Here is a 114,019-nt window from a genome sequence, read left to right as displayed (position 1 = left end):
AGCTTGCGCGACATCTCGGCCTGGTCGGCATCATCCACCGCGCGAAACGCGACGTGATGCACCGAGCCCGCGCCCTGACGTCCCGGCAGGAAGCCGCCGGCCTCGTAGATGTCGACGATGCCGCCATTCACCGCATCCGCCTTGAGCCGGATGATCGAGCCCTCGCGGCCGGTTTCCTCGAAGCCGAACACGTCGGTGAGGATCGCGCTGGTCTTCTCGGCCTTGTCGATCAGCAGCGTCACGCCGTGAAAGCCGCGGATCGCGTGTTCCGGCGGCACGTCGCCATTGCTCCAGCCGGCCTCGTCTTCCGCGCCGGGAACGCCGACCAGCGCCAGGCTCATGCCGTCCGGATCGGTGAACGGCAGCACGGATTCGCCAAAACGCTTCTCCAGCGCCTCATGCGCGATGCCCTTCTCGATGAAGCGGTGGGTCCAGTAGCCGAGCGAACGGGCCGGGACGCGAAACGCGGTCTGCTGGGTCTGGCCGACGCCGCCGCGGCCGGGCGCGGCATTCTCCCACGGGAAGAAGGTGAGGATGGTACCGGGGCTTCCGGCCTCGTCGCCGTAATAGAAGTGATAGGTGCCGGGATCGTCGAAATTGACGGTCTTCTTGACGAAGCGCAGGCCCAGGGCGCGGGTGTAAAAGTCGAAGTTCCGCAACGCGTTACCGGCGATCGCGGTGACATGATGGATACCTGACATGGTCGTTCTCCTGTTCGGCAGAGGCAGCTCGCCTTCCGTTGCAGGGATAATTGTGCAGGCGCCGAAATAAGACAATCCGGCCTTTCATGGCATCATTGTCTATGATTGGATGACAATCATGGACAAACTCAGCAGCCTCCGTGCCTTCGTCAAAGTGGTCGAGCTCGGCAGCTTCTCCGAGGCCGGGCGGCAATTGCGGCTGTCGCGCTCGGCGATCTCCAAATATGTCGGCGAACTCGAGCAGAGCCTCGGCGTGCAGCTGCTCAACCGCACCACGCGGCACGCCGCCCCGACCGAGAACGGCCAGGCCTATTTCGAACGCGCGCTGTCGGTGCTGGCCGATCTCGACGCCGCCGACCAGGCAGTGGCGCAGGCCCAGTCAACGCCGCGCGGGCTGCTGCGCGTGAACGCGCCGATGTCCTTTGGGACGCTGCAGCTCGGACCCGCGATTGCGGACTTCATGGCGCAATATCCCGAACTGCAGATCCATCTGGTGCTGTCGGACGACCAGGTCGACCCGACCCAGGGCGGCCATGACGTCACGCTGCGCATTGCCGACCTGGAATCGTCGAGTTTAATCGCGCGACGGATCGTCGGCATCGACCGCGTGATCTGCGCCGCGCCGGACTATCTCGCCCGGCATGGCACGCCCGCGACGCCCGCCGAACTGCGAAAACATTCGCTGCTGACTTATGGCTTCCTGCTCACCGGCAACCAGTGGAAGCTGACCGGCGCCGATGGCGATCACTGGATCCAGCCGAGCTGGAATCTGTGCGCCAACAATGCCGAAGTGCTGTGCGATGCCGCTGTCAAAGGTCGGGGCATCGCGTTGCTGCCGACCTTTATCGCCGGCCGCGCGATGCGTGACGGCTGGCTGCAAGCGTTTCTCGCCGACTACAAGGCGCCATCGCTGGCGCTCTATGCGATCTATCCGCCGACCCGCCATTTGGCGGTCAAGGTACGGCTGTTCATTGATTTCCTGGTGGCGCGCTTTGCTGCACAACAGGACTGGTGAAGCGGACGAGGTGATGCGGAGGCGGGCTAGCGCCGGCGTCGCGCCTGTCGCGAGGTCGGGTTGAGCGGATCCTCGGTCTGCTTCACCTTGACGTGTTCGCATTTCGGGCAGGCGAAGGTTTGTTTCTCCGTGCCGTTCGGCTGCGGCTCGCGCTTCTTCAGCACCATGCGGCCACGGCACATGGCGCAGCGTGGCGGCTTGATCTCGGTGGCATCGGCGGGGTCGGACATGGATCACCATCGGCGTGAACGTCGGCATAGCGCCGCTGAACGCTGCAACTCAAGTCAAACTTTCAGCCGCGCCCACAGCGCCTCCGCGGCGCGGCCCTGATGGGCGTGCGGACGGTACAGCCGGATCTCCACCGCGATGCGCGAGGCCCGGCCGCCGGCGGCGACCAGCCGGCCGTGATCGATGTCGTCCTGCGCGAGCGATTGCGGCAGCCACGCAATGCCGCGTCGCGCCAGCGCGAGCGAATGCAGCGTCGCCGCCAGCTGCGAGGTAAACACGTTGTCGAGCGCGCGCCGCTTCCTCGCCTTGTGGGCGGCGACGATGCGGCCAAGGCCGGATTCGGCGCTATAGGCGAGATATGGGATCGGCGCTTTCGTGGCCTCGTCGAGTGACCACAGCGCGCCGCCGTCCGGAGCCGGTGCGGCCAGCGGGATCAGCACGTCATGGCCGACCACCGCGCTGTCAAAGCCGTCGGCGTCGAGCCGGTTCGGGCTGTTGCGATGCGCGTGGCAGAGCAGGAACTGGGCGCGGCCGCGTTGCATGATCTGCTCGCAGGCCGCCATTGAGTCGGAGATCAGATTCAGCGTGCCGAGCGGCGCGGCGCGTTCCTGCTCGCGAATCCATTTCGGAAAGAAGGTGAAGGACAGCGCGTGGGTCGCGGTAAACGACAGCGCCGCGGTCTCGCGGCCGGCGACGTCGAGCGCTTCCGAGCGCAATTGCCGGATGTCGCGCGCCATCGCATCGGCCCGCGAGCGCAGATGCAAACCTGCCGCCGTCAGCGTCACGCCATGCGTGGAGCGGGCGAACAACGGCGTGCCGATCCATGATTCCAGCGCCTGGATGCGGCGGCTGAACGCCGGCTGGGTGACGTGGCGCGCCTCTGCCGCGCGGGAAAAATTCAGCCGCTCGGATAGCTCGATGAAGTCGTCCAGCCACGCCAGTTCCATGCTTATGCCGATCGTGCATGACAAGCCTCGATCATGGCATTGGCGCTTGGCTGCGTCCAGCCGTAGGAGTAGGGCAACTTCAGGAGAACATCATGCAGATCGTCGACGTCCGCGAAATCACCCAGCCGATCGCCTCGCCGATTCGCAATGCCTATATCGACTTCTCGAAGATGACGACCAGCCTGGTCGCCGTCGTCACCGACGTGATCAGGGACGGCCGCCGCGTGGTCGGCTACGGCTTCAATTCCAACGGCCGCTACGGTCAGGGCGGGTTGATCCGCGAGCGCTTCCAGAACCGCATCCTCGAGGCCGATCCGAAGAGCCTCATCAACGCCGCCGGCGACAATCTCGATCCGCACCGGATCTGGGCCGCGATGATGTCGAATGAGAAGCCGGGCGGCCATGGCGAGCGATCGGTGGCGGTCGGCACGCTGGACATGGCGATCTGGGACGCGACCGCAAAAATCGCCGGCAAGCCGCTGTTTCGCATGCTGGCCGAGAGCAAGGGCCGCGAGGCCGATCCGCGCGTGTTCGTCTATGCCGCCGGCGGCTATTACTATCCGGGCAAGGACGACTCGGCGCTGCAGGCGGAGATGCGCAGCTATCTCAACCGCGGTTACAATGTCGTCAAAATGAAGATCGGCGGGGCGCCGATCGACGAAGACCGCCGCCGCATCGAGGCGGTGCTGAAGGAAATCGGTTCTGAGGCGCGGCTCGCGGTCGACGCGAACGGCCGGCTCGATCTGGAGACCGCGATCGCTTATGCCAAGATGCTGCGCGACTATCCGCTGTTCTGGTACGAGGAAGTCGGCGACCCCCTTGATTATGCGCTACAGGCATCGCTGAGCGAATTCTATCCCGGCCCGATGGCGACCGGCGAGAATCTGTTCTCGCACCAGGACGCCCGCAACCTGCTGCGCTACGGCGGCATGCGCCCGGACCGCGACTGGCTGCAGTTCGACTGCGCGCTGTCCTATGGCCTGGTGGAATATCTGCGCACGCTCGACGTGCTCGAACAGTTCGGCTGGTCGCCGACGCGCTGCATTCCGCATGGCGGCCACCAGATGTCGCTCAACATTGCGGCCGGCCTGGGCCTTGGCGGCAACGAGAGCTATCCCGACCTGTTCCAGCCCTATGGCGGCTTTCCGGACAGCGTCAAGGTGATCGACGGCCACATCACCATGCCCGAACTGCCGGGCATCGGCTTCGAGGGCAAGTCGGACCTGATCAAGGTGATGCGGGAACTGGCGGAGTAATGTAGGAGGGTGGCGAGATGCAAAGCGGCTCTCGTCACCCCGGACAATCGGCGCTAAACCTCCTTTGAAACCCACGAATCGTGGCTACGAAGAGGTTGCCAACCCCATGACCATCCGCCTGCACCGCGGCGATCTGCCGGATTTGAGCCGCTATACCGATTCGGTGGCGATCGACACCGAGACCATGGGGCTCAATCCGCACCGCGACCGGCTTTGCGTGGTGCAGCTGTCGCCCGGCGACGGCAGCGCCGACGTGGTGCAGATCCCGGTCGGGCACACCGACGCGCCGAACCTGAAGAAGCTGCTCGGCGATCCCACGGTGACCAAGATCTTCCATTTCGCCCGCTTCGATCTCGCCGCACTCTATAACGGCCTCGGCGTGATGCCGTCTCCGGTCTATTGCACCAAGATCGCCTCGCGGCTGTGCCGCACCTATACCGACCGCCACGGCCTCAAGGATCTGGTCCGAGAAGTGCTGAATGTCGATCTGTCGAAGCAGCAGCAGTCCAGCGACTGGGGCCAGTCCAAGCTCAGCGATGCGCAATTGTCCTATGCCGCTTCCGACGTGCTGCATCTGCATGCCCTGCGCGAGCGGCTTAACGTCATGCTGGCGCGCGAGGGGCGTACCGAACTGGCGCAGGCCTGCTTCGACTTCCTGCCGACGCGGTCGAAACTCGACCTGTCGGGCTGGTCCGAACAGGATATCTTCGCGCATTCCTGATCGAAACCGGCGGCAGTGACCTCTCGACGCAGCAAGCGACGGGCTTCGCCCCGTTTCGGTCATAGTACTCGTTCTGGTGAGGGCTGCATTTCGGCGCATTTGGGCGTAGAATGCGCCTGCCAGGCCGGCGCGTTGGAGCAGCGGTGAATTCGGTTCAGATCCCGACCTATCAAGCCGGAATGGACGTCCGGTTCAGGGCCGCTGCACGCCATTCCAGGCTTGTGCGGCTGCTGCGCGTCGCCGTGCCGGCAGCCGTCGTGCTGTCGATGGCCATGATCGTCGGTATTTCGATCTTCAACCCGTTCCGGATGATCCTGTCGCGGCTGCCGGTCGACATGAGCAACCTGGTCGTGTCCGGCACCAAGATCACGATGGAAACGCCGCATCTGGCCGGCTTCTCGCCGGACGGTCGGCCCTATGAATTATGGGCCAAGACCGCCACGCAGGACCTCACCGACCCCGACAATGTCGAGCTCAATGTGCTGCGCGCCAAGGTGCTGATGGAAGACAAGTCGACCATGACGATGGACGCCCGCACCGGCTTCTTCAATTCCAAGACCCAGTTGCTCAAGCTGTACAAAGACATTTTCATGCAGACCTCGACCGGCTACGAAGCCCGTCTCAGCCAGGCCGTGATCGACATCGCGGCGGGGACGGTGACGTCCGACGAGCCGGTCGATGTGAAATTGCTGAACGGGACGCTGGTCGGCAAGCGGTTGCGGATTACCGAGAATGGCGAGTTGGTGCGCTTCGAGGGCGGTGTGGTGATGAATCTGGTGATGGACCAGCCGCCCGCTGTACCGGAGGCTGCGCCTGAGCCGGACGCCGTGCCCGCGCCGGCCCCTGCCAAGGCCAAGGCCTCCAAAGACAAGCGCGCCAACGCGAAATGAAATCGATGATGATGTCCCGCTTCAGTCTTCCTGACCGTGTTGCTGCGGCCTGCGCCGTGGTCGTGGTGCTGGCCGGTGCCGGCGCCGCGCTGGCGCAGAGCGCGGTGCAGGGCGTGCCCAATGCCATGCAGGGTTTTTCGCAGAACCGCGACCAGCCGATCCAGATCGAGGCCGCCTCGCTGGAAATGCGCGACAAGAAGAAGGAAGCCACCTTCACCGGCGATGTGAAGGTGGTGCAGGGCGACACCACGATGAAGTCGAAGAGCCTGGTGGTGTTCTATGACGGCGGCGGCGCGGCGACGCCGGCGCCCGGCGCCCCCGCTGCAAAGGGAGCGAAAGCGCCGATCAAGGCGGCGCAGCCCGGCCCGGGCGGCAGTTCGTCGATCCGGCGGCTCGAGGCGCGCGGCAGCGTCGTCGTCACCCAGAAGGACCAGGTCGTCACCGGCGAGACCGCGGTATTCGACACCAAGACCAACCTCGTCACCATGCTGGGCGGCGTTGTGCTGACACAGGGCAAGAACGTGCTGCGCGGCGACCGCCTTGTCGTGGACATGACAACGGGCACGTCACGGGTGGAATCCGACACCGGACGCGTGCAGGGCCTGTTTCAATCGTCGCCATCCACCCCGCCGGCCCCGGGCGGCGCCAAGCCGAAGTGACGATTCCGCCGCCGGCCCCGCCTTGGTTGAACTGCATCGCACAACCCGTTATCGCCATTGTTGTACCGTAGCGACGGGTATCCCGGCATTGGGCCGGGCAGGGATTATTGACATCTTCATGCTATTGATCCGGCACATCCAGCAGGCCGCGGGTTTGGCGCGGGCGGCAATCCAGGCTGAGCGAAACGCACATGGTTGATGTCCTCGGCATGTTCCGCCGGCGCGCCCCCAAGCGCGGCCCGAAAGGCTTCGCGCGCGCGGAGCCGGACATCACGGCGCTGTCCGGTGAGATGGGAGAGCTGTTGGCGCCGGTCCGTGAGGCGCCCGAGCTGCCGCGATCGGCCGCCCCGGTTGCCGTTACGCCCCGGCAGGAAGCGCCTGCACAGCCCCCCCGGCGCGCCGAAAAACAGGCCCGCCGCAAGGCGACCGCGCCGCAGATGGCCACCCATGCCGGTTATCTTGCCGTGCACAGCGTGGAAAAGAGCTTCGGCTCCCGCCAGGTGGTGCGCGGCGTCAGCATCTATGTGCGGCGCGGCGAGGCGGTCGGCCTGCTCGGCCCCAACGGCGCCGGCAAGACCACGGTGTTCTACATGATCACCGGTCTGATCAAGCCCGACCGTGGCGCCATCGAGCTCGACGGCCACGACGTCACCCGGCTGCCGATGTACCAGCGCGCCCGGCTCGGCATCGGCTATCTGCCGCAGGAAGCCTCGATTTTCCGGGGGCTTACGGTCGAGCAGAACATCCGCGCGGTGCTCGAGGTGATCGAGCCCAGCAAGAAGAAGCGCGAATACGAACTCGACGCCCTGCTCGACGAATTCAACGTGCAGAAACTGCGAAAATCGCCGTCGATCGCATTGTCCGGCGGCGAGCGTCGCCGCGTCGAGATCGCGCGCGCGCTGGCGACCCGGCCGAATTACATGCTGCTCGACGAACCGTTCGCCGGCATCGACCCGATCGCCGTGGGCGACATCCAGGATCTGGTGCGCCATCTCACCAACCGGGGTATCGGTGTACTCATCACCGACCACAACGTCCGCGAGACATTGGGGCTGACAGATCGCGCCTACATCGTCTATGCTGGTGAGATCCTGACCGAGGGATCTCCCGAGGAGATCGTGGCCAATCCGGATGTCCGCCGCCTGTATCTCGGCGAGGAATTCCGCCTCTAGTCCTAAATTACAATTCGTCAAGCCGTGTACATCGTCCCGCAAAAGGGATAAGCAAGAAACGGACCAACTTTTGGATCGGTTTTTGCCGCCATGGCGCTGACGCAGAGACTAGAGTTTCGTCAATCCCAGTCGCTGGTGATGACGCCGCAGCTGATGCAGGCGATCAAGCTGCTGCAGCTCTCTAACCTCGACCTCTCGACCTTTGTCGAGGATGAACTGGAGCGCAATCCGCTGCTGGAGCGCGCGAGCGATGGCAGCGAGCCCGCGATCGCCGGCGAGGCCGGGCCCGAGCGCGCCGAATTTACCGACCACGCTCGCGACGACAGCTTTTCCGGCCAGGAAGGCTCAGGCGATTCCTCAGATTTTTCCGACCGCGGCATCAGCGACGGCTTCGATGCTCCCGCGCCCGACGAGTGGATGAACAGGGAACTCGGCAGCCGCGCCGAGATCGAGCAGACCCTCGACACCGGCCTCGAGAACGTGTTTTCGGAGGAGCCGTCGGAAGCCGCGGCCCGCAATGCGCAGGATTCCGCACCGACTTCCTATACCGAATGGGGCGGCGGCGCCTCTTCCGACGACAGCTACAACCTGGAAGCCTTTGTCGCGGCCGAAGTGACGCTGGGCAGCCATCTCGCCGAGCAACTGGCGGTCGCCTTCACGTCGCCGCAGCTGCGCATGATCGGGCAATATCTGATCGATCTGGTTGATGAGGCCGGTTACCTGCCGCCGGACCTCGGTGACGTCGGCGAGCGGCTCGGCGCGTCGGCAGCTGATGTCGAGACCGTGATCGGCGTGCTGCAGAAATTCGATCCGCCCGGCGTTTGCGCGCGGAGCCTGAGCGAGTGCCTCGCCATCCAGTTGCGCGAACAGGACCGCTATGATCCCGCGATGCAGGCGCTGGTCGAGCATCTGGATCTGCTGGCCAAGCGGGACATCGCCAGCCTGCGCAAGATCTGCGGCGTCGACGACGCGGATCTGGCCGACATGATCGGCGAGATCCGGAGGCTCGATCCGAAGCCCGGCCTCAAATACGGCTCGGCGCGGACCCAGACCGTGGTGCCCGATGTCTATGTGCGGCCCGGCCCCGACGGCGGCTGGCATGTCGAGCTTAACAGCGACACGCTGCCGCGCGTGCTGGTCAACCAGGTGTATTATTCCGAACTGTCGAAGACGATCCGCAAGGACGGCGACAAGTCATACTTCACCGATTGCCTGCAGAACGCCACATGGCTGGTGCGCGCGCTCGACCAGCGCGCCCGCACCATTCTGAAAGTCGCGACCGAAATCGTCCGCCAGCAGGATGGTTTCTTCACGCAGGGCGTGGCGCATCTGCGGCCGCTGAATCTGAAAGCGGTGGCCGACGCGATCCAGATGCACGAATCGACGGTGTCGCGCGTTACCGCCAATAAATATATGGCGACCAATCGTGGCAGTTTTGAATTGAAATATTTCTTCACCGCCTCGATCGCCTCCGCCGACGGCGGCGAAGCGCATTCGGCGGAAGCCGTGCGGCATCACATCAAGCAATTGATCGATAATGAAAGCCCATCGGTCATCCTGTCGGATGATACCATCGTGGAGCGGCTGCGTGAGGTGGGCATCGATATTGCGCGCCGCACTGTGGCGAAATACCGCGAGGCGATGCGGATCCCTTCATCGGTGCAACGCCGGCGCGACAAGCAAAGCATGCTGGGAAATGCCCTGACGGCGCCTGCCTCCTCCTCTTCCGACCGTTCCCGCGACACCGCACCAGCTTGATTGCACTCGCGCGAAATCGGCATACTGTCTCAGTCGTACTCACGTCGAATCGAGGCATCAACATGACCCTCCGCATCTCGGGAAAAAGCATCAGTGTCGGCGACGCCTTGCGTGGCCGGGTTCATGAGCGAACCGACGAAGTGCTGCGAAAGTATTTCGATGGCAATTATTCCGGCCACATCACACTGAGCAAGGACGGCTTCGGCTTTCGTACCGATTGCGCGTTGCATCTGGATTCCGGAATTACGCTCGAGGCCGATTCGAATGCCGCAGATGCCTATGCCAGCGCCGACCAGGCGTTGCTGCAGATCGAGAAGCGCCTGCGCCGCTACAAGAGCCGGCTGAAGGATCGCTCGGCCCGCAAGACGCATGCCGAAGCTGTCGCCATCGCCGAACTGACGACGCCGACCTTGCACGCGCCGAGCTACGTCATCGAGGCGCCCGCCGGGGAAGACGAGCACGACGAGACCGGTTACGATCCGGTGATCATCGCCGAAGCCACAACCTCGCTGAAGCGGTTTTCGGTCAGCGAGGCGGTGATGGAACTGGACTTCACCGGCGCCGCCGTCGTGGTGTTCCTGCATGGCTCGAGCGGGCGCGTGAACATCGTGTATCGTCGCGCCGACGGCAATGTGGGTTGGGTTGACCCGCCGGTGGTTCAGACCTCCTGACGGCATTGACGGCCCGTTCGACCGAACCTATGGTCCGCCGCCTTCGATAGGCCGGGATTAGAAACCCGCCTATCGAAGCATTTCGCATGGGGCATTCCGGTGCTAGGATACTTCTGGGCGCACGCGCTTGGCGGTCTCTGACACAGGACGTCCCTTCCATTTTCTGACGCTGCCGGTCTACCCCTGTTTCACCTGCTGACGGTCAACATCCTCGGAACGATCCATGACGATTACCGATCTGGTGGCGCCCGAGGCGATTCTCTCGGCGTTGAAGGTCAACAGCAAGAAGCAGGCGCTGCAGGAATTATCCGCGCGCGCCGCGGTGCTGACCGGCCAAACCGAGCGTGCCATCTTCGAGGTGCTGCTGCAGCGTGAAAAGCTCGGCACCACTGCCGTCGGCTACGGCGTCGCCATTCCGCACGGCAAGCTGCCGACGCTGAACAAATTGTTCGGCATGTTTGCGCGGCTGGAGCGCCCGATCGATTTCGAGGCGATGGATGGTCAGCCGGTCGATCTCGTGTTCCTGCTGCTCGCCCCGGAAGGCGCCGGCGCCGATCATCTGAAGGCGCTGGCGCGAATAGCCCGGCTGCTGCGTGATCAGGACGTCGCCAAGAAGCTGCGCGCCTCGCGCGATGCCCAGGCGATCTACTCGGTACTGGCGCTGCCGCCGGCGACGGCCGCCTGACTCTCGGGACTGCGGCAGGCCGGCCATTCGGACAGCAAAATACGCGGGATGCTGCCCGCGTACTTCAACACCTCAGGCGGTCGTCGCGTTAGTGAACGCTGACGGCCTGCAATTCCTGGCTCCACGCATTGGCAATCGCGGCTTCCCTGCTGTCGGTCAGCATGATCGGCGTGCCATCGGCGGCGTGCAGGGCGAACAGCTTCAATCCGGGCGCAATATGCGGCGCCTGCGGAAACAGGCCCGGCACGTCCTCGGAGCGGATCTGCTTCACATAGGCGATCAGCCCATCGCCCAGATGAGCCAGCGTTTCGGCGGAGACATCCGCGACGTCAACAATATTCACTTCACTCATGGTCTCGACTCCTTACGGTTGACCAAGCGGTCGAGTCCGCTACTAGTTCCATTATTCGTGCTCATTGATAGCAATTGTCTTAACGACCCTTTCAGGCTCCGGCCTGGTGAGGTCGATCGACAACAACCCGTTCTTCAGATCCGCTCCCAATACCTGCATCCCCTCCGCCAGCACGAAGGTGCGCTGGAAGTGGCGTGCCGCAATACCGCGGTGGATGTACTGCCGGGACTTGTCGTCCTGCTGGCGACCCCGAATGACGAGCTGGTTTTCCTCGGTGGTGACATCGAGTTGATCGCGGGTGAACCCCGCCACCGCCAGCGTGATGCGCAGGCGTTCGGGCTGACCGCTGTTACGGTCGCACCGCTCGATATTGTACGGAGGATAGCCGTCGGCGCCTTTGACAACGCGGTCGAGCGCACGCTCGATCTCGTCGAAGCCCAACAGGAACGGACTGGATAACGAAGGAACACGAGACATAGATACAAAGCCCTCTCGAAGCGACTTTGGGTATCAGGGCCCTGACGGCGCCCTCTTCACCGACAGGCTGAGTGCCTGCCGATGCGTCCAATATGGGCATAGTACCGCCGGGTTCAAGAACCCCGGAATCGCCCGGTCTGCTTGGCCGCGCGTTGATTTCGGTCAGGTATCGATCCGGCTGCGGCCGTCGGCGCTGAACAGATGCAATTTGTCGCGGGGCGCGATGGCCCGGATTCGCTCGCCCACGGCGGGCGCAATCTGGCCGGGCACGCGGACGATGACTTCGCCCGCCGGCAATTCGCCCGGCGTGGTGCTGATGCCGTGCGCGCCGTCGCGGGCACCGTAGACGAAGGTTTCCGGGCCGACCCGCTCGATGGCTTCCACGGTCAGGTCCAGCGCGATGCCGCCGGTGGCGACCGCGTCGGGGGAGATCGTCAGGTCCTCGGGCCGGACGCCGAGAATGCCGGTTTCGGCCTGGCTACGGCTGTCGCCGGCGAATTGAAGGCCGATCTCGCCTGATCGCATCGGGATCAGGTTCATCGGCGGCGCGCCGATGAAGGAGGCGACGAAGGTGGTGGCGGGCTTGCGGTAGATTTCCAGCGGATTGCCGATCTGCTCGACCTCGCCGCCATTCATCACCACCAGGATATCGGCCAGCGTCATCGCCTCGAGCTGGTCGTGGGTGACGTAGATCGAGGTGGTCTTCAACCGGCGCTGCAATTTGCGGATCTCGACCCGCATCGCCACGCGCAGCTTGGCGTCGAGATTGGACAGCGGCTCGTCGAACAGAAACACTTTTGGCTGCCGCACGATGGCGCGGCCCATCGCGACGCGCTGGCGCTGGCCGCCGGAGAGTTGCCGCGGCTTGCGATCGAGCATGGCGCCGATTTCGAGAATCTTCGCGGCCTCGCGGACGCGGGCGTCGATCTCGGGCTCCTTCATGCCGCGATTGCGCAGGCCGTAGGCCATGTTGTTGTAGACGCTCATATGCGGATACAGTGCGTAGTTCTGGAACACCATCGCGATGTCGCGATCCGCCGGCTCGACCTCGTTGACGACGCGGCCGCCGATGTCGATCTCGCCTGAGGTAATGGTTTCCAGCCCCGCCACCATGCGCAGCAAGGTCGACTTGCCGCAGCCGGAGGGGCCGACCAGCACACAGAACTGCCCGTCAGCGATTTCGAAATTGACGCCCTTGATGGCCTCGAAGCCGCCGGGATAGGTCTTGCGCACATGGCGCAGCGAGACGTTCGACATGAAATTCCTACTTCTCGGTCTCGACCAGGCCGCGCACGAACAGGCGCTGCATGAACACAACCACCGCGACCGGCGGCAGCATCGCCAGCACCGCCGTGGCCATCGCGAGCTGCCATTCGGCAAGTTCGTCGGTGGTCGTCAGCATCTTCTTGATGCCGGTGACGATGGTCTGCATGGATTCCTGCGTGGTGATCAGCAGCGGCCACAAATATTGATTCCAGCCATAGATGAACTGGATCACGAACAGGGCCGCCATCGTGGTCACCGACAGCGGCAGCAGCGTATCCTTGAAGAACCGGAACGGCCCCGCGCCATCGATCCGCGACGCCTCCAGCAATTCGTCGGGAATCGTCATGAAGAACTGCCGGAACAGCAACGTGCCGGTGGCGGACGCGATGAGCGGCAGGATCAGCCCCGCATAGGTGTCCAGCATATGCAGATCGGCGATCACCTTGTAGGTCGGATAGATGCGCACCTCGACCGGCAGCATCAGGGTGACGAAGATGATCCAGAACGCCGTCTGGCGGAACGGAAAGCGGAAATAAACCACCGCATAGGCCGACAATACCGAAATGAAGATCTTGCCGATCGCGATGCCCGCCGCCGAGATGAAGGAATTCAGCAGCATCTGTCCGACCGGCTCGCGGCTCGCGCGCGCGCCGCCGACAAAAATCGCGCGGTAGTAATTCTCCAGGCCGTGTCCGCCCGGCAGCATCGGCATGTTGCCGTTGACCACCGTGGCCGCATCATGGGTCGAGGCGATGATTGCGACATAGACCGGAAACACGACGATGAACACGCCGAAGATCAGGATCGCGTAGGCCAGAATGTCGTTCCAGCGGCGGTGCTCGACCATCAGTACTGCACCTTGCGCTCGACATAGCGGAACTGGATCGCCGTCAGCGCGATCACGATGACCATCAGCACGACGGATTGCGCCGCCGAACTGCCGAGATCGCCGCCGAGCCGGCCGTCGGCATAGACCTTGTAGACCATCGTCGTCGTCGAGCCGGCCGGGCCGCCGCCCGTCACGGCGTCGATGATGCCGAATGTGTCGAAGAACACGTAGACGACGTTCACCACCAGCAGGAAGAACGTGGTCGGCGACAGCAGCGGGAAGGTGATGGTCCAGAACCGCCGCAGCGGCCCGGCGCCATCGATGGCGCCGGCCTCCAGCACGCTGCGCGGGATCGATTGCAACCCTGCAAGGAAGAACAGGAAGTTATAGGCGATCTGCTTCCACACGGCGGCCATCACGACCAGCGTCATCGCATGGTTGCCGTTGAGTAGCGGATTCCAGTTGAAGCCCATCAGGCGCAGCGGCCGCGCCATGGTGCCGAGCGTGGGATGGAAGATGAACAGCCACAGCACGCCGGCCACCGCCGGCGCCACCGCGTAGGGCCACAGCATCAGCATCTTGAATGCGGGCGCTGCCTTCAGATTCTTGTCGGCCTGGGTCGCGAACAGCAAAGCGATCGCCAGCGACAGCCCGGCCACCAGCGACGAGAACACCAGCGTCGTCAACATCGCCTTGTAGTATTCAGGCTGCGTGAACAGCGCCTGATAGTTCTCTAACCCGATGAATTCCGAGTTCAGGCCGAAGGCGTCCTCGCGCAGGAAGGATTGCCAGACGGCCTGCAGCGCGGGCCAGTAGAAAAAAACAGCCGTGATGACCAGCTGCGGCACCAGCAGCAGATAGGGCAGCAACCTGCCTTTGAAGACGGCGGACTTTTCCATCGCTTGTTATCGCGCCTCACGGCAGGGGCGTTCTGCCCCCTCCCCCGCAAGGGGGAGGGAACATGTCTGCCGTGCCTCGCCATGATGCGCTACGACGATCATGTTACTTCACCGTCTTCTCGAACGTTCGCAACATCGCGTTGCCGCGCGAGACCGCGGTGTCGAGCGCCTGCTGCGCAGTCTTCTGCCCGCCCAAAGCGGATTCCATCTCCTCCGCCCAGATGTCGCGTAGCTGCACCATGTTGCCGAAGCGCAGGCCGCGCGAGTTTTCGGTCGGCTCCTTGTTGGTGAGCTCCTTCAACGGCGTCTGCAGGATCGGATTCTTTTCATAAAAACCGTCGGCCTTGGTCTTTTCGTACGCTGCCTTGGTGATCGGCAGGTAGCCGGATTCCTGGTGCAGTTTGGCTTGGCGGTCGGTGTCGGACAGGAACGTGAAAAACTTGGCGATGCCCTTGTATTCGTCCGGCTTCTTGCCGCCCATCACCCACAGCGAGGCGCCGCCAATGATCGAGTTCTGCGGCGCGCCGGCCACGTCCGGGTAATACGGCATCGGCGCCGAGGTGAAGGCGAACTTCGCGGTGCCCTTGGCGGTCGCATAATAGCCCGACGATGTCAGGAATAGCGGGCACTCGCCGGAGCCGAACCGGCTCTCGCTGGCATTGGCGCGGCCGGAATAATCGTAGGTCTTGTCCTTCTGCAGTTCGATCAGCGTCTGCAGATGCTTGACCTGGAGCGGCGCGTTGAACTTGAGCTCGGTATCGAAGCCGTCCAGCCCGTTGGCCTTGGTGCCGATCGGCACGTTGTGCCACGCGGAGAACTGTTCGATGTGCGCCCACGTCGCCCAAGCATTGGAAAAGCCGCAGGTCGCATAGCCGGCGGCCTTGAGCTTCTTGGCGTCCTCGAAAACTTCCGGCCAGGTCTTCGGGATTTCCGCGATGTTCGCCTTCTTCAGCGCGTCGAGATTGACCCACATCACCATCGAGGACGAGTTGAACGGGAACGACAGCATCTCGCCCTTGGAGGTCGAGTAATAGCCGGTGATGGCGGGTAGATAATTGTTGGCGTCGAACGGCTCGCCCGCGTCCTTCATCAACTGGTACACCGGCTTGACGGCGCCCTTGGCGCTCATCATGGTTGCGGTGCCGACCTCGAAGACCTGCAGGATGTGCGGTGCGGTGCCGGCACGGAACGCAGCGATGCCGGCGTTCATCGTGTCGGGATAGGCGCCCTTGAAGGTCGTGACCACCTTGTAGTCGGACTGGCTGGCGTTGAAGTCGGCCGCGAGCTTGTTGACGATGTCGTTGTTGCCGCCGGTCATCGCGTGCCACCACTGGATCTCGGTCACCGCATAGGCCGGCGACGCGAGCACGAGGGTCGAGGCGAGCAGGGTGGCAAGGCGCAGTGGTCGGTTCATTCCAAGGTCTCCCGGTGGCCGTCATCATCGTTGCTGCGCCGGTAACAGCGCGGGATGACATTGGGATGACGGTATAGTCGAGCCGACGCCCGCGCGAAAGCGCGGATCATGGCAGCTGGAAGTTTAGTGAGGTCCGGGATGGGACCGCATCCCTGACCTTGCTGCTAGCGCTAGCGCTTGCGCTCCGGGCCGCTGACCGTGCCCCGGGCGACGAGATCGCCGATCTCTTCCGCCGAATAGCCGAACTCCTCGAGCACCTCGGTGGCATGCTCGCTGAACTTCGGCGGGACGTGGCGCAGGCTTGCCGGGGTGCGGTCGAAGCGCACCGGTGAAGCGACGCCCTTGTACCAGTCCTTCTCGATGATATCGCCGCGCGCAATCGTGTGTGGGTTGGCGAGCGCCTTGTCGATCGACTGCACCGGGCCTGCGGGCAGGCCGGCGGCGAGCAGGCGGCGGCATAGCGGTTCGCCGTCTTCCTGCGTGAGGATCGCTTCCAGCTCGGCGCGCAATTCGTCGCGGTTGACGACGCGGTCGCGGTTGCGGGCAAAGCGCGTGTCGGTGCCAAGCTCGGGCTTGCCGAGCTCCTTGCACAGCTTGCGATAGGTCGCGTCATTGCCGACGCCGACGAAGATGTCGCCATCGCGCGCCGCGAACACGGCATAGGGATACAGGTTGGGATGCTCGTTCCCGGTGCGCGCCGGCGGCTTGCCGCCATTCATGAAGTAGTTGGCGGTGTGCGGGTGCATGATCGCGAGACCCGTTTCGTACAAAGTCGCTTCCACGAACTGGCCAAGGCCGGATCTGGCGCGCTCCGCCAGCGCCATCAGAATGCCGACGCAGGCATACAGCCCGGTCGACATATCGACGAGGGCGACGCCAATCCGGGTCGGGCCGCTGTCCGCCGTGCCGGTGGCGGCCATCAGGCCGACCATCGACTGGATCACGGCGTCATAGCCGGGATGGCCGCCATGCGGGCCGTCGCCGCCGAAGCCGGAAATCCGGCAATGGATCAGTTTCGGAAATTTTGCGCGCAGCACATCATTGCCGATGCCCCATTTGTCGAGCGTGCCCGGCTTGAAGTTCTCGATCATCACGTCGGCGTCTTCGAGCATCCGCATCAACACGACGCGGCCGGCTTCCGAGGCGAGGTCGAGGCCGATCGAGCGCTTGTTGCGATTCGCGCCGATGAAATAGGCGGCGTCGTCCTCATGGAAGGGAGGTCCCCAGTCGCGGGTTTCGTCGCCGGCGGGCGGCTCGACCTTGACGACGTCGGCGCCGTGGTCGGCGAGGATCTGCGTGCAGTAGGGGCCACCGAGCACGCGCGACAGGTCGATCACGCGCAGTCCGGCGATGGCGCCGGGAGCAATATTGGGGATCATGAGGCGTTTCTGATGATTTTGTTGTTGGTCGTGCGACCCATAAACCATCCAAACCGCGTCTTCGCAAACGCTGGCCGCCATGCGATTTCGGGTGTTGTCCCGAGGCAGCCAGCGTGGCTGGCCGATGCCCGCCCGCCACAGGCTGGCAGGCGGGCATCGGCGTTCGATCAGACGATCGCCGAGCGGACGTCGATATTGCCGCGGGTCGCATTGGAATACGGACAGATCTGGTGCGCCTTCTCCACCAGCGTTTCGGCCTCGTCCCGGGCCAGGCCCGGCAGCGACACCGCGAGTTCGACGTCGAGTCCGAAACCGCCTTCCGAGCGCGGGCCGATTCCCACCGTTGCCGTCACCGCAACATCGGACGGCACCTTCGGGCCGCCCTGCGACGCCACGAATTTCATCGCACCGATGAAGCAGGCCGCGTAACCCGCCGCGAACAGCTGCTCCGGATTGTTGCCCTCGCCACCCGCACCGCCGAGCTCCTTCGGGGTGGTGAGCTTGACGTCGAGCGTGCCGTCGAGGGTCGCGGCATGGCCGTCGCGGCCGCCGGTAGCCTTGGCACTGGTCTTGTAGAGGACGTTGACGGACATGACTGCTCTCCTGCGTGAAGCGATGTCGTCTATATGGCGTCCAATTAGATTGTGCACAATAAAAAATGAGGGTCGGACAATTCGATTGCGCTCAATTGATTGTGAGGCCGGAAGGCCCCACATGGCATCCTGACCGACCGGTCAGGTCCGAAAGGTGTGCGATGCCACGGAAGCATGCGGCGTATTCGCCGCTCAAGCTCGAGAACCAGATCTGCTTCGCGGTGTACTCCACCGCGCATGCCTTCAATCGGATCTACAAGCCGTTGCTGGACAGGCTTGGCCTGACCTATCCGCAATATCTGGTGATGCTGGTGCTGTGGGAGCGCGACGACGTTCCGGTGAAAGCGATCGGCGAGCGACTGTTTCTCGATTCGGGCACGCTGACGCCGCTGTTGAAGCGCCTCGAAGTGGCCGGGTTGATTCGCCGCACCCGCAGTGCTGCGGACGAGCGCCAGATGCTGATCGCGCTGACGCCGCGGGGGCATGATCTGCGCGAAAAGGCGAGAGCGGTGCCGCACGGCGTGCTGGCGGCCTCGGCGTGTTCGGTGGATGAGCTGGTATCGATGAAGAATGAGCTGGTCGCGCTGCGGGACAGGCTGAATGCGGCGCTGGGGGAGTAGGGCGCGGCTCAGGCGTTAGAGGCGTTTTTTCGCGAAGGCCCGGCCGGAGCCAGACTTCAAATATCTTTCGAAAGCGAAGGCCTGCTTTTCATCGCTGAAGGCAATGTAGGTTTTGATTCGCCACGGTCGATATTTCGACGTGTGTGTCACTTCGCCTGCGTTATGTTTCACAAGCCGCGCGCGGAGATCATCGGCGATGCCGATGTAGAAATGTTCGGTATCAAGGCTTTCAAGGATGTAGACATATTTCATGGCCTTGCGGATCCATGATGAGCGACCGTTACAAGCTGAGTAAAATTTAGTTGAGCATCGGCGGTCCGCCTACGCCCTTCGGGCTACGGCGTGACATCCTTCGCTCGCTTCGCCCCGATAGTCTGGCGTGGCTTGCCGAGCCGAAGCTCGCGAAGCGAGCGAAGGATGGTGGAGCCAGGCGGGATCGAACCGCCGACCTCTTGCATGCCATGCAAGCGCTCTCCCAGCTGAGCTATGGCCCCTTAACCTGGTAGTCCGACCTATCCGAAAAACTCAAATCGATTTCCGGGGCCGTACGAACCGCGCGCTGACTGGTCGTTAGCGCGCGGTGCATCTCAAAACACAGTTCGTGGCGAAGCTCAAGTCTCTTCGTCGCCGGAAACGTCACCAATGATGTCGGTGACGTCGTCATCACCATCTTCTTCATCGGCGATGAAGGTCGAATCATCGTCCTCATCGTCGTCGATGGTGTCATCGGCGTCGATATCGTCCTCGGATTCCAGCACGGCGGCCTTCTTGCCGGTGCCTTCCTCGGCGTCGGCTTCCTCGAGCGGAACCAATTCGTCCTCGGCATCCGCCACTTCCGGCTGTTCGGCCGCGGAAGCGGCAGCCGAAGCGGCTGCGGCGCGCGAGGCGGCGTCGGCGCGGGTGCGCGGCGGCGGGATCGGCGCAATCGGCACCACTTCGCCCGTATAGGGCGAAATCACCGGGGTCTTGCCGAGGTCGTAGAATTTTTTACCCGTCGTGGGGCAAATGCGCTTGGTTCCGAGATCGGATTTGGCCACGTGTGAATCCTAGGGATTTTTTTGAAAAACGGTGCTTCACTTGGCTAGTTGCCACGCTGCTGTCAATAGCTCTCTGCGCGTGGCGTGACGCGGTGCCGGCCATATGGTACGAGCCTGCCGCGCAAAGGAACACAATCTTGACTCATTCAGACGCCGCTTCCGACACCCCCGCGACCGTGCCCACGCCGCTCTCGGCGCACAAGAGCGCTGCGCTCGAGGGTCGCGAGCGCGTGCCCGGCGACAAGTCGATTTCGCACCGCGCCCTGATTCTTGGCGCGCTCGCGGTGGGTCAGACCCGCATCACCGGCCTCCTGGAGGGCGAGGACGTCCTCAATACCGCAAAAGCGATGCAGGCGCTGGGCGCGCAGGTCGAACGCACCGGCGAATTCGCCTGGACCGTGCGCGGCGTCGGCGTCGGCGGCTTCAAGGCGCCGCAGCAGCCGCTGGATTTCGGCAATTCCGGCACCGGCTGCCGGCTGGTGATGGGCGCGGTCGCCGGCTGCCCGATCGAGGCGACGTTCGATGGCGATGCGTCGTTGCGCAGCCGCCCGATGCGCCGCATCGTCGATCCGCTGGAATTGATGGGCGCCCGCGTCACCGCCAGCCAGGATGGTGGCCGGCTGCCGCTGACGCTGCAGGGCGCGCGCGACCCGCTGCCGATCGTCTACCGCACCCCAGTCGCCTCCGCCCAGATCAAGTCAGCGGTGCTGCTGGCGGGGCTGTCCGCCCCCGGCACGACCACCGTGATCGAGGCCGAAGCCAGCCGCGACCATACCGAACTGATGCTGAAGCATTTTGGCGCGCAGATCGTCTCCGAGAAGGAAGGCGTTCACGGCCGCAAGATCACGCTGACCGGCCAGCCGGAGCTGCGCGGCGCCGATGTCGTGGTGCCGGCCGATCCGTCCTCGGCCGCGTTCCCGATCGTTGCCGCGTTGATCGTGCCGGGATCCGACATCGTGCTGACCGACGTGATGACCAATCCGCTGCGCACCGGGCTGTTCACGACCTTGCGCGAGATGGGTGCCTCCATTGAGGAAAGCGACATCCGTGGCGACGCCGGCGAGCCGATGGCCGCGTTCCGTATCCGGGCGTCGAAGCTTGTTGGCGTCGAAGTACCGCCCGAGCGCGCGCCCTCGATGATCGACGAATATCTGGTGCTGGCAGTGGCGGCGTCGTTCGCGCAGGGCACCACCGTCATGCGCGGGCTGCAGGAATTGCGCGTCAAGGAATCCGACCGGCTGGAGGCGACGGCTTCGATGCTGCGCGTCAACGGCGTGAATGTTGAAATCGTGGGCGACGACCTGATCGTCCACGGCACCGGAAGCGTGTCCGGCGGCGGCCTCGTCGCCACCCATATGGACCACCGCATCGCGATGTCGGCGTTGGTGATGGGCCTGGCGTCGGAACAGCCGGTGACCATCGACGACACCACCTTCATCGCCACCAGTTTCCCGGATTTCATCCCGATGATGCAGCGGCTCGGCGCGGAGTTCGCATAGGCCGATCCGGCGTGGATATTTGGCATTCCGGGTGCTAAGCCGCGCCGAACCGAACGTAGACGAGTAGCTCCAAGCGCATGATTATCGCCATCGACGGACCGGCCGCATCCGGAAAAGGCACGCTGGGCAAGCGTCTGGCCCGGCATTACGGCTACCGTCATCTCGATACCGGCGTGATCTACCGCGCCGTTGCCTTTGCGTTGCTGGATTCCGGCATCGACCTGACGAACGAGGAAATGGCGGTCGCCACCGCGCTGGAGCTCGATCCCGAGAAATTCGGCAATCCGGCGCTCAAAACCCAGCAGATCGGCGACGCCGCCTCGGTGGTGTCGGCCTTTCCGCGGGTCCGCGAGGCGCTCTTGAGCTTCCAGCGTCGCTTCACCGAGGATCCGCCGGGCGCCGTGCTGGACGGTCGCGACATCGGCACGGTGATCTGCCCGGATGCCGACGTCAAAATCTTCGTCGTTGCCGATCCCGTCGTGCGGGCCCGGCGCCGGACGCTGGAGGCCAAGGCGCGCGGCGAGGTGGCCGACGAGGCCGCCGTGCTGGCCGACATCCTGCGCCGCGACGAACGCGACCAGAACCGCGTCACCGCGCCCTTGAAGCCAGCCGCAGATGCATACTTGCTGGATAACTCCAATTTGGACATCGAAGGCGGTGTCCAGGCCGCCATCGACATTGTCGAAGCCGTCCGGGCGGGCCGGATCAAGGCTTGAACTTCGGAGTTGAGGGCGTAATCTTTATCCCATGGCAGAACACGCGCAGATTGAACGCCTCACCCGGGAGATCGTCGATGCCAATACGGCACCGGGGAGCGTCGTGTCGGTTTCTGCCCGGGATTCGCTGGACTGGACCGGAGATCCCATCGTCAAGGTCAGCATCGTCATAAGCGACGAAAGTGCTCGAAAACTCCGTAATAAGGTGCCGCTTGATATATTGTCACAGTTGATGAATGGCTTGCAGGCCGCCGGGGAGACCCGGTTTCCGATCCTCGACTATGCGACGCCAGCAGAACTTTCTGCGGAAGTTTCGGCGACCTCAGATCATGGCGATTATTAATCCGTGGCAACTTTTCGATCAGGCAGACCGACTAATTGCCGAAGCCGGCGGACAACAAGTCGACCTCCGGCGCGCGGTCTCGGCTGCCTATTACGGCCTTTTTCATAGTGCGACCATCGCGGCTAGCGATTTTATCGTAAGTAAGAGCCGTAGGAATCATCGCGAATGGTCGCTTGTCAGTCGCAGTATTGACCACAAGGACCTCCGCGAACTGTGTAAAGCGCTTGATCAGCCGCCTGGAAAATACCGGCCGTTTATCCCTGCCATGGGATTCAGTGCCGAATTGAAGGATTATGCCAGAGCAGTTGTGGAGCTTCAGCAAAAGCGTCATGACGCTGATTACGACCCAATAGCGACTTTCCGGGTCTCCGATTGCAAGAGCCTCGTGGCTTCAGCTCGAAATGCGGCTACCCAGTTCAAGAGCATCAGCGTGGACGCTGACGAGTGGAGAATATTCATCTGCCTCCTCTTGTTCCCGCCGCGCTGACCGTGACGCAGATGCATACTTGCTGGATAACTCCAATTTGGATATAGAAGGCGGCGTCCGGGCCGCCATCGACATTGTCGAGGCCGTCCGAGCGGGCCGGCAACGGGTTTGAATTATCAGACTAAACCGTTGCCGTCATTGGAGGAAAGCCCGCTCCTGGTCTTGAACGTCGGCCTCGAGCCGACTGCCTTGGCACCGGATCATCAACGTCTCATGCGTGCAGTCATGCTGCCGGCCCGTTCCTGTGATTTCCCGCAGGGCGGTCGTTAGGGGTTGCGGACCCCCGACACTACGCGTTTGAGGCGCCCCTTCACCCGACTGCCGGCATACCCGCACCTGGAGAACAAATGGCTTCGACCGATACTTACAATCCTTCACGCGACGATTTCGCCGCGATGCTCGACGAGTCCTTCGCAGGTGGCAACCTGCAGGAAAGCTCCGTCATCAAGGGCATTGTCGTCGCGATTGAAAAGGACATGGCCGTCATCGACGTCGGCCTGAAGACGGAAGGCCGCGTGGCGCTGCGTGAATTCGCCGTGCCCGGCCGCGAAAACGAACTCAAGGTTGGCGACGAGGTCGAAGTATTCCTCGACCGGATCGAAAACGCACTGGGCGAAGCCGTGCTGTCGCGCGACAAGGCGCGCCGCGAAGAGAGCTGGGGCAAGCTCGAGAAGGCCTTCAACAACAACGAGAAGGTTCACGGCGTCATCTTCAACCAGGTCAAGGGTGGCTTCACCGTCGATCTGGATGGCGCAGTCGCCTTCCTGCCGCGTTCGCAGGTCGACATCCGCCCGATCCGCGACGTTGCTCCGCTGATGAACAACTCGCAGCCGTTCCAGATCCTCAAGATGGATCGCCGCCGCGGCAACATCGTCGTGTCGCGCCGCACGGTTCTCGAAGAGACCCGCGCCGAACAGCGCCAGGAACTGGTCCAGAACCTCGAAGAGGGTCAGGTCATTGACGGCGTCGTCAAGAACATCACCGACTACGGTGCGTTCGTGGATCTCGGCGGCATCGACGGCCTGCTGCATGTCACCGACATCGCATGGCGCCGCGTCAACCACCCGACCGAAGTGCTGACCATCGGTCAGACCGTCAAGGTCAAGATCATCAAGATCAACCACGAGACCCACCGTATCTCGCTCGGCATGAAGCAGCTGCTCGACGATCCGTGGCAGGGCATCGAGGCCAAGTACCCGCTGAACGCGCGCTTCTCGGGTCGCGTCACCAACATCACGGACTACGGCGCCTTCGTCGAACTGGAGCCGGGCATCGAAGGCCTGATCCACGTCTCGGAGATGTCCTGGACCAAGAAGAACATGCACCCCGGCAAGATCGTTTCGACCTCGCAGGAAGTCGACGTGCAGGTTCTCGAAGTCGATTCCGTCAAGCGCCGCATTTCGCTCGGTCTCAAGCAGACCATGCGCAATCCGTGGGAAGTGTTCGTCGAGAAGTATCCGGTCGGTGCCACCGTCGAAGGCGAAGTCAAGAACAAGACCGAGTTCGGCCTGTTCCTGGGTCTCGACGGCGAAGTGGACGGCATGGTCCATCTCTCCGACCTCGACTGGAAGCAGCCGGGTGAGCAGGTCATCGACAACTTCAAGAAGGGCGACATGGTCAAGGCCATCGTCCTCGATGTGGATGTCGAGAAGGAGCGCATCTCGCTCGGCGTCAAGCAGCTCGAAGGCGACCCCTTCGCCGAGCCGGGCGACGTCAAGAAGGGCGCTGTCGTTACCTGCGTCGTTCTCGAAGTGAAGGAATCCGGCATCGACGTGCAGATCGTCGACACCGATTTCACCAGCTTCATTAAGCGTTCGGAACTCGCGCGTGAGCGCGCCGACCAGCGCGCCGAACGTTTCGCCGTCGGCGAAAAGGTCGACGCCCGGGTGATCCAGTTCGACAAGAAGGCCCGCAAGGTCCAGGTGTCGATCAAGGCGCTCGAAGTCGCGGAAGAGAAGGAAGCCATCGAGCAGTACGGGTCTTCGAACTCGGGTGCGACGCTCGGCGACATTCTCGGCACCGCGCTCAAGCAGCGCACCGACAAGTAAGCTCAAGGCTTATTCGTCATATCAATTGGGGCCCCGGGAAACCGGGGCCCTTTTTGTTGGGAGAACCGTAGCCCGGATGCAGCGAAGCGAAATCCGGGGGAGCCGCTTCGGCGCATTGGCCGGCCCCGGATTGCGCTGCGCTGCATCCGGGCTACGCATTTGCGGCTGCGACCTTGTTTTCTTCATATTGCGTGGCAATTGATGTAATTCAGTGACGCGATGGCAAGCTTGCGTCCGCAAATACCATCCGCTGACTTATCGACGACCAGAGCCGTCCCGGGAGATTTTCGATGTCGCTTGATACCGATGTGATCGTCGATCGCCGCAGGATGCGGCGCAAGCTGACGTTCTGGCGCGCCCTCGCCGTGCTGGTGGCGATGGCCGCAGTGGTCAGCGTCGGCATCGTCGCCAACCGCTCGGGGACCAGCGCGCTGGCCTTCACCGGGTCGATCGCCCGAATCCATATCGATGGCCTGATCCGCAGCGACAATGATCGTGTCGAGGCCCTGGAGCGGCTGGAGAAATCCAATGCCGCCGCCGTGGTCGTCCATATCAATTCGCCGGGCGGCACCACCGCCGGCTCCGAGCAGCTCTACGACGCCTTGATGCGCTTGAAGGCGAAGAAGCCCATGGTCGTGGTCGTCGAGGGCCTCGCGGCCTCCGGTGGCTACATCGCGGCGATCGCGTCGGATCATATTGTGGCGCAGCAAAGTTCGCTGGTCGGGTCGATCGGCGTACTGTTCCAGTTTCCCAATTTCAGCGGGTTGATGAAGACCGTCGGCGTGCAGGTCGAGGAAGTGAAATCCTCGCCCTTGAAAGCCTCGCCGAACGGCTTCGAGCCGACCAGCCCGGAAGCCCGCGCCGCGCTGGAATCGCTGGTGAAGGATTCCTACGCCTGGTTTCGCGGCATGGTGCAGACCCGCCGCGGCATGGATGGCGCGCTGCTGGAGAAGGTCGCCGACGGCCGCGTCTTCACCGGCCGTCAGGCGGTCGATCTCAAGCTGGTCGACCAGCTCGGCGACGAGAAGACCGCGGTGGCCTGGCTGGTGGCCGAAAAGAAGGTCAAGAGCGACCTGCCGGTGCACGATTTCAAGCTGACGCCGAAATTCGGCGACCTCACTTTCTTGCGCGCGGCGGCGTCCGTCACGCTGCAGGCCGCGGGCCTGCATGGCATCGCGCAGCAGCTTGGCATGGGGGTGGCGCTGGAGCAGTTCAACCTCGACGGTATGCTGGCGCTGTGGCGGCCGGCCGGTTCGAATTGAGTTCAAGTCGGGAACGATGTGCGGTTGTCATCCGGCGAGCAGGCATGAAATATTTTTCCGGGCATTTGTTACGTAGTTTAGCGGGCCCGCGATTTGATTTAGCGTCTTGACAGATCACGCCTTTTTCACGGAAATGGTCCCCCCCGCACAGAGTCCAGCATCTCGATGATCAAATCCGAACTCGTCCAGCGCATCGCCGAGCACAATCCGCATTTGTACCAGCGGGATGTGGAGAACATCGTCAATGCGATCCTCGATGAGATCGTGGCGGCGCTGGCGCGCGGCGACCGGGTCGAATTGCGGGGCTTCGGGGCGTTTTCGGTGAAGCACCGTCCGGCCCGCGCCGGCCGTAACCCGCGTACCGGCGCGCATGTGCCGGTCGACCAGAAGAGCGTGCCGTTTTTCAAGACCGGCAAGGAAATGCGCGAGCGGCTGAACAAGGACTCCGGGACTTCCGAAGCCAGCGCGTGAAGCCGGTGCTGTCGCGCTGAAGCGAGAGACGATGATGCGCAAATTTTTCGCAGGCCTGATCCTGATCCCGCTCGCGGTGGTCTTTGTCGTCTTTGCGGTCGCGAACCGCCATGTGGTGACGGTGTCGTTCGACCCGTTCAACTCCGCCAATCCTTCGGTCGGCGCCAGCCTGCCGCTGTTCGTGATCATCATCGCGGTGGCGATGATGGGCGTCGTCGCAGGCAGTCTGGCGACCTGGATCCGGCAGGGCCATTGGCGACGCGCCGCCCGCCTGCACGAGGCCGAGGCGCGCCGCACCCGCGTCGAACTGTCCGACCTGCGCATTCACACGGCGAACGTCGCCCGAAACGCGCCGCCGCGTATGGTAGCACCGGTTCCCGCCCGTCTCGGCTTTGACACCTCGGAGCGAGACAAGACCGGCGCGACGTTGTAGAACCCGGCCAATTGCGCTCCTTATCCTGTGTCCGCCATCGGTCATTTGCACCATGTCCCTGATCGTCAAAATCTGTGGCCTTTCCACTCCGGCGACGCTCGACGCCGCGCTGGCGGCTGGCTCGGACATGGTCGGCTTCGTGTTCTTTCCAGCCTCGCCGCGCCATGTCGACCTCGATACCGCGCGCATCCTGGGCCGGCAGGCCAAGGGCCGTGCCGTCAAGGTGGCGTTGTCGGTCGATGCCGACGACGCGCTGCTCGCCAACAGCATCGACGCGCTGCAACCGCAGATCCTGCAGTTGCACGGCCAGGAGAGCGTGGCGCGTATCCGCGATATCAAGCAGAAGTTCGGCCTGCCGGTGATGAAGGCGCTTGCGGTGGCAACCAAAGCCGACCTGGCGACGTTGCCCGGCTACGCGGCGGTATGTGACCGCATCCTGTTCGATGCCAAGCCGCCGAAGGATGCGTCCCGTCCGGGCGGGCTCGGCGAGCCGTTCGACTGGCACTTGCTGGAAGGTCTGAATCTTGCTTTGCCCTTCCTGGTGTCCGGCGGTCTCGATGCCTCCAACGTCGCCGAAGCGTTGCGCATCACGCGCGCCGGTGGCGTCGATATCTCTTCCGGCGTGGAAAGTACGCCCGGTATCAAGGATCCCGACATGATCCGCGACTTCATCCGCGCTGCGCGCGTCACCGAAGAATTGATGACCTGATGAACCAGAACGCTCTGCCCAACTCCTATCGCACCGGTCCCGATGAAGGCGGCCATTTCGGCATTTTCGGCGGCCGCTTCGTGGCCGAAACGCTGATGCCGCTGATCCTCGATCTGCAGCAGGCCTATGACGACGCCAAGGCCGATCCGGCCTTCCAGGCCGAGATGAACGGCTATCTCAAGGATTATGTCGGCCGTCCGTCGCCGCTGTATTTTGCTGAACGCCTGACCGACCATCTCGGCGGCGCCAAGATCTATTTCAAGCGCGAGGAGCTGAACCACACCGGCTCGCACAAGGTCAATAACGTGCTTGGCCAGATCATGGTTGCGCGCCGCATGGGCAAGAAGCGCATCATCGCCGAGACCGGCGCCGGCCAGCATGGCGTTGCCACCGCGACGCTGTGCGCCCGGTTCGGGCTGGAATGCATCGTGTTCATGGGCGCGGTCGACGTCGCGCGCCAGCAGCCCAACGTGATCCGGATGGAGATGCTCGGCGCGACGGTGGTGCCGGTGCAGGCCGGCGCGCGCACGCTGAAGGACGCGATGAACGAGGCGATGCGCGACTGGGTGACCAATGTCAGCGACACCTTCTATTGCATCGGCACCGTGGCGGGCCCGCATCCCTATCCAATGATGGTGCGCGATTTCCAGTCGATCATCGGTACCGAGACCAAGGCGCAGATGCTGGAGGTGGAAGGCCGGCTGCCGGATTCGCTGATCGCCTGCATCGGCGGCGGCTCCAACGCGATGGGGTTGTTTCATCCCTTCCTCGATGATCCCACGGTCAAGATTTTCGGCGTCGAAGCCGCCGGCCACGGCCTTACCCAGCTGCACGCCGCCTCGATCGCCGGTGGCCGCCCCGGCGTGCTGCACGGCAACCGTACCTATCTGCTGATGGATAAGGACGGCCAGATCCAGGAAGGCCATTCGATCTCCGCGGGCCTCGATTACCCCGGCATCGGGCCGGAGCATTCCTGGCTGCACGAGAGCGGTCGCGTCACCTATCTCTCGGCCACCGACGACGAGGCCTTGGCCGCGTTCCAGCTTTTGTCGAAGCTCGAGGGCATCATCCCGGCGCTGGAGCCGGCGCATGCCATCGCCAAGGTGATGGATCTCGCGCCGACGCTGCCGAAGGATCATCTGATGGTCGTCAACATGTCCGGCCGCGGCGACAAGGACATCCCGCAGGTCGCGGAAATTCTGCGCGGAGTGAAGCTATGACCACCCGCATCGATACCCGTTTTGTTGCGCTGAAGGCCGAGGGACGCGCCGCGTTCGTCACCTTCCTGATGGCCGGCGACCCCGATCTCGACACCTCGCTCAAGCTGATCAAGGCGCTGCCCGCGGCCGGCGCCGATATCATCGAGATAGGCATGCCGTTCACCGATCCGATGGCCGACGGCCCGGTGATCCAGGCCGCCGGCCTGCGTGCGCTGAAAGCCGGCACCACGCTGCGCAAGACGCTGGCGATGATCCGCGAATTCCGCAACGGCGACGACGTCACGCCGATCGTGCTGATGGGCTACTACAATCCGATCTACATCTATGGCGTCGACAAGTTCCTGGTCGATGCCAAGGTCGCCGGAGTCGATGGCCTGATCATCGTCGACCTGCCGCCGGAGGAAGATGCCGAACTCTGTCTGCCGGCGATGAAGGCCGGGCTGAATTTCATTCGCCTGGCCACGCCGACCACCGACGACAAGCGGCTGCCGGCGGTGCTCGCGAATACGTCGGGCTTCGTCTATTATGTCTCCGTCACCGGCATCACCGGCGCAGCGAGCGCGGATGCTTCGGTGGTTGGTGCCGCCGTCGCGCGAATCAAGCGCTACACGGATCTGCCGGTCTGCGTCGGCTTCGGCATCCGCACCCCGCAGGCGGCACACGACATCGCGCAGCACGCCAATGGCGCGGTGGTCGGCTCGGCGCTGGTCGATGTGTTGAACGACACGCTGGACGCCGAGGGTCGGGCCACCGCCACCACGGTCAGCGCGGTCACCGATCTCGTCGCCGCGCTCGCCGAGGGCGTCCACGGCGCCAGACAGGCCGCAGAATAAGCCCAATTCGGCGACATAGACCCGCACGGCGGTTGCCGGTCCCGGCCCGCGCCGCCATATCAAGACCCTAGCGACGCCCCCTGAGCGACGCGGAGAACAAGATGAACTGGCTTACCAACGTCGTCCGGCCGAAGATTCGCAGCATTTTGCGCCGCGAAACGCCGGAAAATTTGTGGATCAAGTGCCCCGACACCGGGCAATTGGTGTTCTACAAGGACGTCGAACAGAACCAGTTCGTGATTCCCGGCTCGAACTATCACATGCGGATGGGCGCCGTGGCGCGGCTGAAGTCGATATTCGACAACGAGACCTGGTTCGACATCGCGGTGCCCGAAGTGACCGCCGATCCGCTGAAATTCCGCGACGAGCGGAAATATGCCGATCGCATCAAGGATGCGCGCGCCAAGACCAGCATGAAGGATTCGGTGAAGGTCGGTTACGGCAAGATCGAGGGCGCCGGCGCCGTCGTCGCCGTGCAAGATTTCGACTTCATGGGCGGCTCGCTCGGCATGGCGGCTGGCGAAGCGCTGGTGCGGGCGTTCGAGCTCGCCGTCGAAAAGAAAGCGCCGTGCATCGTGTTTGCGGCCTCCGGCGGCGCGCGGATGCAGGAAGGCATCCTGTCGCTGATGCAATTGCCGCGCTCGACCGTCGGCGTGCAGATGCTGCGCGATGCCGGGCTGCCCTACATCGTGGTGCTGACCAACCCGACCACCGGCGGTGTCACCGCCTCTTACGCGATGCTGGGCGACGTGCAGATCGCCGAGCCCGGCGCGCTGATCGGCTTTGCCGGCGCCCGCGTGATCGAGCAGACCATCCGCGAAAAGCTGCCGGAGGGCTTCCAGCGTGCGGAGTATCTCAAGGAGCACGGCATGATCGACATGGTCGTGCACCGCCACGACCTGAAGCCGACGCTGGCCCGGCTGTGCCGCATCCTGACGAAGTCGCCAGCGATCGACCTCGTGCCGCGCGTCGCGCCGGTCGATGAGCCTGCCGAGATCGAAATCAGCGCGGAAACGCCGGCCGCTCACGCGTGACCATGAACGCCGCGTCGCCGTCGCCGCTCGGTGACATCCTGACGCGGCTGTCGGCGCTGCACCCCCGCGCCATCGACCTGTCGCTCGACCGCATGACGCGGCTGCTGGCGCAACTCGATTACCCCGAACGACATCTGCCGCCGGTCATCCATGTCGCCGGCACCAATGGCAAGGGCTCGACCATCGCGTATCTGCGCGCGATCGCCGAGGCCGCCGGTCTGCGCGTCCATGTCTACGCCTCGCCGCCTCTGGTCCGCCTCAACGAGATGATTCGCCTGGCCGGCACGCTGGTCGGCGACGACGAATTGCTGGCGACGCTGCAGCAGGTCGAGCGCATCAATGCCGGCGCGCCGATCACGTTGTTCGAAGTCGAAACCGCCGCGGCGTTCCTGCTGTTTGCGAAACATCCTGCCGACGTCGTGCTGCTGGAGACCGGTCTCGGCGGAAGGCTGGACGCGACCAACGTCATCGACAGGCCTGCCGCCTGCGTGTTGACGCCGATTGGCATCGACCACACCGATTTTCTCGGGGACACGCTCGTGAAGATAGCGGCCGAGAAGGCCGGCATCCTCAAGCGCCGGGTGCCGGTGATCTCCGCCGAGCAGTTACCGGAAGCCGCCGCCGTGATCGAGCAGACCGCGCGACAACTGCACGCGCCGACGCATTTTGCCGGGCAGGAGTGGCATGTCAGCATCGAGCGCGGGCGTCTCGTCTATCAGGACGATCGCGGGTTGATGGATCTCGCCGCGCCAAAACTGTTCGGCCGCCACCAGTTCGGCAATGCCGGGCTGGCGATCGCGACCTTGCGCGCGATCGATCTGTTCAGGATCGACCATGCCGCGTTCGAGGCGGGTGTGGCGCGCGCCGAATGGCCGGCGCGGATGCAGCGGCTGTCAATGGGCCGGCTGGTGGAGATGGCGCCGCCGGACTCCGAAATCTGGCTGGACGGCGGCCACAATGTCGATGGCGGCCGCGTCGTCGCAGCAGCGCTCGGCGATCTCGAAGAGCGGGTGCCGCGCCCGCTGGTGGTGATCACCGGCATGATGGCCAACAAGGATGCGGCGGGCTTTCTCGGCAATTTCGCCGGGCTCACCCGGCATATCATCGCGGTGCCGATTCCCGAGCGCAGCGGCGCCATGACTCCGCAGGCGCTGGCCGATGCCGCGCGCAGCCTCGGCATGCGGGTCGAGATCGCAGCCGATGTGGCGTCGGCGCTGCACGCGCTGACCAGGCTTGCCTATGAGGTACCGCCGCGTATCCTGATTGCCGGCTCGCTGTATCTGGCCGGCCACGTGCTCGCCGACAACGGCACGCCGCCCACGTAAACTCAGGAGTACCGATGCGCTTTGCTGCGATCGCCGACGTGCACGGCAACTATCTCGCATTGGAAGCCGTGCTGGCGGATATCAAGGCGCAGGGCATCACCGACATCGTCAATCTCGGCGACATGGCGAGCGGCCCGCTCGACGCAAAACGCACCATCGACATCATGATGGCGATGGACGCGCCCTGCGTGCGCGGCAACCATGATCGCTATCTAACCGACTATGCGCTCGACGACATGTATCCGTCGGATCGCTTCTCACATGGCCAGCTCGAAGAAAAGCATCTCGACTGGCTGCGCGCGCTGCCGTTCAGCGTCGTGTATCGCGACGCCGTCTATCTGTGTCACGCCACGCCGGCCGACGACAACACCTACTGGCTGGAAGCGGTGACGCCGGACGGCGTGGTACACATGGCGGCGATCGAGGCGATCGAGGCAAAGGCCCACGGCATCGCGCAGTCGCTGATCCTGTGCGCGCATTCGCATATCCCGCGCACGGTGAAACTTCGCGACGGAAGGATGATCGTCAATCCCGGCAGCGTCGGCGGCCCCGGCTATCGCGACATAGCACCGTATCCGCATGCGGTGGAGACCGGCACGCCGGACGCGGCTTACGCGATCCTCGAGCAGCGCGGCGACGCCTGGCAGGTGACGTATCGTCAGGTGCCGTATGTCAACCAGGCGATGGCCGATCTCGCTTGCGCCAACGGCCGCGACGACTGGGCCAGCGCGCTGGCGACGGGTTGGATCAGATAGGGGCGGCGGCGCGCTGTTCACCTCTCCCGTAGGGAGAGGTCGGATGTGCGAGCGCAGCGAGTACATCCGGGTGAGGGGTTCCGGACTATCTGTGGAGCATAGCCCCGTCACCCGCCCGGCTTCGCCGGTCGACCTCTCCCCCGCGCGAAGCGAAGCTTCGCTAGAGGGGAGAGGTGAACAAACAAAACGGCCGGTGACATGGTCACCGGCCGTTAAAATCACGATCCAACCGAACGCATCAGGTTGCGGCGGTGATCCACTGTTGCAGCTTCTGCTTCGGCGCGGCGCCGACCTGGCGCGAGGCCATCTCGCCGTCCTTGAAGATCATCAGCGTCGGGATCGACATCACGCCATACTTCGAGGCGGTCTTCGGGTTCTCGTCGACATTCAGCTTCAGGATGGTGACCTTGTCGCCCAAAGCGGTGGAAATCTCGTCCAGCGCCGGCGCGATCATGCGGCAGGGGCCGCACCATTCGGCCCAGAAATCGACGACCACCGGGCCGGTCGCCTTGAGCACTTCCGCTTCGAAATCGGCGTCTGAAACCTTGCCAACGGCCATGATGGTCCTCGTGATGTCTGGAGAAAGCGCCGAAAGAATCGCGCTGGGACGATGCCATCCAACCTATGAACGCACCCCGGCCGGGTCAAGGCGCGCTCACTGCGAGATGATGCCGGCCAGCGCTGCGTCCAGCGCAGGTGCGGAAAGTTCCATGATTTCAGGGGTTTCGGTCCAGAGCAGCGCGGCGCGGACGGGCTTTGCCTTGTATAATTTCGCCAGCACCGCGCGATATAGCCCGAGCTGCCGGACATAGGCGTCCGGCGCCTCGTCCGCCCGCCGCGGCGGGGCGTGGTTGGTCTTGTAGTCGACGATCCAGACCTCTTTGGGCGTCACCACCAGCCGGTCGATCTGGCCGGACACGGTGACCGGCTCGCCGTGGCGCGTCAGCCGGCCGACGATCGAGACCTCGGCGCGGCTGCCGGGCGCAAAGAGGTCGGCAAAGCGGGGATCGCCGATCAGCCCCAGCACCCGCGCGGCCAGCGCGTCGCGGTCGGCATCGCTCCAGGTGCCGGCGTTGCGGGCCAGATAGCGCGCCGCCGCCTCCAGCCGGCGTTCGGCTACGAGATCGGGCAGCGATTGCAGCAGCCGGTGCACCAGCGTGCCGCGCTGCCGCGCACGGGCGCGGTCGGCGTCCGATTCGCCGGGGCGCATGCCATGGTCGTCGTCGGCGGGATCGGATGGCCGCAGAAAGTTTTGCCGGCGCGGTGACGCGGGCACCGACAGCCGTAGCCAAGGCGGCAACGCGACCGGCGCGACCGCTTCGGGCGTTGAGGCCACAGCCGCTTCCGGCACGCCGTCCTCAAGCCTCGTATAGCGCTTCACCACGCCGTCCGGCGGCGGCACGTTCTGCATCTGCAGGCCGGAATTCTCCAGCCCCTTGAGGATCAGGTCGTACCAACTGAGCGGCCGGACCTCGTTGCGATTGCCGGGCATGCAGCCGCCGACGATCAGCCGGTCGGCGGCGCGGGTCATCGCGACATAGAGCAGGCGGCGATATTCATCCTCGGTCTCGCCGACCATTTTGGCGCGCGCCTCGGCGACAACGGGCGGATCGTCGCCCTTGCGACCGGCCCATACCACCACGCCCGGCCCCTGCGGCGCCGCGTTGCCCTGTGGCAAATGGATCAGATTGAGCCGCTGGGTGTCGGAGGGCGACGATGTCGTATCGACCAGGAACACGACCGGCGCTTCCAGTCCCTTGGCGCCGTGCACGGTCATCACGCGGACTTCGTCGCGCGTGATCTCCATGTCGCGCTTCACCTCGGTATCGGCGGCGCGCAGCCAGGCGATGAAGCCCTGCAAGGACGCCGGCGCCTTCTGCTCAAAGCCCAGCGCCAGTTCGAGGAATTCGTCGAGCGCGTCATTGGCCTCATGGCCGAGCCGGCGCAGCATGTGCGCGCGGCCGCCATCGCCGCCAAGCAGCCAGGCGTAGAAGGCGAACGGCGTCTCGGCAAAGACGCGGCGCTCGCATTCCTGCAGCCGCGTCAGCGCGCCGGTGAGTTTCGCATCGCCCTCGGCCTGTTTATCCAGCGCGGCGCGAAGCGTGCTCTGGCGCTGGTAAGCCAGCTTGAACAGATCGTCATCGTCGAGCCCGAACAGCGGGCTCTTCAGCGCTACCGCGAGCGCCAGATCGTCCTGCGGCAGCAGCAGCGCGTCGGCGAGATGCATCAGGTCGATGATCGCGATGTGCTCGGTGAGCTTCAGCCGGTCCGCGCCGGCGACCGGAATGCCGGCGTGTTTCAGCGCCTGGATGATGGCGTTGAACGCCTTGCCGCGGCGCCGCACCAGCACCAGCACGTCGCCATAGCGCAACGCGCGACGCCGGCCCTTCGGGCCGGTCGGCGTACCGTCGGCGATCAGTGTTTTGATCTCGGCCTGTACGCGTCGCGCGAGCTGAACTTCGGGGCTGGTCTCGGCGACGTTGTCGAACGGCGCCTGCCAGCCCTCGATCGCGTCGCGCTTTTCCGGCTCCTGCAATTCCCACAGGTCGATCAGGCTCGGGCCGGCATCGTCCAAGGATTGGTGCACTGGATAGGCGCCGACATTGTGGATGCTGCGATAGATCGTTTCGTCGCGAAAGACGTGGTCGACCGATTGCAGGATCGCCGCCCCGGAGCGGAACGAATAGGTGAAGGCGACGGGATCGAAAGTGTGGCCGGCGCCCTTGAAGCGGCTCTCCAGCGCGCGGCGGCGCTCGTCGAATTCGCGGGGGGCGGCGCCCTGGAACGAGAAGATCGACTGCTTCTCGTCGCCGACCGCGAAGATGGTGCGCTTGGTGCCGTCGCGCGCGCCTTCGCCGGAGGTGAATTCCGAGATCAGATGGGTGACGATGTCCCACTGCCGCGGGCTGGTGTCCTGCGCCTCGTCGATCAGCACATGGTCGACGCCGCGGTCGAGCTTGTAATGCACCCAGGCGGACGAGACGTTGTCGAGCATGGACAGCGTCTTGTCGATCAGGTCGTCGTAATCGAGCAGGCCGCGCTCCTGTTTTTCGCGCGCGTAGCTGGCGGCGACGCCACCGGCGATCACCAGCAGCGCTCGCGTACGGTCGCGCATCAGCACGGCGCGGCGGCGCGCCAGCAGCGCGCTCAAGCGCTCGCATTCGCTCTTCAAGGAATATGTGAGGCCGGGATGGGCTTCGACGATCTTCTTGGTCGCCAGCGCCTTGCGCGGCTCCATCGTGCCGGTGAAGAACACCTGCAGGTACTTGTCGACCTGCGTGCTGCCGTTGAGGTCCAGCGCCTCGCGCAGCCGGTCGGCCTGGTCATTGTCGGTCTTGGTACCGGTGGCGAAAACCTCCGCCGCTTCCTTCCAGCGCCGCTGCGGCAGATGCGGGCCGTCGACCATTTCGAGCTCGATCGCCGCGGACGTGTCATTCGGCGTGACGCCGAGCGCGGCGGAGAGCTGCGCCATCGCGGCCTCCGTGCTGCCGGCGCGTCCCGTCCAGGCCAAAAACTGGTCGCGGTTCAAGGACGCCTCGCGCACCACGTCGCGGAAGGTGACGTCGGCGGCGGACGTCATGGCCAGCGCGAGAGCGCGGCCCTCCGCACTGTCGGGATCGGCGGCGGCCTTCAGCAGTACCGCCAGCGAGCCCCTTTCCATCATTTCGTTCTGGTCGCGGTCGTCGAGCACGCTGAACCGTGCCGGCACATTGGCCTCAAACGGAAACTGCTGCAGCAGCCGCGTGCACAGCGCATGGATGGTCTGCACCTTCAGTCCGCCCGGCGTCTCCAGCGCGCAGGCAAACAATTCGCGCGCCCGCATCCGCAATTTTTCATTCGGGTTCGGGATGCCGGCGTTGCGGATCGCGGTGTCGAGTTCGTCGTCTTTCAGCGTCACCCAGTGGCCGAGCGTGGTGAACACGCGCTCGGCCATGTTGGCGGCTGCGGCCTTGGTGAAGGTGACGCAGAGTATCTTTTCCGGCGGCACGTTGGCGAGCAGCAGCCGGATCACGCGGTTGACCAGCACATAGGTCTTGCCGGAGCCGGCATTCGCCGAAACGAACACCGAAGCGGTGGGATCGGACGCGCGGGTCTGCTTCAGTCGCGCTTCGTCGGGAATGAGGCGTGGGCCGCTCATGATTCCGCTCCCGCATCGCCGGCGGCCGACCATTCCTTGATCCGCGCCAGATCGTCATAGCTGCCGTAGCGGTTCGACCACATCGAGAGACTTAGCGAATTGTATGGCGTGGTCTCGTCCTCGAATTTCAGGATCAGCGTTTCCAGCTTCTGCCGCGCCTCGATTGCGGCGTCGTCGGGAAATTGCGCCTCGTCCTTGCGCTCGATCTTCAACTCAAGAATCTTCTCTTCGCCGGGCGGATTGTTGCCGCTGAGCCGCACGTAAGTGAGTTCGCTCACCGAGGATCCGGCCGGAATGGTATCGAAGCCGCCCTCGCGCAGGATCGCGGCTTCCAGCGTCAGCTGCGGCGACAGGCCCATGCGGACCTGCTTGCCGGTCGGCGGCTGGCCGGTCTTGTAGTCGAGGATCGCAAAGGTGCGGTCGGCGCGACGCTCGATGCGGTCGGCGCGCGCCGAGAGTTCGAAGATCCGGCCGCTGTCGAGCGGGATCTGGATCTTGCCTTGCTGCTCGGCGATGATGCCGGAGACGTCGCCGCGCCGCTCGATTTCCCAGTTGGCGAACCAGTCGGCAATGCGCAGGAAACGCGGCCACCAGAGCGCCTGCGCCTCCGGCCGCGTCATCAGCGGCAAAAAGTGCTTGCGGCCGATCTCGCGCAATTCGCGCGCGGGATGCTCGGGCAAAGCGGCACTGAATCTTTCCGTGAAATCGCCGAGCGCATTGTGGATCGCCGATCCCCTGTCGGCGGCCGACAGGGGCATGTCGACGGGGTCGAGCGGCGCCAGCCGCAAGATGTATTTCGCGTAGATCGTATAGGGATCGCGCAGCCAGTCCTCGATCGCTGTGACCGACAGCTTCAGCGGCCGTGCCGCGCGCGGCGGCCTTGGCGAAGGCTGCGCAATCGGCGTGACGGTCGCCGGGCGGTCGAGCTCATTGGCGTGGTCGATATATTTCTCACCGGCTTTCACCGCGGCGTCCCAGCGGTGCTGGCCGGCGACGGCTTCCAGCCGGTGCAGGAAGCGCGACGCCACCGCCGGCGCGCCGCCGACCTTGGCGGCATGGCTGAGGATCACGTCGTTTGCGCCGAGCAATTGCGCGAAGTCATGCGCGGACAGGCCGATGCGGCGCTCCGGCAGATCGAGCTTGAGTTCGTGACGCATCGGCCGGCTCAGCCACGGGTCGATCCGCGGCGCCGGCGGCCAGATGCCTTCGACGAGCCCGCCGATAATGATGCGGTCGTTCTGCGTCAGCCGCGCTTCGAGCGGGCCGTAGATCCGCAGTCTTGCGTGGGCGACTTCCGGCCGCCGCACGGTCTTGTCGCCGAACGCGGTGTGGAACACTTCGGCGTAGTCGTTGAGCGGCACCATCAGGCCGCTCTGCGTGATCTTGTCGTCGGCGCGATCGCCGAGCAGTTCGTCGAAGGCGCGGGTCAGGGCGATGCCCTGATGGCCGTCGAACGCGACGGCGAGTTCGGCGTCGTTGCGCGACAGCGTCGCGATCACGGCCTGATGCCGAGCGGCAAGCTCGGCAAAGTCGTGCGGCTTGAAGCGGTCGAGGTTTTCCAGCGGCGCCAGCGCGGCCCGCAACTGCGCGATCAACTGCTGCGCGTCGTCGAGTCGCTGGTCATTGAGTCTGGCGCGCGGCTCGGACGGGTGCAGCGCGGAGGGACGACCGCCTTTCAACTCGGCGAGTTCATGACGATAGCGCGCAAAATCCTGCGCCAGGCCTGCGCTCTGCGCTTCCGGGCGGGTGCCGCGCAGCAGCGCCATTTCCAGCGTCTGGATCTCGTGGCGCCAGCCATCGGCGGCCCGGCCGAGCCGCAGCAGCGGATGCTTCAGCAGCGCCAGCAGGGTCGCGGGCTGCAGCCCTTCGGCGGCGGCTTCCGCGGCGAGGCGCGCGAAAATGCCATGCGGCGTATCCATCAGGGCGTCGCCGCCGGAATCGTCGAACTCCAGATTCCAGCGCCCGAGTGCGGCCATCACGCGGCGCGCCAGCGCGCGATCGGGCGTCACCAGCGCGGCGGAAAGGTCGAGTTCGCGCGCCTCGCGCATCGCCACCGCGATCGCCAGTGCTTCCATTTCGGGGTTGGCGGCGGCGATCACCGCGAGCCTCGTCATGCCGCTGTCGATCGCCTGCGCGACGGCCGGTTCGGCGAGCCGCTTGTGCCATTGTGCGGTCGCATTGGATGGCCGCATCAGTTCGGAGGCCAGCAACTCTCGGCCGGATGCAGCGCCGAGAATTTCGACGTCGCTCCGCTTGATACCGAAGCGGGCGAGCAGGCCGTGCATCGCGAATTGCGGATGATTCGACGAGGGCGGCGCGTCGTCGGAGCCGCCGATCAACTGCCACGCGGCATCATCTAGATCGGTGTCCAGCCCCGGTAGCACCACGGCGCCGTTCGGCAGGTCGGCGATGGCGCGCAGAAACTTGGCGGTCGCCGGCATCGAGCCGGTCGAGCCGGCGGCGATCACCGGCCCCTGATGATGCGCCGTCAACCGCGCGGCTTCCGCTTCGATCAGGATGTCGCGCCGCGCTGCGGGCTCGATCTTGCCGTCGGCCTTCAGGATGTCCGGCCAGACTTCGCGGGCGATGTTGAGGAACTGCAGCGTCAGCTGCCAGTAGCGGTCGAGCGCGTCGGGCACGAGGCCGTCGAGCGCCGCCCAGTCGACCTTGCGCGTCACCATGTCGTCCATCAGCCGCGCGAGATCATCGGCGAGCTTCAGCGTCGAGGCCGGGCCGCCGACCACCAGCGGCGCCTGTGCGGGATTGTCGGGCGTGATGCGCTTCGCCCAGGCCGCGATTAGCTGCGCCAGCAGCAGGCGGCGCGGCAGGCCGTCGAGCGCGGGCAGCGCGTCGAGTTCGGCGAACCGGGTCTGCGGCGCTTCCTGCGCGAATTCGATCTCGTCTTCGTCGATGTCGTTGAAGGTGACGATGCGCGGCAGCACCACGGCGTCGGTGTCGAGCACGTCGAGAAAGATCTCGCGCGCCATGCGCCCGGCGCGGCGCGTGGGTAGATACAGCGTGGCACCAGCCAGCAGTTCCGGCTGCGCGCGCGGGGCAAAGCCATCGACCAGCCGGCCATCGACCAGCGCGGTGATCAGCGTGCGCAGGAACGGGCTTGAGGCGGGAATGGTGAATACGCGCATGAAACCCCTGATTCGCGGTCAGGCTGTATCATGACACGGGTAGCAGGGTGACGGGAGTTCTTACCTCTCCCCGGTGGGGAGAGGTGTCAGCGCGTCGTCGATCGAGTCGAGTTCGGGTTAGCTCTTCACGCCACGCTGGCCAAAAACGCTTCTTCAGCGGCCTGTACCGCATCCGGCGTGCCGACGTGCATCCACAAACCGTCCATGCGCAGGCCGAACAGGCGTTCCTGCTCGTTGGCGCGGTCGAACAGTTTGGTCAGCGAGAATTCCCCGGCGGGCGCGTCCACGAACAGTGCCGGCGACAGGATCGCGACGCCGGCATAGACGAACGGCACCACCTGGGCTTCCTTGCGGCGGCGCAGCGCGCCGTTCGGCAGCATCGCGTAGTCGCCGGTGCCGCCATAGCCGATGCTGTCGGCGGTCGGCGCCATCAGCAGCAATGCGTCCATGGTTTCGGGATCGAACGCCTCGGCGAGGCGCGAAAGGTTCGGCCGCACGCCGTCGATCCACATCGTATCGGCGTTGAGGTGATAGAACGGCGCCTGGCCCAGCAGAGGCAGCGCCTTGACGACAGCCCCGCCGGTGCCGAGCACCTGGTCGCGCTCGTCGGAAATCGTCACCTTCGGCTGTGAGCGTGCCGCGACATGGTCGATGATCTGCTCGCCGAGATAGTGCACGTTGACGACCGCATTCGTCACGCCGGCGTCGGCCAGCTTGTCGAGCACATGGTCGAGCAGGGCTGATCCCGCGACCTTCACCAGCGGCTTGGGCATGTGATCGGTGAGCGGTCGCATCCGCAGGCCGAGGCCGGCGGCAAGGACCATCGCTTGGGTGGGGGTCACGGGCATAATGAAACGGTCTCGGCGGGATAATCGGGTTCAAACATCAGCGAATCTAGCACAGGGCGGGCACGATGGCCTAAACGATCCAGCCATAGGGTTCTGGCATGACAAAGGCGCGACGCGCTTGTTCCCTCCCGCCGCTTTCAGACGGCGTCCTGGTTCTCCGGCCGTCGCGCGGCCATCTTCTTTTTCTCGGAAGGTTTCAGGAAATTGACGCCGATCTGGTCGCCATTGACCCAGGCCAGTTCGCAACGCCGATAGGCCAAGCCAGTCGAGGACAGCAGCAGGAAAAATTCTTTCAGATGCAGGCCTTCGACCGAGCTTGCCACCGTCAGTTTGGCGCCGGTTTCGGAGATGTCTTCCATGATGCAGGCGCGGCGCCAGGTGCCGTCGATGCCCATTATATGCGCGGGAAAGCCGCGCTCGAACACCACCCGTTCGCCTTTGCGCCGTTCCACCGCCATTGCCGCTGACCATCCCGATACAAAGCCGCCCGCTTGGCAGGCTGGTACCGTCAAACTACGGCCGCCTTGGCTAACGAATGGTAAAAGGAAGGGCTCAGCCCTGCGGCGGCGGCACATGGGCCGCGTACCAGCCGCGAAACGGCGCCAGCGTCGGATGCGCCAGCGAGCGGTTGAGGTAGGTCCACAGCCGCGGCTGGTGCTTCAGATAATGCGGCTTTCCGTCGCGGCGGTTGAGCCGCGCGAAGGTGCCGAGCAGCCGCGTGTTGCGCTGCGCCGACATGATGGCATAGAGCTCGGCAAAGCCGGCGGGGTCGAAGCCGGGCTCGGCTGCCAGCCGCGCCTTGATGTAGCGCGTCAGCATAGCGAGCTCGAGCGGCTCCGGCACGTCGATGCGGGCATCCTGCAGCAGCGACACGAGATCATAGGCGGCGGGACCGAGCACGGTGTCCTGGAAGTCGATCACCCCGACCCGGCGAGTGCCGTCGCGGTCCTCCAGCCAGATCAGGTTCGGCGAATGGAAGTCGCGCAGCACCCAGGTCCGCGGCGCCGCGGCGGGCTTCGCCAGCAGTTCGCGCCACATCGCGAAGAATTCGTCGCGCAATGCCGGCGTCGGCACCGCGTCGCGATCCGGCAGATACCATTCCGGCATCAGCCCGACCTCGATCAGCAGCGCCTCGGTATCGAATACCGGGATCGCGTAGTCCTGATGCGGCAGCAGCGGCAGCGTCTCCGGCAGTGGCTGCATGTGCAGTGCCACCAGCATGTCGGTAGCGGCCTGGTAGCGCTCCGGGATGGGCGCCGGCGGCGTGCCCTCGATGAAGGCCGCGGTGCCGAAATCCTCGGTAATCAGGAAGCCCGTATCGAGATCTGCATGGTGGATCGCAGGCGCGGAAATGCCGTGCGCGCGCAGGCCGTTGGCGATCGCGACGAAGGGGCGGACGTCCTCCGCCAGATGCACCGCCGCGCTGTAGGATTTTCCGGCATAGATCGCGGCGCCATCCGGCCGCTTCGGCGCGTTCATCAGGATGAAGACGCCGTCGTCGCGGATCAGCCGCGCATAAGAGCGCGTCGAGGCGTCGCCGGCCATCCGCACGCGGCGATCGTCGAGATGGCGGGCGCCATCGAGAAATTCGCGTAAGCCCTGCAACCGCGCCACCACGGCAGCACCGGTGCCATAGCCGGTGATCTCGGCGGCGCGGGCGGAGGATCCCAGCGCCGGACGGTGGCTGAGCGCGATGTCGATGCGGTCTTCCGGCATCAGGGCGCTCGCGCGCTCCGGCCATTCGATCAGCACGACGACACCATCGGGCAGCGGCGACAGGCCGATCTCCTCGAGCTCACTGGGATCGTTGATGCGATAGAGGTCGGCATGCACCAGCGGGAACGACGGCAGCTCGTAGCTCTGCGCCAGCGTGAAGGTCGGGCTCGGCACTTCCAGCTCGTCGTCGCCGGCGAGGTAGCGGATCATCGCGCGCGCTGCCGCGGTCTTGCCGGCGCCGAGATCGCCCGACAGCGTGATGACGTCGCCGGCGCCGATCAGCAGCGCGAGATCGGCCATCAGATGCGCGGTGGCGGTCTCGTCGGCCAGCGCGACCAAAAGGGAGACGGGGGCGTTCATTCGGCAGCGTTGCGATGCGCGGTCTGGTCGAGCGGGAAGTCGCAGGTCACCGTGGTCCCTTTGCCGACGACCGAGTCGACGCGAACCTTGCCGCCGTGCAGTTCGACGAAGGAGCGCACCAGCGACAGGCCGAGACCGGCGCCGCGATGCCGCGAGCCGTTGGCGTGGCTCTCGAACCAGTCGAACACCTTGTCCTTGACCTCGGGCGGGATGCCGGGGCCGCGGTCGGTCACCATGAAGCGAACATTATGTTCGGTGCGCTCCGCCGTCAGCGTGATCACCGAATCCTGCGGCGAGAAGCCGACCGCATTGGCCAGCAGATTGTATAGCACCTGTACGACGCGGCGTTCGTCGCCGGTGAAGTTGCCGATGGTCGAATCGGCATTGACCTGCAGCGCGATGCGGTCGCGCGCCAGCCGGTCCTGAATGCCTTCGGCGGCGTCCTCGATGGTCTTGCGGATGTCGATCGGGCCCAGATTCAGCGTCATCGCGCCGGCGTCGATGGTGGCGAGATCGAGAATGTTATTGATGATCGCCAGCAGCGCGCCGGTCGAGGTGGTGATGTATTCGAGGTATTCCGCCTGCTTCGGCATCAAGGGGCCGGTGATCGGATCGCTCAAGAGATGAGCGAAGCCGATGATCGTAGTGAGCGGCGAGCGCAGTTCGTAGGAGACGTGGTGGACGAAATCCACCTTCATCTGGTCTGCGGCTTCCAGCGCCTCGTTGCGTTCGCGCAGCGCGCGCTCGACATTCTCGGCGTCCGAGATGTCCTGGAACGTCAGCATGGTGGCGCCGTCGGGCAGTGGCATGGTCATGCAGTCGAGCACGCTGCCGTCCTTGCGCTCCAGCTTGAGCGGCACCGCGACGCGGTTCTCGATCCCGGTGATGGCGCCGCGCAGCGCCTGCCAAGTCGGACCGTCGTCGAACAGCGGCCGGCACCAGGATTCAACCAGTTCGATATGCGGATGCTGCTGCATCGCCTCGTCGGACAATTTCCACATCCGTGCAAAGGCCGGATTGAACAATTGCGCGCGGCCGTTGCTGCCGAACACCGCGACGGCTTCGGCGAGGTTGTCGAGCGTCTCGCGCTGCACGCGGATCAGGCCGTCGAAGCGGCGCGCCAGTTCCAGGCTCTCGGTGACGTCGTCGAACAGATAGGTGACGCCGCCTTCGGGATTCGGCGTGGTGACGATGCTGAGGGCGCGGCCGTCCGGCAGGTACCAGATGTCCTTGGCCGGTTCGACGGCGCGATAGGCTTCGTGCAGCCGCGCCTTCCACTCGCGAAAATTCGGCTGTTCGGGAAGTTTTCGCGCGGCGCGCAGGCGATCCAGCACGCTGGAATCGTCCGGGTTGTTGTCGAGGAAGACACGGTCGAGGTCCCACAGCCGACGATAGGAGTCGTTGTAGAACGACAGCCGCCGCTGCGCGTCGAACACGGCTACGCCGGACGATAGCTGGTCGAGCGTGCGGCGATGCGCTTCCGCCATCCGCACCAGTGCAGCCGACAGCGCGGCGGCCTCGGAAGCGTCGATCGCCATGCCGGCGCTGGCGCCGGAGATGTTCAGTGCATGGACGTCATAGATCCGGCGCTCGCCGAAAATCACGATCGGCACGCGCGCCGAAAACGGCTGGTTGTCGTTCAGCGCGCGCGCGAGGTTGTTGCGGTCGTCGCTGTCGAGCAGTTCGAGATTGCGTTCGATGGCATCGCGCGGGCTGCTGGCCTCGGTGGCGCGGGCATAGGCGGCGTTGGCGAAGGTCAGCGTGCCTGCGCGCCTCGTCCAGATCGGCCAGGGGGCGGCGTTGGCGAAGCCGCGCAGCGTGTCGGTCTCCTCGGCCAGTTCCTTGTGGCGCAACGTCATCTCGGCGAGTTCGCGGCGCAGCCCGCTCAATTCGCGGATTCGCACGATGGCCTGGCCGCCGATTGCGCGGCCGACCGCCTCGATGGCCCGGCCGGTGGAGGTGGTGAGGTTGAGCAGGAAGCCCTCGCCGGCATCGAGCAGCGCATTGACGGCGTTGTCGAGCTGCAGCGCCGGTTCCGGCGGCAGCCAGGTTCCGAAAGCCAGGATGCGCTGCGGCTGATGGTTCTGCGGATCCTGCGACATCACCAGCGAGGAATCGCCGGATATTTCCGGCCGGCTGTCGCCGGCGGCCCAGGATATCAACACCTGCGGCTCGGCAAATAATAGCGCGCGAAAACGGTCGGCCTCCACCTGCAGCGTATGCAATTCGGTGCGTAATGTCGCTTCGGTGCGCGCCGCGCGAATCCGCGTCCGCATCAAGAGGATGGTGGCAAGAACGGAAAAGGCGAGAATGGCCGGCGCCAGCGTCAGCGCGGCGATTTCCTGGCGGTCGAGGTCGAGCAGCGCCGCCAGCGCGCCTTGCTGTTCCGCGGCGGCGGCCGTCGTGACCAGCAAGGCGGACGCGGACAGGCCCACGAGCCCGTCGCGTACCAGCGAGGTACATGACAGCAAAGTCCGACGCATCGCCGCGATCACGCCTGACATCAATAGCCCCAAACTACGTCTTCCCGATCGGCGCCCACCCACCGCGAATCGCCTGACCATAGCTGGTTCGGGAGTCGAGGGGTAAGAGTCCAGACCGTGAACGCAAAACGGCCGGGCTAAAAAACTGGAAGGTGTTTCAGATAGCGCTCGAACACCTCTCCCATAGGGAGAGGTCGGATGTGTGAGCGAAGCGAGGACATCCGGGTGAGGGGTCAGGAACATCTCGACGGAGCGCGGCCCCTCACCCGCCCGGCTTCGCTGCGCTACGCCGGTCGACCTCTCCCCGGTGGGGAGAGGTGACGGAGCGTCGCTGCCGCGCTCAAGCGTCGGCGATGCCTTCAGCCGATCACGCTATCTTCCCGTGGAGCCAAAGCCGCCGGCGCCGCGGTCGGTTTCGCCGAGCACGGTAACGGGCACCAGTTCCGCGCGCACGACGGCGGCGATCACCATCTGTGCGATGCGTTCGCCACGCTGGATCGTGAAGGCAGCGGGGCCGTGATTGATCAAGAGCACGCCGATCTCGCCGCGATAGTCGGCGTCGATCGTGCCGGGCGCATTCAGTACCGTGACGCCATGCTTGGCGGCGAGGCCGGAGCGCGGCCGGACCTGCGCCTCATAGCCTGCCGGCAAGGCAATCGTCAGCGCGGTCGGCACCATCGCGTACTTGCCGGATTCGAGTACCAGCGGCGCATTCTCCGGCACGGCGGCGAGCAGGTCGAGGCCGGCGGCCTGTGCGGTCTGGTAGGCGGGCAGTGCGAGGCCATGGCCATGCGGCAGCTGCTGGACGTCAAGGGTGATGGCACTCATGATCGGGCTTTCTCGAAGTGTTGGGTAATCCGCGCCACCAGCGTGGCTGCGACGCCGTCCTTGCTCATCGGCTGCCAGGATTCGACATCGATCTCGACGGCGATCTCCTGATCGTGGCGCGTCAGGAGATGCACGGTGTTGCTGTCGCCGCCCATGATGCCGGTGGAAGGCGAGACGTCGTTGGCGACGATCCAGTCGCAGCCCTTGCGCGCGATCTTGGCTTTCGCGTTGTCGATCAGGTGCTCGGTTTCGGCGGCGAAGCCGATCACCAGCGCCGGGCGATGCTCGGCGCGTTTCGAAATCGTCGCGAGGATGTCGGGATTTTCGGTGAGCTGCAGCGGCGGCAGCGCGCGGCCGTCCTTCTTCAATTTCTGCGCGCCCTCGCTGACGACGCGCCAGTCCGCCACCGCTGCGGCGAAGATCGCGATATCAACGGGCAGCGCCGCCTCGACCGCGGCCAGCATGTCGCGCGCGGCTTCGACGCGCTTCACGGTGACGCCTGGCGGATCTTTCAATTCGACCGGACCCGAGATGAGAATGACCTCTGCGCCGGCCGCCGCGGCTGCAGCGGCAATGGCAAAGCCCTGCTTGCCCGAGGAGCGGTTGGCGATATAGCGCACCGGATCGATCGGCTCGTGCGTCGGTCCGGCCGTGATCAGCACTCGCTTGCCGGCCAAGGATCGCCTCTGCGGCGCGCGCAGCAGGCCGAGCGCTGCGACCGCGATTTCGGTCGGCTCGGCCATGCGGCCGGTGCCGGCCTCGTTGCGCTCCGCCATCTCGCCGGCATTCGGACCGATCATCGCGACGCCGTCGCGTGCGAGCTGCGCGACGTTGCGGCGGGTGGCCGCGTTGTTCCACATCAGCGGGTTCATTGCCGGCGCGATGAGAATCGGTTTGTCCGACGCGAGAAGCACTGCGGTGGCCAGATCGTCGGCATGGCCGCCGGCCATCTTGGCCATCAGGTCGGCGGTGGCGGGGGCGACCACGATCAGGTCGCACTGCCGCGCTAGCCTGATATGGCCGGCGTCGAATTCGCTCTGCGGGTCGAACAGGTCGGTGTAGCAGCGCTCATTCGCCAGCGCGGACGCCGCCAGCGGCGTGACGAACTGCGTGGCGGCGCGGGTCAGCACGACGCGCACATGGACGCCGCGCTCCTTCAGGCGCCGGATCAGGTCGAGCGCCTTGTAGGCCGCAATGCCGCCGCCGATGATCAGCGTGACGCGCGGCTGGCCGGTGATGGCGTGAAGCGTTTCCCGCGGCACGTCGTCGGTCGGCGTCGCCGGCGAGACATCGGCCGAGGGTCGGTCGGGCCTCGAGGCCTCGCGTAAAATGGTGCGGACCTCGTCCTCGACCGAGCGGCCGTGGCGCGCGGCGCGCAGCCGCAATTCGTCGCGGATGGCGTCATCGAGCTTGCGGATCGTCAGGCTGGCCATGTCAGGCTCCGTCGAGGTGTGATTGCAATGCTAGCACATCATGCATGCATTGCAATCATGGCGTCATCGGACCGACAGCAGGATCCCGATGAAGGTCAGCGCGATCACCCAGATGCCGATGGTGCGCCAGCGCGATTGCCGGGCGCGGGCGCGTGCGATGGCGTCGATGGTCTGGGGATCCAGCCGGAGCCCGTTGCGGCTCATCTCCTCCAATTGCTCCAGCGCGGCCACCGCGCGCGTAGCAATCGCCGGCAGGCCGGAGACGATGCGGCCGAGTTCGCCGGCGCCGGAAAGCGCGCCTTGGATCTTGCCCAGCGGCCCGAGATTGCGCTCGATCCATTCGCGCACCACGGGCTCGGCGACCTTCCAGATGTCCAGCCTGGGATCGAACGAGCGCGCGACGCCCTCGACCACCACCATGGTCTTCTGCAGCAGGATCAGCTCCGGCCGGGTCCGCATGTCGAACAGGCCGGTGACCTCGAGCAGCAGCGTCAGCAGCTTGGCCATCGAGATTTCTTCGGCCGTGCGGTTGTGGATCGGCTCGCCGATCGCGCGGATCGCCTGCGCGAAATTTTCCACCGAATGATGCGCCGGGACGTAGCCCGCCTCGAAATGCACCTCGGCCACGCGGCGATAGTCGCGGGTGATGAAGCCGAGCAGGATTTCCGCCAGGAAGCGTCGCTCGTTGAGCCCGAGCCGGCCCATGATGCCGAAATCGACCGCGACGAGACGCCCGCTGTCGTCCAGGAACAGGTTGCCGGGGTGCATGTCGGCGTGGAAGAAGCCATCGCGCAGCGCGTGGCGCAGGAAGCTCTGGATCACCTTGCGGCCGAGATCGGGCAGGTCGACCTGCGCTTCGGCAAGGCGCTTGTGGTCGTTCAGCGCGATGCCGTCGATCCACTCCATCGTCAGCACATTGTGCGAGGTGCGGTCCCAGTCGACCTTGGGGACGCGGAAGTCCGGATCGTTCTGGATGTTCTCTGCCATCTCAGACAGCGCGGCGGCCTCAAGCCGCAGATCCATCTCCATCGCCACCGAGCGCGACATGATGTCGATGATCTCGATCACGCGGAGACGGCGGGCCTCGGCGGAGTATTGTTCGGCGTGAGCCGCGACGAACATGAAATCGCCGAGGTCGCGGCGGAACTGCGCGGAGACGTTGGGGCGCAGCACCTTGACGGCGACTTCGGTGCGCACGCCGTTTTTCTCGACTTCGGCGCGGTGTACCTGAGCGATCGAGGCGGCGGCGACCGGCGGGCTGAAGCTGGTATAAAGCTGCGCCATCGGGCGTTCCAGCGAGGCGGCGACGACGTCTTCCGCCTCGGTCATGGAGAACGGCGGCAGCCGGTCCTGCAGGCTTTCGAGATCGCGGGCCATCGCCACGCCGACCACGTCCGGCCGCGTCGCCAGGAACTGGCCGAGCTTGAGATAGGCGGGGCCAAGCCGCGTCAGCGCGGCCGACAGCCGCGCGCCGGACTTCACGCCGGGCCGTTCGATCAGCCGCGCCAGCCGCATCGCCAACTGGCCGCCGGGCGGCACCAAAGAGGGATCGACGACGCCGAACACGCCCTCGCGGGCAAACACGAAGCCGGCGCGGGCAAGCCGCGCCATGTGAGTAAGTGCTGAAATCACAAACGCCAGCCCGAATGCAGCGCGACGATGCCGCCGGTGAGCACCTGATGACTGACGCGCGAGAAGCCGGCGTCGCGGATCATGTCGGAGAACACCGCGGGGTTCGGAAACTGGCGGATCGATTCCACCAGATACTGGTAGGATTCGGCATCGCCGGTGACGGCCTTGCCCATCGGCGGGATCAGCCTGAACGAGAACGTATCGTAGATCTTGTCGAGACCGGGGACGTCCACCGTGGAGAATTCCAGGCACAGGAAGCGGCTGCCCGGTCTTAGCACGCGGTAGGCCTCGCTGAGCGCGCGGTCGATGCGCGGCACGTTGCGGATGCCGAAGGCGATGGTGTAGGCGTCGAAGCTCTTGTCGGCGAATTGCAGCGCCTCGGCATTGCCCTCGACGAAATCGACGCGGTCCTCGAGCTGGTGCTTGATGGCGCGTTCGCGGCCGACTTCCATCATGCCGGTGTTGATATCGCAGACGGTGGCGTGAAAGCCGTAGCCCGACGCTTTCGCCGCGCGGAACGAAATGTCGCCGGTACCGCCGGCGACGTCGAGTAGCGCGAACGGCGTATCCGCGCGCGGCGGGTTCAGCGCCTGGATCATGATCTCTTTCCAGACCCGGTGCAGACCCATCGACATCAGGTCGTTCATCAGGTCGTAGCGCTTGGCCACGCTGTGGAAGACGTCGTTGACCAGCGTCTGCTTGTCGTCGACGGGCACGTCCCGATAGCCGAAATGCGTGGTTTCGCCGGCCTGATCCATCGTTTTCATCCAAAAAACCTCTTCGGGCGGACCATAGCGTGGCCGCCGCAATGGCGCTATCACGTCAGCGCCTCAAGGTGAATGACATAGCACATGCCGGAACTGCCCGAAGTCGAGACCGTGCGCCGCGGATTGCAGCCGGCGATGGAGGGCGCCACCATTTTGCGCGCCGAAGCCCGCCGCCCGGACCTGCGTTTCCCGCTGCAGCCGGACTTTCTGGCGAGGCTGGACGGCCAGGTGGTCACCAGCCTGTCGCGGCGCGCAAAATATTTGCTAGCCGATCTCGGTTCCGGTGACGTTTTGTTGATGCATCTGGGGATGTCCGGCTCGTTCCGTGTGGTGTCCGACGGCACCGCGGCGATGCCCGGCGCCTTCCACCATCCGCGCAGTGACGACCGCACCCATGACCATGTCGTGTTCCACATGTCGTCGGGCACGAGCGTGATCTACAACGACCCGCGCCGCTTCGGCTTCATGAAGATCTTTGCCCGCGCCGATATCGACCACGAGCCGTTCCTGAAAGACATCGGCCCGGAGCCGCTCGGCAATGCCTTCGATGCCGCCTTGCTGGCGGGTGCGCTGGCCGGCAAGAAGACCAGCCTGAAGGCGGCGCTTCTCGACCAGCGCAATGTGGCGGGGCTCGGCAACATCTACGTTTGCGAGGCCCTGTTTCGGTCGCAGCTGTCGCCGCGAAGATTGGCGGCGACGTTGTCGACCAAGAAGGGCGAGCCGACCGACCGCGCCACGCGGCTGGTCGGCGCGATCCACGACGTGCTAAACCTTGCCATCAAGGCCGGCGGCTCGTCGCTGCGCGATCATCGCCAGACCGACGGCGAACTCGGCTACTTCCAGCATTCGTTTCAGGTCTATGACCGCGAGGGCGAGCCCTGCAAGACCGACGGCTGCGAGGGCGTCGTGAAACGCTTCGTGCAGAACGGGCGATCGACGTTCTGGTGTCCGAAGTGCCAAAGGTGAGGGGGCTTTCTTCCTTCTCCCCTTGTGGGAGAAGGTGGCGCGGCGCAGCCGCGACGGATGAAGGGTGGTCGCGGGGCTCAGAGTCTGTGGCGCCCCCTCACCTGTCTCGAACCGCTGCGCGGTTCGATCCACCCTCTCCCACCTAGCGAAGCGAAGCTTCGCGCGGGGGAGAGGGAAGAAAAAGCGCGCGCTGCCATCTGCAGTTATCTCACAGCCAGCCGTAGTGCCGAAACCGCAGATACAGAAATCCGCACACCGACGCGATGGTGCCGATCACCACGTAGTAGCCGTATTCCCATTTCAGCTCCGGCATGTGTTCGAAATTCATGCCGTAGATGCCGGCCAGGGCGGTCGGCACGGCGAGGATCGCCGCCCAGGCCGCCAGCTTCCTGGTGATCTCGTTCTGTTGCGACTGGCCCGACATCAGGCTGGCCTCGAACGCGAAGGCCAGCACTTCGCGCAGCGAATCGATATCCTCCAGCGCGCGCTTGATGTGATCGAGCACGTCGCGAAACAGCGGCCGCATCTCGGCATCGATCGGCAGCACCGCGGAGTGCTCCAGCCGGTTGCAGACGTCGACCAGGGGGCCTGCGGCGCGGCGCAGCTTGAGCAATTCGCGGCGCAGCTTGTAGAGCCGCTCGACCTCGTCATGATGCAGCACCCGCCGCAGCACGCGGTCCTCGAGCTGCTCGACCTCGGTTTGGATCACCTCGATCACGGGCAAATAGTTATCGACGATAAAATCGAGGATGGCATAGAGGATGTAGTCCTCGCCATTGGTCAGCACCGTCGGGCACGCCTCGCAGCGCGCGCGCACCGCGGCATAGGAGGCCGAGGCGCCGTGGCGCACCGAGACGACATAACCGCGGCCGACGAAGATGTGCGTCTCACCGAAGGCGATCGCGCCGTCGACCATCTGCGCGGTGCGCGCGACGACGAACAGCGCCTCGCCATATTGTTCGACCTTGGGGTGCTGGTGCGCCTTGCCGGCATCCTCGATCGCGAGGGGATGCAGGTCGAATTGGGCGCGCACGCGCTCCAGCAACTCGGCGCTGGGCTCAAACAGGCCGATCCACACGACATGGCCCGGCCTGGCGGCCCATTCCCGCGCCTCCTCGATCCCGACATCGGCGACCCGCCGGCCGCCGGCATAGACGCTGGAGGCGACGATGCCGCTCTCCAGCGGGATGGCTTCACGTAACTTGCTGCCGTGCACGGCTCACCTCGACCAAACGCGCGCGGTGGCGCGCTGCGATCAATAGACGCACCGGCCGCCAAAAAGTTGCGCCGCCGAGCCGTGCGATGTCAGCGAAACATCGAAGGCACACCGGGCAGCGGCGTGGCCCGGAATAGCACGCGGTCGGTATCGGGCGCCACCGGGCCGAGCTTGTTCGATACCCATTGCCACAGCCCGCGGATTTCATCGGCGGATTTTCCGCCAGGGGCATATTCGGTGACGGACAGGCCGATGCCGAGCGCGTCCTGATGATCGTTGCGCATCACGATGAAGGGCAATGCGACGTCGCCGCCGGCCTCGAAGGCTTCGCCTTCGCCGAGCGCCGTGGAGGCGTTGTCGATCCGCTGGCCGCGGACCGGCGTCTGGTTCAGCACGAAGCCGAACGCCGTATGGCAGGATCGCACAAGACTGAGCGTCGGGGCGGCGGCTTCGATGTCGGCGAGGCTCGGCCGTACCGGGATCAGGCACAGGTCGGCGGCGCGGATCGCCGCGGTGGTGACGGCGCTGGTGCCGCCGGCGGTGTCGATTACCGTCAGCGTCACGCCGTTGCGGCCGAAGATCTCGAGCCGCTGCTCGATCTCGCCGACGCCATCGACCGGCTCGACGCTGGGTTCGGCGTCATTGCGCCGCCGCTTCCAGTTCGACAGCGTGCCCTGCGGATCGGTCTCGATCAGCCTAACGGTATGGCCGTCCTGCATCGCCGCCAGAGCGAGCCCGATCGCGAGCGTGCTCTTGCCGCTGCCGCCTTTCTGGGTGGCGAGTACGATGGTTTGCATGATGTATTCCTGTCTGTTGCCGATGGGATGACCTTGGTCGCCAGTGCGATTCGACGCCGCTTGGTGCGGCGGACTATTCTTGGCTGGACGCATCGGTCGCGATCGGCAGGACAGTGCGGGATCGCAGCACGTCCGAATCAGCATTGCGGCAATCATGGGCCTATTGCGCGTGCAATGCCATTATTTGCGCCGGAGCGAACGCAATTACCGGGGGCAATGTGTAGTTCAACTTGAAAGTGTAGTTGCGCTGATGGGGCATGTGCTTTTGATGATGCCGCCGGTTACCGGTGATCTGATGTAGCAGCCTGTCGTCCCGGCAAGCTCGCGCGTCAGCGTGAGCGCAAGCCGGTACCCATACATGCTGGCGATCTGTTTTGGGCTGCTCTCGAAGCCGGCGTGTTAGCCGCGAGCGCGGAGGGTATCGGTCCCGGATCGGCGTTCGCTGCGCGAACTTGTCCGGGACGACATGAGCTACTTCCGCACGCAGATCACGCGCACGATAGACGCTTTCGCGTCGGTCGTGGCGTCGGAGGCGACCACGCCGTTGGCTTTCAGGAAATCTCGCGCGCTGTCGATCGGCAGCAGGGATGGTTGCAGCGTTGATGCCGCGGTTGGCAGGACGGCGACGATTTCCTTCAGTCGCAAAATGCCAAGCAGCTTGGCGTCTCCGCTGAAGAAGCCTGCGCCGGTGAAGCCCGTGCCGGGCGCCGGCGATAATACGAACTCGCCGCCCGCGCCGGTCGTCACTGCCGCCTTGACGACGCTGACGGCGGTCCCGCCATTCTGGCTCTGCGGATCGCTGATGCCAACCATGTCGCCGCTCTTCGGCGTACTGCTGCCAAGCCCCGCCGGCTTCAACCCGCGCGCGCCGTAGACGCGCAGCAGCGCGAGGTCGTGCATCTTGTCTTCGGCAGCCTTGTCGGCGTTGCCGTGGCCGGCGACCACGATGGACATGCAGCCATCGACTGCCTGGCGGTCGGTGACGATCGCGCCGTCGTCGCTGACGACGATGCCCGAGGCATATTCGACCTTCTTGCGCGGCGGCGGGCCTGCGGCCTGCGCCCCGGCGGGAAACGGATTGAACGCCGACGACATCGCGATCACCGCCGGCTCCATGGTGCCTTCCGTGGCCTGGTCGTAGAGGATGGTGAGGATACGCACCTCGTCGTCGCGGAAGGCGCCGCGGACGTAGAATTTCTTCAGTCCCTGCATGCCCGACAGCACGAAGAAATCCGGCTTGACCACGCTGTAATCGATGCGGCGGCCGGGCGGCTCCTTCTTCTCCTGATCGGCGAGCTTGGCGGTTGAGGGGGCGGCCTCTTTGCGGCGCGCGAGCTGAATCTGGATCGTGCCGCTGGCCGAACTCCATTTGCTGCCATTGGCGTCGCTGGCCTGTTGCGGCACCAGTTTCGTGGGCAGGCCGAGCCGGGCGCCGGTCACCATGTCGGTGACGATCTTCCAGCCGGCATTTTCCTGCCGCTTTTTCGCCGCCGCTCGCAGCAGCTCGCGTTCCTGTGGATTGAGCACGCCGGTCTGCTTGGCATTGTTGTATTTCTGGAACGTCTTGATTGCGCCGACCATGCGCTCCGAGACCTCGCCATTGATGGCGCCGTTATATTCGCCGGCCCAGGCGAGGTCCGACTGGATCGCCAGCCGCTCGGCCTGCGCCATCGCATTGGCGGTGTCGGCGGGGGTTTGCAGCGCCGGCCGGACCGGCACGGTGGCGACCGGCTTCGGCTTTGCGGCGGTTGCGGCGGGCGGCGCGGTCTGTGCCTGGGCCGCGGAGGCCGCCGCGATCATCCATGTTGCCGTCAGCCACGATCTCATGACATGTCCCAGGGAGATTGATCCGGCAGAATTGAAGCACATCTGCTGGGTCGGCAACAGCCGCGCGATGGTTCAACCCCCGTCATTGCGAGGAGCCCTTGCGACGAAGCAATCCAGTTCTTGCCGAGCTTGTGGCTTTCTGGATTGCCGCGTCGCTTCGCTAAGGGGAAAGCCAATTGGCTTTCCTTGACCTCGCAATGACGGCGGAGACGGCGGTGAGGAACATAAGGACGCAAGACACCATGTTGAGTGCCGACGAACTCGAACGCTATGCCCGCCACATCGTGTTGCGCGAGATCGGCGGCCAGGGCCAGGCCGCCTTGCAGCAGGCCAAGGTGCTGGTGATCGGCGCCGGCGGGCTAGGCGCGCCGGTGCTGATGTATCTGGCCGCGGCCGGTGTCGGCACGCTCGGCGTGGTCGATGACGACATTGTGTCGCTGTCCAACCTGCAGCGCCAGATCATCCACGCCACGCCGGATATCGGCGCCCGCAAGGTCGACAGCGCGGCGGCAAAAATTCATGCGCTCAATCCGAACGTGACATTCGTCGGCCACGGCGTCCGGCTCGATGCCGCCAATGCGATGGAGCTGCTGTCAGCCTACGATCTGATTCTCGATGGCTCGGACAATTTCGCGACGCGCTATCTGGCGTCGGATGCCTGCTATCTGGCGAAGAAGCCGCTGATCTCGGCGGCGCTCGGCACCTTCGACGGCTCGCTGACCACGCTTCGGCCGCACGAGACGAACGCGAGTGGCGTGCCGAATCCGACCTATCGCTGCCTGTTTCCCGAAGCGCCGCCTGATGGCACCGTGCCGAGCTGCCAGGAGGCCGGCGTGATGGGCGCGCTGGCCGGCGTGCTCGGCTCGATGATGGCGCTGGAGGCGATCCGCGAGATCACCGGGTTCGGCGAAGGGCTCGTCGGCCGCCTCCTGATGATGGACGCCCGCGCGATGCGGTTCGAGACGCTGCGCTACGCCCGCGATCCCGCCAATCCCCTCAATGGTGATTCGCCGACGATTCTTGATTTGAGCGCGTATCGCTGAGATCGCGTACGCGGTTCATACGCAGCCCTTCACCACGTCGCCCAATGCGGCAAAGTCGGCTTTCCGCGGCGAGGTCTTGCGGAACACCAGGCCGATGCTGCGGCCGGGCTGCGGGTTCTCCATGCGCAAAAATTTCACGCGCTCGTCGCGCTGCTCGACGTCGGCGGCGATCTGCGGGATCAGCGTGACGCCGTAGCCGGACGCCACCATCTGCATCACGGTCGAGAGGCTCGACGCCGCGAACGCCATGCCGGCCGCGCTGTTGCCGCTACCGCGCGCGGCCGTGGCGCAGAACGCCAGCGCCTGGTCGCGCAGGCAGTGACCGTCTTCCAGCAGGATCAGTCGGCCTTGGTCGATGTCGGCGGCCTTGATGCGGCGGTCGGCCGGGCGCGGATCGTCCGCCGGCACCGCCAGCAGGAACAGGTCGTCGAACAGTTTCAGCGTCTCGATCTCGGGCTCGCCGAGCGGCAGCGCCAGTATCGCCGCGTCCAGCCGGCCGCTCTTGATGTCGTCGATCAATTGCTTCGTCTGCGTCTCGCGTAATTCCAGCCGCAATTCGGGAAACTGTTTCTGCAGCACCGGCAGGATGCGCGGCAGCAGGTACGGCGCCAGCGACGGGATCACGCCGAGCGTCAGCCGCCCGGTCAGCACGCCGCCGCGGTGCCTCGCAAAATCCACCAGATCGCGCGACGCCGCCAGCACGTCCTCGCCGCGCCGCGCCACTTCGCGGCCGACATCGGTCAGCATCACGTCGCCGGGGCGACGCTCCACCACCTTGACCCCCAGCGTGCGCTCCAGATCCCGTATCTGCATCGAAAGCGCCGGCTGGGTGACGGCGCAGGCCTCCGCCGCACGGCCGAAATGGCCGTGTTTGGCGAGCGCGGCGAGGTAGCGAAGCTGGCGAAGCGTGATCATGTACGATAAGATAAACTGATCGAAGGTCGGAGACAAATCGACTGGACCTGATGTTAGATTTGTTCCAAGTTAATGTCACGAGCTCCGGCTAGGGTGACCATACGGTCTGCCCCCAATAGTTCGCTGCAAATTGCAAACACAGAGTTTTTGGACATCTGGCGTTGTCGTTACGGAGACGCGGCCTGCCGCCGTCGCCCGACAGTGCTTCCGCTTCAAATCGCCCGAAGGAGAGAACCATGGACCAGAAAACAGACGACGCCGGCAAGTGCCCGGTACCGCACGGCGCCGCGAGCAAGGGACCGAAGAGCAAGGCCTATCGCAACATGGACTGGTGGCCGGAGCATCTCGATATCGGCGTGCTGCACGCCATCCATCCGTCCGCCGATCCGCTCGGCGGCAACTTCAACTACGCCGAGGCATTCAAGACCCTCGACCTCGACGCCGTCATCAAGGACCTGCATGCCCTGATGACCGATTCGAAGGAGTGGTGGCCGGCCGATTTCGGTCACTACGGCGGGCTGTTCATTCGTCTGGCCTGGCACAGCGCCGGCACCTATCGCACCACCGACGGCCGTGGCGGCGCCGGTGGCGGCCAGCAGCGCTTCGCACCGCTGAATTCGTGGCCTGACAACGTCAATCTCGACAAGGCGCGTCGCCTGTTGTGGCCGATCAAGCAGAAGTACGGTAACAAGCTATCCTGGGCCGATCTGTTCGTGCTGGTCGGCAACGTCTCGCTGGAATCGATGGGCTTCAAGACCTTCGGCTTCGCCGGCGGCCGCGCCGACACCTGGGAGCCGGAAGAGCTGTACTGGGGTCCCGAAGGCAGCTGGCTCGGCGACGAGCGCTACAGCGGCGAGCGCGAACTGGCGGAGCCGCTCGGCGCCGTGCAGATGGGCCTGATCTACGTCAATCCGGAAGGCCCGAACGGCAATCCCGATGCGCTGGCGTCGGCCAAGGACATCCGCGAGACCTTCGCCCGCATGGCGATGAACGATGAAGAGACCGTGGCGCTGGTTGCCGGCGGCCACACCTTCGGCAAGACCCACGGCGCGGGCGATCCGTCCTTCGTCGGCGTCGATCCGGAATCCGGCGCGCTTGAGGATCAGGGCCTTGGCTGGAAGAGCAGCCATGGCACCGGCGTGGGCGCCGACGCCATCGGCAGCGCCCTGGAAGTGACCTGGACGCAGACCCCGACGCAGTGGAGCAACCACTACTTCGACAACCTGTTCAAATTCGAATGGGAGCTGACCAAGAGCCCCGGCGGCGCGCATCAGTGGGTGGCGAAGAATGCTGTTGCGGACATTCCGGATGCCTTCGATCCGTCGAAGAAGCATCTGCCGACCATGCTGACCTCGGATCTCGCGCTGCGCGTCGATCCGATCTACGAGAAGATCTCGCGCCGCTTCTACGAGAACCCCGACCAGTTCGCCGATGCCTTTGCGCGGGCCTGGTTCAAGCTGACCCATCGCGACATGGGCCCGGTCGCGCGTTATCTCGGCCCGCTGGTGCCCAAGGAAGTGCTGATCTGGCAGGACCCGATCCCGGCCGTCGATCATGAGCTGATCAACGACGCGGACATTGCGGATCTGAAGGCGAAGATCCTCGCCTCCGGCCTCAGCGTGCCGCAGCTCGTTTCGACCGCCTGGGCCTCGGCCTCGACGTTCCGCGGCTCCGACAAGCGCGGCGGCGCCAATGGCGCGCGCATCCGCCTCGCTCCGCAGAAGGACTGGGAGGTCAATCAGCCGGCCCAGCTCGCCACCGTGCTCGCCAAGCTGGAAGAGATCCAGAAGGCGTTCGGCAAGAAGGTGTCGCTGGCCGATCTGATCGTGCTCGGCGGCTCTGCCGCGATCGAGAAGGCCGCAAAGGATGCCGGCCAGAGCGTGACCGTGCCGTTCACGCCGGGCCGCATGGATGCGTCTGCGGAGCACACCGACGCGGCGTCGTTCGCGCCGCTCGAGCCGCGCGCCGATGCGTTCCGCAACTACGTCCACAGCAGCAAGAAGCAGTTCATGAAGCCTGAAGAGGCCATGATCGACCGTGCCCAGCTGATGAAGCTGACGGCGCCGGAAATGACGGTGCTGATCGGCGGGTTGCGCGTGCTCGGCGCCAATGCGGCGGATGCCAAACACGGCGTGTTCACCGGCAAGCCCGGCGTGTTGAGCAACGACTTCTTCGCCAACCTGCTCGACATCGACACCGTGTGGGCGAAGGCTGCCGGCCAGGACGGCATCTACGAAGGCAAGAAGCGCAACAGCAGCGAGGTCAAGTGGACGGCGACTGCCGTCGACCTGATCTTCGGCGCGCATTCGCAGCTCCGCGCGCTGGCCGAAGTCTATGCTTCGAGCGACGCCAAGGCGAAGTTCGTCAAGGACTTCGTCAAGGCCTGGACCAAGGTGATGAATGCCGATCGCTTCGAAGTGAAGGCAGAGCCGATGCTGCAGGCGGCGGAGTAGTTTTTTCTGCTGCTTGAGCGATGAGTGAAAAGCCCCCGCGAGAAATCGCGGGGGCTTTTTTCTTTTTCTTCCTTCTCCCCTTGTGGGAGAAGGTGGCCGCGCGAAGCGCGGTCGGATGAGGGGTAGTCAAGAGCTCGGAGCTTGCGGCACCCCCTCACCCGTCTCGACCGCTTCGCTGACCTTCTTCCCTCTCCCACAAGGGGAGAGGGAAGAAGGTCAGCGCGCGACCGCATCCCCGCCTTGCACCTCCCCCCGAATCTCCGCACAACTACGCCAGACCTCACCGGAGCCTTGCCATGATGAAACTCTACTGGTCGCCGCGCTCGCGCTCCTTCACCGCGCTGTGGCTGATGGAAGAAACCGGTGTGCCGTACGAGCGCGTGCTGACCGACATCTCCACCGGTGCACAGCGTTCGCTGGAATTTCTCACCGTCAATCCGATGGGCAAGGTGCCGGCACTGCAGGACGGCGAGGCGACGATGGCGGAAGCCGCGGCGATCTGTACTTACGTCGCGGAGCGCTATCCCGAGGCTAATCTCGCCCCGCCGCTTGGCGACATCCATCGCGCGAAATATCTCTACTGGCTGTTTTTCGCGCCGAGCTGCATCGAGCCGGCGATCGCGCAGCTCGCGGCCAAGTTCGAGATGAACTCGGTCGCCGCCGGCTGGGGCGACGCCAAGCGGGTGTTCGACGTGCTGGAAGCGGCCCTCGAGGAGGGACCGTGGATCCTCGGCGAAAAATTTTCCGCGGCCGACATCGCCATCGGATCCAGCCTCAGTTTCGCGGTGCGCCAGTTCAAGATGATCCAGCCACGGCCGTCGTTCGACCGCTATCTCGATCGCTGCGAGGCACGTCCAGCATTCCAAAGGGCGCAGGAATTTGCGTCGGGGCAGAAGCTGTAATTGCTCTTCCTTCCTTCTCCCCTTGTGGGAGAAGGTGGCGCGGACGAAGTCCGCGTCGGATGAGGGAGTACTGGGCGACGGCGTTTGTGGCACCCCTCACCCGTCCGCGCTGACGCGCGGCCACCCTCTCCCACCTAGCGAAGCTTCGCTTCGCGCGGGGGAGAGGGAAAGAAACAGCGTACCTACTCCGTCACATCCGCCTTCAGCGCGTCGGGATGCGGCATCGAGATGATATTGTAGCCGGAATCCACATAATGGATTTCGCCGGTGACGCCGCCGGACAGTTCCGAGAGCAGATACAGCGCGGTGCCGCCGAGCTCGTCCAGCGTGACGCCGCGGCCGAGCGGCGAGTGCTTCTGCTGGAACGCGAACATCGCGCGGGAATCGCCGATGCCGGAGCCGGCCAGCGTGCGGACCGGGCCCGCCGAGATCGCATTGACGCGGATGCCCTGGTGGCCGAAATCGACGGCGAGATAGCGCGTCGCGGCTTCCAGTGCTGCTTTCGCCACGCCCATCACATTGTAGTTCGGCATCACGCGGGTTGAGCCGCCAAATGTCAGCGTGATCATCGCGCCGCCCGGCTTCATCATCTCGGAGGCGCGCTTGGCGACTTCGGTGAAGGAGAAGCAGGAGATCACCATGGTGCGCGAGAAATTCGCGCGCGTGGTGTCGGCGTAGCGGCCCTTCAACTCGTTCTTGTCGGAGAAGCCGATCGCGTGGACGATGAAGTCGAGTTCGCCCCACTTTTCCTTCAGGGTGGCGAACACGGCGTCCACGCTGTCGATGTCCTCGACGTCGCAGGGCAGCACCAGTTCGGACTTCAGGGATTCCGCGAGCGGCCGCACGCGCTTGCCGAGGCCTTCGCCCTGATAGGTGAAGGCGAGCTCGGCGCCGTGGGCGTGCAGCGTTTTCGCAATGCCCCATGCGATCGAATGATCGTTGGCGACGCCCATGATGAGCCCGCGCTTGCCCTGCATTAGATTCGACATGTTGGCTACCGGCTCCGCGCCTTGCGCTGTAGGCCACCTCGCCCCGCGCTTGCGGGGGGAGGGTGGGGGTGAGGGGCTCTTCGAGCCGAAATATCAAAACCGTGAGGTGGGCATCGTGCCTCGCCCCTCACCCGGCACGCCGCTGGCGCGGCATGCTGACCTCTCCCCGCAAAGCGTGGGGAGAGGTCAGCGATCACGCATCGACGTGTTTGAAGACCAGCGTGGCGTTGGTGCCGCCGAAGCCGAACGAGTTCGACAGCACAGCGCCGAGTTTCGCATTGTCGATCCGCTTGCGCACGATCGGCATGTCGGCGAACACCGGATCCAGCTCGGTGATGTTGCCGCTCTCGCAGATGAAGCCGTTCTGCATCATCAGGAGCGAATAGATCGCCTCCTGGACGCTGGTGGCGCCCAGCGAGTGGCCGGTCAGCGCCTTGGTGGCGGAGATCGGCGGGCAGGCGTCACCGACGCCGAACACCTTGCGGATGGCCTGGATCTCCGGCGGATCGCCGGCCGGCGTCGAAGTGGCGTGCGGGTTGATATAGTCGATCTTGATGCCGCCGGTGGTGGCCAGCGCCATCTTCATGCAGCGCTCCGCGCCTTCGCCCGAGGGCGCGACCATGTCGTAGCCGTCCGAGGTCGCGCCGTAGCCGATGATCTCGCCGTAGATTTTCGCGCCGCGCGCTTTCGCGTGCTCGTATTCTTCCAGAACGATCACGCCGGCGCCGCCGGCGATGACGAAGCCGTCGCGGCTGATGTCATAGGGGCGTGAAGCGGTGGAGGGGGTGTCGTTATATTTCGACGACATCGCGCCCATCGCGTCGAACAAGACCGACAGCGACCAGTCGAGCTCCTCGCAGCCGCCGGCGAACACGATGTCCTGCTTGCCCCACTGGATCATCTCGTAGCCATTGCCGATGCAATGGTTGGAGGTCGCGCAGGCCGAGGAGATCGAATAGTTGACGCCCTTGATCTTGAACCAGGTGGCGAGCGTGGCGGAGGCCGTCGACGACATCGCCTTCGGCACCGCGAACGGGCCGACGCGCTTCGGCCCCTTGGTGCGGGTGATGTCGGCGGCTTCGACGATGGTGCGGGCGGAGGGACCCCCCGAGCCCATGATGATGCCGGTGCGCTCGTTGGAGACGTCAGAGGCTTCGAGGCCGGAATCCAGAATCGCCTGTTCCATCGCGACGTGATTCCACGCCGCGCCCTCACCGAGGAAACGCATTGCGCGGCGATCGATCATCTCCGACGCATTCAGCGTCGGCGCGCCCTGCACCTGCGAGCGGAAACCGAGCTCCGCGTACTTGTCGGCGCGCGTGATGCCCGACTTTGCCTCATGGAGGCTCGCAAGCACTTCCTGAGTGTTGTTTCCGATAGATGAGACAATGCCCATCCCCGTGACGACAACCCGCCTCATGATCGTCCCGCCCTCTAAAATCCGTGTTGTTGACTGGCCGTCGCCGATCGGTGACGGCCGTTGTGCAGCGCTGACTAGACTACGTTCCCGGCTGCAATGCGGCAGCAGCCTCCTGCTTGAACAGGCCGACCTTCAGGTCCTTGGCGCGATAGATAATCTCGCCATCTGCCGAAAGCGAGCCATCGGCAATGCCCAACCACAATTTTGAGCGCATCACCCGCTTGACGTCGATGGTGTAGACCACCTTCTTGACGTTCGGGAGAACCTGGCCGGAAAACTTCAGCTCGCCGAGGCCGAGCGCGCGGCCGGGGCCGATGCCGCCGGACCAGCCGAGGAAAAAGCCGACCATCTGCCACATCGCGTCGAGACCGAGGCAGCCCGGCATTACCGGGTCGCCCTTGAAGTGGCAGGCAAAGAACCAGAGTTCCGGCGTGACGTCGAGTTCGGCGCGGATCAGGCCCTTGCCGAATTCGCCGCCATTGTCGTTGATCTCGGTGATGCGGTCGAACATCAGCATCGGTGGCAGCGGCAGTTGCGCATTGCCGGGGCCGAACAATTCGCCACGGCCGCAGGCCAGCAGATCCTCGTACTCGTAACTGCTGCGCTTGTCCTGAATCATGCCTTGGCTTTCCAACGTCGGTATCTGCATCCTGCGAACCCGCCGGGGTGGCCGGGACACGCAGAACTGGTTCAAATCAGGCAGTTATCGCCGGACCTGTCGCGCGCTCTCTATCATAGGCTTGGGGGGCGGCAAAGCGGCGGTTTCGGCGGCCGGATGGTACTGGCGGGGCGGGCCGACCCGATCGAGCTTCCCGGTCAGCGCATGGCTCCAGTTGCGAAAACCTTGCATCTGACGGCAGCCGGGCCTATAGAGAGAGGGCAGAGTGCGTGTTGGGCGCCGCAACGGCAGGGATCACCGACGTGGACATGAGTGACATTGCTTCGAACGGCAATACGTCGAGCGTCAGCAGTGACGCTGCTGCGGTTGCGGAAATCAACCGCGGTCGCCGGCCGGCGCTGACCGGCTGCCCTTGGCATGACGTCAATGAGATGCTGCAGTCGGTGGGCTTGCGCCCGACCCGCCAGCGCATGGCGCTGGGCTGGCTGTTGTTCGGCAAGGGCGCCCGCCATCTGACCGCGGAAATGCTCTACGAGGAAGCCTCCCTCGCCAAGGTCCCGGTATCGCTCGCCACGGTTTACAACACGCTGAACCAGCTCACCGATTCCGGCCTGCTCCGGCAGGTCAGCGTGGACGGCACCAAGACCTACTTCGACACCAACGTCACCGCGCATCACCATTATTACCTCGAGAACAACCACGAGCTGGTCGACATTCCCGATCCGCACATGGTGCTGCAGAAAATGCCCGACGTTCCCGAGGGCTACGAGATCAGCCGCATCGACATGGTCGTCCGGCTGCGCAAGAAGCGCTGAGCATCTCTGTCGTCCCGGCGAACGCCGGGACCCATAGACACCGTGATCTGTAATTTGAAGCGCCGTTAGCCGCGGCGCCTGTGCGCGTCTTTTTTCCTTCCTTCTCCCCTTGTGGGAGAAGGTGGCGCCGACGAAGTCGGCGACGGATGAGGGGTTTCTGGGCGACGGAGCTTGCGGCTACCCCTCACCCGTCTCGAACGCTTCGCGTTCGATCCACCCTCTCCCACAAGGGGAGAGGGAAGATCAGAGCCTGCTAAGTTCCCTCAATCGACCTTCTCGTCGGCATAGACGCCCCATAGCCGCTGCTGTTCGATCCAGCCGTCGAAGCCGGCGCCCATCACGCGGCACCAGCTGTTCTTGCAGCGCTTGACCTGTGCCACCACGCCGGCCTGCAGCCTGGCGGCCACCGGGCTGGTGGCATCCGGACTGTCATAGATCGAGGCAAGGTCATCCTTGTTCTTCATCGTCACCACCGCGGTGCGGCGGCCCGACAGCAGCGAGTGGTAGACCCAGCCCTCGGCGCCTTCAGAATCGCGCACCCGGCGCCAGTTCTCATATTCGGCGGTGATCTCCACCGGCAGGCCGGATTTGGTATAGACCCAGGCCACGTCATTGTCCTTGGTCGGGCCGGCGCGGACGTTCACATGGTCGGACTTCAGGCTGACATAGCGCGGCACCGGCAGCCCGCTGCCGCCCACCGGCACGTTGTTGGCCGCGTCCCGGGCGGCATCCCGCGCCGCCGAACCCGGTTGCACCGAAAGGCCGAGGCAAGCTGCCCCCAGCAACGCCGCACCCACCACACGCCTGAACGCCATTCGCCAACCTCAACCGATTCTATCCGCGTCGCCTCGTCATTGTCCTGGGTTCTTGTTTTGGCTCGGCCTTCTGCTAGAGAGGTCGAAAGCCCAAGATGAAGCCCGGGACGCCAGAAGGCGTCCGGGGAACCCGGAGGAAACGGTGAGATCGCGCGGTCTCGGCAGTTTCGATCAACCGGGTTAATGCGGACTGAACAGCCGGGCCAAAGCGCGAGTGAGCAGCACATGTCGGTCAAGAAAAAACCCCTGGTCGTGGTCACCCGCAAGCTGCCGGACAGCATCGAGACGCGGATGCGCGAACTGTTCGACGCCCGCATCAATCTCGACGACACGCCGCTGACGGAAGCGCAATTGCTCGACGCGATGCGAACTGCCGACGTGCTGGTCCCGACCGTCACCGACGAGATCACCAAGGAACTGCTCGAACAGCCCGACCTCAAGGTCAAGCTGATCGCCAATTTCGGCAATGGCGTCGATAATATCGACGTCATCGCGGCGCAGGCGCGCGGCATCATCGTCACCAATACGCCGAAGGTGCTGACCGAAGACACCGCGGACATGACGATGGGCCTGATCCTCGCGGTGCCGCGGCGCCTGATCGAGGGCGCCTCGATCCTCACCGAAGGCAAGGACTGGCCGGGCTGGTCGCCGACCTGGATGCTCGGCCGCAGGCTCGGCGGCAAGCGGCTGGGGATCATCGGCATGGGCCGGATCGGCCAGGCGGTGGCGCGCCGCGCCCGCGCCTTCGGGCTGCAGATCCACTACCACAACCGCAAGCCGGTGGCCCCGGTGATCGCCGACGAGCTCGGCGCGACCTACTGGGATTCGCTCGACCAGATGCTGGCGCGAATGGACATCATCTCGGTGAACTGCCCGCACACGCCGGCCACCTTCCATCTGCTGTCGGCGCGACGCCTCAAGCTAGTGCGCAAGGACGCCTATATCGTCAACACTGCGCGCGGCGAGGTGATCGACGAGGAGACGCTGACCAAGCTGATCGAGTCGGGCGACATTGCAGGCGCCGGCCTCGACGTGTTCGAGCACGAGCCCGCGGTCAATCCGAAGCTGCTGCGGCTGGCGAAAGCCGGCAAGGTCGTGCTGCTGCCGCATATGGGATCGGCCACGATCGAGGGCCGCGTCGAGATGGGCGAGAAGGTCATCATCAACATCCGCGCGTTCCTCGACGGCCACAAGCCACGGGACCGGGTGTTTCCGGCGATGTTGTAGCTTTCAGTTGACGCAGCGACGCTGCAGCTCCTCCCGTTCGGCAAGGAGCTGCAGGTCCTTAAGTTGTTGCGACGTCAGACGCCCAGCGTGCCGGCCTTGGCCATCGCATAGCGATCGCCGATCACCTTCCAGTTCACCGTGTTCCACCACGCCTTGAGATAGTCGGCGCGGCGGTTCTGGTAGTTCAGGTAATAAGCGTGCTCCCAGACGTCGTTGCCCATCAAGGCGCGCTTGCCGTCCATCGCCGGATTGTCCTGGTTGGGACGGTTCTCGATCGCGAGCTTGCCGGCCTTGTCGACGGTCACGAACACCCAGCCCGAACCGAACTGGCGGCCGCCGGCGGCGTTGAAGTCGGTCTGGAATTTCTCCATGCCGCCGAGGTCGCGTTCGATCGCGGCGAGCACTTCACCTTCCGGCTTGCCGCCGTTCGGTCCCATGATCTGCCAGAACATGGTGTGGTTGGCGTGGCCGCCAAGATTGTTGCGGACGCCGGTGCGGATCGCTTCCGGCACGTCGCCGAGCTTGCCGAGCACATCGACGATGGGCGTTGATGCGATCTGCGGCGCGTCCTTGGCAAACGCGTTCATATTCGCGACGTAGGCGGCGTGGTGCTTGTCGTGATGGATCTCCATGGTCTTCGCATCGATATGCGGTTCCAGGGCGGCGACCGGATAGGTCAGCGGCGGCAGCACGAAAGGGGTTGCAGCGGCGGGCGCTGCGGCCTGGGCGAAGGCAAAGCGCGGCGCTGCGGCAATGGCGGCGGCGCCGGCGGCGGCCAGCATCAGATGGCGGCGGGACATCATGGTCATCGGAATTCTCCGTGGTGATTAAGTCGAATCGGCCAAACGCGACGATGCTAGCCGGACTGAGTGGCAATCGTGCGAACAACTACGCAACGCCGTGGCGGCTGGTTTCGCGAAAGGCATTGTGACGCAGCGGCGCGATCGCGCTGCGGGACCGCTGGTTTCCTTTCCCTCCCCGCCGCGCGAAGCTTCGCTTCGCTCGGGGTGAGGGATATCGCTCGGCCGTCGCAAAACATTCTCAAACAAAAAGGGCGGCCTTTCGGCCGCCCTTTCCGCATTCGCGAATTGCGAAATTTACTCTGCCGCAGCGGTGCCTTCTTCGGCCTTCTGCTTGGCTTCGAGGTCTTCGCCGGTGGTCTGGTCGACGACCTTCATCGACAGGCGGGTCTTGCCGCGATCGTCGAAGCCGAGCAGCTTGACCTTGACCTTGTCGCCTTCCTTGACGACGTCGGAGGTCTTCTGCACGCGGCCGGACGCGAGCTGGCTGATGTGAACCAGGCCGTCCTTGGCGCCGAAGAAGTTCACGAACGCACCGAACTCCATGACCTTGACGACGGTGCCGTCATAGATCGCGTTGAGTTCCGGGTCGCTTGCGATCGACTTGATCCACTTGATCGCGGCCTTGATCGACTCGCCATCGGAGGACGCCACCTTGACGGTGCCGTCATCGTCGATGTTCACCTTGGCGCCGGTCTTTTCCACGATCTCGCGGATCACCTTGCCGCCGGTGCCGATCACTTCACGGATCTTGTCGGTCGGGATCTTGAACGTCTCGATGCGCGGCGCGTATTCGCCGAGCTCGGCACGGGCATTGTTGAGCGCCTTCGACATCTCACCGAGAATGTGAATGCGGCCTTCCTTGGCCTGGCCGAGCGCGACCTTCATGATCTCTTCGGTGATGCCGGCGATCTTGATGTCCATCTGCAGCGAGGTGATGCCGGCGTCGGTGCCGGCGACCTTGAAGTCCATGTCGCCGAGATGATCTTCATCACCCAGGATGTCCGACAGGACCGCAAAGCGCTCGCCCTCGAGAATGAGGCCCATCGCGATACCCGCGGTCGGCCGCTTCAGGGGGACGCCCGCATCCATCAGCGCGAGAGACGCGCCGCAGACCGAAGCCATCGAGGACGAGCCGTTCGACTCGGTGATCTCCGACACCACGCGGATGGTGTAGGGGAATTCGTGATGACCCGGCAGCACCGGATGCACCGCGCGCCAGGCAAGCTTGCCGTGGCCGATTTCGCGACGCTTGGTGCCGCCCATGCGGCCGGTTTCGCCGACCGAGTAGGGAGGAAAGTTGTAGTGCAGCAGGAACGTCTCTTTGTACGTGCCCGACAGCGAGTCGATGTACTGCTCGTCTTCGCCGGTGCCGAGGGTGGTGACGACGAGAGCCTGCGTTTCACCGCGGGTGAACAGCGCCGAACCGTGCGCACGCGGCAGCACGCCGACTTCGCAGACGATCGGACGGACCGTGGTCAGGTCGCGGCCGTCGATGCGCTTCTTGGTGTCGAGGATGTTCCAGCGAACGATCTTCGATTCCAGTTCCTTGAACACGCCGGCAATGCGCAGCTTGTCGTATTTGGGCTCTTCGCCTTCCGGGAAGTAGTGCGCCATCGCCTTCTTCTTGACGGCGCCGACGGCAGCGTAACGCTCCTGCTTGATCGGCAGCGAGTAGGCCGAGCGCAGCTCGGTCTCGACCATGCCGAGCATTTCCTTTTCGAGCGCGCTGTCGTCGATGGTGACGACTTCGCGCGGCTCCTTGGCGGCCTTCTCGGCGAGCTCGATGATCGCCTTGATAACCGGCTGGAAGTGGCGGTGACCGAACATCACGGCGCCGAGCATGACGTCTTCGTTGAGTTCCTTGGCTTCCGATTCGACCATCAGGACGGCGTCCTGGGTGCCGGCGACGACCAGGTCGAGCTGGGTGTCGGCCATTTCGTCGAGCGTCGGGTTGAGCACGAATTCATCGTTGATGAAGCCGACGCGGGCCGCACCGATCGGGCCCTGGAACGGGGCGCCGGAAATCGTCAGGGCAGCCGAGGTGGCGATCAGCGCCAGGATGTCCGGATCGTTTTCCATGTCGTGCGACAGCACGGTGACGACGACCTGGGTCTCGTTGCGCCAGCCGTCGACGAACAGCGGGCGGATCGGACGGTCGATCAGGCGGGAGACCAGGGTCTCCTTCTCGGTCGGACGGCCTTCGCGCTTGAAGTAGCCACCCGGGATGCGGCCGGCGGCGTAGGTCTTCTCGATGTAGTCGACGGTCAAGGGCAGGAAGTCGATGCCATCCTTGGCGGTCTTGGCGGCGACCACGGTGGCGATGACGACGGTCTCGCCATAGGTGGCGATGACGGCGCCGTCGGCTTGACGGGCGACCTTGCCGGTTTCGAGCTTGAGCGGACGACCGCCCCAATCGATTTCGACGGTATGAATATTAAACATGGACGTTTTCTTTCATGGGTTCACGAAAGCATGGCGCTGAAAACACGAAAGCCAGAACCTGAAAGTCCCGTGCAAGACGGCAAGAGGCTGTTCGCGATATCCGCGAAACCAGCGTCCGGCGATCCTGCCGAGTCTTCCAGAATCCTGGCTCGAGCATTCTGAATGGCGTCCATCCTTCCGATGGTCGCGGGGGTCCCAATGGACCTTGCCGCGCGACGGGCACCTTGCCCGTCATCGTCCAGCCGCCGGAGTGCTGCTGGACGTTATCGTGCGGCCCGTGGTGGCCCGCACTACGTGAATACAAAAACGCGCGCAGGAATATGCGCGCGTGATTTGTTAGCGACGGATGTTGTGCTTTTCGAGCATCGCCTTGTAGCGCGGCTCGTCCTTGCGCTTGATGTAATCAAGCAGCGAACGACGCGTCGAGACGAGCTTCAGCAGGCCACGGCGGGAGTGGTTGTCCTTGACGTGGGTCTTGAAGTGCGCGGTCAGGTTGGTGATCCGCTCGGTGAGGATCGCGATCTGAACCTCCGGCGAGCCGGTATCGGTGGCCTTGTTGGCGTTGGTCTTGATGACTTCCGCTTTGCGTTCTGCGGTAATCGACATCGTCAGTTACTTTCTTTGCGTGCCGAACTGGTGAGTCCGGTCAGGTTGAACACGCGCTTGGGGATGAGTTCGCCATTGGCAATCTCGGCGAGGGCCAGAAGTCTGCCTGCCACCGTGACATAAACTGTGCCGCTACTATCGGGCGCATCCCGTCCGCGCAACAAAACGGCTTGGCCCCGGTGGAGCCTTGCCGCATCCGCCCGTGTGACGGCCAGTGCCGGGATGTCGTCCAGCGCGGTCTCAACGGGCAGTAACGCGTCGGCGAGGTTGCCCTCACCAGACGCGGCTCTATCGCACAAAGCCTCCAACTGTTCCAGCGGAATCATGTCGGCTTCGGCAAATGGGCCGACCAGCGTGCGGCGCAGCGCACTGATATGGCCGTAGCAACCGAGCAGACGGCCCATGTCGCGGGCCAGCGCCCGGACGTAGGTACCCTTGCCGCATTCGGCCTCGAACACCGAATGACCGCCATCCTGTTGTTCGACCAGCACAAAATCGTGAATCACGACGGGCCGGGGAACCAGCGGCACGACCTCGCCGTCGCGCGCCAGGTCATAGGCGCGCTCGCCGGCGATCTTGATCGCGGAATATTGCGGCGGAGTCTGCTCGATATTGCCGATGAACTGCGGCAGCAGGGCACGGATCTGCTCAGGCGTAGGCCGGGCCTCGCTGGTGAACGTCACCTTGCCCTCGGTGTCGTCGGTATCGCGCTCCTCACCCCAGGTGACGGTGAAGCGGTAGCGCTTGCGGCCGTCCATCACGAAGGGAACCGTCTTGGTGGCCTCGCCCATCGCGATCGGCAGGCCGCCGGAGGCCAAGGGGTCCAGCGTACCGGCGTGGCCGGCGCGCTTGGCCTGGAACAGCCGCTTCACCACGGCGACGGCATGCGTCGAGGTCATGCCGATCGGCTTGTCGAGCACCACCCAGCCGTGGACGTCGCGCTTGTCGCGCCGCACTTGGCCCTGCTGGCGCGACTGCTTGCCGCGCGGATCGTTGTTGCCGCGCGGATGCTGCGCCGGCGCAAACTCCGCGCCGCCGACATGGGTGGTCGGCAATTCATCGCCAGCTTCATTGGGCGCGATCGGTGCAAATTTTTTTTCATCCGCGGCGTTCGATTCATCGATTCGCGAATCGATCGCGCGGTTGGCGGAGGTGTCGGTCATTCTTTTTCGTCCGAATCTTGTTGCAGGTCGCGCTGTACCGCGGGTGTTCTCAGTAGCTTCTCGATACGTTCCGCTTCGTCGAATCGCTCATCGATGCGGAAGCGAAGATCAGGTGCGAATTTCAGATTAACGCGGCGCGCCGCCTCGGTGCGCAGGAAGCCCTTGTTGGCGGCGAGCGCCTTCAGCACCAGCTCGGTGTTCTTGCCGCCGAGCGGCATCACATAGACGGTCGCCAGTTTCAGGTCCGGCGACATCTTCACTTCCGGCACCGTGATGAGGTTGGTCTCGAGCACCGGATCGTGCACGCCGCCTTGCGAAAGAATGTCGGCGATCGCGTGCCGCATGATTTCGCCGACGCGGAGCTGGCGCTGCGCGCCTGATGCGGACGAACCTTTTTGGTGATGCTTGGGCATCGTTGATTTCCCGATGGATCACGGATCAGGACGCGCAGAAACAGACTGCGCTCCCGCCATGATGGTTCCAAAAAAGGCCTTCGGCGTGAGGCGGCTGAAAACGCCGGCTCACGCCATCAGGCAGACAGAACGCGCTGCAAGACTTGGACTTACAACGATATCTGGACTTACAACGAGCGCTGGATGGTTTCGACGCGATAACACTCGATAACATCGCCGGCGCGCATGTCGCCGTAGGTTTCGAACGCCATGCCGCATTCCTGACCGGATGCGACTTCCTTCACTTCGTCCTTGAAGCGCTTCAGGGTCGACAGCTTGCCTTCGTGCACGACGACGTTGTCGCGGATCAGACGCACATTGGCGCCGCGTTCCACGGTGCCGTCGGTGACGCGGCAACCCGCGACCTTGCCGACCTTGGAGATGTTGAACACTTCCAGGATCAGGGCATTGCCGAGCATGGTTTCGCGCAAGGTCGGCGCGAGCAGGCCGGACATCGCCTTCTTCACGTCATCCACGAGGTCGTAGATGATGTTGTAGTAGCGGATCTCGATGCCGTTGCGCTTGGCGGCCGCGGTGGCTTCCTTGTTGGCACGGACCGAGAAGCCGATGATGGCGGCGTTGAAGCCTTCCGCCAGCGTGACGTCGGATTCCGAGATGCCGCCGACGCCTGCATGCAGGATGCGTGCGGTGACTTCGTCGGTGCCGAGCTTCTCCAGCGAGCCCAGGATCGCTTCGAGCGAGCCCTGCACGTCGGCCTTGATGATCAGCGGGAAGTCCTTGCGACCCGTCGTCTTCAGCTGGCTCATCATCTGCTCGAGCGAGCCGCGCATGCCGGAGATGGCGGAGGCGGACTTCTCGCGCTTCTGATGCGCGCGGTAGCTGGTGACTTCGCGGGCACGGGCTTCGTTCTCGACCACGGCGACGCGATCGCCGGCTTCCGGCGGACCGTTGAAGCCGAGCACTTCGACCGGCACCGAGGGGCCGGCTTCGGTGACGGTTTCGCCCTGATCGTTGATCAGCGCGCGGACGCGGCCCATTTCGGCGCCGGCGACGATGATGTCGCCCACGCGCAGCGTGCCGCGCTGAACCAGCACGGTGGCAACCGGACCCCGGCCGCGATCGAGCTTGGCTTCGATCACGGTACCTTCGGCCGGACGGTCGGTGTTGGTCTTGAGGTCGAGCAGGTCGGCCTGCAGCGCCACCATTTCCAGGAGCTTGTCGAGGTTGGTCTTGTTCTTGGCGGACACTTCGACGTCGACGACGTCGCCGCCGAAGGATTCGACCTGCACTTCGTACTGCAACAGTTCGGTGCGGACGCGCTCGGCCTTGGCGTCGGGCTTGTCCATCTTGTTGATCGCCACGATCATCGGCACCTTGGCCGCCTTGGCGTGGTTGATCGCCTCGATGGTCTGCGGCATCACGCCGTCATCGGCGGCGACGACCAGGATCACGATGTCCGTGACCTTGGCGCCGCGGGCGCGCATCGCGGTGAACGCGGCGTGGCCCGGCGTATCGATGAAGGTGATCTTCTTGCCGCTTTCGGGCGAGGTGACCTGATAGGCGCCGATATGCTGGGTGATGCCGCCGGCTTCGCCGGACACCACGTTGGCATGGCGGAGCGCGTCGAGCAGCGAGGTCTTGCCGTGATCGACGTGGCCCATGACGGTGACGACGGGCGAGCGCGGCTCGACGTCGGCGGCATCTTCCACCTTGTCGAACAGACCTTCTTCCACGTCGGATTCCGCCACGCGCTTGACGGTGTGGCCGAGTTCTTCGGCGATCAGCTGGGCGGTGTCGGCGTCGATCACGTCGGTGATCTTGACCATCTGGCCCTGCTTCATCAGCATCCGGATCACGTCCACGGCGCGCTCGGCCATGCGGTTGGCGAGCTCCTGGATGGTGATCGCTTCCGGAATGACGACTTCGCGGATGAGCTTTTCCTTCGGCTCGTTCGACTGGTGACCCTTGAGGCGCTGGGTACGGCGACGGAACGAGGCGATCGAACGCTCGCGGACGTCGCCGGCGGACAGAGCGGTGACCAGCGTCAGGCGGCCGCGCTGCTTGGCAGGGGCCGGCTTGGCGGTGGTTTTCGGCGGAACGACGGGGCGCGCAGCGCCGCCGGGACCGCGGCGGATCTGGCGCGGACCTTCATCCTCGTCGGTGGCGTCGGCGGCAACGCCCGGCGCACGCGGCGGCGGCAGGCCGGCGGCCTTGGCGGTCGCGGCGGCAGCCGCAGCATTCTTGGCCTCGGCCTCGCCAAAACGCTTCTTGGCTTCGCGCTCGGCCTTGGCCTTGACCTCTTCCTCGATCCGGTGACGCTCGTCCTCGGCCTTCTTGCGGGCTTCGGCGGCTTCACGCTCGGCCTGGGCAATACCTTCCTTGGAATTGCGGCGGGCCAGTTCGATTTCGGCGAGGCGGCGCTCCTCGGCATCGCGCACGCGCGCATCGGCCAGCGCCGAGGCGCGGGCGTTGCGCTCTTCTTCGGTCAGGGTGCGCAGCACGACGCCGGAACCGCTGCGGGTCTGCGGCGATGACGAGCGCATCGGCGCGCGCGCCGGCGGCGCCGGCGGGGCGTGGCGGGTTGGCGGCGCGGAGGACCGGCCGGAGGATGGCGACGCCGGGCGCGGTGCCGGACGCGGTGCTGCAGGGGTCGGCGCGGCGGCAATGGGCGCCGGCGGCTTCGGGGCGGCCACGGCGGCCACGGCGGGCGCGGGCGCAGCCGCTGCAACCGGCGTCGGCGCCGCGGCCGGCTTGGGAGCCGCGGGGGTCGGTGCAGGAGCGGCAGCCGCCGGCTGGGCGGCTACGGGAGCCGGGGTCGGCGCAGGCGCTGGCGTCGGCGCGGGGCTCAGCGCGACGGGCGCGGTCGGCACATCAGCGGCCACCCGGCGCTTGCCGCGCTTTTCCACCACGACGACGTTGGTACGTCCGTGGCTGAAGCTCTGGCGCACGGTGCCCTGCTCGACGCGTGGCTTCAGCGTCAAGGTCTTGGAGGGAACACTCAGTGTCTTGTCGCCAGGCGATTTCGTATCAACCATTCAGCAGTCCTAATCCTGTTGCGTGGTGCGCGTCCGCACCGTCTCTTCAAGCGAATTCTTGTTCACTGCCGTTGCCGGCACATCCTGTGGCGTCGAAGCCAGATCCTGTTTCGGCGAAACTTTGGCGCTGGCGTTGCCGTCGTCGTCAGCCATCCGGTATCGGACCAGGGTCTGGCTGCGTGACAGGAACGTTTTGCCCGCCGGGCCTGTAAGCACGGCAGCATGTATCACATTTGACCGGCCTAATGCCAAATCCAATTCATCGCAGCTCAAAACCGTAATAATCGGCAAAAGCTGCGGATTGTCGCCGAATTCGGCATTCTGGCGGGCAATGCCGTCCAGTTTGCGGATTCCGTCGGCCGCGCCGTCGGAAGCGTGCAGCAGGGCCATCGCATTCTGGCGCTTCAGCACATCCTCGACCTTGGTGAAGCCGGACACCACGGCGCCGGCCTTGGCGGTCATCGCCAGGGCTTCGATGCAGCCTCGCACCATCAATTTGTCGGTGTCGTCGGCCAGCGTCGGCGATGCCTTGATGGTTTTCTTGAAGCCCCTGGCGAAAACATTGCGCCTGACGGCCTCCGCCACGGTCTTGCGGTTGGCCGTGACCCACAGGCCGCGGCCGGGAAGCTTGCGCTTCAGATCGGGGATTGCCTCGCCCGTGGGCGCGACGACAAAGCGGATCAGTTCATCGATCGGGCGCACAGCCCGCGTGACCGCGCACATCCGCTCGGTCCCGGATTTGGTGCTCCGGGGTCCCTTGTCGAGATCTGCTTGGTCAGCAATGGCGAGCATGCGCGTGACACGTTCCTTACGCTTCTTCGGAGGCGTCGGCTTCGGCGCCCTTGTCGAGGTCGGCCTGGGTGATCCAGCCGGCGATAACGCGTGCCTGCATGATCAGCGCCTCGGCGTCCTCGCGCGAAACTTCGCTGGCATCGAGCACGCCAGGGTGTTTGACCGGCTCGGAGCCTTCCTTGCGTTCGGTCCAGCCGACCAGATCGTCGGTCGCGCAGCCGGCCAGGTCTTCGACGGTCTTGATCTCGTTTTCGCCGAACTTGACCATCATCTTGAGGGTCACGCCGGGCACCGTCTTCAATGCGTCTTCCACGCCTAGTTCCTTACGTTTGTTTTCCAGCTCCGATTCGAGCTGTTCCAGATATTCCCGCGCCCGGCTTTGCAGCTCGGCGGCGGTCTCGTCGTCAAAACCTTCGATGGAAGCCAGTTCCTGCCCGTCGACCATTGCCAGTTCTTCAACCGACGTGAAGCCTTCGGTCGCCAGCAACTGCCCGACCACTTCGTCGACGTTCAGCGCTTCCATGAACACGCGGGTGGAATTCTCGAAGTCGGCCTGACGGCGCTCGGATTCTTCCGTCTCGGTGAGGATGTCGATATCCCAGCCGGTCAGCTGCGAGGCCAGACGCACGTTCTGGCCGCGACGGCCGATCGCAAGGGATAGCTGGTTATTCGTATCGGGAACGACAACCTCGATTCGCTCACGATCTTCATCAATCACGACTTTCGAGACTTCCGCCGGCGCCAGCGCATTGACGACGAAGGTCGCGATATCCGGCGACCACGGGATGATGTCGATCTTCTCGCCCTGCAGCTCGTTGACCACGGCCTGCACGCGCGAACCGCGCATGCCGACGCAGGCGCCGACCGGATCCACCGAGGAATCCCGCGAAATCACGCCGATTTTCGCGCGCGATCCGGGATCGCGGGCGACCGCTTTGATCTCGACGATGCCGTCGTAGATTTCCGGCACTTCCTGCGCGAACAATTTCACCATGAACTGCGGATGGGTGCGCGACAGGAAGATCTGCGGCCCGCGGGTCTCGCGGCGAACGTCGAAGATGTAGGCGCGGACGCGGTCGCCGTTGCGGAACACTTCGCGCGGCAGCATCTCGTCGCGGCGCACGATGGCTTCGCCGCGGCCGAGATCGACGATCACCGAGCCGTATTCGACGCGCTTGACGATGCCGTTGACGATGTCGCCGATGCGGTCCTTGAATTCCTGGAACTGGCGGTCACGCTCGGCTTCGCGCACCTTCTGCACGATCACCTGCTTGGCGGACTGTGCGGCGATGCGGCCGTATTCCAGCGGCGGCAGGGTGTCGGCAATGGTGTCGCCGATCTGCGCACCCGGATTGGCGCGTTCGGCATCGAACAGCGAAATCTGGTTGGACGAATTCTCGACGTCCTCGACCACCAGCATGTGGCGGGTGAGCTGCAGCTGGCCGGTCTTCGGATTGATCTCGGCGTGCACGTCGGTTTCGGAGCCGTAGCGCGCCCGCGCCGCCTTCGCGATCGCGTCTTCCATCGCCTCGATCACGATCGAGCGGTCGATCGATTTCTCCCGTGCAACCGCATCCGCAATCTGAAGCAATTCGAGTTTATTGGCGCTGACAGCGGCCATGTCTCAGTCTCCTTCGGTGGGGTCGAGGCCCAGACGCTGTCTTTCAGCGGCGAGGCGGTGTTCCTTGGTATTCTTCGGGGCAGGCTTCGCAGCCGCCTTCTTGGCCGCCTTGAGCTTCGGCTTGGGCGCAAAGCTCTTGGTGGGATCGCTGCGCTTGGCGTGCGGCGGCGGCGCCGGCCGGACGCCGAGCTCCTGCTTCATGTCGCGCTCGGCCTGCTTGCCGCGGCGCATCGATTCGGCGATCAACTCGTCGGTCAGCACCAGATTGGCGTTGGAAATGTCGTCCAGCGGCAAGCGGGTAATGGGATCTTCGCCGTCGCGGGCACCTTCCCGATCGATCAGCACGACGTCGCCCTCGATGGCGCCGAGCAGGCCGCGAAACCGCTTGCGGCCGCCGACCGGTACCGCCATCTCGATCTTGACCAGATAGCCTTGGTAGCGCTCGAAATCGGTGCGGCGGACCAGCGGCCGGTCGATGCCGGGCGACGACACTTCCAGGCGGTAGGCGCGCTCGATCGGGTCGGACACGTCCAGCACCGGCGACAGTGCGTGCGAAATCGCCTCGCAATCCTCGACCAGCATGGTGCCGTCCGGCCGCTCGGCCATGATCTGCACGGTGCAGCCGAGTTCGCCGGAAATCTTGATGCGGACCAGCCGGTAGCCCATGCCCTGCAGCACCGGACCGGCGATTGCGGATACGCGCGCGGCAGCACCCGGTTCAATGACCAGGCGAGGCTCGGAGAGCAGTTCGAGATCCACGGGTTCTGTGGTCGGTTCGGTCATCGTGAGGGTCAATTTGGTCGGCTGACGGGATGGGGTCGGGCTTCAGCCCGGCCGTTGGACCCGGACAAACCCCGCCGTGTCGGCAGCCGGGGCCCATTCAGGTAATAAAAAAGAGCGGGTCCCGAGGGGCCCACTCTCAAACGCGATCGTATGAGAAACCATAAGTTATCGCGGATATAGCCGTTTTGCGACGGCCCGGCAAGGCCCGCGAGCCGCCGCTGTCTAAATTTCGCCGGCGGAAATCCGTGTCAGGCCGGCTAACCCTTCTTTCACGAACCCAACCTAGGGTGCGGAGGCCGGTATAGGGCAAAGTATGAGAGTTTTCGATGGCGGTGATGGATTCCTTGATTCCCGGGCTCGAGGAGATTGTCCAGCATGGCGATCCCCGTCGACGCAGCGATGCCGTGCGAAAAATCTCCGAATTGTTTCTGGCCGGCGCCTCGCAATTCCAGCCGGCCCATATCGATCTGTTCGACGGCATCCTCACCAGCCTGGTTCCGCAGACCGAAATTGAAGCGCGCAGCGCGCTTTCCGAGCAGCTTTCCGCGCTGACCAACGCGCCGCCGCAATTGGTGGCGCTGCTGGTGCGCGACGACGAAATCATGATCGCCGGCCCATTGTTGCGCCGGTCGCCTGTCATCGACGAGATCACACTGGTCGAACTGGCCAGGCTCAAGGGCCAGCCGCATCTGATGGCGATCTCGGACCGGTCGATGCTGTCGCCTCCGATCACCGACGTTATCGTGCGCCGCGGTGACCGCGACGTGGTGCGCCGGGTCGCCGGCAATGCCGGCGCCAATTTCTCCCATCTCGGCTATGCCGGTCTGATCCGCCGCGCCGGCGATGACGGCGTGCTGGCCGTCACGGTCGGCCAGCGCCGCGACCTGTCGCCGCCGCAGCTCAAAGACCTCCTGGCCCGTTCGGTCGAAGTGGTGCGCCGCCGCCTGTTCGAGGCCGTGCCGGAGACACAGCGCGCCGCGATCAGCCGGGCGATAGCGGAAATCTCGGGCACGCCGAAACATCTGGCGATCACCAGTGATTTCGCCGCGGCGCAGCGCATGGTGCAGAAGCTGCACCATGCCGACGAACTCAACGAAGGCGCGCTGCTGCGCTTTGCCAGGGCGCATCAGTATGAGGAAACCGTGGCGGCACTGTCGGCGATGTCCGGCGTCCGCATCGCCACCGTCGACCTGCTGCTGAAGGGCGACCGCGACGATCCGATCCTGATACTCGGCAAGTCGATCGGGATTTCCTGGGCGACGGTCCGCGCCCTGATGGCGCTGCGCCTTGGTCCCGGCCGCACCGCGGCTGCGTTGGACGTCGAGGAGGCCCGGCATAATTTCGAGCGCCTGGTGCCGGCGACCGCGCAGCGCGTGCTGACCTTCTGGCAGACCCGCGAGCCCACCGCGCCGATGCCGGTGTAGCTGTAGCCCGGATGACAATCCGGGGCCTGCCTGTCCACACTATCGGCCTCCCCGGATTACGTCGCCGCCGCTACGCGCCGCCGACTTCGTCCGGGCTACGAGATTTTCTTTGAAATGATATACGCCGCCTGGCGGCCTTCCCGCGTGGCTTTGCGGCCATAGCGGGTCATGGTGTAGTTCGGCCATGGCAGCCGCCAGTCGTCGGCGCGCTCCGCGGTCCAGGCAAAGTGCGGCGAGCGCATCAGGTGCCACAGCGTCCAGGCCACGTAGTCCGGGATGTCGTGCACGAATCGGAATTCACCGGACGGTACCAGCACCCGCGCCATCTCGGCCAGCGTCGCATCCTGCACGAAGCGTCGCTTCCAGTGCCGGCGCTTCGGCCAGGGGTCGGGATGGATCAGGTCGATCCGCGTAAAGGACGCCGCCGGCGCCCAGGCCAGCAATTCGGCGGCGTCGCCGGCATAGAGCCGGATGTTGCCGACGCCGCTGTCCTCGATGTCCGTCAGGATCTTGGCCATGCCGTTGATGTAGGGCTCGCAGCCGATAAATCCGATGTGCGGAAAAGCCAGCGCCTCCGCCACCAGATGCTCGCCGCTGCCGAAGCCGATCTCGACGCGGACGGCCTCGACGGCTGGCGCAAACAGCGTGCGCAGATCCGCCGGCGCTTTCGCCTTGATGTCGAACGACAGCCGCGGCAGCAGCGTCTTGAACAACTCGGCCTGGTTCAGCTTCAGCTTGTGGCCCTTGCGGCGTCCGAAGAACGAGCCGCGATAAAAGCCGTCATCGGCCGGCGCGGCGGCGTCATCGCGCGCTGCAAGTGTGTCGTCGGAATGTGGATCGGGCTGGTTCATGGCGCGCGAGTGATACAGCCAGAATTGCCCGGGCGCTACCGATCGCGAAGGAATTCAGCGTTCGTCCGGCGCCTCGCGGGCGGCGATCTGCTCGACCATGTCGACGATGCTGCGGCGAAGCTTGGCATCGGTGATGCGGGTGAAGGCGCGGGTCAGCGCCAAGCCCTCGGAGGTGGCGAGGAAATCCGACACGTAGGCCGGCGAGGAGGCTTCGCTGAACCCGTCGGCGTGCAGGATGGCGCCGGGGCCACCTTCGAACAGGAACGACACCGGCACCTGCAGGATTTCGGAAATCTGCTGCAGCCGGCTGGCGCCGACGCGGTTGGTGCCCTTCTCGTATTTCTGCACCTGCTGGAAGGTGAGGCCGAGCGCTTCGCCAAGTTTTTCCTGGCTCATGCCGAGCATGATGCGCCGCATCCGCACACGGCTGCCAACATATTTGTCAACCGGATTGGGCGTTTTGGCCGACATTCCAATTCACTCCCAGTTTAGTTCAGATTGCCTGCTCGGAAGATGTTCAACATGCGACCCAAGCCGATCCGTCGCATGCCCGGGTTTGCGGCAACCGAGCCCGCAAATCGAAGGTGATTATACTGTTCCCGCAGATCTTCCTAAGCGAAAAGTTTGTACAGCAGGCCGGGCTTTTCTCAGAAGGTGAGAAAGCAGCCGTCGAAACATGCTCAAATATTATCCGGCCGGCGCAGGCGGGCTCCGCGACGCAGGTCTATGCCCGCGCCGCCGTGCGCCGTCGCACTGCAACGAGGATGCCGAGAGCTACAAATATCAAAGCTGGAATATCTCTCATCCGCGCGTAAAGCGTCGGTGCGATGGCAGCCGGCAGACCAGCGTCGAGCACGCCTTCGACACCGAGGTCGAGTTTCGCTGTGATGCGGCCGACCGGATCGATCACCGCCGAGATGCCGGTGTTCGCTGCTCGAACGATCGGCAGGCCTTCTTCGACCGCGCGCATCCGCGTCTGTTGCAGATGCTGATAGGGGCCTGTGGAAATGCCGAACCAGCCGTCATTGGTGAGGTTGACGATCCAGCCCGGGCGGTCGTCGGGCGAGGTGATATCATTGGGGAAGATCGCTTCGTAGCAGATCAGCGGCAGCATGCGCGGGGCGCCGGGAATCTCGAGGGATCGCCGGCGCGTGCCGGGGATGAATCCGCCGACCTGCTTGGTGAGTTGCTGGAGACCGATCTTTTCGGCAAATTCCTGAAACGGCAGATATTCGCCGAACGGCACCAGATGTAGTTTGTCATAGGCCGAAACGATGCTGCCTTCGTCATCGATCACGAAGATCGAATTATAGGCCCGCGTCACCCTTGTGCCGGGCGGCTGGTCGGGCGGGCGCACGGCGCCGGTGACCAGCGTGGTGCCTTTCGGCAGCAAGGCTGCGATCTGTGCCATCGCGTCCGCCTCGCGCGTGAGGAAGAACGGAAAGGCCGATTCCGGCCAGATCAGGATGCTGGCGTCGCCGACGCCGCTGGAATCCGGCCCGGTGGCGCGGTCCGACAGCGCGAGATATTGCTTCATCACCTCCGCCTTGGCGGCATAGTTGAAGCGGACGTCCTGCGCGAGATTCGGTTGCATGATGCGCAGCTTGACGCCCGCGACCAGTTGCGTCGGCGTGCGCGACAGCCGGATCACGCCGAACGTGCCCATCCCGACCAGCAGCGCCACGGCGAGCGCCAGCGGCAGCCAGGGCCGCGCCGTCCGCGAGGGGCCGTCGATCAGGATCGCGGGTGCGGCGAAGATCGCCACTGCTACAAACGTCATGCCCCACAGCCCGATCAGCGACGCGATCTGCGCCAGCGCCAGCGGTTCGCTGAGGGCATAGCCGAAACTGTTCCAGGGGAAGCCGGTCAGCACATGGCCACGCAGCCATTCACCAATGGTCAGGCTGGCGGCCAGCGCCAGCACGCGGGTGGCATCTTTCGTCCACAACAGCCGCGCCAATGCAAAACCTGCCGCGGTGAACAGCGCGAGATAAGCGGGCAGGCCGCCGATGGCCGCCGGCAGCAGCCAGGCGAAGGTGTCGGCATCGACCAGGAAGGCGTAGCCGATCCAGTACAGGCCGGGCACGAAATAACCGAAGCCGAACCACCAGCCGGCCATCGCCGCGGCGGGAACGCCCTGCATCCGGCCGGCGGCGGAGCCGTCGATCAGCCAGACCACGATCGGGAACGTCAAGAACAGCACCGGCCAGGCGTTGAACGGCGCCATTGCCAGCGACGACACGATGCCGGCGAGAAGCGCAATGCCGGCGCGCTTCCAGCCCCAGGCCAGGATGATCGACAGAGCGAGGTTGCGCAGCGGACGGGGGATCACGGTGAACCCGCGCTGTCGCCCGGCCGCGCTGTGGAATTGTCATTGGCCTGCGGCGGGCTCGCTGCGTCATTGCCGCTGTCGCGACGACCCCGCGGCCGCACCACCGGGCGCTCCTTGCGCGGCCCGATACGCAGCTTCTTGACGCGGCGCGGATCGGCGTCGAGCACTTCGATCTCGAAATTGCCGGGCCCGGAGATCACCTCGCCGCGCACCGGCAGCCGGCCGACATGGGTGACCAGGTAGCCGCCCAGCGTATCGACCTCCTCGCCGGCTTCGCCGGTGTCGAAATCCTCGCCGACCATGGCGACGACGTCCTCGAGGCTGGCGCGCGCGTCGGCGATGAAGCTGTCGCCCTGTTTGACGATCGAGGGGGGCTCGTCGCTGTCGTGCTCGTCGTCGATCTCGCCGACGATCTGCTCGACGATGTCCTCGATCGAGACCAGGCCGTCGGTGCCGCCATATTCATCGACCACCAGCGCCAGATGAATCCGCGCCGCCTGCATCTGGGCCAGAAGATCGATCGCACGCATCGACGGCGGCACGTAGAGCAATTTGCGGATGATGCCGGTTTCGGAAACCTTCTGCGCCAGATCGATCGAGCGCAGGTCGAGCCCCGCGGTCGTCGGCTTCTTGCGCTTGGCCGTCGAGGGCACGACCGTGCGCGCCTTCTCGGTCATGAAGGCCAAGAGGTCGCGGATGTGGACGATGCCGACGGGGTCGTCGAGCGTCTCGTCATAGACCACGAGGCGCGAATGCGCGGCGCTCTCGAACAGGCCCATCAATTCGCCGAGCGGAATGTCCTGCTTCACGGCGACGATGTCGGCGCGATGAATCATGACGTCGGCGATGCGGCGTTCGTGCAGGCCGAGGATGTTGCGCAGCATGGTGCGCTCGATGGTCGAGAAGCCGGTCTCGTCGGGCGTCGAGGCATCGAGCACCACCTGCAGGTCGTCGCGCACCGAGCCGGGCTTCCAGCCGAACAGCGAGCGGATCGCGCGGGTCAGCCAGCCTTCGGCGGAGGGGCGCATCACCTCGCCGGTGTGGATCACCGCAGGCAGATTGCTGATGATCGTGGTGTCGCTACTGTCGCCGTCGGGCATCTCAGGTCACCCGGTCCTGGCTGGCAACGGGCTCCCGATCCGCATAGGGATCGGCAATGCCGAGTTGCGCCAGGATCTCGCGCTCCAGCGCTTCCATCGCCTCGGCTTGATCGTCGTTCTCGTGATCGTAGCCGATCAGATGCAGGAAGCCGTGCACGGCGAGATGGCTGAGGTGATGCTCGAACGTCTTTTCTTCCCCGTCGGCTTCGCGCCGCGTCGTCTCATAGGCGATCGCGATGTCGCCGAGCATGCGCGGCGTGTCGGTGTCATCCGGCTCGACGCCGGACGGCGGCTGCACCGCCGGGAAAGAGAGCACGTTGGTCGGCTTGTCGATGCCGCGCCAGTTCTTGTTCAGCGTCTGGATGCCGGCGTCGTCGGTCAGCATGATGGCCAGTTCGGCGTCGCCGGTTTCGGCGTCGACATGAGCGGCCGCGGCTTCGATCGCGCGAAAGATCACCGCTTCGGCGTCGGCCTCGGCGTTCCAGCAATCGGCGACGATCATGACTTCGGTCGCGGGCAGTGTGGGGGTCGTCATCGGTAGTAAACTTCTTTCGCAGGCCAACCCGACATCGGGTCGGCCCATTCTGTTATAGGGCATCAGGCCTTCTTGGGTACCGCGGGCTTTTGCGGAATTCCCTCATAGGCAGCGACGATCCGCGCCACCAGTTCGTGGCGGATCACGTCTTCGGCGGAGAATTTGACCTGCGCGATGCCCTGCACGCCGTCGAGCAGCCGCGCGGCCTCCGCCAGGCCCGAGGTCTGGCCGGGCGGCAGATCGACCTGGCTGGGATCGCCGGTAATGATCATGCGGCTGTTTTCGCCAAGCCGGGTCAGAAACATCTTCATCTGCATCGAGGTGGTATTCTGTGCCTCGTCGAGAATGATCGCTGCATTGGTCAGCGTGCGCCCGCGCATGAAGGCGAGCGGCGCGATCTCGATCTCGCCGGTCTGCAACGCGCGCTCGACGATGCGCGAATCCATCAGGTCATAGAGCGCGTCGTAGATCGGGCGCAGATAGGGATCGACCTTTTCGCGGAGATCGCCCGGCAAAAAGCCGAGCCGTTCGCCGGCTTCCACCGCCGGGCGCGACAGGATGATGCGGTCGACTTCCTTGCGCTCGAACAGCGCGGCGGCCTGCGCCACCGCGAGCCAGGTCTTGCCGGTGCCGGCAGGGCCGATGCCGAACACCAGCTCATGGCTCTTCAGCGCCTGGATGTACGTATCCTGCGCGGCCGTGCGGGCGCGCACCGGGCGCTTGCGCAGATTGATGGCCTCGAAGGTCGAGGCCTTGGCCTTCGGGTCGAAGGCGAACAGCGAGCCCTGCGCCAGCGTGGCGCGGATTGCACCTTCGACTTCGCCCGGCGCGAGGTCGTGGCCCTGCACCGCCTGGGCGTACAGCGTCTCGAGCACGCGGCGGGCGGCATCGCAGGCATCGCGCGTGCCGGTCAGGGTGATGTGGTTGCCGCGGGAATCCACCACGACGTTCAGTCGTCGTTCGACGATGGCGAGGTTCTGGCCGTAGGGCCCGACCAGCGAGGAGGCCGCGCGGTTGTCGTCGAAGTCGATGACGACCTGCGTCTCGGGCTGGGGCAGCGTTTCAATCTTGCGGGCGGCGAGCGAGGGCAGATCCGATGCGCTTTTGGCCAAGAATTCAGGCTCCCATAACGGTGTGAGGCAAAACGGACAACGCTTGGACTGGAGATGTGGCGAGGTGGCCGAGCAGGCTGTAGCGCTCGAGGCTGGTGACGGTGACGGGCAAAACCTTGCCGATAATGTCCTCGGAGGCCATCACATGGGCCGGCTGCAGCCAGGGCGTGCGGCCAACGATCTGGCCGGGATTGCGCGCGGCGCGTTCGAACAGCACGTCAACGGTCTGGCCAATCGTCGCCGCGTTGAAGGCCGACTGCTGGCTGTCGATCAGTTCCTGAAGTCGCACCAAGCGCTCATCCATCACTGCCGCTGACACCGTTCCCGGCATTTCCGCAGCGGGCGTGCCCGGCCGCGGTGAATACTTGAACGAATAGGCACCAGCGTAACCGATTTGCGTGACAAGCGCGAGCGTCGCCTGGAAATCTTCCTCGGTTTCGCCGGGAAAGCCGACGATGAAATCGGAAGTAAAAGCAATGTCTTGGCGCGCGCCGCGAAAACGTTCGATGACTTCCAGATAATCTTTGGCAGTGTGCTTACGATTCATCAGGCCGAGAATGCGGTCGGAGCCCGACTGCACCGGCAGATGCACATAGGGCATCAGCTCCGGCAAATCGCGGTGCGCCTCGATCAGGCTGTCCTCGACGTCGCGCGGATGGCTGGTGGAATAGCGCAGGCGCACGATGCCCGGAATCTCGGCCAGCCGGCGAAGCAGCGTGCCAAGCGGCCACGGTCGTCCGTCCGGGCCTTCGCCGTGATAGCCGTTGACGTTCTGGCCGATCAGCGTGATTTCGCAGACGCCATTGTCGGCGAGGCGCATGACGTCATCGACGATCTTGCCGACGGGGCGCGAGACTTCGGCGCCGCGCGTATAGGGCACCACGCAGAACGTGCAGAACTTGTCGCAGCCTTCCTGCACGGTGACGAATGAGGAAATGCCGCGCGCGCGGATCGCCGCCGGCTTCGGCGCCGGCAGGAAGCCGAACTTGTCATCGATGGGGAATTCGGTGTCCAGCGCGCGGCCGCCGGCCTTTGCCTTGGCCAGTAGTTGCGGCAGGTTGTGATAGCTCTGCGGCCCCACCACCACGTCGACCACCGGCGCGCGACGGATGATCTCCTGGCCCTCGGCCTGCGCGACGCAGCCGGCGACGACAATGTTCATCTGCCGTCCGCCCTGTGCGGCGGCGTCCTTGGCGACGCGCAGCCGTCCGAGTTCGGAATAAACCTTCTCGGAGGCCTTCTCGCGGATGTGGCAGGTATTGAGAATCACGAGATCGGCGTCATCGACGCTCGATGTCTCGACAAAGCCTTCGGGCGCCAGCGTATCGACCATGCGCTGGGCATCGTAGACGTTCATCTGGCAGCCGTAGGACTTGATATGCAGCTTGCGCGGCGCGGTCATGGAACCTGAATGTTCGAAGCTAGCAGCGCAGGCTGCGCAGCGCTCAATATGCAGCGCTCAATATAGTGTATTGCCCGGGAAATCCAGCACGGGTAGGAAATGTCAGGTTTAACAGAGGCTTAACCGGGCATATCCGCTTCGGCGCGGGCCTGCAGCCCGGCAATCAGTGCCGGCAACAGCCGCATGTCGTCGAATGTCGCCGTCGCGCCCGCTTCCGTCAGCGTTGCCGCGGTGTCCGGGCCGCAATGGGCGCCGCCGTGGAAGCCGAGCACGGCCATGCCGGCGGCGCGCGCCGCTTTGACGCCGGGCAGGCTGTCCTCGATCACCAGGCAGCGCGATGGCGCCACGGCCATCTGCGCGGCGGCGAACATAAACAGGTCCGGCGCCGGCTTGCCGCGCTCGACCTGGCTCGCGGAAAACAGGTGGGGCGCGAAGCGGTCGATCAGGCCGGTGGTGGTGAGACTGCTGACGATACGCGTCGGCGTGCCCGAAGAGGCCACGCAGACGCGCTGGGTCAGTTTCGACAGCGTCGCGGCGATATGCGGGACCGGGGTGAGTTGCTCGCCGAACACCTGGTCGATCGTCGCCTTCAATTGCACCGTATATTCATCGGGCAGCACGCGGCCCATTTCGGTCTCGACCTCGAACCGCGCCTCGCGCGACGAGCGGCCGAGGAAGCGTTCATGCACCTGCTCCGGCGTGATCGCATAGCCATGCGCCGTAAGCACCTCGGCATGGACCACGCAGGCCAGTGCCTCGCTGTCCACCAGCACGCCGTCGCAATCGAAAATGACGAGATCGAAATTCACGATGTCGATTTGTCGTCGTCGAGCGGCACGCAATACAGTTCCAGGCGGTGATCGACCAGTCTGTAGCCGAGCCGGGCAGCGACCTCGGCTTGCAGCTTCTCGATTTCCTCGGAGGTGAACTCGATCACGGTGCCGTCGCGCAAATTGATCAGGTGATCGTGGTGGCTGTCGCGCATCTGCTCGTAGCGCGCACGGCCCTCGCGAAAATCATGGCGCTCGATGATGCCGGCGTCCTCGAACAATTTGACGGTGCGATACACCGTCGAGATCGAGATCTTGTCATCGACCGCGATGCAGCGGCGATACAATTCCTCGACGTCGGGATGATCCAGCGAATCGGCCAATACGCGGGCGATGACGCGGCGCTGTTCGGTCATCCGCATGCCGGTCGCGGCGCAACGCGCCTCGATTCCGGTGGCCTTCGGCGAAGGCGATGTCTTGAAGGCGGTCATGATTGAGGTTCCGGTAGCGAGCCGTCTTTTGCCACTCCGCGCCGGTCAGGACAAGTCGCGGCGCATCACCAGGGCGTTCAATTCGACCCCGCCGGCCTCCTTGTAATAACGCTCGCGGCGTCCGGCGACGGCGAATCCGGCGCGTTCGTACAATTTTCGCGCCGGCTGATTGTTCTCCTCGACCTCGAGGAACACGGTGTGCACCCCGCGTCCCGCCAGATGGCCGAGATGGGTCAGGAACAGGTCGCGTGACAGTCCGCGGCCGCGATGGCTCGGTGCCACGGCGATCGAGAGAATTTCCGCCTCGTCGGCGGCAAGCCGCGACACCGCAAAGCCGATCACGCGGCCACCCTGCCGGAGCCGGTGCAGCAATGTGTTTTGCTCGCGCAGCATCTGCTCGAATTCGCCTTCGCCCCAGCCGCGGTGGAAGGACGCCGCATGCAGTTGCGCCAGCCGACGGACATCGCGCAACGTGGCGGGTTCGACGACCGGCGTGCCGCCGCCGAACCAGCGCGCCCACCAGCCGGTCATGGTGCGGCAGCTTCGTTCGGCACAACGGCGTGCGGCACCGCGCCAAGCTGCGGCTTGGCGTCGGGCGCGCGAAGGTAATAGGGCCGTGCCAGCGCGGTCTCGGGATCGACGGCGACGCCAAGCCAGGCCAGCCAGTCAATCTCTGGCGCAGGCTGGGTATCGATCTGCACCGGTGGTGGCGTATCGGCCGGCCAGCGCGCGGCCAGAATGCCGGCGGCGTTGCCGACGATGTGCGGCGCTCCGAATTGCGCAGCTTCCAGCGCCTCGTCGATCGGGGCGACCCTCGGCGGCACCAGCGAGCCGCCGTCGCTGCTCACCACCTGGTAATAGACATGGTCGTGCCGCGCATCGATCGCGGAGATCACGGGATGGCCGGCGTCGCGGCTCACGACGGGGGCGGCAAAGGCCGTCAGGGTCGTCACGCCGACGACGGGCTTGCCGGCGGCAAGGCCAATGCCGCGGGCGGCAGCCAGGCCGACGCGCAGCCCGGTGAAGCTGCCGGGGCCGGTGGTCACTGCAACGCGGTCGAGATCGGCAAAGCCGATGCCGGAGCTGGCCATCACCCGCGCGATCAGCGGCATCAAGGCTTCGGCATGGCCGCGCTTCATCGCAAGCGATTCGTGCGCGATCAGCCGGCTGGAGCGGGTGTCGAGGATGCCGGCGGCGCAGGCGTCGAGGGCGGTGTCGATGGCGAGAATGAACATGCGCAAGTTCTACCATGGCCGGGCGTCGAATGGGTACCGTCAGGGCCGGTCGGTTGCAGCCATCCTGGCGTGCATGCTGGCCGGATTCGAGCTTTCGTCACCGCCGTTGAATCCAGCATGATCCGAAGCAAGGTGTGTACACTTCGGCCCTAAAGTCCGGTAACAGACCGTCCCGTTAAGCTGTTGATTCGGCTGCAAAGCGTTATCGAGACACAACGATTCCGCGTGGTACCTGGGAACTCCCGTACCACTACGGATCATCCGCTTAACAAATATTTGTCGGCCGCCGCCCATTCTGCATCCAGTCGAGCATGTTCCTGGATCGGGCATGTATTTCATGACGGGCATCTGATCCAAGCAAATTCTCCCGCAATTCCAAGTTTGGATATTCAAGCATGTTCAGTCGCCGCCCCGCCCAATTTGAGCGCGCCAGATTTATGGCGATGGATGCCCTGACCGCCAGCGTGATGGTCGTGGATGCCGGTTTCAAGATCGTCTACCTCAACGAGGCGATCATGAGTCTCTTGCGGGCGGCCGAAGCCGATATCGCCAAAGAGCTGCCGGGCTTCAATGTGGCGGGGCTGATCGGCAGCAGGATCGATGTGTTCCAGAAAAATCCTGCGCATCAGCGCGAGATGATCGAAAGCCTGACCAAGACGCGTCGGACCTTGATCCATGTCGGCGGGCAATCCTTCGACCTCGTCGCCACCCCCCTCAAGGACAAGGACGCCAAAGCAGCAGGATCGACCATCGAATGGTCGGACGCGACGCTGCGGCTGCAAAACCTGGAGTCCATGGCGAAGGTTGTCGCCATCGGCAGGGCGCAGGCGGTGATCGAATTCGATATGGACGGGACGATCCTCACCGCCAACGATAATTTCCTCAAGGCGCTCGGATATTCGCTGTCGGAGATCCAAGGCCAGAAACATAGCATGTTCGTTGAACCGGCGATGCGCGACAGCGCCGCCTATCGCGAGTTCTGGGCCGGCCTCAAGCGCGGCGAGTTTCTGGTTGCCGAGTACAAGCGGATCGCCAAGGGCGGCCGCGAAGTCTGGATCCAGGCCACCTACAATCCGATCCTCGACAGCAACGGCAAGCCGATCAAAGTGGTCAAGTTCGCAACGGACGTAACCCAACAGAAACTCACCACTGCCGATCTCGCCGGCCAGATCGCAGCGATCGGAAAATCGCAGGCGGTGATCGAATTCGACATGAGCGGCCGTGTGCTCACGGCCAACAACAATCTCCTGCATGCGATGGGTTATTCGCTGGGCGAGATCCAGGGCAAGCACCACAGCCTGTTCGTGCAGCCCTCCGAGCGCGACAGCGCGGCCTATCGCGAATTCTGGGCCAGCCTCAAGCGCGGCGAATATCAGGCAGCCGAGTACAAGCGGATCGGCAAGGGCGGTCGCGAAGTCTGGATCCAGGCATCCTACAATCCGATTCTCGATCTCAACGGCAAGCCGTTCAAGGTGGTCAAATATGCGACGGTCACCACCGATCAGGTAATCGCCCGCATGAAGAGCGAGCGCGTCCGCGGCATGATGGAATCCGTCGCGGCCGGCGCCGAAGAGTTGAACGCATCGGTGCGCGAGATCTCCGAGGCGATGATGAAGTCCAAGAACACGGCGCTCTCCGCGGTGCAGAAGGTCGAACAGGCCGACGAGCAGGCGCAGCGACTGAACGCCGCCGCGCAGGCGATGAGCGGCATCGTCGAACTGATCGGAAACATCACCGGCCAGATCAACCTGCTGGCGCTCAACGCGACCATCGAATCGGCGCGCGCCGGCGAGGCGGGCCGCGGCTTTGCGGTGGTGGCGTCGGAGGTTAAAAACCTGGCCAACCAGGCCAAGCAGGCGACCGACAAGATCGGTGCCGAGATCGGCAGCCTCAATGGCATTTCCGGCGACGTGGTCGCAGCGCTGGAAGCCATCAAGCAGGAGATCCAGAACGTCAGCGAATACGTCACGGCGACGGCCGCGGCAATCGAGGAGCAGAACACGGTGACGAATGAAATGTCATCGAGCATGCAGCGCGCGGCGGAAGAAGCCTCCAGCATTGGCCAGGCGGCATAGCTGTAGAGTGGGCAAAAGCGCTCTTCGCGCTGTGCCCACCACCTACTACTGCATCACGCGTTGGTGAGCGCACCCCGCCGCGCTTTGCGCGGCCGGGGCTTTTACCCACCCTGCGATGGTTAGATCGGGCGGACTTCGACGACTCCCGGAACGAAGTGCTTGAGCAGGTTCTGGATGCCGTGCTGCAGCGTTGCGGTAGAGGACGGGCAGCCGGAGCAGGCGCCCTTCATGGCGAGATAGACGATGCCGTCCTTGAAGCCGCGGAAGGTGATGTCGCCGCCGTCGGCGGCCACCGCGGGGCGCACCCTCGTCTCGATCAGGTCCTTGATGATGTCGACGGTCTCGGCGTCGGTCTCGGCGAAGAATTCCTCGTCGCCTTCCTCCATCACGTCGCCCTTGACGCTGCCGTCGGCCATCAACGGCGCGCCGGACATGTAGTGCTCCATGATCGCGCCGAGGATCGCCGGCTTCATGTGCTGCCAGTCGCTGTCGTTCTTGGTCACGGTGACGAAGTCGGAGCCGTAGAACACGCCGGTGACGCCGGGCACGTCGAACAGCTTTTCGGCGAGCGGCGATTTCGCGGCGGCGTCGCGGCTGGTGAATTCCATCGTGCCGGAATCGAGCACGTCGCGGCCGGGAATGAATTTCAGGGTGGCGGGATTGGGGGTGGCTTCGGTCTGGATGAACATGGCTTTCTCCGTCGTCGCCGGTTCAAGGCCGGCGCGTGGGGTATTCCTAGCAAATGGCGACGGCAAACGCACGATCAAGGGACGAACTGACTGTCGTTCCGGGGTGAGAGCGCGTCAGCGCGAGCGAACCTCAGCCGCTCCGCTTGGAGCGGCGGGGAACCTCGATATGTTCATCGTCCCACCTCGAGATTCCGGGTTCGCGCCCGGCTGGCGCCGTCCGCGCCCCGGAATGACAGTTTTGGCCCTACGACAGCGCGTCGATATCGGCGTCCGTCAGGGCGCCCGAGACGATGGTCACCGGGATCGGGAAGGTGCCGACCAGCTTGGCCATCGTGGTGACGATCGGACCCGGTCCTTCCGGCCCGCCGGAGGCGGCCAGCACCAGCATCGCGATGTCCTCGTCCTTGTCGATCACGTCGAGGATCTGCTCGGTCGGGTCGCCCTCGCGGATCACCCGTTCCGGGGTGATCGCGGCAAGCCCGTTGGCGCGGCCGGAGGCGCGGTCGAGCGCCAGATTGGCGCCTTCCTCGGCCTCGGCACGCATGATGTCAGCGACGCCCAGCCATTGCTGGTTGTGGTCCTCGGTCTCGATCACGCGCAGCATCACCACGCCGCCGCCGACCCGGACCGCCCAGCGGCTGGCATAATACACCGCGCGGTCCCATTCCTCGCTGTCGTCGACCACGACCAGGCATTTCGGCTTGTGGCCGCTCTCATAGCTTCTTCGCTGGGTGCTCATGGATGTCCCGATACCGAGCCGCGCGACCGAACGCAACCATGCTGCCATGCGGCGGCCGGTTCCGACAAGGGCGCGGCGTCAATCGCGCGACAGCGCCGCCAGCGGATCGAGGAACGAGGCGTGCCGGGCCGGCAGATAGCCGAAGATGATCCCAATCCCTGTCGAACAGAGGAAGGCGGCAACGACCGAGGTCATGGAGAAGCCGAGCTGGAACGCCGGAACCAGCGCGTTGAACAGCGCCGCCAGGCCAAACGCGAGACTGACGCCGAGCGCGCCGCCGATCACGCAGACCATCACCGCCTCGATCAGGAACTGCTGCAGGATGTCGCTGCGCCGCGCGCCGACCGCCATTCGCACGCCGATCTCGCCGATCCGCTCGGACACCGATACCAGCATGATGTTCATCACGCCGATGCCGCCCACCACCAGCGAGATCACCGCGATGGCGGCGATCATCAGCGTCAGCGTCTCGGTGGTGCGGGTGATGGTCTTGCGGATGTCGTCGGTGTTGAGAATGACGAAATCCTTGATCCGGTGGCGCTGCGTCAGGAACCGCGTCACGTCGCGCTCCGCCGCGTCGGTGGCGGTGTCGTCATTGACCCGCAAGAGGATGCTGCGCAGCGAGGCGTTGCCGAGGAAGCGTGCCTGCACGGTGGTGTAGGGCAGATAGACCGACAGGTTCTGGCTGGAGCCGAAGCCGCCCTGCTGCTGCTGCGTGACGCCGATGATCCGGCACGGCACGCGCCCGACCAGGATCACCTTGCCGATCGGCCCATCTGGCTCGTTGCTGAAAAACGTCTGCCGGGTCTTTTCGTCGATCACCACGTCCTGCTGCCGGTCGCGCAAGCCCGCCGCATCGAAGAAGGTGCCGGCCGACAGCTTGGTGCCCTTGACGGCGAAATACTGCTCGCCGACGCCGTTGACCAGCGCGGTGGCTTCCAGCGGGCCGTAGCGCAGCGTGCTTGAAGTCGACACCGTCGGCGTCACGCCGTCGATATAAGGCTGCTGCTGCAGCGCGCGGGCGTCGGCGATCACCAGCGTCTTGATTTTGGACGAGCGGATATCGCCGAGATCCTTGCCGGGAAAGATCTCGATCGTGTTGGTGCCGAGCGTGCTGATATCGGCCAGCACCTTGCGCTTGGCGGCGTCGCCGAGCGCCACCACGGACACTACCGAGGCGATCCCGATGATGATGCCGAGCATGGTAAGGAACGTGCGCAGCCGGTGCGCCGCCATCGCCAGCATCGCCATGCGGAACGCCTCGCGGGTGCGGTCCAGCAGGCTCTGCCAGCGCCACCGCGACGTCTCCGGCCGCGCCGTCGCTGCAGACGCAGCCGCGCCGGCGGTCGTATCGGTTCTGCGGTCGGAAACGACCACGCCGTCGCTCAGCTCGATGATGCGGCGGGCGCGGGCCGCCACGCCGGCATCATGGGTGACGATGATGACCGTCTTGCCCTCTTCGTGCAGCTCGTCGAGAATCCGCAGCACCTCGTCGCCGCTGCGGCGGTCGAGCGCGCCGGTCGGCTCGTCGGCGAGGATGACGTTGGCGCCGTTCATCAGCGCGCGGGCGATCGAGACGCGCTGCTGCTGCCCGCCGGACAACTGGTTCGGCCGGTGGCCGGCGCGGTCGGCGATGCCGAGCCGCTGCAGCAGCGCATAAGCGCGGGCGCGGCGCTGCTCGCGCGGCTGGCCGGCATAGATCGCGGGGATCTCCACATTGCCGGCGGCGGACAGCTCCGGCAGCAGATGATAGCGCTGGAAGATGAAGCCGAAATGCTCGCGGCGTAGGGCAGCGAGGTCGTCGGCGGCGATGGTCGCGGCCTCGCGGCCGTCGATCAGGTAGCTCCCCGAACTCGGCCGGTCGAGGCAGCCGAGGATGTTCATCAGCGTGGATTTGCCGGAGCCCGACGTGCCCATGATGGCGACCATCTCGCCGGCCTCGATGGTCAAATCGAGGTCGTCGAGCGCCACCACCGTGCCCTCGCCGGAAGGAAACTCGCGGCGCAATTTTCGTAACACGATCATCGGGCCGGCCATCGCTACGTTCCCGGCGGTGGCGGACCGGACGGCGCGCCGGCCTCAGCGATGCCCTTGCGCACCACCACCTGCTCGCCCTCGGTGAGGCCGGACAATACCTGCGCGGTGAGCTTGTTGTTGATGCCGATTTTCACCGGGCGCGACGACAGCGCGCCGGCGGCGTCGGCCACCTGCACCGGATAGCTGCCGTCACCCTGGCGCTGCCCGAGTGCTGCGGAGGGAATCGTCAGCGTGTCCTTTGCTTCGGCGACCACGACATGGACTTCCGCGGTCATGTAGGTCAGCAGCCGCCCGTCGGCATTCGGCGCGCTGAAGGTGCCGTTATAATAGATCGCCGAACTCGTGGCCGAGGACGACGTACTGCTCGAACTGACGGTCGAGGAGCTGAAGCTGCTGTCGCTCTTGATCGATTCCGGGGCCGGCTCGATCGAGACGAGCGACGCCGTGTAGCGACGGTCGGGATCGCCGAGGATATTGAAATAGACGTTCTGGCCGGGGCGGACCTTGATGACGTCGACTTCGGAGATTTCGGCGCGGATCGCCATTATCGCGAGCTGGCCGAGGATCACGATGGTCGGCGCCGACTGCACCGCATTGACGGTCTGGCCTTCCTGCGTGACCACCGCCAGCACGGTGCCGTCGATCGGTGCCGTGATCCTGGTGTAATCGAGATTGACGCGGGCGGTATCGACCGAGACCTGCGCCTGCATGATCTGCGCGTCGAGCGCGGAGATCTGCGCGCGGGTCTGTTTGACGGTGGCGTCCGCGGTCTCGAAGTCGGCGCGCGACGAGGCCTTTTGCGCGAAGGTGACCTGCTGTCGGCTCAGTGCGGCTTCCGCCAGCGCCAGGGTCGCTTCTTTCTCGGCGCGCTGCGCGCGGCTGTTCTGCAACGCGGCTTCCGCGGTGCGCAGGTCGTTCTGCCGGGTGACCGGATCGATCTGGGCGATCAGGTCGCCTCGTTTGACGATGTTGCCGACACTGACCTTGAGCGAGGTCACCCGTCCGGACACCTGCGCGCCGACCGCGACCATCTTGATCGGCTTCAGGGTGCCCGAGGCCAGCACGGTCTCCTCGATATCGCCGCGCTTCACCGGCGCCGTCACGGCGCTCGGCGCCTTGGCCGGAAACAGCCTGTTCTTGAGCGCCCAGCCGGCAATGGCGACAACGATCACGGTGCCGATCACCGCGAGGCGTCGAAGGTTGGTCATGGGGGTTTGGTCCGAACCGGATGAAGGATGCGTCCGCACCTTTCACGGGATGAGCATCCGGCTGTCAACCATCAGCGTGTTTGCCGCGATGTCCGCGACAACAAACCGCCACAATGCAAGGCGGCGCGGCTACCGCTTGCGCACCATGCCGACGATGTCCTTCACCGCGTCGATCGTCTCGGACGCGATTGCATGCGCCCGCTCGCCGCCGTCGATCAGTACCTGATCGACATAGCCCTCGTCCGCAGTCAGCCGCTTCATCTCGGCCGCGATCGGCGCCAGCTTGCTGACGGCGAGTTCGGCGAGGCTGGATTTGAAGCCGGAGAACTGCGCGCCGCCGAACTCGCGCAGCACCTCGGATTTCGGCTTGTCGGCGAGTGCGGCATAGATGCCGACCAGATTGTCGGCTTCGGGGCGCGGCTTCAGGCCCTCTTCTTCCGACGGCAGCGGCTCCGGATCGGTCTTGGCGCGCTTGATCTTCTGCGCGATGGTGTCGGCGTCGTCGGTGAGATTGATGCGCGAATTGTCGGAGGCGTCCGATTTCGACATCTTCTTGGTGCCGTCGCGCAGGCTCATCACCCGCGTCGCGGGACCGGTGGTCACCGGCTCCGGCATCGGGAAGTAGTTCCCGTCATGGCCCTGGGCGGCGATCGATTCCGAGAAATCGTTGTTGAATTTCTGCGCGATGTCGCGGCACAGCTCGAGATGCTGCTTCTGGTCCTCTCCGACCGGCACATGGGTGGCGCGGTAGAGCAAAATGTCGGCGGCCATCAGCACCGGATAGTCGTACAGGCCGACGGACGCGTTCTCGCGATCCTTGCCGGCCTTTTCCTTGAACTGCGTCATGCGGTTCAGCCAGCCGAGGCGGGCGACGCAATTGAAGATCCAGGCGAGCTCGGCATGGCCCGGCACCTGGCTCTGGTTGAAGATGATCTGTTTCTTGGGGTCGATGCCGGAGGCGATGAAGGCCGCGGTGACCTCGCGGGTGTTGCGACGCAGCTCGTCGGGGCCGCCCCACACGTTGATGGGAACGGTGATCGCGTGCATGTCGACCACGCAATACAGGCAGTTATGCGTCTCCTGCAGTTTGACGAAATTGACGATGGCGCCGAGGTAGTTGCCGAGGTGCAGATTGCCGGTCGGCTGGACGCCTGAAAAAACCCGTTCCGTGATCGCCATGTTCGTTTTCCTGCTGCGTGCCGATATGGACTCGGCGCTATGCGGGGGTGCTTGCCATGCGAGGCCTAGCCGCGCAAGTCGCCGCTATGGGATTGCTGGATGGCGCGCCTGATATCGGCCGGGGTGACGACGCCGAAAATCGCCAGCAGGGCGGCGTAGATCAGCAGCCCGCCGGCGATCAGCAGGCCGAGCAGGGCCGCCTGCGCCATCCCGTGCGCCTGCGCCGCCCACGGCCATACGAAACCTGCCTTCAGCCACAGCAGCGCGCCCATCGCGAAAGCGGCAAGGACGATCCGCGGCAGCCGCCGCCGGGCATTGCCGTCGAGCGAAAAGCCGAACGTGGCCGTGCTCCGCGCGATCAGCACGGCCGCGCTGCTCCACGCCGCCAGCGCGATCGCCGCGGCGATCCCGGCGGCGCCGAACCGCCGGAGTGCCAGGGCTGCGACGATCGCCACGGCGAGCCCGATGAGCGTCGCCCACAGCGGGGTCATGGTGTCGTCGCGGGCGAAGAACGCCGGCGACAGCGCCTTGACCAGCACATGGGCGGGCAGGCCGAGCGCCAGCCAGAGCAGGGCCTGCGCCGTAGCGGCGGTATCGGTGGCGTCGAACGCGCCGTGCTCGAACAAAAGCTGCACGATCGGCTGGCTCAGCACCATCAGCCCGAGCGTCGCCGGCAGCGCCAGGCCGACCGCCAGTTCGAGGCCGCGCGATTCCGCGTGGCCGATGGCGGCGTTGTCGTCGGATCGCACCGCGCGAGTCAGCTCCGGCACCAGCACGGTGCCCATCGCGGTGCCGACGATACCGAGCGGCAGTTCGATCAGCCGGTTGGCGAAATACAACCACGACACCACCGAAGGCGAATGCGAGGCGATCACGGCGCCGGCGACGATCAAAAGCTGCGGCCCGGAACTGGCGACCATGCCGGGCAGCGCCTGGCGCAGGAAGCCGCGCATCTCGGCATCGAACACGACGCGCAGCGGCGTCGCCAAATCCGGGCCGCGGCGCAGCAGCATCGCGAGTTGCAGCAGTCCGGCGATGCCGACGGTGGCGGCGATCAGCAGTGCTGCGGTGGCCGCGTCCTGTCGCCACGCCAGCAGCGAAGTCATCACGGCGATCAGCGCGATGTTGAACAGCAGCGGAGAGAAGGCGGTGAGCGCAAAGCGGTGCTGCGCATTGAGCAGCCCCATCATCACCGTCACCGGTCCGGCGAAAGCCAGATAGGGCAGCATCAAGCGGGCGTCATCGACGGCCATCTGCAGCGTGGCTTCGCCGACAAAGCCCGGCGCCAGCAGCGCGATCACCACCGGCATCGCAAAGCCGATCAATAACGTCACGGCGACCAGCGCGACGCTGATCGTGCCGAGCACGCGTCCGGCAAAGGCCGCGGCCGCGATCTCGCCTTGCGCGGCGCGCACCCTCAGCCAGCCGGGGATCAGCGCCGCGTTCAACGCGCCCTCGGTGAGCAGCCGGCGGATCACATTGACCATCTGGAACGCGACCAGGAAGGCGTCCGCCACGGGGCCAGCGCCCAGCAGGGCTGCGACCATCGCGTCGCGGGCAAAGCCGAGCAGCCGCGAGGCTAGCGTGCCGGTCGAGACGGTCAGGAGCGCACGGATCATACAGGCATCTTCAAGCGGCGTCCTTGCTGGCCCGGCCGGGATCATGATAGGTCGCTGCACCTTTCAAGGCGCAGCAGAAACCCCGAGTTGAATCGGATTTGCCGCGCCCTCGCAATCGCCGCAACGGGAAAATCTTCATGACCTCAGTCAAATACGACGTGCTCGGCATCGGCAACGCGATCTACGACGTGCTGGTGCAGACCGACGAGGCGTTTCTGGTGTCGCATGGCATGGTCAAGGGCGGCATGGCGCTGATCGACGAGGCCCGCGCCACGGCGATCTACACCAATATGGGGTCGGCCACGGAAATGTCCGGCGGCTCGGCCGCCAATACCATCGTCGGCCTGGCCTCGCTCGGCGCGCGCGCCGCTTACGTCGGCAAGGTCCGCAGCGACACCATCGGCAACAAATATACCCACGACATCCGGGCCGCCGGCGTCGCTTTCGACACGGCGCCCGCTGCGTCCGGTCCGGCCACCGGCTGCTCCTACATTCTGGTGACGCCGGACGGCGAGCGCACCATGAACACCTATCTCGGCGCCGCGCAGGATCTCACCCCGGCCGACATCGACGAGGCGGCGGTAGCCGCTTCCGGCTTCGTCTATCTCGAGGGCTATCTGTGGGATCCCGTCAGCGCCAAGGAAGCCTTCGTCAAGGCCTCGAAGATCGCGCACGGCGCCGGCCGCCAGGTGGCGCTGACGCTGTCGGATGCGTTCTGCGTCAGCCGCTATCGCGATGAATTCCTGCAATTGATGCGCGACGGCACCTGCGACCTGGTGTTCGCCAATGAGTCCGAGCTGCACGCGCTGTACGAGACCGCCGACACCGACACCGCGCTTGGCCAGCTCCGCAAGGATGTCGCGCTCGGCGTCGTCACCCGTTCCGAGAAGGGCTGCATGATCGCCTCGCGCTCCGGTGTGATCGAGGTGCCGGCCTTCCCGATCGACACGCTGATCGACACCACCGGCGCCGGCGATCTGTTCGCCGCGGGCTTCCTGTTCGGCCTGGTGCGCGGCGTCGATCACAAGGTCTGCGGCCAGCTCGCCGCGCTGGCGGCGGCCGAAGTGATCCAGCACATCGGCGCCCGGCCGCAGGTGTCGCTGAAAGAACTGGCGCAGAAGCACGGCCTGCCGGTCTAGGCGTATTGACGACTGTCTCTTTGACCCTCCCCTTTTGAGGGGGAGGGTCGTCGTGCAGCATGCGAAGCATGATGCGCGGCGGGGTGGCGTGACAGCGCCCGTGGAGACCCTGTACTGCGCCATGAGCGCCGTCACCCCACCCCGACCGCGCCGATGGCGCAGTCGGCCCTCCCCCTCAAAAGGGGAGGGTGAAGCTAAGCGCCTCGCTTTGAACCTGACACTCTCCATCCGCGACGAACCATCACGCCGCCGGAAACGTGATCGCAGTACCGGGCGATTCGGCAGCAATGGCTCGGTCCAGACGGGCAATGCCGCCACCGGCGACCTAGATGGTCAATCGTGGCACCGCTTCGCAGTGCGTTGTGGATTCGGAACGATTCGCCGGTGTTCGGGTTCAATTGCAGTGTGCCGCTAAATGCATTCATTTATCGATGAAATTTATACAGCCTGGGGCTGTGGAGAAAGACGATGACGACCGGCTGGAGCGACTGGAAACATTATCCGCGGGTGGCACGCGGCGAGACCATCGAAGCGCCGATCGGTCCCGGCATTTTCGAAGTTCGTCATGCGGCCTCCGGCGCGCTGTTTGCCTTCGATGCCGCCGATAGCCTGGTTCAGGCGCTGGCCAAACTCTCGACCCCGAAATCGCTGGTGTCGTGGTTCGGCAAGCGCGCCCCGGTCAATCTCCCGGGTCTGGAATATCGCACTCTCTCGACCACCACGCCCGCCAATGCCCGCATTGCCGCGGCGCGGATGATCGACCGCCGCGAAACCTATCTGCGCGGCGCGGCGTAATGCCTCTGCCGCGATAGCAGCCATTCGCATCAGGATAGTGCCAAAACGCCAATAATCTCCTACAAGTCGCCCGACACTTGAGGAGAATGCCATGACCCCGACCGCTGCTGCCCGCCCGACCTCTGCACCCTCGCTGCGCGACCGCCTCAAGGATCCGTCCTTGCTGCGCGAGCAATGCTATATCGACGGCGCCTGGACCGGCACCGGCGCGACCGCGGTCACCAACCCCGTCAATGACGTCCAGCTCGGCTCCGTGCCGAACATGGGCGCCAGGGAAACCACCCAGGCGGTCGAAGCCGCCGAGCGCGCCTTTCCGCTGTGGGCCAAGTTCACCGCCAAGCAGCGCTCCAACATCTTGCGAAAATGGTTCGAGCTGATCATCGCCAATCGCGAGGATCTGGCGCTGATCCTGACCACCGAGCAGGGCAAGCCGCTGGCCGAAGCGCTCGGCGAAGTCGATATCGGCGCGGCCTATATCGAGTTCTTCGCCGAGGAAGCCCGCCGGGTCTATGGCGAGACGATCCCGACCCAGCGCGCCGACGCGCGCCTGCTCGCCATCAAGCAGCCGATCGGCGTCTGCGGCGCGATTACGCCGTGGAATTTTCCCAATTCGATGATTACGCGAAAGGTGTCGCCGGCGCTGGCCGCGGGCTGCACCGTGGTGCTGAAGCCGGCCAACGAGACGCCGTTCTCTGCGCTGGCGCTCGCCGAACTCGCCGAGCGCGCCGGCGTGCCGAAGGGCGTGCTCAACATCGTCACCGGCGATGCCGCCGCGATCGGCCTGGTGCTGTGCGAACATCCGGCGGTGCGCTTCGTCGGCTTCACCGGCTCCACCGCGGTCGGCAAGATTCTCTACAAGCAGGCCTCGGTCGGCGTGAAGCGGCTCGGGCTCGAGCTCGGCGGCAATGCGCCGTTCGTGGTGTTCGACGATGCCGATATCGATGCCGCCGTCGATGGCGCGATGGTCTCGAAATATCGCAACATGGGCCAGACCTGTGTCTGCGCCAACCGGCTCTACGCGCAGGACGGCATCTACGACCAGTTCGTCGAGAAGCTGGCCAGGAAAGTGTCGGCGATGAAGATCGGCGACGGCACCGAGGCCGGCGTGACGCAGGGGCCGCTGATCAACGAGAAGGCCGTCGAGAAGGTCGAGCGCCACATCGCGGATGCGGTAACGGGCGGCGCCAGGATCGTCACCGGCGGCAAGCGCCATGCGCTCGGTGGCACCTTCTTCGAGCCGACCGTGCTGTCGAATGTGAGTCCGGATGCGCTGGTCTCGCAGGAAGAGACCTTCGGCCCGCTGGCGGCGGTGTTCCGCTTCAAGGACGAGGCCGACGTGATCGCGATGTGCAATGCCTCGCCGTTCGGGCTGGCGTCGTACTTCTATTCGCGCGATCTTGGCCGCGTCTGGCGCGTCGCCGAGGCGCTGGAATCCGGCATGGTCGGCGTCAACACCGGCCTGATCACCACCGAAGTGGCGCCGTTCGGCGGCGTCAAGGAGAGCGGCTTGGGACGCGAGGGATCGCATCACGGCATGGAAGAATATGTCGAGATCAAATACATCATGATGTCAGGGATCTGAGATTCTCGTTTCTTCCCTCTCCCCTTGTGGGAGAGGGTGGACGCGCGATAGCGCGGCCGGGTGAGGGGTGGCCACAAACTCCGAGCCCAGAGCTACTCTTCATCCGACGCGGCTGCGACGCGCCACCGTCCCCCACAAGGGGAGAAGGAAAAGGAGCGCTCGGGTCTGCTGCCTCCGAGCAATTTGACCTGCCTCAATACCACGGCAACACAAGCGTGATCTGCTGGTGCCATGGCGGGATATATCAGGTCCTTTCTCGAAATCGGTCTGGGCGACGTCGCATCGGTCGGCGGCAAGACCGCGTCGTTAGGTGAACTTTATTCGGTGCTCGCAGCCGAAGGAGTTGCCGTCCCAGATGGGTTTGCGATCACGGCTGACGCTTATCGCACTGCACTATCGCAGGGCGATGTCGCGGACCATCTGCACCGGCTGCTTGACGGCATCGACAAGAGCAACATCCGGCAGCTTGCCAGCAAGGCCGCCAAGGCCCGTGCGATCGTCTACGCGGCTATGGACACGGCGCCGCTCCGCGCGCAGATCATGGAAGCGTATCGTCGGCTCGAACAGCAGGCGGGGCCCGGCGTCGCGGTGGCGGTGCGAAGCTCCGCGACCGCAGAGGATCTGCCGACGGCGAGTTTCGCCGGCCAGCACGAGAGCTTTCTAAATGTGCGCGGCGCCAACGATCTGTTCGAAGCGTGCCGGCGCTGCTTTGCTTCCATCTTCACCGATCGCGCGATCTCTTATCGGATCGACAATGGTTTCGATCATTTCAAGGTGGCACTGTCCGTCGCCGTAATGAAGATGGTGCGCTCCGATCTCGCGGCCAGCGGCGTGATCTTTACCCTCGATACCGAATCCGGGTTTCGCGACGTGGTGTTCGTCACCGGATGCTACGGCCTCGGCGAAACCATCGTGCAGGGCCAGGTCGATCCCGACGAGTTCTATGTCCACAAGCCGACGCTGGCGCTGGGATTTCGCCGCGTGCTGCGGCGCAAGCTGGGCGCCAAACAGGTTCGCATGATCTACGGCAAACGCGGCGGAACCCATGCGACGCTGACCCGCAATGTGCCGGCTGCCGAGCGGCAAAAATTCTGCATTTCCGATGCCGAGGTGCTCAGCCTCGCGGACAATGCGGTGCGCATCGAGGCGCATTATTCGAAACATGCCGGCGGCGCGATGCCGATGGACATCGAATGGGCCAAGGACGGCGCCGACGGCAAGCTCTACATCATTCAGGCGCGGCCCGAGACGGTTGCCTCGCAGCGCTCGGCAGACTTTTACGAAAGCTACAGCCTGACGGGGCGCGGCGAGGCCATCGTTACTGGGCGCGCGGTCGGCGAGAAGATCGCCACCGGGCGCGTGCGCCGCATCGCGACGGCGCGCGATCTGTCGGCGTTCAAGCCGGGTGAGATCCTGGTGGCGCCGGCCACCAGCCCCGACTGGGAGCCGGTGATGAAAATTGCCGCCGGCATCGTCACCGATAAGGGCGGCCGGACCTGCCACGCGGCCATTGTCGCGCGGGAGCTCGGTATTCCGGCGGTGGTCGGCGCCACGCACGCGACCGACAGGCTGAAGACCGGGGCAAGCGTCACCGTCTGCTGCGCCGAAGGCGATGTCGGCAGCGTCTATCCGGGAATCGTGCCGTTCGACGTGACGCGAACGCCGCTAAGCGACCTCACGCCGCCGCGTACCGCCATCATGGTGAATGTCGGCACCCCCGAAATGGCGTTTCGGACGGCGATGCAGCCGCAGTCCGGTGTTGGCCTTGCGCGCATGGAGTTCATCATCAGCGAACATATTGGCGTGCACCCCATGGCGCTGCTCCAGCCTGACAGGATTGCGTCCGCCAGGGAGCGGACCGCGATCGCCCGCCTGGTCAAAGACTACCAAAGCCCGTCCGAGTTCTTTGTCCAGAAATTGTCGGAAGGCGTTGGCACCATCGCCGCGGCGTTCTACCCCAAGCCGGTGATCGTACGGCTCTCCGACTTCAAGACCAACGAATATGCCAGCCTGCTGGGCGGCCAGGCGTTCGAGTCGAAGGAGGAAAACCCGATGCTGGGATTCCGCGGCGCCTCCCGCTACAGCCATCCGGCTTACGCCGAGGGTTTTGCGCTGGAGTGCGCGGCGTTGCGTCGGGTGCGCGATGACATGGGACTGTCCAATCTGCGCGTCATGGTGCCGTTCTGCCGGACCGTTGCGGAGGGCCGGCGAGTGATCGCGACCATGGCGGCCAACGGGCTGACCCGCGGCGAAGGTGGTCTTGAAGTCTATGTCATGTGCGAGATCCCGAACAACGTGATCCAGATCGACGCGTTTGCCGTACTGTTCGACGGCTTCTCGATCGGCTCCAACGACCTCACCCAGCTGACCCTGGGTGTCGACCGGGACTCGGATATCGTTGCTTTCGATTTCGATGAACGCGATCCTGGTATGCTGGAGATGTTCCGGCAGGCGGTGGCCGGCGCCAAGCGCAGCGGTCGACATGTCGGCATTTGCGGCGAGGCGCCTGCGAACTATCCGGAGATCGCGCGCTATCTGACCGGTCTCGGCATCGACTCCATCAGCGTCAATCCGGGCAGCGTGTTTCGCACCATGGAAGTGGTGCGTGCGGCCGAAGCCGACAGGGCCGCACAGAAGCCCTGACGCCGCCGACGGCGAAGGTCAGATGTCCGCGGGCACGGCCGTTGCGTGGATCTGCTCGGCGGCGGCGTTGATCCTGGTCATCGTATCGGTCAATTCGGTATACACCTCGTCCTCGATGGTCACCGTTCCGAAATTCGAATTCTCGCCATCGAAGCGCCCTTCGGCCGGCTGATCGGCATGTTCGAACCAGTGATAGCCCACGATTGAAGGCTTGCTTAAAGCCGCCGTCACGTAGCGCTCGAAACATCGCGCGCGCTCGGTCTGGCTGGCCACACGCGGCCCGGCGCCGCGGGTATTGGGCAGGCCCGAATCGTCGCCGCGGAAGGCGAATTCGGAAATCAGGCATGGTTTTCCGGCAGCAACAGCATAGGCGTCGATCACCGCACTGGCATCGACGTCGTAGCAATTGAAGGACACCACATCGAGGTGCCGTCCGGCGGCGGCGATCACATGGGTTTGCGGCTGATAGCCGAACCGCGACCCGATCACCAGGTGGTTCGGATCGACGGCCCTGATCGCCGAGGCGCATAATTCGAAATAGATGTCGGCGACGACCGCGCTGAAGGCATCGCAGTCTGCGGAAAATTGTGCGCGAACAGGATTGTCGCGATTGGCCTTCGCCTCCAGCGCATCGTTGAGCCCGCCGGGCGGCATCCGGAAGAACGGCGCGTCGATATGGGAAATCCGGCCAAGCTGCTCCCATGATTGCGCCGGCGTGCGCCAGATCGCATTGAACTGGGAAAACTCCCGATAATGATGCTGCATGCGCGCTATGGCGGCGACGCGGCCGGGGCGATGCGAGGGCAGGTTGAGAAAGATGGTCAGCAGTTCGTCGGCGCCCCGCCAGTCCGGCGACCAGTACAATTCATTGTCGATGAACGTGCCGAGCAGGCCCGGATCGTCGCGCCATCTCGTGCAGCGATCCCTGGCGCTTTTACGGATATGCGCGGCGAATCCGGCGTCGAAGACATCGGGAAAAATCTGGTCGCGGCGGTGCAGCCGGAATGTGGCGCCGAGCGCCGTGGTCGGCGTCATCGCGAGCCGTTGCGATCCCGCATCCGCCACAAGCTCGTCGGACCAGCAGCCGACGGTATTGAAATTCCAGCTCGCAAGACGGTCGGATATTGCCGCGCGCCAGACATTCTCATTGCCGTATTTGCTCCGGCAGGCGTCGGCATAGGGCGCGCGGTCGGTGCCGATGATGCGGTCCTGGTCGAAGCGCACATTGTTGACACCCTTGGAGATGAAGCGGCCGCCATCCGGATCCACAAGCCAGGACACGCCGAGATGTTCGGCGACACGGAAGAAGCCGCTGCCCTGGAAGCAGTCGTCGGCGATTCCACCCCATTTTGTTCTTCGCAACAGAATCTCCGGCGACCGAGCAGCGCGATATCCTTGTCACATCGCTCAAGTCGACCATTCTTGATCTGGCTCAAGTGCGGCCGTCGTCGGCCTGACTATGGCTATCAACGGTCAGATCGTCCGGCCGGGATCGTAACGTTCGAACCTGGCTGGACGGACTGCGAAATCAGGGTGGTCAACCATGGCGACGCCGGAGCTTCCTGACATCGCCAGCCTTCGGCCGGATCTCATCTGGGGGGTCTCGACGTCGAGCTTCCAGATCGAAGGTGCGACGCAGGAGGGTGGCCGCGGCCCGAGCGTCTGGGACGTCTATGGTCACACCGATGAACTCAAGAATCGCGACAGCGGCGATGTCGCCTGCGATCACTACCATCGTTATCCCGAGGATGTCGCCTTGATGAAGGCGCTGGGCGTTCAGGCGTACCGGTTCTCGGTGGCCTGGCCGCGCGTACTGCCGCAGGGTCGCGGGTCGGCAAATGAAGCGGGCCTCGCGTTCTACGACCGGTTGCTCGATGAATTGCTGGCCGCCGGTATCGAACCCTGGCTGTGCCTGTATCACTGGGATCTGCCGCAGGCGCTGGAGGATTCCGGCGGCTGGCTGAATCGTGAGTCGGTGGCATGGTTCACCGACTACACGACACTCGTCGCCGGACGTTACGGCGATCGCGTCAAGCGCTTCGCGACCTTCAACGAACCTTCGATCTTCAGCCTGTTCAGCCGTTCGCTCGGGCAGAAAGGCCGCAGCGCTGAGGACGATCTGCATCGCATGATTCACCACGTCAATCTGGCGCACGGCGCCGCGGTGGATGTGTTGCGCGACAAGGTTCGTAATGTATCGATCGGATGCATCCACAACTATCAGCCATGCAGGCCTTCGAGCGATCGCGCAGCCGATGCCGTGGCGGCTGCGCACTTGAGCACGTACTGGAATAATGCCTTCCCGGATCCGCAATGCCTGGGCGAGTATCCCGCCGCAATGCGTTCTGCCGTGGCGCCGCACGTCGAGGCGGGTGATCTTGCGCGGATCTGTCGTCCGCTCGACTGGTTCGGGCTCAACCACTACAGCCCGGTCTATGTCGCCGCCAAGCCCGGAGCGTTGCTGGGCTACGATTTCGGCGACAAGCCGTCCGGCTGCGCCCTGACGCCGATCGGATGGCCGATCGAGCCCGCAGCCTTTGCGGACACGCTGCGTATCGTCCACGCGCGCTATGCTTTGCCCGTCTATGTCATGGAAAATGGCTACGGCGATGCCATGCAGCCCGACGAAACCGGCGCGGTGATCGATAGCGGGCGGATGGCGTTCCTGCGGGCCTATATCGAGGCGATGAATGCCGCCGCTGCCGATGGCGTCGACATTCGCGGCTATTTCATCTGGTCGCTGCTCGACAATTTCGAATGGGACTCCGGCTACAGCAAGAGGTTCGGCCTGACCTACATCGACTACGCGTCGCAGCGGCGAATTCCGAAAGCGTCGTTCGACTGGTACGCAAGGCTGATCAGGGCGGCACGCCAGCCATGAAAGCCCGCGCCTCGCACCCCCCGCATCCCGTGCTGCTCGCCGACATCGGCGGCACCAATGCGCGGTTTGCCGTCCTCGCCGATGGCGCAATGAGTGCGGTGGCTCACATGGCCGTCAGCGACTACGGTGATTTCAACGCAGCGCTGGCCGCCTATCTCGGTGGTCTGGCCGACGCCGGAAGCATCCGGTCCGCGATCCTGGCGGCGTCCGGTGCGGTCCGGGACAACCGCTGTGCGCTGACCAACAACGACTGGGTGATCGATGCTGCGGCGTTGCGATCGGCGTACGGATTATCCAGCGTCCGTCTGATCAATGATTTCGAGGCGGTGGCGTGGTCGCTGCGCCGTCTGTCGCCGGACAGGCTGCTCGCGCTGGGCGGTCAGGTGCCGTCGGCGGAAGCGCCGTGTGCGGCACTCGGCCCCGGCACCGGTCTCGGCATGGCGGTCAGCATTCCGCACGCGGCCGGCCAGATCGTGCTGTCGAGCGAGGGCGGCCATGCCAGCATAGCCGGCGACTCGCTGCGCGAGGATGCCGTCATCGCGCATCTGCGGCAGCGATACGGACATGTGTCGGCGGAACGCGTGTTGTCGGGCCGCGGGCTCGAAAATCTTTACGCCGCTCTCGCCGCGCTGGACGGCGTCGCTGTACCGGAACGCCGCGCCGCCGATGTCATGCAGACCGGAATCGAGGGGAGTTGCGCGGTGAGCCGCGCGGCTGTCGACATGTTCTGTGCGATGCTGGGCTCGGTTGCCGGCAATCTGGCGCTTACCTTTGGTGCCAAGGGCGGCGTCTATATCGGCGGGGGCATTTTGCGTCGCGTCCCCGACTATCTGGCCCGCTCCGAATTCCGGGAGCGCTTCGAAGACAAAGGGCGGTTCAGAAAATATCTCGCGCCGATACCGGCGTGGCTCATTCTCGACGAGGATGCCGCGTTCGTCGGGCTCCGCGCTCTGGCTGAGGTCGAAGCCGTTGGCTGACATGGCCGCGCCTGGGATCGTCACCCTCACCATCAATCCGGCCGTCGACATTTCGACGTCGGTGAAGGAAATGTTGCCTTTCACCAAGATGCGTTGCGCGCCGCCACATCGCGATCCGGGCGGCGGCGGCATCAACGTCGCAAGGGTTCTGAAGCGGCTCGGCGTCGAAGCGACCGCGGTCTATCCCGCCGGCGGCGCCACCGGGCAAACCCTGGCCGCATTGCTCGAAGGCGAAGGCGTGCCGAGCCTCGTGATCCCGACCCTGAACGACACACGGGAGGACATCACCATCCATGACGAATCAAGCCGGGAGCAGTTTCGGCTGGTGTTCCCGGGCGCCGTTCTGAGCGAGTTTGAATGGCAGCAATCCATCGATGCCATTGCGCGCCTGGCGCCGGAGGCGGCTTTTGTCATTGCCAGCGGCAGCCTGCCCGCCGGCGTACCTGCCGACTTCTACGGCAGGGTTGTTCGGGCAGCCCACGGAGCCGGCAAGGTCATCGTGGATACGTCCGGTGCCTCCCTCAGATCGGCCCTGGAGGAGGGCGTTTATCTGATCAAGCCGAACCTGCACGAATTTCAGGACCTTGCAGGCGTGTCATCCGCTGACGATGCGTCGCTCGTTGCAGCAGGCCGCCACCTGTTCGGTCGCTACCGCATCGAAGTCATCGCGCTGTCCATGGGAGCCGAAGGCGCCCTGCTCATGACGCGCGACGCTATATTGCGCGCGAACGGCTTTCCTATCGAGCCAGCCAGCGTGTCCGGCGCCGGCGACAGTTTCCTGGGGGCGATGGTCTGGAGCCTGACCCGCGATGGCAGTCTTGAATCGGCTCTACGCTATGGGGTGGCCGGCGGGTCGGCAGCACTGCTCAATCCCGGCACCGAGCTTTGCCGCGCCGCCGACGTCCATCGGCTTGCGGCGGAGGTGACCATCAGGTCGCTCGTCGAGGGGGGTGGCTAGTCTTGCCGGCTTGACGCAGGTCAAGCCGGCTCTGTTCGAGGTTGCCTAACGTCGACTAGATTACAGTCTGACGGAGCCATTTTGCGCCGCCGCATGGCAAGTGCCTGACATATCAGCATGCTGAAGCCCGCTTATCTTGCGCCCGACGAGAGGCACCTGCTGGCCCGGTTCTGGCGGAGCGCGTCGGGATTCTGGCGCGGACCACAGGCGTGGCGGGCCTGGTTGCTGGCGGTGCTGCTGGTGGCGACGATGCTGCTGCAACTGGTTACCCAATACGGGCTGAATTTCTGGAACCGCGATTTCTTCAATGCGATCGGGCGCAAGGACGGTGCGGAGCTTGTCGCCCAGGCGCTGCGTTTCATCCCGCTGGCTGCCGCGAGCCTGTCTCTCACCGTGCTGTCGGTGTGGGCCCGCATGACCATGCAACGCACCTGGCGTGCCTGGCTAAGCAATCACCTGTACGATTACTGGCTGGATAACGATCGCTATACCCGGCTGCGGTTCGTGATCGGCGACCACGAGGCACCGGAGTTTCGCATTGCCGAGGATGCCAGGCTGGCGACCGACCTGCCGGTCGATCTCGCCCTCGGGCTGCTCAATTCGCTGCTCACGGTGATCACCTTCATTGGCGTGCTGTGGTCGGTGGGCGACAGCCTTGCGATCCAGATCGACGGCGTCAGCCTGATCGTTCCCGGTTACCTGGTCATCGCGGTGATCGCCTATTCGCTGCTGCTGTCGGCGACGACGATCCTGATCGCTAGTCATCTGACGAGGGTGATGCAGGAAAACAAGCGCGCCGAAGCCGAGCTGCGCACGATCGGCACCCATCTGCGCGAGAGCGGCGAGGGCCTTGCGCAGCCCGATCTCCGCAAGAGCGGGCGGCATACGATCGGCGCGGCCCTGAAGGCGGTAATCGCCATCTGGCGCATCTACTGCTGGCAGCTTATGCGCCTCACTTTGGTGACCTATACCAGCCTGCTGGTGACCCCGGTCATCGGCCTACTGCTGTGTTTGCCGAAATATCTTGCGGGCACGATGACGCTGGGGGAGGTGGTGCAGGCCGCGGCGGCCTTTGTCGTGGTGCAGAGCGCCTTCAACTGGTTCACCGAAAATTACGCGAAGCTGGCCGAGTGGGCGTCCTCCGCCAACCGCGTTGCCTCACTGCTGCTGGCGCTGGACGCGGTCGATGCATCCGGGCCGGCATCGGATCACGACAGCTCCGGGGCGGCACATGGCTCGAATGAGCCGCCCCGGATCGCAGGCCAGACGTCTGGCGCGGATCAGCCGACGACCAGCTCCTCGCCGGTCAGCCGCCGATAGGCCTCAAGATAGCGCTTGCTGGTGGCGTCGATGACGTCCGCAGGCAGCGGCGGCGGCGGGGCTTCGCCGTTCCAGCGGCCGGCGCGGCGTTCGATGTCGAGATAGTCGCGCAGCGGCTGCTTGTCGAACGAGGGTTGCGGCTGGCCGGGTGTGTAGACGTCGGCGGCCCAGAACCGCGAACTGTCGGGCGTCATCACCTCGTCGATCAGGATGATGCGGCCGTCGGCGTCGCGGCCGAATTCGAACTTGGTATCGGCGATGATGATGCCCTGCTCGCGGGCGATCTCTTCGCCCTGGGTGTAGACGGCGCGGGTCATGCTCTCGAGCGTAAAAGTGTCCTCCTCGCCGAGGATCTCGCGCATCCGTGCGATCGTGATGTTCTCGTCATGGCCGGTCGCGGCCTTGGTCGCGGGGCTGAAGATCGCGGGTTCGAGCTTGTCGCTTTCCTTCAGGCCCGCATCCAGCTTCTCGCCGGCCAGCGTGCCCGACGCGGCATATTCCTTCCATGCCGACCCCGACAGATAGCCGCGCACCACGCATTCGATCGGAAACACCGTGGTGCGCTTGCACAGCATCGCGCGACCGGCGAGCGAGGCGCGGTGCGCTGCCAGTTCGGGCACCTCGGCAATGATCGCATCGGCGTCGGCGGCGATCATGTGGTGCGGCACCACGCCGCCGAGCTGGTTGAACCACCAGGCGCTGATCTGCGTCAGCACCGCGCCCTTCATCGGGATGGTCTCGTTCATCACCACGTCGAACGCGCTGATGCGGTCGGTGGTCAGCAGCAGCACGCGGTCGTCACCGACGGCATAGACCTCGCGCACCTTGCCGCGGGCGAGCAGAGGAAGCGGCAGGTCGCTGGCGGACATCGGGGTGGTCGTCATGAGTGTCTTTCTTGATTTAAGCAACTAGGTTTCAGCCGTCATTGCGAGGTCAAGGAAAGCCGATTGGCTTTGCCCTAAGCGAAGCGACGCGGCAATCCAGAAAGCCACAAGCAAAGACTGGATTGCTTCGTCGCAACGGCTCCTCGCAATGACGTAGGAGGAGACGGTGCATTATTCCGGCAGCGGGATGAATTCGTGTTCCTCGGGGACGTGGGCAAAACGGCCGGTCTTCCAGTCTTGCTTGGCCTGCTCGATGCGCTCCTTGCTGGAGGACACGAAATTCCACCACAGGTGCCGCGGCCCTTCCAGCGCGTCGCCGCCGAGGAACATCATGCGGGTGTTCTGCAGCGCCTTGACGGTGATCGCGTCGCCGGGGCGGAAGATCAGCAGCTTGGGGCCTTCGTGGCGGTCGCCGGCGATCTCGATCTCGCCATCGACGACATAGATCGCGCGTTCCTCATGGTCGGGATCGAGCGGCACGCTTGTGCCGGCCTCTACCGATACTTCGGCATAGAACCACGGCGACACCATCGCCACCGGGGACGCCGCGCCAAAAGCGGAGCCCGCGATGATGCGCGCGGTGAAGCCGGCGTCCTGAATGACCGGCAGGCTGTCGGCGCCGTAATGCTGGAACGACGGCGCGATCTCCTCGGAGCCCTTGGGCAGCGCGATCCAGCTCTGCAGCCCGAGCATCTTCTGCCCATTGGCGCGCGGCACGTCCGGCGTGCGCTCGGAATGCGCGATGCCGCGGCCGGCGGTCATCAGGTTCATCGCGCCGGGCTGGATCTCGCGGACATTGCCCTCGCTGTCGCGGTGCATGATCGAGCCGTCGAACAGATAGGTGACGGTGGCCAGGCCGATATGCGGATGCGGGCGCACATCCATGCCGTGGCCGGCGATGAACTGCATCGGCCCGAAATGGTCGAAGAAGATGAAGGGGCCTACCATCTGCCGCTTGCCGTGCGGCAGCGCCCGGCGGACCATGAAGCCGTCGCCGATGTCGCGCGTGCGCGGCACGATCGCCAATTCCAGCGCGTCGCAGGAGGCGGCGTCGCCGAGGATCGGATCGTTGCTAGGCTGCCAGCTCATGGGGTCTCCGTGTGTTCGGAGACAGTCTAGCAGCCCGCTCCGGAGCCGTCATCCCGACTGGCCCGCGTCGCCCGGATGGAGCGAAGCGTAATCCGGGGAAAGTCGGACCGGTTGCGCCGCCGGCCCCTGATTCCGCTTCGCTCCATCCGGGCTACAGAGCCTCGGAGCCTACAGCGGCTTGATCTGCACCTTGCGGAATTTGACCACGCCGGAGCCGTATTGCAGGGCGATCGGGCCGTCGGCGAACTTGCTGTCTTCGATATCGGCGGTCTTTTCACCGTTCAGGATCACGGTGAGTTTCGGCCCCTTGGCGGTGATCTCATAGGTGTTCCACTTGCCCGCGGCCTTGGGCATCGGGTTGACCTTGGCGAAATCCACGATCGCGCCCGTGCCGTAGGACGGGTCGGGCCGTTTGTCGAAGATGTTGACCTCGTAGCAGGTATTGGCGCCGATCACCTTCGGGTTGGCGCAGCGGATGAAGATGCCGGAGTTGGCCGCTTCATCCGTCCAGAACTCGGCGCGGATCTGGAAATCCTTGTACGACGTCTTGCTGACGAGGTAAGCGGGATCCTTGCCGGCGAGCTTGTCGGCGACCAGGGCGCCGTCCTTCATCTCCCAATTGGCATCGGCGACGCGGTCCCAGTCGCCCATCTTGCTGCTGTCGAGCAGCGTGACCCAGCCGTCCGATTGGCTCAGGGCCGGCTGGATGAAAGCCGCTAGCCCAAGAAAAATTCCGGCCGCAATCGTTGTCTGCCGCATCGTCGTCTCCCCCTGTTGTTTGTTACCGTGATGATAGTCATGGGAGGAAGGGCGTGTAAACGATCTGGCGCAAGGATTTATGGTTGCAGTGCGGTCATCGTCCCAGGGCCGTCGCCACCCCATCGAATCATTGCCGTGACAGGATCGCGTCCGCGGCGACCGACACGCTGCGCGCTATGCCTTGCGCTTGGTCGGCGTGCGGCCGGTCGCGCGTGAAGCCCGCAGCACCTGCTGCAGCGCCAGGACATTCGGCGACGCGGCGCCCTTGCGCCAGATCAGCACGGTCTCGGCGCGATTTTCGCCGGCCGGCAACCGGTGCACAAGGAGCCTCTCGCTTTCGGGAAACGTCGACAACACGCTTTCCGGCAACAGCGCAACGCCCATGCCGGCGACGACGCAGCCGAGCATGGCGTGATAGGAGCCGAGCTCGATGGTGCGCTCGGGCAGCTCGCCACGCTTCGCATACCAGTCTTCCAGCCG

Annotated in this window: 103 protein-coding genes, 1 tRNA gene and 1 pseudogene (2 of these 105 running past the window's edge); 41 read left to right on the top strand and 64 right to left on the bottom strand. The window is 64.8% G+C overall.

Going from position 1 to position 114,019, the window contains the following annotated elements; all coding sequences use genetic code 11:
* Positions 1-701 carry the 5' portion of a ring-cleaving dioxygenase gene (locus FIU28_RS00995; protein ID WP_143571253.1) on the bottom strand. The gene continues 235 nt to the left of window position 1, outside the view, so the window shows 701 of its 936 coding nt (coding positions 1-701); it begins with the start codon at positions 699-701; the stop codon falls past the left edge of the window.
* 118 nt (positions 702-819) lie between these two features.
* Here FIU28_RS00995 and FIU28_RS00990 point away from each other — a divergent pair, with 118 nt between their 5' ends.
* The gene (locus tag FIU28_RS00990; protein WP_143571252.1) at positions 820-1,716 is read left to right on the top strand and encodes a LysR family transcriptional regulator; all 897 of its coding nucleotides are present in this window, start codon (positions 820-822) and stop codon (positions 1,714-1,716) included.
* A gap of 26 nt (positions 1,717-1,742) precedes the next feature.
* Here the strand turns inward: FIU28_RS00990 and FIU28_RS00985 are convergent, their stop codons facing one another.
* Both FIU28_RS00985 and FIU28_RS00980 read right to left on the bottom strand, forming a co-directional pair.
* A complete protein-coding gene (locus FIU28_RS00985; RefSeq protein ID WP_143571251.1) occupies positions 1,743-1,946 on the bottom strand; it encodes a hypothetical protein in 204 nt (67 codons plus the stop codon).
* Between the two features lie 54 nt (positions 1,947-2,000).
* Entirely contained in the window at positions 2,001-2,891 is an 891-nt protein-coding gene (locus FIU28_RS00980) for a LysR family transcriptional regulator (RefSeq protein WP_143571250.1), read from the bottom strand.
* A gap of 92 nt (positions 2,892-2,983) precedes the next feature.
* On the opposite strand from FIU28_RS00980, the gene FIU28_RS00975 reads away from it, so the two are divergent.
* The 8 genes from FIU28_RS00975 to ptsN all read left to right on the top strand — a co-directional run bounded on the left by FIU28_RS00975 (position 2,984) and on the right by ptsN (position 10,703).
* A complete protein-coding gene (locus FIU28_RS00975) occupies positions 2,984-4,147 on the top strand; it encodes a mandelate racemase/muconate lactonizing enzyme family protein (protein ID WP_143571249.1) in 1,164 nt (387 codons plus the stop codon).
* Between the two features lie 106 nt (positions 4,148-4,253).
* Positions 4,254-4,868, top strand: a complete 615-nt coding sequence (locus FIU28_RS00970; RefSeq protein ID WP_143571248.1) for a ribonuclease D — start codon at positions 4,254-4,256, stop codon at positions 4,866-4,868.
* Positions 4,869-5,011: 143 nt separating this feature from the next.
* Positions 5,012-5,758, top strand: coding sequence for an LPS export ABC transporter periplasmic protein LptC (gene lptC / locus FIU28_RS00965; RefSeq protein ID WP_143571247.1), 747 nt, complete (start codon positions 5,012-5,014; stop codon positions 5,756-5,758).
* A gap of 11 nt (positions 5,759-5,769) precedes the next feature.
* Positions 5,770-6,417: an LptA/OstA family protein gene (locus tag FIU28_RS00960; protein WP_168203055.1), complete on the top strand. Its 648-nt coding sequence runs from the start codon at positions 5,770-5,772 to the stop codon at positions 6,415-6,417.
* 191 nt (positions 6,418-6,608) lie between these two features.
* Positions 6,609-7,589 (top strand): LPS export ABC transporter ATP-binding protein, encoded by a 981-nt coding sequence (lptB, locus tag FIU28_RS00955; RefSeq protein WP_143571245.1) that lies wholly within the window; start codon positions 6,609-6,611, stop codon positions 7,587-7,589.
* 90 nt (positions 7,590-7,679) lie between these two features.
* A complete protein-coding gene (gene rpoN, locus FIU28_RS00950) occupies positions 7,680-9,347 on the top strand; it encodes an RNA polymerase factor sigma-54 (protein ID WP_143571244.1) in 1,668 nt (555 codons plus the stop codon).
* Between the two features lie 62 nt (positions 9,348-9,409).
* Positions 9,410-10,018 (top strand): ribosome hibernation-promoting factor, HPF/YfiA family, encoded by a 609-nt coding sequence (gene hpf, locus FIU28_RS00945; RefSeq protein WP_143571243.1) that lies wholly within the window; start codon positions 9,410-9,412, stop codon positions 10,016-10,018.
* A gap of 223 nt (positions 10,019-10,241) precedes the next feature.
* Positions 10,242-10,703 (top strand): PTS IIA-like nitrogen regulatory protein PtsN, encoded by a 462-nt coding sequence (gene ptsN / locus FIU28_RS00940; protein ID WP_143571242.1) that lies wholly within the window; start codon positions 10,242-10,244, stop codon positions 10,701-10,703.
* Between the two features lie 88 nt (positions 10,704-10,791).
* Here the strand turns inward: ptsN and FIU28_RS00935 are convergent, their stop codons facing one another.
* The 8 genes from FIU28_RS00935 to FIU28_RS00900 form a co-directional block, all read right to left on the bottom strand.
* Positions 10,792-11,055 carry a DUF1150 family protein gene (locus tag FIU28_RS00935; RefSeq protein ID WP_143571241.1) on the bottom strand — a complete coding sequence of 88 codons (264 nt, stop codon included), beginning with the start codon at positions 11,053-11,055 and terminating at the stop codon, positions 10,792-10,794.
* Between the two features lie 51 nt (positions 11,056-11,106).
* Positions 11,107-11,532: an Hsp20 family protein gene (locus tag FIU28_RS00930; protein ID WP_143571240.1), complete on the bottom strand. Its 426-nt coding sequence runs from the start codon at positions 11,530-11,532 to the stop codon at positions 11,107-11,109.
* A 162-nt stretch (positions 11,533-11,694) separates the two neighbouring features.
* Positions 11,695-12,789, bottom strand: a complete 1,095-nt coding sequence (locus FIU28_RS00925) for a sn-glycerol-3-phosphate import ATP-binding protein UgpC (RefSeq protein WP_143571239.1) — start codon at positions 12,787-12,789, stop codon at positions 11,695-11,697.
* A 7-nt stretch (positions 12,790-12,796) separates the two neighbouring features.
* Positions 12,797-13,645, bottom strand: a complete 849-nt coding sequence (ugpE, locus tag FIU28_RS00920) for a sn-glycerol-3-phosphate ABC transporter permease UgpE (protein WP_143571238.1) — start codon at positions 13,643-13,645, stop codon at positions 12,797-12,799.
* Positions 13,645-14,526, bottom strand: a complete 882-nt coding sequence (gene ugpA, locus FIU28_RS00915; RefSeq protein WP_143571237.1) for a sn-glycerol-3-phosphate ABC transporter permease UgpA — start codon at positions 14,524-14,526, stop codon at positions 13,645-13,647. The genes ugpE and ugpA overlap by 1 nt, the downstream gene beginning before the upstream one ends.
* Positions 14,527-14,629: 103 nt before the next feature.
* Complete coding sequence (ugpB, locus tag FIU28_RS00910) at positions 14,630-15,940, bottom strand: sn-glycerol-3-phosphate ABC transporter substrate-binding protein UgpB (protein ID WP_143571236.1); 1,311 nt, start codon at positions 15,938-15,940, stop codon at positions 14,630-14,632.
* 170 nt (positions 15,941-16,110) lie between these two features.
* Positions 16,111-17,319: a CaiB/BaiF CoA transferase family protein gene (locus tag FIU28_RS00905; protein WP_143571235.1), complete on the bottom strand. Its 1,209-nt coding sequence runs from the start codon at positions 17,317-17,319 to the stop codon at positions 16,111-16,113.
* 167 nt (positions 17,320-17,486) lie between these two features.
* Positions 17,487-17,912: an organic hydroperoxide resistance protein gene (locus FIU28_RS00900; protein WP_143571234.1), complete on the bottom strand. Its 426-nt coding sequence runs from the start codon at positions 17,910-17,912 to the stop codon at positions 17,487-17,489.
* 161 nt (positions 17,913-18,073) lie between these two features.
* Here FIU28_RS00900 and FIU28_RS00895 point away from each other — a divergent pair, with 161 nt between their 5' ends.
* Positions 18,074-18,532: a MarR family winged helix-turn-helix transcriptional regulator gene (locus FIU28_RS00895; RefSeq protein ID WP_143571233.1), complete on the top strand. Its 459-nt coding sequence runs from the start codon at positions 18,074-18,076 to the stop codon at positions 18,530-18,532.
* Between the two features lie 15 nt (positions 18,533-18,547).
* Here FIU28_RS00895 and FIU28_RS00890 read toward each other — a convergent pair whose 3' ends face one another.
* The 3 genes from FIU28_RS00890 to FIU28_RS00880 all read right to left on the bottom strand — a co-directional run bounded on the left by FIU28_RS00890 (position 18,548) and on the right by FIU28_RS00880 (position 19,569).
* A complete protein-coding gene (locus FIU28_RS00890) occupies positions 18,548-18,784 on the bottom strand; it encodes a GIY-YIG nuclease family protein (RefSeq protein ID WP_143571232.1) in 237 nt (78 codons plus the stop codon).
* A 166-nt stretch (positions 18,785-18,950) separates the two neighbouring features.
* Positions 18,951-19,026 (bottom strand) — tRNA-Ala (locus FIU28_RS00885).
* Positions 19,027-19,143: 117 nt separating this feature from the next.
* Entirely contained in the window at positions 19,144-19,569 is a 426-nt protein-coding gene (locus FIU28_RS00880; protein ID WP_143571231.1) for a TIGR02300 family protein, read from the bottom strand.
* A gap of 137 nt (positions 19,570-19,706) precedes the next feature.
* Here FIU28_RS00880 and aroA point away from each other — a divergent pair, with 137 nt between their 5' ends.
* The 15 genes and pseudogenes from aroA (at position 19,707) to FIU28_RS00810 (ending at position 32,704) form a co-directional block, all read left to right on the top strand.
* Entirely contained in the window at positions 19,707-21,068 is a 1,362-nt protein-coding gene (aroA, locus tag FIU28_RS00875; RefSeq protein ID WP_441351262.1) for a 3-phosphoshikimate 1-carboxyvinyltransferase, read from the top strand.
* Positions 21,069-21,145: 77 nt separating this feature from the next.
* Positions 21,146-21,784 carry a (d)CMP kinase gene (cmk, locus tag FIU28_RS00870; RefSeq protein ID WP_143571230.1) on the top strand — a complete coding sequence of 213 codons (639 nt, stop codon included), beginning with the start codon at positions 21,146-21,148 and terminating at the stop codon, positions 21,782-21,784.
* A 31-nt stretch (positions 21,785-21,815) separates the two neighbouring features.
* Positions 21,816-22,127, top strand: a complete 312-nt coding sequence (locus FIU28_RS00865; protein WP_143571229.1) for a hypothetical protein — start codon at positions 21,816-21,818, stop codon at positions 22,125-22,127.
* On the top strand, positions 22,114-22,614 hold the full coding sequence (locus FIU28_RS26240; RefSeq protein WP_168202806.1) for a hypothetical protein: 501 nt from the start codon (positions 22,114-22,116) through the stop codon (positions 22,612-22,614). The genes FIU28_RS00865 and FIU28_RS26240 overlap by 14 nt, the downstream gene beginning before the upstream one ends.
* 10 nt (positions 22,615-22,624) lie before the next feature.
* A pseudogene (locus FIU28_RS00860) lies at positions 22,625-22,726 on the top strand (cytidylate kinase); the annotation flags it as partial.
* A gap of 235 nt (positions 22,727-22,961) precedes the next feature.
* Positions 22,962-24,662, top strand: coding sequence for a 30S ribosomal protein S1 (rpsA, locus tag FIU28_RS00855; protein ID WP_143571228.1), 1,701 nt, complete (start codon positions 22,962-22,964; stop codon positions 24,660-24,662).
* Positions 24,663-24,952: 290 nt separating this feature from the next.
* Complete coding sequence (sppA, locus tag FIU28_RS00850; RefSeq protein ID WP_143571227.1) at positions 24,953-25,924, top strand: signal peptide peptidase SppA; 972 nt, start codon at positions 24,953-24,955, stop codon at positions 25,922-25,924.
* Positions 25,925-26,089: 165 nt separating this feature from the next.
* Complete coding sequence (locus FIU28_RS00845) at positions 26,090-26,395, top strand: integration host factor subunit beta (protein ID WP_143571226.1); 306 nt, start codon at positions 26,090-26,092, stop codon at positions 26,393-26,395.
* Positions 26,396-26,426: 31 nt separating this feature from the next.
* Positions 26,427-26,828, top strand: a complete 402-nt coding sequence (locus FIU28_RS00840; RefSeq protein WP_143571225.1) for a LapA family protein — start codon at positions 26,427-26,429, stop codon at positions 26,826-26,828.
* Between the two features lie 52 nt (positions 26,829-26,880).
* Positions 26,881-27,537 (top strand): phosphoribosylanthranilate isomerase, encoded by a 657-nt coding sequence (locus FIU28_RS00835; protein WP_143571224.1) that lies wholly within the window; start codon positions 26,881-26,883, stop codon positions 27,535-27,537.
* Positions 27,537-28,757, top strand: a complete 1,221-nt coding sequence (gene trpB / locus FIU28_RS00830) for a tryptophan synthase subunit beta (protein WP_143571223.1) — start codon at positions 27,537-27,539, stop codon at positions 28,755-28,757. Before FIU28_RS00835 ends, trpB begins: the two co-directional genes overlap by 1 nt.
* Positions 28,754-29,590 (top strand): tryptophan synthase subunit alpha, encoded by an 837-nt coding sequence (gene trpA / locus FIU28_RS00825; RefSeq protein WP_143571222.1) that lies wholly within the window; start codon positions 28,754-28,756, stop codon positions 29,588-29,590. Before trpB ends, trpA begins: the two co-directional genes overlap by 4 nt.
* 101 nt (positions 29,591-29,691) lie before the next feature.
* On the top strand, positions 29,692-30,624 hold the full coding sequence (gene accD, locus FIU28_RS00820) for an acetyl-CoA carboxylase, carboxyltransferase subunit beta (RefSeq protein ID WP_143571221.1): 933 nt from the start codon (positions 29,692-29,694) through the stop codon (positions 30,622-30,624).
* Positions 30,625-30,626: 2 nt separating this feature from the next.
* Complete coding sequence (locus tag FIU28_RS00815) at positions 30,627-31,949, top strand: bifunctional folylpolyglutamate synthase/dihydrofolate synthase (protein WP_143575971.1); 1,323 nt, start codon at positions 30,627-30,629, stop codon at positions 31,947-31,949.
* Positions 31,950-31,963: 14 nt separating this feature from the next.
* A complete protein-coding gene (locus FIU28_RS00810) occupies positions 31,964-32,704 on the top strand; it encodes a metallophosphoesterase family protein (RefSeq protein ID WP_143571220.1) in 741 nt (246 codons plus the stop codon).
* 238 nt (positions 32,705-32,942) lie between these two features.
* Here the strand turns inward: FIU28_RS00810 and trxA are convergent, their stop codons facing one another.
* The 11 genes from trxA to ubiE all read right to left on the bottom strand — a co-directional run bounded on the left by trxA (position 32,943) and on the right by ubiE (position 50,043).
* Entirely contained in the window at positions 32,943-33,263 is a 321-nt protein-coding gene (gene trxA / locus FIU28_RS00805) for a thioredoxin (RefSeq protein WP_143571219.1), read from the bottom strand.
* A 96-nt stretch (positions 33,264-33,359) separates the two neighbouring features.
* Positions 33,360-36,842: a double-strand break repair helicase AddA gene (gene addA / locus FIU28_RS00800; RefSeq protein ID WP_143571218.1), complete on the bottom strand. Its 3,483-nt coding sequence runs from the start codon at positions 36,840-36,842 to the stop codon at positions 33,360-33,362.
* Complete coding sequence (gene addB / locus FIU28_RS00795) at positions 36,839-39,985, bottom strand: double-strand break repair protein AddB (RefSeq protein ID WP_143571217.1); 3,147 nt, start codon at positions 39,983-39,985, stop codon at positions 36,839-36,841. The genes addA and addB overlap by 4 nt, the downstream gene beginning before the upstream one ends.
* 125 nt (positions 39,986-40,110) lie before the next feature.
* Positions 40,111-40,833 carry a nucleotidyltransferase family protein gene (locus tag FIU28_RS00790; RefSeq protein WP_143571216.1) on the bottom strand — a complete coding sequence of 241 codons (723 nt, stop codon included), beginning with the start codon at positions 40,831-40,833 and terminating at the stop codon, positions 40,111-40,113.
* A gap of 137 nt (positions 40,834-40,970) precedes the next feature.
* Positions 40,971-41,291 carry a PilZ domain-containing protein gene (locus FIU28_RS00785; RefSeq protein ID WP_143571215.1) on the bottom strand — a complete coding sequence of 107 codons (321 nt, stop codon included), beginning with the start codon at positions 41,289-41,291 and terminating at the stop codon, positions 40,971-40,973.
* A gap of 94 nt (positions 41,292-41,385) precedes the next feature.
* A complete protein-coding gene (tsaE, locus tag FIU28_RS00780) occupies positions 41,386-42,909 on the bottom strand; it encodes a tRNA (adenosine(37)-N6)-threonylcarbamoyltransferase complex ATPase subunit type 1 TsaE (RefSeq protein WP_143571214.1) in 1,524 nt (507 codons plus the stop codon).
* Positions 42,906-45,413, bottom strand: a complete 2,508-nt coding sequence (locus FIU28_RS00775) for a sensor histidine kinase (RefSeq protein WP_143571213.1) — start codon at positions 45,411-45,413, stop codon at positions 42,906-42,908. Before FIU28_RS00775 ends, tsaE begins: the two co-directional genes overlap by 4 nt.
* 351 nt (positions 45,414-45,764) lie before the next feature.
* A complete protein-coding gene (gene dut, locus FIU28_RS00770) occupies positions 45,765-46,220 on the bottom strand; it encodes a dUTP diphosphatase (protein ID WP_441351261.1) in 456 nt (151 codons plus the stop codon).
* Positions 46,217-47,653: a bifunctional phosphopantothenoylcysteine decarboxylase/phosphopantothenate--cysteine ligase CoaBC gene (coaBC, locus tag FIU28_RS00765; RefSeq protein WP_143571211.1), complete on the bottom strand. Its 1,437-nt coding sequence runs from the start codon at positions 47,651-47,653 to the stop codon at positions 46,217-46,219. Before coaBC ends, dut begins: the two co-directional genes overlap by 4 nt.
* Positions 47,654-47,716: 63 nt before the next feature.
* On the bottom strand, positions 47,717-49,285 hold the full coding sequence (gene ubiB, locus FIU28_RS00760; protein WP_143571210.1) for a 2-polyprenylphenol 6-hydroxylase: 1,569 nt from the start codon (positions 49,283-49,285) through the stop codon (positions 47,717-47,719).
* On the bottom strand, positions 49,282-50,043 hold the full coding sequence (ubiE, locus tag FIU28_RS00755; protein WP_143575970.1) for a bifunctional demethylmenaquinone methyltransferase/2-methoxy-6-polyprenyl-1,4-benzoquinol methylase UbiE: 762 nt from the start codon (positions 50,041-50,043) through the stop codon (positions 49,282-49,284). Before ubiE ends, ubiB begins: the two co-directional genes overlap by 4 nt.
* Before the next feature lie 93 nt (positions 50,044-50,136).
* Between ubiE and mutM the strand changes: the two genes are divergently transcribed.
* Positions 50,137-51,018 (top strand): bifunctional DNA-formamidopyrimidine glycosylase/DNA-(apurinic or apyrimidinic site) lyase, encoded by an 882-nt coding sequence (mutM, locus tag FIU28_RS00750; protein ID WP_143571209.1) that lies wholly within the window; start codon positions 50,137-50,139, stop codon positions 51,016-51,018.
* A gap of 208 nt (positions 51,019-51,226) precedes the next feature.
* On the opposite strand, the gene corA is transcribed toward mutM, so the two are convergent.
* From corA to FIU28_RS00735, 3 genes are all read right to left on the bottom strand, one after another.
* On the bottom strand, positions 51,227-52,234 hold the full coding sequence (gene corA / locus FIU28_RS00745; protein ID WP_143571208.1) for a magnesium/cobalt transporter CorA: 1,008 nt from the start codon (positions 52,232-52,234) through the stop codon (positions 51,227-51,229).
* Positions 52,235-52,323: 89 nt separating this feature from the next.
* A complete protein-coding gene (locus FIU28_RS00740; RefSeq protein ID WP_143571207.1) occupies positions 52,324-53,031 on the bottom strand; it encodes a ParA family protein in 708 nt (235 codons plus the stop codon).
* A gap of 471 nt (positions 53,032-53,502) precedes the next feature.
* Positions 53,503-54,858 carry a serine protease gene (locus FIU28_RS00735; RefSeq protein WP_143571206.1) on the bottom strand — a complete coding sequence of 452 codons (1,356 nt, stop codon included), beginning with the start codon at positions 54,856-54,858 and terminating at the stop codon, positions 53,503-53,505.
* Between the two features lie 242 nt (positions 54,859-55,100).
* Between FIU28_RS00735 and FIU28_RS00725 the strand changes: the two genes are divergently transcribed.
* The gene (locus FIU28_RS00725) at positions 55,101-55,901 is read left to right on the top strand and encodes a HesA/MoeB/ThiF family protein (protein ID WP_143571204.1); all 801 of its coding nucleotides are present in this window, start codon (positions 55,101-55,103) and stop codon (positions 55,899-55,901) included.
* Between the two features lie 15 nt (positions 55,902-55,916).
* Here FIU28_RS00725 and FIU28_RS00720 read toward each other — a convergent pair whose 3' ends face one another.
* Positions 55,917-56,816, bottom strand: a complete 900-nt coding sequence (locus FIU28_RS00720) for a LysR substrate-binding domain-containing protein (protein WP_143571203.1) — start codon at positions 56,814-56,816, stop codon at positions 55,917-55,919.
* Positions 56,817-57,052: 236 nt separating this feature from the next.
* On the opposite strand from FIU28_RS00720, the gene katG reads away from it, so the two are divergent.
* Together katG and FIU28_RS00710 are read left to right on the top strand one after the other, a co-directional pair.
* Positions 57,053-59,269, top strand: a complete 2,217-nt coding sequence (gene katG / locus FIU28_RS00715; RefSeq protein WP_143571202.1) for a catalase/peroxidase HPI — start codon at positions 57,053-57,055, stop codon at positions 59,267-59,269.
* Between the two features lie 296 nt (positions 59,270-59,565).
* Positions 59,566-60,171 carry a glutathione S-transferase family protein gene (locus FIU28_RS00710; protein ID WP_143571201.1) on the top strand — a complete coding sequence of 202 codons (606 nt, stop codon included), beginning with the start codon at positions 59,566-59,568 and terminating at the stop codon, positions 60,169-60,171.
* Between the two features lie 182 nt (positions 60,172-60,353).
* On the opposite strand, the gene fabI is transcribed toward FIU28_RS00710, so the two are convergent.
* From fabI to fabA, 3 genes are all read right to left on the bottom strand, one after another.
* Positions 60,354-61,160, bottom strand: a complete 807-nt coding sequence (gene fabI / locus FIU28_RS00705) for an enoyl-ACP reductase FabI (RefSeq protein WP_143571200.1) — start codon at positions 61,158-61,160, stop codon at positions 60,354-60,356.
* A 193-nt stretch (positions 61,161-61,353) separates the two neighbouring features.
* A complete protein-coding gene (fabB, locus tag FIU28_RS00700) occupies positions 61,354-62,580 on the bottom strand; it encodes a beta-ketoacyl-ACP synthase I (protein WP_143571199.1) in 1,227 nt (408 codons plus the stop codon).
* 79 nt (positions 62,581-62,659) lie between these two features.
* Positions 62,660-63,196: a 3-hydroxyacyl-[acyl-carrier-protein] dehydratase FabA gene (gene fabA / locus FIU28_RS00695; RefSeq protein WP_143575969.1), complete on the bottom strand. Its 537-nt coding sequence runs from the start codon at positions 63,194-63,196 to the stop codon at positions 62,660-62,662.
* A 311-nt stretch (positions 63,197-63,507) separates the two neighbouring features.
* Here fabA and irrA point away from each other — a divergent pair, with 311 nt between their 5' ends.
* On the top strand, positions 63,508-64,014 hold the full coding sequence (irrA, locus tag FIU28_RS00690) for an iron response transcriptional regulator IrrA (protein WP_302466994.1): 507 nt from the start codon (positions 63,508-63,510) through the stop codon (positions 64,012-64,014).
* Between the two features lie 263 nt (positions 64,015-64,277).
* On the opposite strand, the gene FIU28_RS00685 is transcribed toward irrA, so the two are convergent.
* Positions 64,278-64,829, bottom strand: coding sequence for an SH3 domain-containing protein (locus FIU28_RS00685; RefSeq protein ID WP_143571198.1), 552 nt, complete (start codon positions 64,827-64,829; stop codon positions 64,278-64,280).
* Between the two features lie 225 nt (positions 64,830-65,054).
* On the opposite strand from FIU28_RS00685, the gene FIU28_RS00680 reads away from it, so the two are divergent.
* Positions 65,055-66,056 (top strand): 2-hydroxyacid dehydrogenase, encoded by a 1,002-nt coding sequence (locus FIU28_RS00680; RefSeq protein WP_143571197.1) that lies wholly within the window; start codon positions 65,055-65,057, stop codon positions 66,054-66,056.
* 74 nt (positions 66,057-66,130) lie between these two features.
* Here FIU28_RS00680 and FIU28_RS00675 read toward each other — a convergent pair whose 3' ends face one another.
* From FIU28_RS00675 to rimP, 9 genes are all read right to left on the bottom strand, one after another.
* A complete protein-coding gene (locus FIU28_RS00675; RefSeq protein WP_143571196.1) occupies positions 66,131-66,865 on the bottom strand; it encodes a superoxide dismutase in 735 nt (244 codons plus the stop codon).
* Positions 66,866-67,153: 288 nt separating this feature from the next.
* Positions 67,154-69,301 carry a polyribonucleotide nucleotidyltransferase gene (pnp, locus tag FIU28_RS00670; protein WP_143571195.1) on the bottom strand — a complete coding sequence of 716 codons (2,148 nt, stop codon included), beginning with the start codon at positions 69,299-69,301 and terminating at the stop codon, positions 67,154-67,156.
* Between the two features lie 336 nt (positions 69,302-69,637).
* On the bottom strand, positions 69,638-69,907 hold the full coding sequence (gene rpsO, locus FIU28_RS00665; RefSeq protein WP_143571194.1) for a 30S ribosomal protein S15: 270 nt from the start codon (positions 69,905-69,907) through the stop codon (positions 69,638-69,640).
* Positions 69,908-69,909: 2 nt separating this feature from the next.
* Positions 69,910-71,070, bottom strand: a complete 1,161-nt coding sequence (truB, locus tag FIU28_RS00660; protein WP_143571193.1) for a tRNA pseudouridine(55) synthase TruB — start codon at positions 71,068-71,070, stop codon at positions 69,910-69,912.
* A complete protein-coding gene (rbfA, locus tag FIU28_RS00655) occupies positions 71,067-71,483 on the bottom strand; it encodes a 30S ribosome-binding factor RbfA (RefSeq protein WP_143571192.1) in 417 nt (138 codons plus the stop codon). The genes truB and rbfA overlap by 4 nt, the downstream gene beginning before the upstream one ends.
* Positions 71,484-71,650: 167 nt before the next feature.
* Positions 71,651-74,518 (bottom strand): translation initiation factor IF-2, encoded by a 2,868-nt coding sequence (infB, locus tag FIU28_RS00650; RefSeq protein WP_143571191.1) that lies wholly within the window; start codon positions 74,516-74,518, stop codon positions 71,651-71,653.
* A 9-nt stretch (positions 74,519-74,527) separates the two neighbouring features.
* Complete coding sequence (locus FIU28_RS00645) at positions 74,528-75,310, bottom strand: RNA-binding protein (RefSeq protein WP_210245602.1); 783 nt, start codon at positions 75,308-75,310, stop codon at positions 74,528-74,530.
* Between the two features lie 16 nt (positions 75,311-75,326).
* Complete coding sequence (gene nusA, locus FIU28_RS00640; protein WP_143571190.1) at positions 75,327-76,931, bottom strand: transcription termination factor NusA; 1,605 nt, start codon at positions 76,929-76,931, stop codon at positions 75,327-75,329.
* Positions 76,932-76,934: 3 nt separating this feature from the next.
* Positions 76,935-77,714: a ribosome maturation factor RimP gene (gene rimP, locus FIU28_RS00635; RefSeq protein WP_143571189.1), complete on the bottom strand. Its 780-nt coding sequence runs from the start codon at positions 77,712-77,714 to the stop codon at positions 76,935-76,937.
* A 326-nt stretch (positions 77,715-78,040) separates the two neighbouring features.
* On the opposite strand from rimP, the gene FIU28_RS00630 reads away from it, so the two are divergent.
* Positions 78,041-79,138, top strand: a complete 1,098-nt coding sequence (locus FIU28_RS00630; protein WP_143571188.1) for a DUF2336 domain-containing protein — start codon at positions 78,041-78,043, stop codon at positions 79,136-79,138.
* Positions 79,139-79,233: 95 nt separating this feature from the next.
* On the opposite strand, the gene FIU28_RS00625 is transcribed toward FIU28_RS00630, so the two are convergent.
* The 11 genes from FIU28_RS00625 to tsaB all read right to left on the bottom strand — a co-directional run bounded on the left by FIU28_RS00625 (position 79,234) and on the right by tsaB (position 88,966).
* Positions 79,234-79,989, bottom strand: a complete 756-nt coding sequence (locus FIU28_RS00625; protein ID WP_143571187.1) for a tRNA (guanine(46)-N(7))-methyltransferase TrmB — start codon at positions 79,987-79,989, stop codon at positions 79,234-79,236.
* A gap of 54 nt (positions 79,990-80,043) precedes the next feature.
* The gene (locus tag FIU28_RS00620; protein ID WP_143571186.1) at positions 80,044-80,460 is read right to left on the bottom strand and encodes a helix-turn-helix domain-containing protein; all 417 of its coding nucleotides are present in this window, start codon (positions 80,458-80,460) and stop codon (positions 80,044-80,046) included.
* Between the two features lie 253 nt (positions 80,461-80,713).
* Complete coding sequence (gene lnt / locus FIU28_RS00615) at positions 80,714-82,321, bottom strand: apolipoprotein N-acyltransferase (RefSeq protein ID WP_246660829.1); 1,608 nt, start codon at positions 82,319-82,321, stop codon at positions 80,714-80,716.
* Positions 82,318-83,421: a hemolysin family protein gene (locus FIU28_RS00610; RefSeq protein ID WP_143571185.1), complete on the bottom strand. Its 1,104-nt coding sequence runs from the start codon at positions 83,419-83,421 to the stop codon at positions 82,318-82,320. The genes lnt and FIU28_RS00610 overlap by 4 nt, the downstream gene beginning before the upstream one ends.
* A 1-nt stretch (position 83,422) precedes the next feature.
* Positions 83,423-83,956: an rRNA maturation RNase YbeY gene (gene ybeY / locus FIU28_RS00605; RefSeq protein WP_143571184.1), complete on the bottom strand. Its 534-nt coding sequence runs from the start codon at positions 83,954-83,956 to the stop codon at positions 83,423-83,425.
* Positions 83,957-84,018: 62 nt separating this feature from the next.
* Complete coding sequence (locus FIU28_RS00600) at positions 84,019-85,068, bottom strand: PhoH family protein (protein WP_143571183.1); 1,050 nt, start codon at positions 85,066-85,068, stop codon at positions 84,019-84,021.
* Between the two features lie 4 nt (positions 85,069-85,072).
* A complete protein-coding gene (gene miaB, locus FIU28_RS00595; protein WP_143571182.1) occupies positions 85,073-86,470 on the bottom strand; it encodes a tRNA (N6-isopentenyl adenosine(37)-C2)-methylthiotransferase MiaB in 1,398 nt (465 codons plus the stop codon).
* Positions 86,471-86,589: 119 nt separating this feature from the next.
* Positions 86,590-87,279: an HAD family hydrolase gene (locus FIU28_RS00590; RefSeq protein ID WP_143571181.1), complete on the bottom strand. Its 690-nt coding sequence runs from the start codon at positions 87,277-87,279 to the stop codon at positions 86,590-86,592.
* On the bottom strand, positions 87,276-87,731 hold the full coding sequence (locus FIU28_RS00585; RefSeq protein ID WP_143571180.1) for a Fur family transcriptional regulator: 456 nt from the start codon (positions 87,729-87,731) through the stop codon (positions 87,276-87,278). Before FIU28_RS00585 ends, FIU28_RS00590 begins: the two co-directional genes overlap by 4 nt.
* A 45-nt stretch (positions 87,732-87,776) precedes the next feature.
* Positions 87,777-88,262, bottom strand: coding sequence for a ribosomal protein S18-alanine N-acetyltransferase (gene rimI, locus FIU28_RS00580; RefSeq protein WP_143571179.1), 486 nt, complete (start codon positions 88,260-88,262; stop codon positions 87,777-87,779).
* Positions 88,259-88,966, bottom strand: coding sequence for a tRNA (adenosine(37)-N6)-threonylcarbamoyltransferase complex dimerization subunit type 1 TsaB (gene tsaB, locus FIU28_RS00575; RefSeq protein ID WP_143571178.1), 708 nt, complete (start codon positions 88,964-88,966; stop codon positions 88,259-88,261). Before tsaB ends, rimI begins: the two co-directional genes overlap by 4 nt.
* 395 nt (positions 88,967-89,361) lie before the next feature.
* Between tsaB and FIU28_RS00570 the strand changes: the two genes are divergently transcribed.
* Positions 89,362-91,041, top strand: a complete 1,680-nt coding sequence (locus tag FIU28_RS00570; protein WP_143571177.1) for a methyl-accepting chemotaxis protein — start codon at positions 89,362-89,364, stop codon at positions 91,039-91,041.
* Between the two features lie 119 nt (positions 91,042-91,160).
* Here FIU28_RS00570 and FIU28_RS00565 read toward each other — a convergent pair whose 3' ends face one another.
* The 6 genes from FIU28_RS00565 to murJ form a co-directional block, all read right to left on the bottom strand.
* Positions 91,161-91,730 (bottom strand): NifU family protein, encoded by a 570-nt coding sequence (locus FIU28_RS00565; protein WP_143571176.1) that lies wholly within the window; start codon positions 91,728-91,730, stop codon positions 91,161-91,163.
* A 244-nt stretch (positions 91,731-91,974) separates the two neighbouring features.
* A complete protein-coding gene (locus FIU28_RS00560; protein ID WP_143571175.1) occupies positions 91,975-92,469 on the bottom strand; it encodes a universal stress protein in 495 nt (164 codons plus the stop codon).
* A gap of 78 nt (positions 92,470-92,547) precedes the next feature.
* Positions 92,548-94,506 carry a MacB family efflux pump subunit gene (locus tag FIU28_RS00555; RefSeq protein WP_143571174.1) on the bottom strand — a complete coding sequence of 653 codons (1,959 nt, stop codon included), beginning with the start codon at positions 94,504-94,506 and terminating at the stop codon, positions 92,548-92,550.
* A 2-nt stretch (positions 94,507-94,508) separates the two neighbouring features.
* Positions 94,509-95,714 (bottom strand): efflux RND transporter periplasmic adaptor subunit, encoded by a 1,206-nt coding sequence (locus FIU28_RS00550; RefSeq protein WP_143571173.1) that lies wholly within the window; start codon positions 95,712-95,714, stop codon positions 94,509-94,511.
* A 129-nt stretch (positions 95,715-95,843) separates the two neighbouring features.
* On the bottom strand, positions 95,844-96,893 hold the full coding sequence (gene trpS / locus FIU28_RS00545; RefSeq protein ID WP_143571172.1) for a tryptophan--tRNA ligase: 1,050 nt from the start codon (positions 96,891-96,893) through the stop codon (positions 95,844-95,846).
* 65 nt (positions 96,894-96,958) lie between these two features.
* Complete coding sequence (gene murJ / locus FIU28_RS00540) at positions 96,959-98,512, bottom strand: murein biosynthesis integral membrane protein MurJ (RefSeq protein ID WP_143571171.1); 1,554 nt, start codon at positions 98,510-98,512, stop codon at positions 96,959-96,961.
* Between the two features lie 137 nt (positions 98,513-98,649).
* Here murJ and FIU28_RS00535 point away from each other — a divergent pair, with 137 nt between their 5' ends.
* The 4 genes from FIU28_RS00535 (at position 98,650) to ppsA (ending at position 104,671) form a co-directional block, all read left to right on the top strand.
* Complete coding sequence (locus FIU28_RS00535; protein WP_143571170.1) at positions 98,650-99,651, top strand: adenosine kinase; 1,002 nt, start codon at positions 98,650-98,652, stop codon at positions 99,649-99,651.
* Positions 99,652-100,119: 468 nt separating this feature from the next.
* The gene (locus FIU28_RS00530) at positions 100,120-100,446 is read left to right on the top strand and encodes a hypothetical protein (RefSeq protein WP_143571169.1); all 327 of its coding nucleotides are present in this window, start codon (positions 100,120-100,122) and stop codon (positions 100,444-100,446) included.
* Positions 100,447-100,537: 91 nt separating this feature from the next.
* Positions 100,538-102,028, top strand: coding sequence for an NAD-dependent succinate-semialdehyde dehydrogenase (locus tag FIU28_RS00525; RefSeq protein WP_143571168.1), 1,491 nt, complete (start codon positions 100,538-100,540; stop codon positions 102,026-102,028).
* Positions 102,029-102,259: 231 nt separating this feature from the next.
* The gene (gene ppsA, locus FIU28_RS00520) at positions 102,260-104,671 is read left to right on the top strand and encodes a phosphoenolpyruvate synthase (protein WP_143571167.1); all 2,412 of its coding nucleotides are present in this window, start codon (positions 102,260-102,262) and stop codon (positions 104,669-104,671) included.
* Positions 104,672-104,689: 18 nt separating this feature from the next.
* Here the strand turns inward: ppsA and FIU28_RS00515 are convergent, their stop codons facing one another.
* The gene (locus tag FIU28_RS00515; RefSeq protein ID WP_143571166.1) at positions 104,690-106,033 is read right to left on the bottom strand and encodes an agarase; all 1,344 of its coding nucleotides are present in this window, start codon (positions 106,031-106,033) and stop codon (positions 104,690-104,692) included.
* A 181-nt stretch (positions 106,034-106,214) separates the two neighbouring features.
* Here FIU28_RS00515 and FIU28_RS00510 point away from each other — a divergent pair, with 181 nt between their 5' ends.
* The 4 genes from FIU28_RS00510 to FIU28_RS00495 all read left to right on the top strand — a co-directional run bounded on the left by FIU28_RS00510 (position 106,215) and on the right by FIU28_RS00495 (position 110,807).
* On the top strand, positions 106,215-107,552 hold the full coding sequence (locus FIU28_RS00510) for a GH1 family beta-glucosidase (protein ID WP_143571165.1): 1,338 nt from the start codon (positions 106,215-106,217) through the stop codon (positions 107,550-107,552).
* The gene (glk, locus tag FIU28_RS00505) at positions 107,549-108,529 is read left to right on the top strand and encodes a glucokinase (protein WP_143571164.1); all 981 of its coding nucleotides are present in this window, start codon (positions 107,549-107,551) and stop codon (positions 108,527-108,529) included. Before FIU28_RS00510 ends, glk begins: the two co-directional genes overlap by 4 nt.
* Position 108,530: 1 nt before the next feature.
* A complete protein-coding gene (locus FIU28_RS00500) occupies positions 108,531-109,487 on the top strand; it encodes a 1-phosphofructokinase family hexose kinase (protein WP_143575966.1) in 957 nt (318 codons plus the stop codon).
* A gap of 117 nt (positions 109,488-109,604) precedes the next feature.
* Positions 109,605-110,807, top strand: a complete 1,203-nt coding sequence (locus FIU28_RS00495; RefSeq protein WP_143571163.1) for an SbmA/BacA-like family transporter — start codon at positions 109,605-109,607, stop codon at positions 110,805-110,807.
* On the opposite strand, the gene FIU28_RS00490 is transcribed toward FIU28_RS00495, so the two are convergent.
* From FIU28_RS00490 to FIU28_RS00475, 4 genes are all read right to left on the bottom strand, one after another.
* Positions 110,768-111,691, bottom strand: a complete 924-nt coding sequence (locus FIU28_RS00490) for a phosphoribosylaminoimidazolesuccinocarboxamide synthase (RefSeq protein ID WP_246660828.1) — start codon at positions 111,689-111,691, stop codon at positions 110,768-110,770. The two genes, FIU28_RS00495 and FIU28_RS00490, sit on opposite strands and share 40 nt — an antisense overlap.
* 171 nt (positions 111,692-111,862) lie before the next feature.
* Entirely contained in the window at positions 111,863-112,780 is a 918-nt protein-coding gene (locus tag FIU28_RS00485; protein WP_143571162.1) for a pirin family protein, read from the bottom strand.
* Positions 112,781-112,948: 168 nt separating this feature from the next.
* Entirely contained in the window at positions 112,949-113,539 is a 591-nt protein-coding gene (locus tag FIU28_RS00480; RefSeq protein ID WP_143571161.1) for a 3-keto-disaccharide hydrolase, read from the bottom strand.
* Between the two features lie 174 nt (positions 113,540-113,713).
* Positions 113,714-114,019: the end of a LysR substrate-binding domain-containing protein gene (locus tag FIU28_RS00475; RefSeq protein WP_143571160.1), read on the bottom strand. Its footprint extends 585 nt past the window's final position; the window shows 306 of its 891 coding nt (coding positions 586-891); its start codon lies off the right edge, out of view — the gene reads right to left on this strand; it ends in the stop codon at positions 113,714-113,716.

It is taken from the genome of Tardiphaga sp. vice154 (assembly GCF_007018645.1).
Classification (GTDB): Bacteria; Pseudomonadota; Alphaproteobacteria; order Rhizobiales; family Xanthobacteraceae; genus Tardiphaga.
Note: the sequence above shows the minus strand (reverse complement) of the source record. Positions and strands in the feature narration are given on the sequence as shown.

What these genes read in the sequence shown, in the direction of transcription:
- FIU28_RS00990 (WP_143571252.1), top strand. Translation starts at nt 820, where the DNA reads ATGGACAAACTCAGCAGCCTCCGTGCCTTCGTCAAAGTGGTCGAGCTC.
- FIU28_RS00985 (WP_143571251.1), bottom strand. Translation starts at nt 1,946, where the DNA reads ATGTCCGACCCCGCCGATGCCACCGAGATCAAGCCGCCACGCTGCGCC.
- FIU28_RS00980 (WP_143571250.1), bottom strand. Translation starts at nt 2,891, where the DNA reads ATGGAACTGGCGTGGCTGGACGACTTCATCGAGCTATCCGAGCGGCTG.
- FIU28_RS00975 (WP_143571249.1), top strand. Translation starts at nt 2,984, where the DNA reads ATGCAGATCGTCGACGTCCGCGAAATCACCCAGCCGATCGCCTCGCCG.
- FIU28_RS00970 (WP_143571248.1), top strand. Translation starts at nt 4,254, where the DNA reads ATGACCATCCGCCTGCACCGCGGCGATCTGCCGGATTTGAGCCGCTAT.
- FIU28_RS00960 (WP_168203055.1), top strand. Translation starts at nt 5,770, where the DNA reads ATGTCCCGCTTCAGTCTTCCTGACCGTGTTGCTGCGGCCTGCGCCGTG.
- lptB (WP_143571245.1), top strand. Translation starts at nt 6,609, where the DNA reads ATGGTTGATGTCCTCGGCATGTTCCGCCGGCGCGCCCCCAAGCGCGGC.
- rpoN (WP_143571244.1), top strand. Translation starts at nt 7,680, where the DNA reads ATGGCGCTGACGCAGAGACTAGAGTTTCGTCAATCCCAGTCGCTGGTG.
- hpf (WP_143571243.1), top strand. Translation starts at nt 9,410, where the DNA reads ATGACCCTCCGCATCTCGGGAAAAAGCATCAGTGTCGGCGACGCCTTG.
- ptsN (WP_143571242.1), top strand. Translation starts at nt 10,242, where the DNA reads ATGACGATTACCGATCTGGTGGCGCCCGAGGCGATTCTCTCGGCGTTG.
- FIU28_RS00935 (WP_143571241.1), bottom strand. Translation starts at nt 11,055, where the DNA reads ATGAGTGAAGTGAATATTGTTGACGTCGCGGATGTCTCCGCCGAAACG.
- FIU28_RS00930 (WP_143571240.1), bottom strand. Translation starts at nt 11,532, where the DNA reads ATGTCTCGTGTTCCTTCGTTATCCAGTCCGTTCCTGTTGGGCTTCGAC.
- FIU28_RS00925 (WP_143571239.1), bottom strand. Translation starts at nt 12,789, where the DNA reads ATGTCGAACGTCTCGCTGCGCCATGTGCGCAAGACCTATCCCGGCGGC.
- ugpE (WP_143571238.1), bottom strand. Translation starts at nt 13,645, where the DNA reads ATGGTCGAGCACCGCCGCTGGAACGACATTCTGGCCTACGCGATCCTG.
- ugpA (WP_143571237.1), bottom strand. Translation starts at nt 14,526, where the DNA reads ATGGAAAAGTCCGCCGTCTTCAAAGGCAGGTTGCTGCCCTATCTGCTG.
- ugpB (WP_143571236.1), bottom strand. Translation starts at nt 15,940, where the DNA reads ATGAACCGACCACTGCGCCTTGCCACCCTGCTCGCCTCGACCCTCGTG.
- FIU28_RS00905 (WP_143571235.1), bottom strand. Translation starts at nt 17,319, where the DNA reads ATGATCCCCAATATTGCTCCCGGCGCCATCGCCGGACTGCGCGTGATC.
- FIU28_RS00900 (WP_143571234.1), bottom strand. Translation starts at nt 17,912, where the DNA reads ATGTCCGTCAACGTCCTCTACAAGACCAGTGCCAAGGCTACCGGCGGC.
- FIU28_RS00895 (WP_143571233.1), top strand. Translation starts at nt 18,074, where the DNA reads ATGCCACGGAAGCATGCGGCGTATTCGCCGCTCAAGCTCGAGAACCAG.
- FIU28_RS00890 (WP_143571232.1), bottom strand. Translation starts at nt 18,784, where the DNA reads ATGAAATATGTCTACATCCTTGAAAGCCTTGATACCGAACATTTCTAC.
- cmk (WP_143571230.1), top strand. Translation starts at nt 21,146, where the DNA reads ATGATTATCGCCATCGACGGACCGGCCGCATCCGGAAAAGGCACGCTG.
- FIU28_RS00865 (WP_143571229.1), top strand. Translation starts at nt 21,816, where the DNA reads ATGGCAGAACACGCGCAGATTGAACGCCTCACCCGGGAGATCGTCGAT.
- FIU28_RS26240 (WP_168202806.1), top strand. Translation starts at nt 22,114, where the DNA reads ATGGCGATTATTAATCCGTGGCAACTTTTCGATCAGGCAGACCGACTA.
- rpsA (WP_143571228.1), top strand. Translation starts at nt 22,962, where the DNA reads ATGGCTTCGACCGATACTTACAATCCTTCACGCGACGATTTCGCCGCG.
- sppA (WP_143571227.1), top strand. Translation starts at nt 24,953, where the DNA reads ATGTCGCTTGATACCGATGTGATCGTCGATCGCCGCAGGATGCGGCGC.
- FIU28_RS00845 (WP_143571226.1), top strand. Translation starts at nt 26,090, where the DNA reads ATGATCAAATCCGAACTCGTCCAGCGCATCGCCGAGCACAATCCGCAT.
- FIU28_RS00840 (WP_143571225.1), top strand. Translation starts at nt 26,427, where the DNA reads ATGATGCGCAAATTTTTCGCAGGCCTGATCCTGATCCCGCTCGCGGTG.
- FIU28_RS00835 (WP_143571224.1), top strand. Translation starts at nt 26,881, where the DNA reads ATGTCCCTGATCGTCAAAATCTGTGGCCTTTCCACTCCGGCGACGCTC.
- trpB (WP_143571223.1), top strand. Translation starts at nt 27,537, where the DNA reads ATGAACCAGAACGCTCTGCCCAACTCCTATCGCACCGGTCCCGATGAA.
- trpA (WP_143571222.1), top strand. Translation starts at nt 28,754, where the DNA reads ATGACCACCCGCATCGATACCCGTTTTGTTGCGCTGAAGGCCGAGGGA.
- accD (WP_143571221.1), top strand. Translation starts at nt 29,692, where the DNA reads ATGAACTGGCTTACCAACGTCGTCCGGCCGAAGATTCGCAGCATTTTG.
- FIU28_RS00815 (WP_143575971.1), top strand. Translation starts at nt 30,627, where the DNA reads ATGAACGCCGCGTCGCCGTCGCCGCTCGGTGACATCCTGACGCGGCTG.
- FIU28_RS00810 (WP_143571220.1), top strand. Translation starts at nt 31,964, where the DNA reads ATGCGCTTTGCTGCGATCGCCGACGTGCACGGCAACTATCTCGCATTG.
- trxA (WP_143571219.1), bottom strand. Translation starts at nt 33,263, where the DNA reads ATGGCCGTTGGCAAGGTTTCAGACGCCGATTTCGAAGCGGAAGTGCTC.
- addA (WP_143571218.1), bottom strand. Translation starts at nt 36,842, where the DNA reads ATGAGCGGCCCACGCCTCATTCCCGACGAAGCGCGACTGAAGCAGACC.
- addB (WP_143571217.1), bottom strand. Translation starts at nt 39,985, where the DNA reads ATGCGCGTATTCACCATTCCCGCCTCAAGCCCGTTCCTGCGCACGCTG.
- FIU28_RS00790 (WP_143571216.1), bottom strand. Translation starts at nt 40,833, where the DNA reads ATGCCCGTGACCCCCACCCAAGCGATGGTCCTTGCCGCCGGCCTCGGC.
- FIU28_RS00785 (WP_143571215.1), bottom strand. Translation starts at nt 41,291, where the DNA reads ATGGCGGTGGAACGGCGCAAAGGCGAACGGGTGGTGTTCGAGCGCGGC.
- tsaE (WP_143571214.1), bottom strand. Translation starts at nt 42,909, where the DNA reads ATGAACGCCCCCGTCTCCCTTTTGGTCGCGCTGGCCGACGAGACCGCC.
- FIU28_RS00775 (WP_143571213.1), bottom strand. Translation starts at nt 45,413, where the DNA reads ATGTCAGGCGTGATCGCGGCGATGCGTCGGACTTTGCTGTCATGTACC.
- dut (WP_441351261.1), bottom strand. Translation starts at nt 46,220, where the DNA reads ATGAGTGCCATCACCCTTGACGTCCAGCAGCTGCCGCATGGCCATGGC.
- coaBC (WP_143571211.1), bottom strand. Translation starts at nt 47,653, where the DNA reads ATGGCCAGCCTGACGATCCGCAAGCTCGATGACGCCATCCGCGACGAA.
- ubiE (WP_143575970.1), bottom strand. Translation starts at nt 50,043, where the DNA reads ATGGATCAGGCCGGCGAAACCACGCATTTCGGCTATCGGGACGTGCCC.
- mutM (WP_143571209.1), top strand. Translation starts at nt 50,137, where the DNA reads ATGCCGGAACTGCCCGAAGTCGAGACCGTGCGCCGCGGATTGCAGCCG.
- FIU28_RS00740 (WP_143571207.1), bottom strand. Translation starts at nt 53,031, where the DNA reads ATGCAAACCATCGTACTCGCCACCCAGAAAGGCGGCAGCGGCAAGAGC.
- FIU28_RS00735 (WP_143571206.1), bottom strand. Translation starts at nt 54,858, where the DNA reads ATGAGATCGTGGCTGACGGCAACATGGATGATCGCGGCGGCCTCCGCG.
- FIU28_RS00725 (WP_143571204.1), top strand. Translation starts at nt 55,101, where the DNA reads ATGTTGAGTGCCGACGAACTCGAACGCTATGCCCGCCACATCGTGTTG.
- FIU28_RS00720 (WP_143571203.1), bottom strand. Translation starts at nt 56,816, where the DNA reads ATGATCACGCTTCGCCAGCTTCGCTACCTCGCCGCGCTCGCCAAACAC.
- katG (WP_143571202.1), top strand. Translation starts at nt 57,053, where the DNA reads ATGGACCAGAAAACAGACGACGCCGGCAAGTGCCCGGTACCGCACGGC.
- FIU28_RS00710 (WP_143571201.1), top strand. Translation starts at nt 59,566, where the DNA reads ATGATGAAACTCTACTGGTCGCCGCGCTCGCGCTCCTTCACCGCGCTG.
- fabI (WP_143571200.1), bottom strand. Translation starts at nt 61,160, where the DNA reads ATGTCGAATCTAATGCAGGGCAAGCGCGGGCTCATCATGGGCGTCGCC.
- fabB (WP_143571199.1), bottom strand. Translation starts at nt 62,580, where the DNA reads ATGAGGCGGGTTGTCGTCACGGGGATGGGCATTGTCTCATCTATCGGA.
- irrA (WP_302466994.1), top strand. Translation starts at nt 63,508, where the DNA reads ATGAGTGACATTGCTTCGAACGGCAATACGTCGAGCGTCAGCAGTGAC.
- FIU28_RS00685 (WP_143571198.1), bottom strand. Translation starts at nt 64,829, where the DNA reads ATGGCGTTCAGGCGTGTGGTGGGTGCGGCGTTGCTGGGGGCAGCTTGC.
- FIU28_RS00680 (WP_143571197.1), top strand. Translation starts at nt 65,055, where the DNA reads ATGTCGGTCAAGAAAAAACCCCTGGTCGTGGTCACCCGCAAGCTGCCG.
- FIU28_RS00675 (WP_143571196.1), bottom strand. Translation starts at nt 66,865, where the DNA reads ATGACCATGATGTCCCGCCGCCATCTGATGCTGGCCGCCGCCGGCGCC.
- pnp (WP_143571195.1), bottom strand. Translation starts at nt 69,301, where the DNA reads ATGTTTAATATTCATACCGTCGAAATCGATTGGGGCGGTCGTCCGCTC.
- rpsO (WP_143571194.1), bottom strand. Translation starts at nt 69,907, where the DNA reads ATGTCGATTACCGCAGAACGCAAAGCGGAAGTCATCAAGACCAACGCC.
- truB (WP_143571193.1), bottom strand. Translation starts at nt 71,070, where the DNA reads ATGACCGACACCTCCGCCAACCGCGCGATCGATTCGCGAATCGATGAA.
- rbfA (WP_143571192.1), bottom strand. Translation starts at nt 71,483, where the DNA reads ATGCCCAAGCATCACCAAAAAGGTTCGTCCGCATCAGGCGCGCAGCGC.
- infB (WP_143571191.1), bottom strand. Translation starts at nt 74,518, where the DNA reads ATGGTTGATACGAAATCGCCTGGCGACAAGACACTGAGTGTTCCCTCC.
- FIU28_RS00645 (WP_210245602.1), bottom strand. Translation starts at nt 75,310, where the DNA reads ATGCTCGCCATTGCTGACCAAGCAGATCTCGACAAGGGACCCCGGAGC.
- nusA (WP_143571190.1), bottom strand. Translation starts at nt 76,931, where the DNA reads ATGGCCGCTGTCAGCGCCAATAAACTCGAATTGCTTCAGATTGCGGAT.
- rimP (WP_143571189.1), bottom strand. Translation starts at nt 77,714, where the DNA reads ATGACCGAACCGACCACAGAACCCGTGGATCTCGAACTGCTCTCCGAG.
- FIU28_RS00630 (WP_143571188.1), top strand. Translation starts at nt 78,041, where the DNA reads ATGGCGGTGATGGATTCCTTGATTCCCGGGCTCGAGGAGATTGTCCAG.
- FIU28_RS00625 (WP_143571187.1), bottom strand. Translation starts at nt 79,989, where the DNA reads ATGAACCAGCCCGATCCACATTCCGACGACACACTTGCAGCGCGCGAT.
- FIU28_RS00620 (WP_143571186.1), bottom strand. Translation starts at nt 80,460, where the DNA reads ATGTCGGCCAAAACGCCCAATCCGGTTGACAAATATGTTGGCAGCCGT.
- FIU28_RS00610 (WP_143571185.1), bottom strand. Translation starts at nt 83,421, where the DNA reads ATGCCCGACGGCGACAGTAGCGACACCACGATCATCAGCAATCTGCCT.
- ybeY (WP_143571184.1), bottom strand. Translation starts at nt 83,956, where the DNA reads ATGACGACCCCCACACTGCCCGCGACCGAAGTCATGATCGTCGCCGAT.
- miaB (WP_143571182.1), bottom strand. Translation starts at nt 86,470, where the DNA reads ATGACCGCGCCGCGCAAGCTGCATATCAAGTCCTACGGCTGCCAGATG.
- FIU28_RS00585 (WP_143571180.1), bottom strand. Translation starts at nt 87,731, where the DNA reads ATGACCGCCTTCAAGACATCGCCTTCGCCGAAGGCCACCGGAATCGAG.
- rimI (WP_143571179.1), bottom strand. Translation starts at nt 88,262, where the DNA reads ATGACCGGCTGGTGGGCGCGCTGGTTCGGCGGCGGCACGCCGGTCGTC.
- tsaB (WP_143571178.1), bottom strand. Translation starts at nt 88,966, where the DNA reads ATGTTCATTCTCGCCATCGACACCGCCCTCGACGCCTGCGCCGCCGGC.
- FIU28_RS00570 (WP_143571177.1), top strand. Translation starts at nt 89,362, where the DNA reads ATGTTCAGTCGCCGCCCCGCCCAATTTGAGCGCGCCAGATTTATGGCG.
- FIU28_RS00565 (WP_143571176.1), bottom strand. Translation starts at nt 91,730, where the DNA reads ATGTTCATCCAGACCGAAGCCACCCCCAATCCCGCCACCCTGAAATTC.
- FIU28_RS00560 (WP_143571175.1), bottom strand. Translation starts at nt 92,469, where the DNA reads ATGAGCACCCAGCGAAGAAGCTATGAGAGCGGCCACAAGCCGAAATGC.
- FIU28_RS00555 (WP_143571174.1), bottom strand. Translation starts at nt 94,506, where the DNA reads ATGGCCGGCCCGATGATCGTGTTACGAAAATTGCGCCGCGAGTTTCCT.
- FIU28_RS00550 (WP_143571173.1), bottom strand. Translation starts at nt 95,714, where the DNA reads ATGACCAACCTTCGACGCCTCGCGGTGATCGGCACCGTGATCGTTGTC.
- trpS (WP_143571172.1), bottom strand. Translation starts at nt 96,893, where the DNA reads ATGGCGATCACGGAACGGGTTTTTTCAGGCGTCCAGCCGACCGGCAAT.
- murJ (WP_143571171.1), bottom strand. Translation starts at nt 98,512, where the DNA reads ATGATCCGTGCGCTCCTGACCGTCTCGACCGGCACGCTAGCCTCGCGG.
- FIU28_RS00535 (WP_143571170.1), top strand. Translation starts at nt 98,650, where the DNA reads ATGACCTCAGTCAAATACGACGTGCTCGGCATCGGCAACGCGATCTAC.
- FIU28_RS00530 (WP_143571169.1), top strand. Translation starts at nt 100,120, where the DNA reads ATGACGACCGGCTGGAGCGACTGGAAACATTATCCGCGGGTGGCACGC.
- FIU28_RS00525 (WP_143571168.1), top strand. Translation starts at nt 100,538, where the DNA reads ATGACCCCGACCGCTGCTGCCCGCCCGACCTCTGCACCCTCGCTGCGC.
- ppsA (WP_143571167.1), top strand. Translation starts at nt 102,260, where the DNA reads ATGGCGGGATATATCAGGTCCTTTCTCGAAATCGGTCTGGGCGACGTC.
- FIU28_RS00510 (WP_143571165.1), top strand. Translation starts at nt 106,215, where the DNA reads ATGGCGACGCCGGAGCTTCCTGACATCGCCAGCCTTCGGCCGGATCTC.
- glk (WP_143571164.1), top strand. Translation starts at nt 107,549, where the DNA reads ATGAAAGCCCGCGCCTCGCACCCCCCGCATCCCGTGCTGCTCGCCGAC.
- FIU28_RS00500 (WP_143575966.1), top strand. Translation starts at nt 108,531, where the DNA reads ATGGCCGCGCCTGGGATCGTCACCCTCACCATCAATCCGGCCGTCGAC.
- FIU28_RS00495 (WP_143571163.1), top strand. Translation starts at nt 109,605, where the DNA reads ATGCTGAAGCCCGCTTATCTTGCGCCCGACGAGAGGCACCTGCTGGCC.
- FIU28_RS00490 (WP_246660828.1), bottom strand. Translation starts at nt 111,691, where the DNA reads ATGACGACCACCCCGATGTCCGCCAGCGACCTGCCGCTTCCTCTGCTC.
- FIU28_RS00485 (WP_143571162.1), bottom strand. Translation starts at nt 112,780, where the DNA reads ATGAGCTGGCAGCCTAGCAACGATCCGATCCTCGGCGACGCCGCCTCC.
- FIU28_RS00480 (WP_143571161.1), bottom strand. Translation starts at nt 113,539, where the DNA reads ATGCGGCAGACAACGATTGCGGCCGGAATTTTTCTTGGGCTAGCGGCT.